Here is a 115,343-nt window from a genome sequence, read left to right as displayed (position 1 = left end):
CTTCACCACTTGTTCCGGGTACCAATGAACGGGCTTTTACATATAACCAGTAAACCAGCCAGCCAAAGAATACGCCAGCAATAGCCCCCGGCACAATATCAGATATAAAATGAACACCCAGATAAACCCTTGTATAAGCCGTCAGTACAGCCCACAGAATGATTGTCCATGTAAATAACCGGTAACGGAAGAGCAATGACATAAAGGTGGCAAAGCCAAAGGCATTGGCCGCATGACTGGAAATAAAACCATATTTACCGCCCCGGTAGTCGAACACCGTCTTTACCTGATCCATGAAGTCCGGATGATGTGTAGGCCGGAAACGGGTAAAAATAGGTTTACATACATGTGATGCAAACTGGTCACAAAAGGTTACAACAAGCACGATTGCCAATAAGATCAGGATAGATTCCCGCCATTTTTTCTTATACAGCAATACGATCAATATAAAAGCGGCTAACGGCAGCCATACTGCCTTTCCAGAATATAACCACATAAAGCGGTCGAGGAAAGGAGAATCGCTGCCGTTAAGCATAAAGAACAAGTCGCGTTCGTAAACTAATATTTTTTCTACCATCAGATTATTTCAATGTCTTTGGTCGGCATCCAGCCAACGTTTCCGTCTTCCAACGCAATTTCACTCCAATCACCTAACGTACTTTTAACGGAAACCTTAGTCCCTTCATGCAGGATAAACAAATCTGTACCGCTGGCATCAGGAGAACTCTTCACTGTTACTGTAGGAGCAAATACGATAGCATGAGAACGGTTAACCAATTCTGCTTTCTGGTTTGAGGCAAATACATTTGCCATAATCACACAAAACAGCAAAAGCAAGCCAACATAGAACCCCGTTTTCTTCAGACGGATCTGCCTTGAGAAGAAGAACAGGATCAAGCAACCGATGAACAGGATGAAACATACAATTCCCATTTTCGCCCATGAGTCGGCTGCTCCCATATTCTGAACCGAATTAAACCATCTTGCCAGAAAAAAGCTGTCAACCGGTTCAATCTTGTCAACGGTCTTTTGACGGGCTAACTGCAAGTTGAATCGAGCATCGCTGTCTCCCGGATCAAGAACCAGGGCACGCTCATAATTCAAAATGGCAGAAGCTGTTTTACCGGCTTTATAATAGGCATTCCCCAGATTGTAATATATCTCCGGAGAATCTCCGCTACTTTTTAATATGCCTTCATACAGTTCAATCGCTTTTCCATAGTCTTCCTTGGTGTAAGCAGTTTCAGCTTCTTTGATCGCTGCATCCTGTGCGTAAGCAGTCCATGCCAGACACTGAATCAATAGGAAAAACAATATCTTTTTCATATTTATATTCGTCTTCATTTTATTGCTTTTTAATTGTATTCTCCATCTTACCAATGGCATCTACGGTTAACTCATATAATTTATCCATAGCATCCGAAGCTTGTGCCGGAGCGTAACGGGCAAACTCGCAAGTATTCAGGATATCCATAAATTCGTTTGTCAGCGTATCGTCCACACCGTATTTAGCCAACTCGGTTTCCACATTATCCTTCGTAAGATTTGCTTGCGGGATATTCAGCTTGTCACTCAGATAGCCCCACAGAGCGCGAAGAACTTCATCGTAGAACTCTTCTTTCTTGTTTTCCTTCATCAGCTTGCCGGCATTCTTCAATCTTCTGACAGCGATCTTATTGGCTTTCTTCGTTCTAACCAAAGCTATGTTAGAATTTTCTTTTACCTGTTTACGATAGATAAAGAAGAAAACAATAAACAGTATGGCTGGTACGATATAGCACATATAATACATGAACGAACCGAAGAAGATATCATTATTGGTAACGAAGTTAAAGTCTTTCACTTTCAGGTAACGGATATCCTTACCCAGATACTTCACACTCTCCCTGTTGCTGAAATTAGATACTGCCGGAGAAGAACCACTTCCTTCCTTACCTTGCTCTACATGCAATTTATAAGGTTCAGACTTTAATGTTTTATAAGTTCCTGACTTCGGGTCGAAATAAGAGAATGAAATAGCTGGTATTTCAAAATCTCCCGCATAACGGGGAATAGCCATATATTCGATCGTTTTGCTTCCGCTTACTCCGGCTGTTGTAGTCTTGGTATCTGTTTCCACCTTCGGATCGAAAATATCGAAATCGTTCGGGAAAACAACTTCCGGATTCTTGATCAGTTTGATATTTCCGTTACCGGATATCTTCAGTTTGATGGTTACGGCATCATTTGTCTTTACATTTGTTGAATTGATATCCGATGTCATGGTGAAATTACCGACACCACCGGAGAATGAAGCTGGTTTACCTGATGGTAACGGTTTCACATCGATCGTAGCTGGACTCGATACCAGTGTTTTCTGTACATCATCATGCATATCCCTGAATTCATCAAAGATACTACGAATCTGCCGTTGTGTCGGGATGCGGATTAATGCGTCGAATTTACCGCTCTCGATCGTGATCTTACCCGAACGCTGCGGATAAAGAACTGTCTGCTTCATTACAACCGTGTAATAATTACGGCCATTGTAATGATCCTGCGACCATTGCGGATCGGGCTGTTCTATTTCTTGTGCAAGAAAACCTTCGAACTCTGGAAATTTGGCACCCGTTATATTACACATCCGGGCTGCATACAACTTGAATGTCACCAGAAAGCCCTCCTGCTCATATACATTCCGGTTGGAGACTTCCATTCTTACAAAATAATCGTCCTTACCGATAGAAGCAGACTGACCTCCTCCTCCGTTAGCTTCGGCAGCTTTATCCGGTGGAAGCACTTTTATGGCCAGTGCGTTCGACGTATAATTCGCACCTTTCACTTTGATCGATGCCGGCCCGATATTGTATGTACCCTCTTTCTTCGGCATCAATATATAAGTAAATGTATAAGCGACTTCCGAAGAAACACTTCCATTAATAATCTGAGTACTTGAACTGGTAGCCAAAGACGGCCCCATCAATACATCAAAATCCGGAAGTTCCGGAACACGCAAATCGCTGGCTTTCGCCTCTGCGTTTACAGTATACGCTAATCTGAATTGTTGCCCCATCACAACAGCATTCGGAGCGACTGCCTTAAAGGTCACATCGGCGGCCTTTGACATCACTCCCACTGTTAGAAAGAGAACGAATAAGAAAGCTAATCTTCTCATTATATTGTTGTTTTTTCTGTTTTCTGTATCCAAATTACCATTCTTTATCTGTCTTACGACGTTGATGTTGTTCAGCCTGTGCCTTCTTCACCTTTTCCTGGGTATTCTTTTCATCCTGCAGGAAGGCATCCAACATTTGCTGCGCATTATCCTGACTCATCTGTTCATTCTGCTGTTGTTCCTGCTGAGTCTTATCTTCCTTCTTGTCATCTTGCAGCTGCTGTTGTTGCTGTTGCTGCTGATCATCTTTGTTTTCCTGATCTTCTTTTTTATCCTGGTTCTGTTGATCCTGGTTTTGATCCTGATTCTCGTTTTGTTGGTTTTCCAGCAACTTCTGGGCTAAAGCCAGATTATAGCGCGTTTCATCATCTTTCGGATTCAGGCGTAAAGACTGCTTGAATGCTTCCACACTCTTCTGATATTCCTTTCCCTGCATACTGATATCTCCCAGGTTATGGAACACACTGGCCAGACGGGCTTTTCCCTCTTCGGTTTCCACCATCTTTTCAGCCTGCCCAGTCAACAACTGGTATTGCTCGGCAGCTTCAGGGAATTTCTTTTGTTTATATAAGGCGTTGCCTAAGTTGTAAGTACCTTCAACAGAACGGGGATTTACCTCCAGGCTTTTGCGATAAGATATTTCCGATTCGGTATATTTTTCGTCGGTGTACAACTTATTACCTTCACGTACGTTCTTACGCTCCGCTTTCTGGGCGAATACGGCTCCCGAGCAAAACAGGAGCGCTCCCATCCATATCATTGATTTTCGTATACGTCTCATCTTATCCATTGAATTAAGAGAACAATTTTACTTTTCTGAAAATACGGTTCTTCCTGTCTAATGTTAGGAAGTCGGCTATCAACAGGATCAATGCGATCCATGCCAAAGTTTGAAATTGCTCGTTATATTCGGAATACACTTTACTGTCTAACTCCGATTTATTCATCTTTTCTATTTCCGTCTGCAATGCTTTCAATGCAGAATTCGTGTTGTCGGCACGGACATACATACCATTTCCTGCTGCTGCAATCTCCTGGCACATCTGTTCGTTCAACTTGGTGATAACGACGTTACCATCTTTATCTTTCATGTAGTTATTGGCTCCTGCCACAGGAATAGGCGAACCTTTAGGATCTCCCATACCGACAATATTTACATGAATATTTTTCTCTGCTGCGGCAGCGGCTGCTTTCACGGCATCGTCTTCATGGTTCTCCCCGTCTGTTATCAGGATAATCGTTTTATCCGATGTCTCGCTGGGAGTGAATGAACGCATAGCCAGGTTGATTGCCGAACCGATAGCCGTACCTTGTGTCGAAACCATCGACGGGTTAATGGAAGAAAGGAACATCTTTGCCGAAATATAATCGGAAGTGATCGGCAATTGAGTGAAAGCATCACCCGCAAAAACGATCAGTCCCATCTTATCATCTTTAAAGCCATCTGTCAATTTCGATAACATCTGTTTAGCCTTGTCCAAGCGGTTAGGCGAGACATCTTCAGCCAACATTGAGTTTGAAACGTCCAGACAGACCATGATCTCCACTCCCTGACGTTTTACGGTTTCCAGTTTAGAACCAAACTGCGGCCCCGCAATAACAAAGATAACCATTGTAATGGCTCCGAACAATAGCCAAAACTTCAGATGCTGGCGTTTCGGAGATACCTCCGGCATCAACTCTGCCAGCAATTCGGGATTACCATATTTCTTTATTGCCTTTTTCTTCAGGATCATCGCATATACATAAAAAGCAATGAGTACCGGAAGAATAAAAAGCAAGTACAAAAAGTCCGGATGTGCAAAACGAAACATAAGCCTTTATATTTACGGTATATTTCTTAACAATGTATTTCTCAATAAAATCTCAACCAGCAGCAACGCGAATAACAACAAAGCCCAGTTCTTATATTCTTCCTGTTTCTTGCTGTATTGCTGAACGCTGATCTTCGTCTTTTCCATCTTATCGATCTCTGAATAGATCTCTTTCAGACTGGCATTATCCGTAGCACGGAAATACTGTCCGCCGGTCGTTGCTGCGATCTGCTTCAAGGTCGGTTCGTCGATATCGACATCCACGTCCTGATATTGTATACCGAATGCAGTCTGGAACGGGAATGGTGCCTTACCACGCGTTCCGACTCCGATTGCATATACACGGATACCGAATGTCTTAGCGATTTCGGCTGCCGTAACAGGTGCGATCTCTCCGGCATTGTTCACACCGTCGGTAAGCAGGATAATCACTTTCGACCGGGCCTGGCTGTCTTTAATACGGCTCACCGCATTAGCCAATCCCAGTCCGATCGCTGTTCCATCTTGGATGATACCCGGCTGAATATCCTTGAACAGGTTCAGCAACACGGTATGGTCGGTAGTAAGCGGGCATTGTGTAAAACTTTCCGCCGCAAACACAACCAGTCCGATATTATCGTTCGGACGGCCATTGATAAAAGAAGCAGCCACATCTTTGGATGCTTCCAGACGGTTCGGCTTCAAGTCCTGAGCCAACATACTACTCGAGATATCCATCGCCATTACAATGTCGATACCTTCGGTAGAGGTGTTTTGCCAGCTATTCGTAGACTGCGGACGTGCCAGTATAATGATAAGTACAGCTACTGCCGCCATCCTCAAAACAAAAGGGACATGCCTCAGATACACCTTCCAGGAAGTCGCTCCCGGTGCATCAAATGCTTCCGAAGATGATACCTGCAAACTAGCCTGACTTTTACAGAGCTTCCAGATATACCATCCTATCATCGGGATAAGCAGCAATAACAAATACAGATATGTAGGATTTGCAAATACCATTTTATTCTTTTGTTATAGTTGAATCGTTCGTATCAGTTGCCTGTTTCTCTTCTGTTTCTGCTGTTTCAGGAGTTACAACTTCTTCTTTCTTCGTCTGATTAATGAACAGATATGCATTCGACAGACTTTGTTCATTCTCGCTGGGTAGCGGATTCATCTTCGCAAATTTCACGTAATCAGACAAATTCAATATCTGTTTCAGATTTTCGTACACTGAATCTGCTTCGTGATCTTTACGCAGAATATCCAGAATCTCGCCGGAAGTCATTTCCATCGCATTAATATTGAAACGTTCTACGATGTAACGACGCAACGTTTCAGTAACCAATGTATAATACTCCTTATTGCGACCCTGCTGCCACAACTTCTGCTGTTTGATCTCGTCAAGTTCCTTGATAGCCTGTTCGTGAGGCGGAAGCTTTGGCTCCGGTTTCTTGAACGGGATAAGAGACTGTTTGTTACGCAGACGTTTGATAATGTATGCAATCACACAGATCAGGAAAAGAGCCAGCAATACGCCATAGATGATCGGATAATAGTCGGCCAGTACAAAAGGCGGCTTCCAGATCTCTTTGATATCGTAAAACTCTTCGGGCTTATCCACATTCACGGGAATGGTCGAAACCTTCAGCGCAATCTGGTTTGAATAAATAGTATCTACTCCGTCTATCACTTTGAACGGTGGTAAAAGATACAAGGATGAATCGAAAGAAGTAACCAGGATATCCTGCTTGATCAGCAGGCGGTCGTTTTCGATCACGGATGAATCGGCCTTCGACAGTTCCAGCACCTCTACTCCACGCATCAACGTATCGCTGGGTATCACGATCTGAACCGGCTTATCCTTATCTGTTGTAACCGTCAAATGTAAAACAGTCTGTTCACCGATCAGAATGGCAGCAGAGTCGACCTTTACATCGATCAAAGTCCGCTGTGCAAACATCTTTCCTCCTGTCAGCAAGATCAGAAGAAGGAACAGAAAGCTTTTATTTATAAATTTCTTTTGCATGCTTAATTACGTTTATCAAAAAGAGCAATCAATGCTTTCACATAGTCATCTTCCGTACGGATAGAAACGGAGTCGACACGGCATTTCTTGAATGAGTCGCTCATTTCAGCTTGCCGGCGGTTCCACCATTCTTTATAGGCTTCGCGAACACGGGCCGAAGAACTGTCGATCCAGCGTTCCGCTCCTGTTTCCGCATCCTTCACTTTCATAAGTCCGACCGACGGAAGTTCGGTTTCACGGCGATCATACACCTGGATAGCCACCACGTCATGTTTACGGTTGGCAATGGTCAGAGCGTCTTTGAAACCACCCTTATCGATAAAGTCGGATATCAGGAAGGTCGTACAACGTTTCTTTATGGCGTTAGTCAGAAATTTCAATACCTGACTGATATCAGTCTTCGTATCCTGCGGCTTAAAGTCGATCAGTTCGCGAATGATATAAAGAATATGTTTCTTTCCCTTCTGGGGCGGAATAAATTTCTCGATCTTGTCGGAGAAGAACACTACGCCGATCTTATCGTTATTCTGTATGGCAGAAAACGCCAGCGTAGCTGCAATCTCCGTAATGACCTCTTTCTTCATTACGTTCACGGAACCAAAGTCACGACTCCCCGATACGTCGATCAGCAACATCACGGTCAGTTCGCGCTCTTCTTCGAACACCTTTATATAAGGGCGCACGTAGCGGGCGGTCACATTCCAGTCGATATCGCGGATATCGTCGCCGTATTGATACTCGCGTACTTCGCTGAAAGCCATACCACGGCCTTTAAAGGCAGAGTGGTATTGTCCTGCAAATATATTACGGGATAAGCCGCGGGTCTTTATTTCAATTCGCCGAACTTTTTTTAATAGTTCACTTGTTTCCATCGTAATCCTTTTAATTTTTTAATCACTATTCCTAACTATTCTTCCGGATGAAAAAAACATTCCTCCCGGAAGAAAATTCAATTGCATTCGGAAGGAATTTCTTTTCCTCCCGGATGGGATTAAAATTAAGGTACTTCTACCTTGTTAAGGATTTCGCTGATTACCTCTTCGGATGTCAGGTTGTTTGCTTCCGCTTCATAGCTCAAACCGATACGGTGGCGCATCACGTCGTGGCATACGGCACGGATATCTTCCGGGATCACATACCCTCTGCGTTTGATGAATGCATAAGCGCGGGCAGCCAATGCCAGGTTGATAGATGCACGGGGTGACGCTCCGAAAGAGATCATGTTCGACAGGTTAGCCAAACCATGTTCCTGCGGGAAACGGGTTGCAAACACGATGTCGACAATATAACGTTCGATCTTTTCGTCCAGATAAACTTCACGTACCACTTTACGTGCTTCCAGTATCTCGTTCTTAGTCAGGATCGGTTTAATATCCGGCTTCACTCCTGAGATGTTCTGGCGAATGATCAGTTTTTCTTCTTCTTTCTTCGGATAGTTGATAATAACCTTCAGCATGAAACGGTCTACCTGTGCTTCAGGCAGCGGATAAGTACCTTCCTGCTCGATCGGGTTCTGTGTTGCCATTACCAGGAAAGGCTCCGGCAACTTATAAGTGTTCTCGCTGATTGTCACCTGACGTTCCTGCATGGCTTCCAGAAGTGCACTCTGCACCTTAGCCGGGGCACGGTTTATTTCATCCGCTAACACAAAATTAGCGAAGACCGGGCCTTGTTTTACCTGAAATTCTTCGCTTTTCTGACTATAGATCATTGTACCGATCACGTCGGCCGGCAGCAAGTCCGGGGTAAACTGTATTCGACTGTATTTTGCATCGATCAGCGAGGCCAGGGTTTTAATGGCAAGCGTCTTTGCTAACCCGGGAACCCCTTCAAGCAGGATATGCCCGTCGGAAAGCAGACCAATCATTAATGATTCCACCAAATGCTTCTGTCCAACAATTACCTGGTCCATGCCCATCGTAATCATGTTTACAAACGAACTTTTACTTTCAATTCGCTCGTTCAACTCACGAATGTCTACTGTCTGACTCATAGATTTTCTTATTTATATTGTTATTGTTTCTTGCTTGTTTTTATAGCTGCACAAAATTAGAAATGTTAAATTCGTATTCTTCACTTTTGCAGTTAAATAATACTAACCCAACAGCAACTATTTTGTTTTATTTTACTTAAAAGAGTGGAGTTTTGTTACAAATTCCCGGACAGTATTTCCGTCTGACGCGCAGCTGCTTTATCTATCGAAGCACGACTATATTTATCGATGCCATACAGAGACGGATCCGGTACCAGTATTTCAGTGCCTACCGGGATGTTATTCGGGTCTTTTATCGCAGCTTTATTATAGTCATAAAGATAAACCCAGAATATCTTACTGCCATAATACTCCAGAGAGATCAGGGTCAAACGGCTACCCGTTTCTATTTTCACCTTGGCCAACACTTCAGGTGCTTTGGCAGGAACTTCCGGAGTCGTTACGGATGGTTCAGTTATAACAGTATCTTTTATTTCTTCAATTTCAACATCGGTTTCAGCTTCTACTTCATGAAGCGTATCGACAGCTGCTGTCGCTTGATCGGGTAAAGATCTTCCGGTTAAAACAGGAGTAGGTATTTCGGGGCCTAAAAAGAAACTACGGTTGAGATACAAAAATGTACTACCTGCAACAACAATAGCCACAATACCGGCAATGACCAATCCTCTTACCCAATGAGAAGAAGAAGGTTCTTCGTCTTCAAACTGATAATCTGTATCAGAAAAATCATTTGCAGAAGGGATTTGTCTGGGGTCCTCTTTCGGTTCTTCTTCGGAGATATCCTGCTGATCAACAGTTTCTTCCGGAGCATACTCTTCTATATCAGGAGCATTCGGAACTTCTTCAGGCACGACCTCTTCGGATGCGCTTTCCTCCTGTTCGACTTCTTCCGGCAACTCTTCTTTTTCTGTATCTTCAGGCACTTCCTCTGTAGATTGCAGAGATTCCACAACCTGCTCTTCTTCATTTTCGGGGATAACCTCTTCTACAGATTCATCTTCTGTTTCCTTTTCTTCCACGTCAGCAGAAACATCCAGATCTGTAAAATCGACATTTTCATTCAATTCTGTCGTTTCAAAGAATGAAAACGGTTTATTAACCAGTTCGCGCAACTCTTTATCAGGAAGAAATGAGAACTTATAATGTGCCGGTATCAGAAAGCGTTCACCTGTATTCACATGGATGCTCTCCCGTTTTTCCACCAAAACAACTTTAAAGGTACCAAGCCCTTTTACTTTAGCTATTTTATCCGTAAAAACACCTTGTGATACGATCGCAATAAACTCTCTCAGAAACTGTTCAGCACTGTTTCTGTCCTTTCCTGTACGTTCCGCTAATAAAGCAGCCAGATCTTGTATCGTCAGCCGACTATTCATTGTCGCTTAATTCTTTTAGTTTAGATTTGATAGTTGCCCCCGGCTTAAACACCGGAACCAATTTAGGGGGAACCAAATAACGTTTTCCATTTGCCGGATTTACAGAGATGCGTTCCGCTTTCTTCTTTATTTCAAACAGACCTAATCCCTGCAAGTAAATGGCATCATTATCTATCAGTTTCGAACCGACAACAGAGCCAAAAGCAGACAGCATTTCCGTTACTTCCTGTACAGTCCAGCCTAATTTTGCGGACAATTCTGTAATCAGTTCCTTGTTTTTCATACTTACTTCATCAATAGATTCAGCAGCGATATTAGTTATTTTTTTGTAAACAGACAAACTTATTAATGGTTTTTATATCAAAGAAACACTTTTCCGTAAAGGTCAAAAGCCTGTGATTCTTCGATAATTACGTTATAAAATTCTCCTGGATTTAGCGATAGTTGTTTAAAAACAACAACTTCCGGATCAACCTCCGGTGAGTCGAATTCGGTACGTCCGACATAACAATCTTCTTCTTCCCTGTCGACTATTATTTTAAAGTTTTGACCGACTTTCGCCTCATTTATTTCTGCGGAGATACCTTCCTGTATCCGCATAAGGTAATCCAAACGCTCCTGTTTTACTTCGTCGGGGACATCATCCGTATAGTTTTTGAATGAATAAGTGCCTTCTTCATGGCTATAAGCAAAAGCTCCCATACGTTCAAAACGTGCTTTCTTGACAAACTCGACAAGTTCTTCGAAATCTTCTTCCGTTTCTCCCGGATGGCCTACCATCAACGTCGTACGAAGGTGGATACCCGGAACTTCTTCACGGATACGCTCCAATAAGGCATAAGTTTCTTCTTTCGTGATATTACGGCGCATCTTTTTAAGCATGGGGTTACTGATATGCTGCAAGGCTATATCTAAATATTTGCAGACATTATCGCGCTCACGCATCACCCGCAGCAGATCATAAGGGAAATGAGACGGATAACCATAATGCAAACGGATCCATTCCACACCGGGGATATCGGAAATACGTTCGACTAATTCCGGCAAAGCGTATCTTTTATAGATATCCAGTCCGTAATAAGTCAAATCCTGTGCAATAACCTGAAACTCCTTTACTCCCTGCGCTACGAGCAAACGAACCTCCTCCTCTATCTGTTCCATCGGAATAGACTGGTAATGGCCGGTACTGATAGGAATAGCGCAATAAGAACATGTACGGTTACACCCTTCAGCAATCTTCAGAAATGCGTAATGCTTCGGAGTAGTTAACACACGGTCTGAAGCCAACTCACGGTGATAAGATTTCCCAATATCCGCAAGGAGCTCTTTCCAGTTGAATTTCCCATAGAAATGGTCAACCTCGGGTAATTCCTGCTTCATTTCTTCCAAGAAACGTTCAGTAAGACAACCCATTACATATAGCTGACCGATCTTCCCTTTTTTCTTTGCTTCGCCCAGTTCCAGAATCATATTGATCGACTCTTCCTGGGCATCACCGATAAAGCCGCAGGTATTTACCACCACGATCTCTCCGTTTATCTTATGCGGATCATGTTCTACGGTATAACCATTGGCGACAAACTGACGCATCAACTGTTCCGAGTCTACCAGATTCTTCGAACAGCCAAGCGTGATTATATCTACTTTATTTTTTCTCATACTTATTATTACAAACAAAAAGGGTGTTACAATTCCTGTAACACCCACTTTTATGTGATATGATTATTCTCCAAATAATGAATTTACAAATTCTTTTTTGTTAAATACCTGCAAATCCTCTATACCTTCACCCAGTCCGATATACTTTACCGGAATACGGAAATGATCTGAAATACCGATCACTACACCACCTTTTGCCGTTCCATCCAACTTCGTCACAGCCAGAGCATTCACTTCGGTAGCGGCAGTAAATTGTTTTGCCTGTTCAAATGCATTCTGTCCTGTCGAACCATCCAATACCAACAAAACTTCGTGGGGAGCATCAGGAATGACCTTCTTCATCACGTTCTTGATCTTGGTAAGCTCATTCATCAGGTTAATCTTATTGTGCAAACGTCCTGCCGTATCGATAATAATAACATCAGCATCATTTACCTTGGCAGAACTAAGCGTATCGAATGCTACGGAAGCAGGATCGGAACCCATTTTCTGTTTTACAATAGGAACACCTACACGTTCGCTCCAGATCACCAACTGTTCCACAGCGGCTGCACGGAATGTATCGGCTGCACCCAGATAAACGCTCTTACCGGCTTTCTTGAACTGGTAAGCCAATTTCCCGATCGTAGTTGTTTTGCCAACCCCGTTTACACCGACAACCATGATAACATACGGCTTCTTATCTTCCGGTACAGTAAAGCTTTCAGCATCTTCCGTATTATTTTCAGTCAGTAAAGTTGCGATCTCATCACGCAACAACGTTGTAAGTTCCTGAGTAGTGACATACTTATCCCGGGCCACACGCTTTTCGATACGTTCAATGATCTTCAACGTAGTATCTACACCGACATCGGAAGTGATAAGTACCTCTTCCAGATTATCCAATACTTCATCATCGACCTTGCTCTTTCCTGCAATAGCCCTGGTGAGTTTAGAAAATACAGTTTCTTTTGTCTTAGATAACCCTTTGTCTAAAGTTTCTTTCTTTTCTTTACTGAAAAAGCTAAAAATACCCATATATTAATTCGCTTAATTTATTTCTGCTTAGAATGAGACCGCTAAGTTACAACTTTTTTAGTTGACAGCCGACAGTTGACTACGGAAAGTTGTTCATTTAACTGTTTCTTCCTTTATAATCTTCGTAACCGAACGTCCGGTAAATCACCAATTCATCGTCTTTACTCCAAAGAGCCAGTGCCGGATGCGGTATACCGTTGAACATCGAAGTCTTCACGATGGTATAATGGATCATATCTTCAAAGATGATCTTATCCCCTACTTTCAAAGGCTCGTCAAACGACCAGTCTCCCATATAGTCCCCACTCAGACAACTGTTTCCTCCAATACGGTAAGTCGGCTTTCCTTCCACCTTATCAGTTGCATGACGAATAACCGGTTTATAAGGCATTTCAAGGCAATCTGGCATATGACAGGTAAAAGAAGCATCTATAATCGCTGTCTTTATACCGTGATTTTCTACGATATCCACCACTGTTGTCAATAAAAATCCGGTCTGCCAGGCGAAAGCACTTCCAGGCTCCATAATAAGCTCTAGATTAGGGTACTTAGCCTTAAATGATTGAAGTAATGATATCAGATGTTCCGTGTCATAATCTTTGCGTGTCATTAAATGACCACCTCCCATATTCAGCCACTTGATATGCGGTAGAAAGCGCCCGAAACGTTTTTCTACTTCAGATAATGTTTTCTCCAGATCATACGATGTCGATTCGCACAACGTATGGAAATGCAATCCTTCCACACCTTCCGGCAATTTATCACCCAACAGGTCTGCAATGATCCCCATCCGCGAACCGGGAGCACAGGGGTTATACAAGTCAGTCTCCACATCCGAATATTCAGGATTGATACGCAGACCACAGGATATGCGGTTACCGTCAGCCTTCACCATCGGATAGAATCGTTCAAACTGCGATAATGAATTAAACGTAATATGACTGCTGTATTTCAATATGGCAGGGAAATCAGCCTCTGTATAAGCCGGTGAATAAGTATGTGCCGGACTTCCCATTTCCTCAAAAGCCAACTGTGCTTCAAACTTCGAACTGGCAGTTGAATATGGGATATATTCGCGAACGATAGGAAAAGATTTCCATAAAGCAAAAGCTTTAAAAGCAAGAATAATATTCACCCCTGCCCGCTCCTTCACACGTTTAATAAGCGCCAGGTTATTACGGAGCAGCTTCTCTTCCATCACATAGCACGGAGATGGTATTACGTTGAAATCGATCATTTAGCTATATCTTTCTTAAAAAATTAAGGTACAAAGATAATAACTAAACTCGTTCGTGACAGGTCGACAGGGAGAAATTTATTATTTCACTCTATAATCGTCAACCGTGCAAACTTCAGCAACAACTGTTTTTGTCCGAAATGGGTAAATGAAACGGTTGCTTTTGCATTTCCTCCATCGCCCTCAATAGCTACTACTTCGCCTTCTCCGAAACGATCGTGACGAACCTTGGCACCCACACGCAAACCGGAAAGGTCTGAAGCCGGAGCAGAAGAAGCCATCGGTGTTGAAGTTGCCGTTTCCACCTTCGTCAAGCGTTGACGCTGAGCAGCTTGGGCAACAGGAGAAACAAAGGTAGCCTCCTCCTTCTCCATCGCACGCGGTTGCTGGAAAGGAGATGTAAACGTCGGACGTTGAAAACGTTCGCGGGCAGCAGCAAAGGTATCGGCTGACGTATCGGCCGGAAGATCCAGAAACTGTACATCGATATCCTTCAGGAAACGACTGGGCGAACACATCACACTCTGCCCGTTCCTGAAACGGCTCTTGGCATAAGTCAACACACAATTCTCCTCAGCACGCGTAATCGCCACATAAAATAAACGACGTTCCTCTTCTACCGCACGCGGATTATCCTTCGACATTTGCGACGGGAACAGGTCTTCTTCCAGTCCGACCACAAACACATTCCTGAACTCCAACCCCTTCGCAGCATGCACAGTCATCATCGTCACCTTATTAGCCTGCTCGTCTTTATCATTATCCTGGTCAGTCAGCAAAGATACTTCAGAAAGGAAATCGGCCAAAGAAACCTGCTCCACTCCCTCTTCACGGCGAAGCTCACAGAACTCGGCTATCCCTTTCAACAACTCCTGCAAGTTCTCCTGCTTACTGATACCTTCTACCGAACGATCCTGAAAAAGTGTACTTACAAGACCACTCTCTTTCACCACAATGGCCGCCAGTTCTTCTGCAGACAAACGGATATTCTGTTCCATAAAACGTTCCATCATTTCACGAAAATCCGTCAGCTTCTTAGCCGTTCCGCTATTGATAGGCAACGCATAATCGATCGGAGCATTCAATACCGTCCACAAACTTACATTATTCTCCGTAGCGGCACTGATCAGTTTGCCGACAGTCGTATCACCGATTCCACGCGACGGATAGTTGATGACACGCTTAAAAGCTTCTTCGTCATGCGGATTCACAATCAGGCGAAAATATGATATAATATCCTTTATCTCCTTACGCTGATAGAAAGACAAACCACCGTATATCTTGTAAGGAATACCCCTTTTGCGCAAGGCTTCCTCCAATATACGTGACTGCGCATTCGTCCGGTATAAAATAGCAAAATCCGCATAATCATAATCCCTGCGCAACCGCATATCATTGATAGCAGAAGCAACCGCATATCCTTCCTCATAATCCGAGTAAGAAGCAGATACCCGCACCTTACTACCTTCCTCCTTCTCCGAATAAACATTTTTCTGTATTTGCTCCTTATTCTTATGAATCAGGCTATTGGCCGCATTTACGATATTTTGTGTAGAACGGTAGTTGCGTTCCAATTTGAAGATACGGCATCCCGGATATTGATTCTTAAATTGCAGGATATTATCGATATTAGCCCCGCGAAAAGAATAGATACTTTGCGCATCATCTCCCACTACACAGATACGACGATGTTGTTCGCATAGTTTCTGAACAATCAAATGCTGGGCGAAGTTCGTATCCTGATACTCGTCAACCAATACGAACTGGAAGAAGCCGCGGTATTTCTCCAACACCTGCGGATGATCACGGAACAGGATATTCGTCTGAAGCAGTAAATCATCGAAATCCATTGCTCCGGCCTGCTGGCACCGATTCTGATACCGTTTATATATTTCACGCAACAAAGGCACTTTTGAGTCGATATCATGCTGCATCAGTTCCTTACTTTGCTCGTAAGCTTTCCAGGTCACCAATGCATTTTTGGCATTTGAGATACGGCTCTGTACCATACCGGGACGATACACTTTGTCATCCAGCTGCATCTCTTTCATGATCGCTTTCAACAGGCTTTTTGAATCTGTCGTATCATAAATCGTAAAATTAGAAGGATACCCGATATGTTCAGCTTCATAACGCAGGATACGTGAAAAGATCGAGTGGAAAGTCCCCATCCACAAACGTCGGGCAGTCTGTTCACTGGTAATCGCTGCAATACGTTCTTTCATCTCACGGGCAGCCTTATTGGTGAAGGTGAGCGCCAGGATGCTTTGAGGTGCCAGCCCCAGATGTACTAAATAAGCAATTTTATAAGTAAGCACTCTGGTCTTACCGGAACCGGCACCGGCGATCACCAGTGACGGCCCTTCATTATATACCACAGCTTCACGCTGACTTTCATTCAGTTGATTCAGATATTCTTCCACGTACCTTTTCTTTTAGGAACACAAAGGTACTAATTTTTATTTATCCGGTTTCATCAAATCATCATTCGTGCAAATCGATACAATTCTGTAAGTCCGGATCACAATAATTTCTTATCTTTGGGCGTTAATAAAAGAAAAACGATGAACACACGGTTAGCAGCAAATCTATCGGTACTCTTTACAGCCTGCATGCTTGTACTCTCATTCAGTTTCGGCTTTCATAATTACTCGGTGACACAGAAAGCAATCGTTTCGGATCTGAACCAGGCATTACAGCAAACCATCATGCAGAATTCAGGACAATGGATGAATCAGGATACACTCAAGACCTATTCGCGCCTGTCCGCCCTTTTCGGAAATCCGGTTTCCATCGAAAGCTATAATAAAGATTTTGCCGAAGCACTGAAGTTCGAACAATTAAAAGACAAAAGCGGTATCATCGTACATGTAATAAATAAGAAATCCATAGGTAAACCCGTTGCAGACACAACACCGGGAAAAGATCAAACCCAAAATTACCTGGCAAGCGATACCGTTATCTGGTTAAGCGCCAATTTGAATCTCCCCGAATCATCCCAGGAAGATCTGGGAATATCTTTCCAGGGATATGTAAATTATTCCACATCCGACGTATTGGCACTGACTGACAAAAAGGCTCCCCTCCTGCTCCTGATAGCTGCTTTCATAGCCGGTTGCCTTTCATGGGTTTTGATGAGACGCAAACAGGCTGAGACTCCTGTACAAAAAGAAAACCTTATCGCTTTCGGAAATCTTACTTTCTCGTGCGATAAGGCTTATTTCTTTAAAGAAGACCAGGAAAAACTGAGACTGACCCCGCAACAGTATAAAGTAATGGAGATGTTTTTCCTTTCTTCCTCCCATGTGCTGGCCAGAACAGATATCTGCGACGCATTATGGCCAGGCAAGGAGAATGCCGACGAAACACTGAACACGCTGATACGCCGTCTCCGTCCGCTTATCGAGGATAACAGCAACCTGAAGATAACGACAGACCGGGGACGGGCTTATCAACTGGAGATCAAAGAACCGGTGACAGAAGTATATACTCAGACTGCATAAACGAAGATCTATTTTAATGCACGTGCTATCCTGTTCAATCCTTCGATCAGTAGTTGCCGCGGGCAAGCTATATTGATACGTATGAAACCATCTCCGGCTTCACCATACATACTACCTTCGTTTACCCAAAGCATCTCTTTCTCAAGCAGCATCTTTACAATCTCTTCCGACGATTGTTTCAAAACAGAGCAATCCACCCAAACCAGATAAGTACCCTCCAATGCCAAAACCGGGAACTGAGGAAGCTGTTCCTCGAAAAATCTCTTCAGATAATTATAATTTCCCAGCAGATACTGCCTGAGTTCTTCCAGCCATTCTTCCCCCTCATTATAGGCAGCGATCAAGGCCTCTACAGCAAAAGGATTGATCTCGCAAACCTCGTTTACGTTGAGTGCCTTGTCTATTTTCTTCCTGACAGCCGGATTTGCAGCAAAAATATTGGCAACCTGCAGGCCTGCCAGGTTAAATGCTTTGCTGGGCGACGTACAAGTCACGGAAGAATGAAGGAAATCTTCGGAAATGGAAGCAAACGGAATATACTGATGACCGGGATAAACCAGTTCACAATGTATTTCGTCTGCCACAACAAAGACATCATTCCTAAGACAGATTTCACCGATACGGGTCAACTCCTGCCTCGTCCATACCCTTCCTGCCGGGTTATGCGGATTACACAACAATAGTAATTTTACCCGGGGATCAGCCGCTTTCTTTTCCAGACCGTCAAAATCGACAGAATAGGCTCCATTCCGATAGATTAGCGGATTAGCAACCATCTCACATTCATCGTTACGGATAGAAGAAAAGAAACAATTATACACAGGAGTCTGTACCAGAACCTTATCCCCCGGATGAGTCAACGCTTTGATAATGGCGGACAAGGCCGGAACCACTCCGGTAGTAAAAAGTATCCAGTCTTTCTCTACCCTCCAACTATGCCGGCGTTTGAACCAATCCCCTATAGCATCGTAATAAGCCGCAGGAACTTTCACATAGCCGAAAATACCATGTTCCACCCGTTTCCTTAATGCTTCAACCACAGCGGGAGCCGTACGGAAATCCATATCGGCCACCCACATAGGCAAAACATCCTCACTTCCCGCACTATCCCATTTATAGGAATTGCTTCCGCGACGCGGTACTAATTCATCAAAATTGTATTTCATTAATTGAAACAAGTTCTCGTATCCCACAATCTGATCTCACAATCCCCCGGAGTCTTGCAATTCTCGTCGAAGATAATATCCCCATAACTTTCTGCAATAATCAAACCGCCACTGGGGTTCTTCACACTATGAACCGGCCCGTCGATCCGTGCCTGCAGCGTGCTGTATTCAAAGCACAGATCAGCATCCTCGCCCATCGTACAATTTACCATTACCAGATCTTTTGCATAACAAAGAGGTTGTGTACCGGAAATCTTACAATTGACAAGCCGCAGATTTTTTGAATGCCAGCCCAGATATTCACCGTCCAACGTCGAGTTATAGACGGTTACATTTTCCGTATTCCAGAAAGCATCTTTCGAATGGATTTCAGCATTATGAATTTCCACATTCTTGCAGTACTGGAAAGAGTAATTACCTCTCAGTATAAAATCTTCGATACGGATATCGGCACCGTGAATAAACAGATAATCGCCTTTATCGACCGTCACATTTTTCATTTCTACATTTTTACAATGCCAGAGCGTTTCCTGCGCATTCGGCAATTGTACGTTTTCCAGTTTTATCCCATCCATTTCGCGGAACATCTTCGGTGCTTCTACTAACGTATCCTTCATATACAGGTTCCTGGAATACCAAAGAGCAGCACGCGCACCTTCGGTAAACATACAGTTCTTCACCACAAAGCTATCGTTATGCCAGAAAGGATATTTTCCTTCAAACCGGCAGTTTACAGCTTCTATGTTCCTACACTCTTTCAAAGCCGACTCTCCCGGATAAATTGTAACATCTTCCAACTGCAGGTCACGCGTGGCAAACAACGGACGCTCGCCTTCATAAGATTTATTCCTGATTAATTCCATATTCGATCATTTATTCGTTTTTATTGTAATTCAAAAGTCACCGTCACATTTCCTGAACCCACGGCTGCATTAAGCCCTGACACATCGTTAATACGTCCGAGCCGGCTATAGCTGTAGGAAGTAGAGAAGGTCTTATAAAAAAGTACCACTGTATTGCTCCCCCATAACATCAAGTCGCCGTTTTGTATAGTACCGGAGCTGGATGCAGCTGTAGGCAGGTTACCCAGCAAATTGTAGTACTTCTCGTTCCCGTTCATTTCATTCATGTTGACCGTCATCGGCAATAAAGCTTTGAATGCGGTAGCCGTCGCATTATCGGAAAGAGTGGCTGTGAATGTAGATGAACCGATCTTAATCTTCATTGTGTTGCTCATAGGATTATCGTTATTGTCATCGTTGTCTCCGTCACCGGGAGTATCTGTTTGCCCCGGAACATCCGTATCGGGCAGTTCTATCGGGCCATCTGTATCACAAGATGCAAAACAGAAGGTAAAAGATAAAAGCGAGAATAGTACGATTAATGAATGTTTCATATCCTTCTTTTTTTAATGATTTGCTTTTCTATATTTCCACATTGCAAATGTACGGCAGGAAAAACACATCTTTTGTAGACGGATTACTGGTATAATTACCCAAATTACAGGAATTAAAGATAGACATTTGGCTTTGTGGTCCAAGCCGAATGAAAGAGGATAGTAATGTGGATTTTGTAAAATGCGATAGATATAACGATAATATAGTATTAAATTCAAGGTTATGAAAGATTTAAACTCTTAAATCTCTGATACAGCATATAAAGGATAAACCCGAATTTTCTCATAAGTCGAATAAGGCTCAAGAGCACATCTGATTCCATAGGGCGCTCCTTTTTTCTCTAAAAACAAATATAAGCTCTGCATGGATCCTCGCTTACCGGCTTTTACTTCCAGAGGAATAATATCTCCATGTCGTATTATCACATAATCGACTTCAGCCTGTGATTTAGGCTCCTCTCGCTGCCAATAATACAAACGCTGCCATTCATAAGGGTTGTCATATTTTAAAAGTTCCAGGCCTACAAACATTTCTGCCAGGCTTCCCTTATTAACAAATTCTATTGGTTCTGAAAGTAAAAAATCCTCCACTTTCAAATGATGTAAACGTAACAACAAAGCCGTATCCAGAAAAATAAACTTTCGAAATTTCTCATTTGCATCCGCCCCTAAAGGCTGTCCGTTTGCAGAAGTATGCGTAACCGGTATGATAACACCAGCCATTGTCAAAAGTTGTAGAGCCTCTTTTACCTGTCGTGAATCATAATTCGCAACACTTGCATACTTGAACTTCGCACAAACATTTGCCGCTATGACATTCATTACATTGCGGAGTAACTGGGGATTGACTTTCGATCCGTACTTTGAAAAATCATCCATATAGGACTGCACAATATCATTATGCACATCCCTACATTCCTGATAATTATGAGTCTGACACCATAGACTTACTGCCGCCGGCATCCCTCCGACCAAATGAAAATAACGAATCTGCTCTACCAGCTTATCATGTAAAGGTTCTGTCAAAGGATTTTCCGGAGATGCATTTTTCTTTGCCTCTAAAAGCCCTGTCAAATTCTGCGCTTCCAAAAACTCATTAAATGAAAACGGATACATAAATAATGATCGAATCCTCCCAACCCCAAACGATTGCAAATCTTTCAGGGCAAACTCCAACAGTGAACCTGCAGCAATAACATGTAATTGCTGATAATCTTCATAAAAAAAACGTAAAGAACTGATAGCCTCTTTACTCCCTTGTATTTCATCAATAAACAAAAGTGTTTCACCCGGTATAATAGGGGTAGATACCAGAACAGACAAATCCCTGCAAATTCTTTGTGGAGACAGATCTCCTTCAAATATCTTTTTGAGGTTCTTATCCCTTTCCAGATTCAATTCGACAAAATACTTAAATGATTTAGCCAAATGCCTCACAGCCGAAGATTTTCCCACCTGCCTTGCCCCCCTGATCAGAAGAGGTTTATGTCTCCGGTCTTCCTTCCATTTCAGAAGCTCCTTATCTATGGTACGTGGTATATATACATTATCATTTGTCATAATTCCGAATTTAAACTGGTTTTCAATGACAAAGATAGTATTTTGTAGAAAATTCGCACCATAAAAACGATCTTTTTGCAGAAAAATCAGATCATAGAATTCGTATTTTTGTAATAAATACAGACCATAAAAATATGACTAGGACAACAAACATTACAAAAACTCAAACTCTAACGTTTTGGCCAGCCCTTCTCCTAAGGTATAAGGAGCTTTAAAACCGGAGGTATGCATTTTTGTGGCATCGAATTGAGTCGTAGCACAAAATTTCTTTACACGGATGGAACTGATTGACAACTTTTTCCGGGAGACAAAAGCCAAACAATCAAAACAATACCCTCCCAGCATACCTAACCAATAAGGGAAATGAGTTGTCGGTATATGCTTCTTCAAAACCTCACTGACATGTCCAACCAGTTCATTCATTGTGAAATCCGGCTGATCGACATAATTATAGACATTATATCCCTCTCCTTTTTCCTCGACAAGAAACTTTATAAAAGCAACGATACTCCCCACATATGCCATAGATTTTTTATTATTCCCATTCCCCACCATCAGGAACTTTCCACTGGCTATTTGCCGTAACAGATTGTATACATTTCCTCTGTTACGCTCGCCAAATATGACCGTCGGGCGAATTATGTTAATATTCCAATCGGGATGCGACCGGTACCATTCCTGTAACACCTGTTCCGCCTGCCACTTGCTATTACCATAATGGTTAAACGGATCAGCTGGATGATTTTCGTCCGGATTCTTTTTATTTAAACCGTAAACAGCCACCGAACTTGTAAAAACAATCCGTTTAACACCGTTTGCTTCCATCGCTTTCAATGTATTCCGCATTCCCCCTACGTTTACATCCTGATAGAGAGATACTGGTGTGACATCATCCCGATGCTCTGCCGCCAGCAAAACAACAACATCCGTTCCTGCCAGTAAAGAAACCAGTTTCTTTTTATCCAGTACATTTGCTATCGAGGTAATTTCCGGATAAAATAAACTCTGTTGTTTATCTATATTCTGCAACGAATAAAGTGTCGGTTTAAGAAGTTCAATCAACCGGGAACCAACAAACCCGGAAGCTCCGATAAGTGTGATCTTCATTTTATTATATACTTTTACAATATTGAACAATTTCCCGGAAAGCATTATCCTGCATAGCAGCCAACCGGTCTGCATATTCCAGCGCAGCTTTTTTTTTCTGCCGGATCGAATCCTGATCGACTGATCGATAAAACGCATTAATTGAAGAGTCATAATCATCCGTTTCAGGAATGAGCCAGATAGCATCCGGAAACATAGTATACCCTTCCGACTGTTCAGAAGCATTATACAATACCGGAGTCCCCGCACAGATTGCACTAACAACTTTGGAAGGAACACAAACATGATCCCAGCAAGTTAACAACGAAGCAACATTGATATCGGCAAAAGTAAGTTCTTCAGCCGAAACATAATCCGTCAAAACTACTCCGGGAATTGAACTTACCACAGGTAAAACTCTCCCGGCCTTAGCCCCGTAAAGAGAAAGTATTATGGCAAACTTATCGGGATCCAACAATTCGATAAGCCGGGTCAAAAAATAGTCGTCATGTGCCTCTCCCAGATTTCCTGCATAACACAGGATTATTTTCTCTCTATACTGTTCTTTCCACCAGGGAACTACTCCCCCAACAGCTTGCCTGACCGGATTTATTCCGCAGGGTAGTATCGTATGAGGAATTTCAGTTTTATATTTATCCCTCAAATAACCATACTGCTGTTCTCCCAAAGCGATCATAAAGTCAGGAGTATGCCGATAGACATACTGATGTATGAGTCTGAATGCGGAATTACCGGCACTCACCAGTCCGGCCGAACAAAAAGCATCCGGATATAAATCCATCGTCCAGAATACCCACCGCGAACGGCTGAAATGCTTAAATACGGCCGCCCAGAAATTGATCAGTGACGGATTGGTAAGTACAATCCGTACATCCGCATCGGTCATCCGGCAAGCACTGAATACCAGCCGAAAGCCGTCCAGCAAGCTGACCAATAACCGGCATATCTTATTACTGCCGTTATAAATCGCCTTCAGCTCCGTAACCTGGTAGGGTAACTGAACATTTTCGGCAACCTGCCCTTTATAAATGGCATCGATCGAGAAAGTATGAACCTCCAACCCATTCGAATAAAGGAGATCTGCCATCAACCTGACAGATCTCCCCGCTATGGACGGATGCCGGGGACTGAATTTCTCTATGATATCTACTTTTATTATTTTTCTTTCCTTATTCATAACTCACCTGTTATCGCTATCAAGCAATTTCAACAAACCGACAAATACAAGAATGAATACAAATCTTTTGATAAATTCAAGCCTGATCCGGGTAAAAAAGCCATTTTAAATTATGAGGAATACAAACGTTTATCTTTCTCGAAATATCTGTTTTCCCGGCAATTTCTTCATCGACAGCCGCGAACGTAGGAAATAGGAAGGCTGTTTCAGATTGATGATATAAGTTTTATCTTATCTGCCATCCTTCATATATTTCCCGGAAAATCTGATCCAATGAGCGTGTAATATCCCAAGCCGGATAATGTGCCTTCATCTTACTTAAGTCGCTGTAGTAGCAGATATGATCTCCTATACGATTCTCATCCGTATAATCATAGATCATCTTCTTGCCGGATAGTTTTTCTATTTTATCAAAAGCTTCCCATATCGAACAAGTATTATCCTTTCCACCACCGATATTATAGACTTCCGCCACACGCGGAGCTTTAATAAACTCTTCCATAAAACGAGCCACATCATACGAATGGATATTATCACGCACCTGTTTACCCTTATATCCGAACACATGATACGCTTTCCCTTCCAGGTTACATTTGATTAGATAACTCAGAAAGCCATGAAGTTCCACCCCTGTATGGTTCGGCCCGGTCAGACAACCACCCCGTAATATACAACTCGGCATTCCGAAGTAACGCCCATATTCCTGCACCATCACATCCCCGGCTACTTTGGAAGCCCCGAAAATGGAATGTTTACTTTGATCGATACGGAATGTTTCAGGAATACCGTTCAAATAAGCATCATCCGCATATTCCCAACGGGTTTCCAGTTCTTTCATAGGGATCTCATTCGGCGCATCCCCGTATACTTTATTGGTCGACATATGCAGGAAAGGGATATCCAGGCGGTAACGGCGGGTCGCTTCCAGCATATTTAACGTACCGACGGCATTCGTATCGAAATCGTCGAACGGGATCGATGCCGCCCGGTCATGGCTCGGCTGGGCAGCCGTATGGACAATTGCATCCGGTTGAATTTCGGAAACAAGACGGATAATACCTTCCCTGTCACGAATATCCATTTCGTGATGTACAAAACCCGGAATCAAACGTTGCAAACGTTTCTGGTTCCAACGCGTATCGCCCTGTGGCCCGAAGAATACAGCCCGTTGATCATTGTCAACCCCATGTATTTCCCATCCTAGTTCAGAGAAATGCATACACACTTCCGAACCTATCAGTCCGGAAGAACCTGTTACTAAAAGTTTCATAAATTAGAATTATTAAGTTTATATTAGCTCTATGCACCTGCTATAAATCATGTGCATATATTTATTTCGACTATATATATTTGATTTTTTCATCATCGAAATCCTATTCGATGGAATAATTTGGAAAGACTGAATATCGACATGAAAAACAGGTCAGCCAGAAAATCATTTTTTAATCTCATTCCTATACCCAATACCCCGCTTTCATAATTTCCATATGAAAAACAATCCCGAAGTTTGTTTAAATAATCCAATCGTTTTTTTCTTTTCGGAACATTATTCAAACGGTACATATTTATTATCGTCATTTGCTTTTCTTTCTGACTAAATAATTTAGCAGCATTATTGAATACATGACTTTTCAAATGGTCAGCCAATAAATGTATTTTTTCACATTCAATGATACACGACAAATAATGTTGGTTAAAATCTATATTTCTATTAAATGATTGGGAAGATAAATGAATCCGATAGTAGTAAGTACAAACCGGATATAACCTGACTGATTCTATTGTTAAGCAATAGTCAAACATAAATACGGCATCTTCATGATAGGGTAACCGAGAATCAAATCGTATTTGACGAGAATGGATAATCTCCGTTTTTAAAGACTTATTACACGCATATCCAAACTCGTTACAATTGAGCAGTTCAGATAAAACATCCGGTAAAGATACTGTACTTTCGGCAGAAATATTATTTAATGGCACATTACTTATAACTCCCTCGAACTCGCGCGACATTTCTGTATAAACGATATCATAATCAAATTCTTTTCGAGCTTCCACGTAAGATTTTAAATAATCTGCAGATACCCAGTCATCCGAATCTACAAAATTAATATAACGCCCGCATGCCTTTTCCATTCCCTTATTTCTGGCAGCAGATACGCCTGAATTCTTTTCATGAAAAACCCGTATCCGTGAATCTTTCTTTTCATATTCGTCACAAATAAATCCACTTCTGTCTGTCGAACCATCATCTATCAAAAGCAACTCAAAATCAGAAAAAGTTTGTGCTAACAAACTGTCTATGCAAACGTTTATAAATTGTTCGGTATTATAAACCGGAACAATAATCGAAAAAACCGGCAATTTCTTAACCATATTATTGAAATCTTGTTTTTCGTAACAGAGAAATACCCCGCCATCCTACTTCAATCCCGATCCTTGACAAAACAGGAAAATAAAGATAACCTCCACATGCCAGATAAAAAAATTTTCTTTTTCTCCATAACATGCTTCTTATTTCCTCTTTATTCCAATAATAAGTTCTTAACCTATTATCAGTATCCGGCACGTTCTTTCTTATACAAGATAAGAAAAATGGAAAAAACAGTAAAGACACCTTATTTATAATCCGTTGTTCATAATCATGTATGTCAAACAAATCAAAAATAGCCTCCACCATTTCGATATTCATGGTAATTGCATTATCATTATGTCTGCATGTTACAGATAACGAATGCCTTACATAATTATAGACATACAATTCTATATAGGCAGCCTGCTTCACATTCAACGTTATTTGCATATTTATGAATAAGTCTTCTCCCATAGCAATAGGCTTATAAACGATTCGTTCGTCAAACAATGTCTTCCGGATCAATCGGCCACACAAACTCCAACAAAATCCATTCAACAGATCAATAAGTAGATTTTGTCCTGATAATCCGTTGATCTCAGAAATGGCACAGTTCTTTTCCCGGTTGTCTCCATAAACTGTATAAAAATTCCCAACCACATAATCTGCATTTCTTTTTATTGCTTCAGAATAGAGTTCACTGATTGCATTTTTTTCTAAAAAATCATCTCCGTCAAGATAAAAGACATATTCACCGCGAGCGACTTCCAATCCTGACTTACGGGCATAAATTACTCCCTGATTATTTTGATCGACCATCACTATACGTTCGTCAAGAGCCGCATATTCCTTTATGACATCAGAAGTAGTATCTGTCGAGCCATCGTTAACAACGATTATTTCGAGATCTACAAACGTTTGATTAATACAGGATGATAAGCAATAACCCAAAAAAGAGGACATATTGTATGCCGGTATAATAATTGAAACTTTTACATTCATAATATTTATTGTATTATTTCCTATTCATTGCGTCCTAACCCTATCTTTCTGAATGCCAATACGCGGAAAAACAATAAGAGTCCCCAATATTTTTGTAACAAGAAATTTCTTGCCATATATCTGAATGGCAAATCTTTACGGGGTAGCTGACAAATTGAATTATCCTGGATTTCAGTATCAATCTGTTTCATTGAAGAAGCTCCGGCCGCCAAATTAGGATAAATACCATCCACACGTATGCCATGACAATTCATATAAACAAAATCGTCGGCAACGATAGATGCCCTTGAAACGGATAATAATTTTTTCGCAGCTTTCCTGTTAATGAGATAAGCACATGTGCCCCAGGCATCAGATACTTTAAAAACAGAAAAAGAGTTTATCTGAAAAGAGTTTCCCGGATAATAAATATACTGTATTGAAAGAGTGATCAGATGTGATTTCCGCCGACTCAGTTTTGCTGTCAATTGTTGTAATATTTCTTCCGTTTCCTCCACAGGATATAAAAACGTAACATCATCTTCCAAAATCAGTGCGAACTCATTATCCGACTCCAGAAATCTTCTATAACATTCCCTATGACTTAACGTGCAACCTATTTCTCCCCGTTTGGGAGTCCGCTCGTACCGGTAAATAAACTTTAATGTGTGGAAACGGCTGGTAACCTCTTCTGCTGACATTTTCCTACCATCAACTGCTTCTACCAGTTCGATGTCCAAAAGCCTGTGTCCAGCCGTTTCCCTCAGAACTCTCTCTCTCCGTTCGACCGATTCTTTCAGATTAATGAGATAAGTTTTTATTGTACTCTTTTTCATATCACTTGCTTCCATAACTGTATCCATAATTATATCCATAATTATATCCGTAGTAGGAACGATGGTAACATACCCCATTCAATACCACTGCCATATGTGGTAACTTGCTTTCTGTATATAGCTTTTCAACCTCCGGCAACAATCTGCGGTCCATACGCCCTTCTCTTATCACATAAATGCATAAATCTGCTACTCTGCTTATTATCCTGGCATCTGCAACTATTCCATAAGGAACCGTATCTAACAGGATATATTCATATTCACCTCTTAAAAAAGACATCAATTCATCCAAACGACTATTTAACAGGAGTTCCGACGGATTCGGAGGAATCGGGCCGGAGGAAATAACATCCAATCCAGTCTGCCATTGACTTTTTCGAATAATTTTTCCGATATCCGTTATATTTCCGGATAAATAATTGGTAAGTCCCGGCAAAATTTTTCCATCACTGTCTTTTTCCGATCCCTTACGAATATCCATTTCCAACAAAATAACCCGCTTACCGGTTAAAGCCAAAGCGATTGCCAGGTTGGTAGATACAAAAGTCTTTCCCGATACCGGATTAAATGAAGTAAACATGATGGACTGCGCTCCCGAGCTTTTCTCCTGCATAAAATCAAGGTTCGAGCGAATAATGCGAAACGCTTCCGAAAGAGGATCACGTCCTTGTTCGTGAACAACAGCCAAACCTGACTTAGTCGACTTGCGAGGCACTTCACCCAAAAACGGGATTGTCAAATTATCTTCTATATCTTTTCGCCCATGTACCCCGATATCGAGCAACTGCTGGATATAGAAAACCATACCCGGTACCACTATACCGGCAATTAAGGCTCCGAATAGGATCACTAGGATATTGGCTCCTGCCCTGCCGGCATCATAAGCTTCATCTACGACTCGCAGATTACTGTCGGCAGTAGCCAGGGTCAGCGCATTTTCCTCCCGTTTGTTCAATAAATACAAGAACAGCTCTTCTTTTATCTTCTGCTGGCGCTCCACCGACAAAACATACTTCTCCTGTGTCGGAATAGAACTTATCTTACTGATTTCCAATGTCTGCATACGGCGTGAAAAATCCAGTTTCGTATGGATAGCCTCTTTCGTATTCCGCAAGCTTTCGCCAATGGTACGCCGTAAGGAAGACAGTTCCGTGCTGCGTTCTTTAACAGCCGGGCTGTTATCTCCGGCATTCACCTTAAGTTTATTCCGTTCCAGTAATGTATTATTGTACTTTTCAATCATCCCTTCTATACCGATGTTTGCTATCCCGGTATTGACAGGAAGTAGTCGTTCCTCTTTCAAGGGATCATGCAGATACAACTGGATAAGTCCGATCAGTTCCACCTGGTTGGTCAGTTCAGTCACTTCCCGGTCATACCGGTTGCGGTTATCCAGATAGATTCTGGCTTCCTGCCCAAGGTCAGCCGACTTATTCTGTTTCCTGTATTCCTCAATGTGGCCTTCTACATCTCCCAGTTCCTGATTGATCAGTTGTAAACGTTCATCGATGAAAACAGCAGTATTCCGGATAACCATATTCTTATCCCGCATAGATTCATCGACATACACTTGTATCAATGTATTCAGAATATCATCTCCTCTCTCCGGATTCGTATCTTGGTAAGTCAAAGTCAGCAAATTGGCATCCTTTACCGAACGCTCGGCCTCCAGTTTACCCAGACATGAAGAAATAAGGGATTCCTTCCCTGCACAGATTACCTGTACCGGAATATCCTTCCATTTCTCATTATAGGAAGGAGTACGATGTACGACCATTCGTCCGACCGGACTATCCTGGGGATTACCGAAAGTATATGTTATAACACCTTCCGGATCATCTTCCAAGCCTTCTATCCTGTAATTGTCACCCTCCAGAGGTATAATGGAAAAAACGGCAGGATGGGTAAACGTAGAATCAGGAAAGTGAACAGTTACCGGTGAATCCGAATACAATGTTTTATTCTTCAAGCCGTCATCTACTGTATATTCGATTTCCAACCCTAACCTGCCTATCACTTGCCCCATCAATAGGCGTGATTTGAATATCAGAATTTCTCCATCCACATTATTATTGCTGTCGTCAAACATCTGCTTTTCATTAAAAGCTTCCTCCGTCTTTACTTTATTTTTCAACTGCACAATCGCTTCCCGCTTATAAACGACCGGAACCGTTCGCACATACACGAAAGCCAGTCCCAGACATAAAAAAATGGATAAGGCGAACCAATGCCAACGGGCAATCAGGACATCAACAACAGTACGAAGATTGAACTCACTTTTCAGATGCCACTCTTCTACATAAGGTTTTTCCTCACTCATACGATATTATTTAAAAATAAGTACACAAGTCGACATAACGAATGATATCAAAGACATCCAGGTACCTACGCTGGTAAACTGGTTCTGGGTGCTTGCTTCCGCTTTGATCCGGTTAGGTTCCACATAAACCATATCATTCTGTTGCAGATAATAATCGGGCGATTTAAATACATCCCTCGACCGGAGATCATGGTACAAAATAGTACGTTCCCCGTCTTTTTCGCGTATCACAGCAACTCGGTTACGACGTCCGTGTATCGTTAAATCTCCTGCCATGCTCAAAGCTTCAAACAGTGTAACCCGTTCGGATGTAATATTGTAGGTTCCTGGCCGGTTTACTTCTCCCAGTACCATAATACGGAAATTCTGAAAGCGCACCGTTACAATTGGATCTTTTATATATTCTCCTTTTCTCAACTCATCCTGTACCAGTTCCGTTACTTTCCGTCTGGTCAGACCTGCGACCTTCACTCTACCCAACAAAGGGAAATTAATCGTTCCGTCCACTTCCACCAGGTATCCCCTGTTTCCGTTATATCCTCCATAATTTCCCCCATTGTTTCCCCATATTTGCAGATTGAATGGTTGCAACAATTCCGGTTCGGCACAACTGACCATAATATCCAATATATCGTTTTTCATGATTTTCATTTCAAACGTATCGACAACCGCCATTTTATCAAATAAGCCCTCTCCCTGTAAATAAGCGATATCCCTTACCGAGCCGCAGGATGACAATAAAATAAGAAACAACAAACTACCCCAAAAACCATTTATTATTTTCATATACCTGCACCTTTTTCATTTTCGTTCAACTTTGCAAGGAATCCTTTCCCCGGTTTGAATTTTACACTCATTCGTTTGCGGATCGGACAAACTACTCCGGTACGTGGATTCCGTCCGCTTCTTTCACTCTGTTGCCAAGGCTGAAAATGCCCGAAATTCTGTAATAATACCGATTCATTCTTTCCTATCGTCTCTCCCAATACATCACAAATGGTATCGATAAATTTAATAGACATCGTAACCGGCAACGACATGCGCCCGGCAATTTCTTTTGCTAATTCAATTTTGTTCATACGTGTATTATTTATTTGTTAATTGTTTCATTAAAAAGAATTTTACTTCGTAGAATATAAATATCAAGACAGACAACCTGTGATACACTAGAAACCCTTTCAACCTTTTAAAACGATATTTTTTAAAATTCTCTCTGTCGGCTGATTGTATCAGATAATTCATCCGTTCATAGCGTTGTTTCCACGATAAGCGGTCATGCACATACAAAACTCCGGCAATCTGCTGCGAGAACAAGAGGCGGTACCACTTCTCCATAAGGACATTCAATGCAGGTGGTACATCGATATCTTTAGCCAATATAAAAAGGGAAACACTTTTCCATAACCTGAGATGATCCGTAAGAAAAAAAGCATATTTTGCTTTCACCGATAATGATTCTATCTCTTGGACTACATGATACAAATTATACGAAACACCTCTGATTCCCTCTATATGTTGATAATAGGCATAATTGAAAATCAAATCTTCCCCCCAATTAATGCCTGAAGGGAAGCGGAGACGGTTAGTTTCGATTATATTCCGATCGTATAATTTGCAAATAGGACCGGCCAATAACCCGCCAGACAATTGCTCCGTTAATAGTTCAGCGATATTACTATCCATCAGGTATAAGTTATTTTGTATAGTAACATTCATACTTCCTCCGTCCCTCTGTTGCACATGGTAGCCACAAAGGGGCATAATCCCGTTACCTGCAGATTCATATAATAACTGAAGATAATTCTGATCTATCCAATCGTCGCTGTCAATGAAAGCAATATACTCTCCCCTGCTAAATTCCAGTCCACGGTTACGGGCTACCGATACCCCTCTATTAGGTTGGTTGTATATCCGAAAGCGTAAATCCGCTTTCTCATAACAGTGACATACTTCCAAAGTGCCATCTGTCGATCCGTCATCGACAAGAACGCACTCCCAGTCTGTAAAAGTTTGGTACATTATCGAATCGAGACAACGGGATAAACAATAGTCCCTGTTATAAACAGGAACAATAATCGAAATCATAATTTAAATTTTATAAATTGATTACCAGTCCATTCTTTTCCCTGTCATCTCATAAAATTTCTCATTCCACGGTTTGTAGAATTGTTTAAGAAAGAGTTTACCAAATCACTTTCAACCCAGTTATAATGAGGAATTTTTAAAAAATCTTCTATTCGGAACAACGTTTGTTTCTTGTTTAATTTCAGCTCTTTATCCTCCAGTATTAATAGTTGATCAGGACTAAAATACCGATAATACCTCTCCAGTTGGTCGCTATATAAACCATGACGGATAAAATCCGGATAATGAAAAGCTGACGACGTGCAGGAGCCCGTTTCATCCATCTTTCTCAGTTCTTCCTTTATAAACCACTCGAAAGGATACTTATCCGGTTGTTTCAAACGATCGAAATACTCATGTTCCGGATCTTCCCTTACACATTTGTTTTTTTCTGTAGCATACCAGCAAGCCATATTGTATTCGGAGATAGCCCTGCTTACGGGTTCACGAACCAGAAGAATCATTTTAATTTGAGGATTATAATGAAAAATACGTTCCGGAACATCTTCTTCATAGATATTATCAGGTGTTGCTTCAAAGAAAAGACATTTGCCTTTATTTTTAAAAAGCTTACCAAAAGAGAAATAACCGACCAATCGTTTCAACCCTAATTTCTTTTTATAATACTTTGTAAATAATAAACGTTCTTTATTTACAGCACCGGTACAAAAGGGATGTTTATCCATATAATCAAACAGAGCCGAGGTTCCACATTTCTGTGCCCCGATAATCAGGAAATCTATTTTCTTATCTGCTTTTCCGACTAAGGAGGCACATACATACCTGATGATATATATCATTTTTATTTTCTTGATTGCAGCTTTCATTCGTTTATAAATTCAGGCTTATTTTTTCTATTTAAAATCCAATCATACATATCCGTTATCTGTTGAGAAATACGGTTAATAGCATATTTTTCTATAATTAGCTTTCGCCCGCGCTCCCCCATTTCCCGTAATTGTTTCGCATCTAAATCCAATATTTCACGAACAGCTTCCGTTAACGTATCCGTATCGTTCTTCACCCATCGCCCACAGCGATAAATTTCAAGTTCTTTCCAGGGCGAACCCGTTGTGGCGATTACGGGAATTTCCTGAAGTAGCGCTTCTGGCACGATCATTCCGAAATTTTCAAAATCGCTGGGGACGATCAGACAGGTAAGAGATGCCAACAAACGATTTTTCTCTATGCCGGATATCCATCCGAAAAAACGGACATTTGATAATTGCATACGCCCTGCTTCTTTCTTTAAAAAAGCAACATAATCCGGCTCTCCATTTCCTATAATCAATAGTTCGCCGGGCTCTTTTAAATTTTTCCAGACAGCCAGCAAACGTTCTACCCTTTTACGAGGATGCAAACGTCCTAAATAACCTATTCTTTTTTCTCCGGTAGACAAAGCCGGTGTTTCTATTTTACATATTTCCAATGGATTAGGAATAACGGCTACCGGGTTGGTGAACCCTAATTCCCGGTAATACTCCATCTCCTCGATGCATGTTACATGCGTACAGGCAGCTTCCTGTAATAACCGTCGTTCAAATAACGATAAGGCTATTTTTTTAATTAACGAGGAATGCTTCATGGCTTCGGGATACATACCGCCATGTAAAGTAACGACATAGGGACGAGAACTTTTTCGGGCGCATCGTGCCGTTGCATACCCCGGATATTGCCATAATTCCTGAATATGGTAAATATCTATATCCGGAATCATCTCTAAAGCTTTTGAATAATTTTTCGCATATCCCCACCGCTCATAGTAAAAAGGAGAGACGGATAAATAATGAATAAAAGATTCTTCTGATACCGGCTCTTCGCCGGACAACATCTGTTTTGTCAATATCTGTGTATCGACTCCTAAATCGTTAAGCCCTTTAACTGTCAGAAAAGTAGAACGGGCCGGCCCTCCATGAACTACACTCATAGAGTTAATGACATGTAAAATTTTCATTTCTATATATATTGAATTTTATTTTCTATCAACCAGTTTATAATATAGTTTTTTAATACGTCAGCGACTCTTTTCTGCCCTTGCTCATTCAAATGGATCATATCTCTGTAATCCGAACTTTCCATATATCGCAGTCCTTCTATCAGCGGTATAGAATTATCACGGCAAAACCGGATAATTTCTTTCCCCTCTTCATTATACTCGCCTGCTCTAAGTTCACTTTGTTCCGGATTCAGCCAGATGAAAAAAGGAATATTCGCTGCTCTGAAACGACTGGCTAAAGCCTGAAAACCGGTGTTAAATATTCTACCGTCTTTTTTGATTTCAGAAGAAGAAGAAGATGTTTCTTTCCTGGAAAAAGAAGTAAAAAAAGGAGACAGATACCGGGGATACAAATAACGATGAAACAACTCCCCATACGCAGACATATATTGTGAAACCGGATAATCCAAATGAATACCTACCACCGGCCGATGATCGATATTATCATGTGCATCATGTGAACTGCAAATTAAAAAAGCCATTTTTGCACCAAATAACCCATATTTATCCAGATAAGCATCACAGTTGTCAGGCCCCCAACTACCCGCCGAAATATTCAGTACCTGCACTTTACCCCCTAAACCGGATAAGTTTCCGGATAAACGGGTGGTTGCCAAACTATCCTGATCCGTAAGCGTTCCTCCGTTAATAACAGAATCGCCCAACCCCAAAATAATAAATGCAGAAGAATCGACCGATTCACTACGTTGGCTGTATTTATTATACCGGATATGTTTTTTAAAACGGCAGCGTTGTTGATCCGGCTGGGCAATATATTCAAAATCAGGATCAGCCTGCATCAATATGGCATCGCAAACCCCCCAGCATTTACGCAGATAAATCTCACCTGCAAACAGGAAAAATCCTATAAACACTAAAACAAATAAAGATACTTTTTTCATATATATGTACAATGTATTATCTTTTCCTAATCGCCGGATTACCTATAATCACCGAGTCATCAGGATATACTCCGCAAACCACACTACCGGCTCCGACAATACAGCGGTCGCCCAATACAGTGCCTTTGCAAATAATTACATTCATTCCGATAAAGCAATCGTTGCCGATGCGTACCGGTTTCCTGCGGATGGCATTCCTGTCGTTCATTCGCCTTGCAGTAATATTCAGCGGATGAAAATCATTGTCCATTATGATCGTATTTACTCCGATTTGCGTATTATCGCCAATTTCAACCGACTCGAGTGCATAAATAGTGGTACCGGATACGGACACATTATCTCCGAGACGGATTTTTCCCCCGTCACGGGCAACAAGGATGGTACGCTGATGCATTCCTGCCAGATTGGATAATGAATGGCTGTTAATTACAATATTTCGTCCCCAGCAAATCCGGGATTTTCTAAAAGCATATACAACGGTAAATCCATTAAAAGAAACCTGTTTGTATAAACGAAATTTTTCTTTCCAGTAAATGAGATATAATAATAAAGTGCGAAGCATTTTAATGTAAGGTTATAAATCATAAATTCTGAACAGATCAAGATCTTCAGTATATAAATCTTTGATCATTTCACAGATGTTTTTCGGAATAACATATTCTTTTGCAATCTTTAGATTCTCATGGTATTCAGCTAAACCGAAAAATTCCAACAATTTTCTCCAATCCTCTTCATATAATCCTGCGTTCTTTGTCAACAATCATAATTATAATGATTCAAGTTAAAAAATTATCTTCCACACCTTTTTTACCCGACTCAGGATTTTAATTATATTTTTCCCGGGCATTACCGGATAAGTCGAGTAAGACGGACGTTTTAGATCCTCAAATGAAAAATATTTTGCCTTATTTTTATACATTATCTTCTTTTCAACAGGTAGATTCCTTATTTCACAATAGTTATATCTGCAATCAAGCACTTTAGGAGTATGAAGCAAATAATATTTATTGATAATCGATTCGTCATGCCAAATAGGCACAATATTATTTTTTAGATCATTATCGATCCATCGGTTACACGTATCACACATTTTCAGAAAAGCAGCAGTTGTTCCTCCAAGCAACGATCCCTGGAAATAATGTTTACCTTTCCAATATGGAATAAAAGCGAAAGACATTCGCCGGCGTTCATACGGACAGTTCCATTTATGCTGGTCAAAATACCATGTGTGCAATGCTCCGACCAATCCGTTTTCTTTTTCTGTAGGTAATATATCTTCTCCCACAGGGCACATAAACTCCATATTGGCATTGAAAAAGAATAAATAATCCATTTGATCTTCTAACTGGTTACGTATACTCAGAAACATTTCGAAACGCTTCATCGTATTACCCGGCCATCCCAGATTTTCCTGATGGATACGGTGTATATGCTCATTTTCAAATTCACCATAAATAGAAGGAGAATCCGTGAACACGAAGTATTCACGATTCCAGGAATATTCCTGGAGAAAGTAACGCTCCGCACTTAAATAAAAGCTCTTCCAGAAAAAGTCATAAACTCCCGTACAGATATAGAGAATACCTATTTTCATAATACTAAAACTATTAAAGATTAATAAACCAGTCCGCTTTTAATACCGGAGAATGCGCCAGTAAGGTCGTTACTTTCGACAATCGCTTATGCAAAGGAATCATACGTACAAATAGATCTGTACGCTCCGTTACAGTCAATGCCAATTGTAAATCGGACAACAATTGTTTGATCTGTCTTAATAAATCGGCTTCATATATTTCCAACCGGCTGAAACGGGTTACTTTTTTGATATATCCGGTGAACTCCTGATATCCCATTAAACGAAGCAATGAGTCCGGATCATGTTTCGGTTCAAGAATGATCCGGCCGACAGAAAAGCCTTTTCCTGATAACAGCCAGGCGGATTTGATCCCATTTACCTGTCCGGCTTCGTCACCGTCAAGCATAACAATGGCACATTGTGTATATCGGTAAAGTAAAGCCGCATGCTGTTCGGTCAGAGTCGTGCCACACAAAGCAACCGTATTTCTAAATCCGGCAGCGTGCATGGCAAGCACATCCTTATACCCTTCGGTGATATAGACGAATTTATGTTTACGGATTTCATCTTGTGCTTGATATAAACCGTATAAAATCTCACTTTTGTGGTATACCGGACTGGTTGACGAGTTTATATATTTACGGATGTTCGTTCCTTCAGTTTCTCCCCGGTAACGCCCGGCGAAAGCAACCAGCTTCCCCTGTTCATTACGAATCGGGAAGATCAAGCGGTTACAAAATTTAGCATAATCGGGTGGTAAAAAATAAGAGGCAACGCCCACTTCAAAGAAACTATAAGTCTCTCGAAGATTATCTTCTTCCGGGACATATTTTTCCAGAAGATTCAACACCATCCGGTGATTACGAAGCAGGGCGGTAATATGCATAGGACTGACAAGCTCCGGTTTATCTTTCACCACCGGGATACTTTTCTTTCTTACCGGAGGATATTTTACAGGCCGGTAATCATCCGTATCCGACAAACCATACCAGCCTGCTAATATCTTCAATGTCTGACGAAAATCGCAGCCCTCCATTTGCTGTACGAACTGGAACAGGTCACCACCTTCGCCGCAAGCAAAACATTTGTAATATTGCCCTTCCACATTAACATGCAGCGACGGATGCCGATCGTCATGGAACGGGCAAAGACCTACCAGAGTCTTTGTCGAACTTCCTCCGCGTTTCAGAAGAAGGTAGCGTTCCACTACCTCCTCCAAACGGGCAACTTGTTTTATTTGATCTTTCAGATTCATTATTTGCTAAATCACTCTCGGATCATAATCCGTCAGGCAAGTCATTGCCGGATTATACCGGAATTTAGCTATACCGGTAGCTCCATTGCGGTTCTTGGCCAACAATAGCAAGCCAACGCCGCGAAGGTCTTCCTTTGTTTTCGGATCGTAAAAAATATTGTATTTCTCGGCACGGTAAACAAAGATCACTACATCAGCCACCTGTTCGATTGCACCCGAGTTACGCAAATCACTCAGTACAGGGAAATGAAGACCCTGCCTGCGGTCGACCTCACGGTTCAACTGCGCCAGCAGGATCACAGGGATCTCCATTTCCTCTGCCATCAATTTCGTTTTGCGGGCAATACTACCTAAAGCCAGATCGGTCGTTTCCTGCAATTGATTTTTCGATACGACGATATTGATCAGGTTCAGGTAATCGATGAACAAAGCACCCAGTTTCCCCTGCTTATTCAATACCTGCGCTTTAGCACGAATGTCGTCTATCGTATCCGACCCGCAATATTCGAGTGTAATCGGCAAACGTTCCAGTTCCTGCTGCGCCTGCTCCAATCGCAAACGGTCGGAAGCCAAGGTTCCTTTGAAGCGCAAACGGTCGGCATCAATACCACTTATCATCGACAACAAACGGATCACATTCTGCTCCTTGCTCATCTCAACGCTAAAGAAAACGACCGGTATGCCCTTCCTGGCCATACTGAGTGCCATCCACAAGGCCACTGCCGATTTCCCCATCGAAGGACGGCCGGCTATCACTGTCAGCTCCCCTTTATACAATCCGCCGGTCAGGGCATCCAGATCATACAGGCCGAAAAGGATACGGGTGATCTTACCCGCTTCGCGGTCTGCCTGCTCCTGAAAACTCTTTTCCAACACACGTCGAGCCACCGATCCGGCCTCTTCCATCGACACCGAACGAGCCATTCCGTTACGCAACCGCCCGGCCAGATTCTCTACTCCCGTCAGCAATTCCGTCAGGTCGGCAGAGGGCAGTTGCGCCTCCGTCTCTTTCTCCTTCAAACCGTTGACCAACTGGCGCAAAGTATAGCAGCGCACCAGCTCATCGGCATGAATACGGATATGGCTGTCGGTACGCACATCCAGCAACATTTCCGTAAGGAATGACAAACCGTTCAACTGCATATAAAGGCTGCTATCCAGACGCAGCATCTCATTTTCTACTGTCAACATGTCGACTCCGGTACCCGACTCTACTAACGACAGGATCGCACGGTAAACAAAACTGATCCGCTGGTCGCTGAACATGTCTGCTTTCAAACGACCGATTACATCGAATATAGCATCCGGACTGGTCAATAAGCCCGCTATCACAGCCTGTTCCATTGCCAGGTTGATGTTCGGGATTATTTCCCGCTTTGTATTCTGTGTTGTTTTCATCAATTCACCATTCCTTTCTGTCCGTTATTAGGGTTATAGAAATTCATTGCTTGTCCAAAGAAATCCCCTGTTGATTCATTTTCTGCCGGTTGACCGATAGGTGAAGGCAAATCTGTATTAACAGAAACCGGCTTCTGTCGGTTATAGTTGTTTAATGAGATCAGCTTGTAGTTTATCAGATCCTTAACCTGCAGAAAACCGGCAGATTTCAGACGGATCAAACATTTCTTTACCGTTTTACGGCACAAGCCTGTCAGATTCGCCATCTCCGAATACGAAGTGATCCATTCGCCAGCATGGCAAATAAAAGTAGCCTCATTGAAACATACCACCCCTTCACGGAAATAAACAAAAGTTTGTACACACAACAACACCCTGGCCAGATGGCGTAATTCTACATTATCGCCAAAAGAGGCTTTCAGCACATTTCTTTCCACTCTCAGATAACCACCTTTGCTACTACTACCCGGAGTCATGTTTTCATTACATTTCGTCATGATTTCTTCGTTTTTAATTAATAATTGAAGTGTCACAGGTAAATCCGCAGTAAAGTCACATCTTGCAATCAATGATTTTCATCACATCCAAGCCGATTACGATCAGTAAGGATTACATTCGGGGTTGCAGCTCTCTTTAATATAGAATAAATATTATTTATTATTAATACAAAGAGGCTTGATCAAAAATTAAAATCCGGACTCTCCCGCCTATTTACCTGATGCGGTAAATATACAATAGCCTGTCCTTTGGGCGGAGTACACGAAAAAGCAAGAAAACAAGAACAAAGCAACCTCATTCCCAACTGATTAATAATTTATTTCTTGTTTTTTTGTGTGGGGATAATATTCTTAAAAGATTTTAAATCCTCTTCATATTCCGGAGGCATTTCGTAAAACCATCGCCGGATCGTAGAACGTTCTTTCTCCAAGGAAAATACTTCATAAAGTGTATCGGCCAACTCTTTCCTATTGCATCCGAAAATACCGGACTCGAATAACACCATCACTACAGCAATAAAAAAACGGGGATAGTTTACTATTCTGCACGGCGTATAATGCATTAGTTTTTCATACCCGAAATACTGTATGATCGTATCACGGTATTTCTCAAAGAAACGTCGTGCAAATTTATGCCATTGTTCATTATCAACTTCATCCGATTCGCGTAAAAAAACGGCTGTCTCCATAATTGTTTTTACCGGATCGGGCTGTTGTTTTACATTCTCTCTGAAAGTAGGAAAAGATAACGGATCCCCTCCCGCAAGCCTTGATAAAATTTTTTATCCATATTGTTGTATGTATTAGGCCGGGAATGAGTTGCTTATTTCTTAAAAAAAGTCCTGACTTTTGATTTTAAAAGTCCCTTATTTTGAATTCAAAAGTCAGGTCTTAACATTTCAAAACACCCTTATTTTAAAAGTCTGGTCATAACCGAACGAATTAGGCGATTATCTAATCCGATCGATTTAATCTTCATGTTCATTCTTTTTTCCAGAATCTTCCTATTTACATACATTTTGCTATTTCCATACATAGTACGCCGATAAGCCTTTTCTTTCGGCTGGTCGAATATATGATGCCAGAAAGCCATTATTTTCTTCAACTCACAATTACAAAATTCTTCAAAGCTATTACCGTATGGCCAGAAAGGGGCTTGTATCTTTTGCAGGTAAGCTTCATCGTCCTGATCCAGGCGAATGATCTCTTCGACAGCATCATCGATAGAAGAAAAAGACATTAGATTAACAAAAGAATCAGGATTATAATCCTGATTAATATTGGGGTCACCCCAATAAATCGGCAAAGTCCTTGCCAGAAATGGTTCTACAATCTTCTCTGTCGAATAACCATTTTGACTTGAATTTTCAATGGCAATAGTAAATTTATATTTACTGATAAAAGATAATTTACTCTCACATTCAGGGACCTTGAAACCATTCATATTATTCATCAAGGAACCTGCTGAATCGATCTTTTTATATCCGGATAATTTCTTATAAAAGTCCAATCGATAAGGATCGGCACACCAGTTATTTCCATAGACAAAATTACAAAATTTGCGATGTAATAGCATCTCCTCCTTCAGATCTGTTTCAAACAGACCTTTAGCCCTATACATACCTTCCGAACGAAGCCTGAAAGTACGATCATCACATTGTATATTACTTAAACTGAACGCATAGTCGCATATATTCAGATCCGGGATCATATTTTCTCCTGACCAGAATATTTTTACACAACGGTCGTATAACAAATGATCGGTTCCAAAACAAGAATAAAACAAGTAATCCGGTCGTTCCTTATCAAGTATCAGGTCATATTCCGAAAATATATACCAAAAACAGTCTTTGAAATCAAAGCTAGACCAGAAGTCGGTGAAATAATAACGTATTTGCTTTTTCATATCTAATTTTTTTTCGATTGATTATATTATTTGTTGTTTCGGGTAATAATTGATCCGGATCAGGCAGATCCCGGTCATATCCCCAAAAGAATAACCATAGATATTTAAAATAGCCCGGCCAATCAGAATGGGTTCTGATTGGCTTTAACCTCGAGGTTAAAGCTATCCATTCTTTAGGACATTGAACTGCATTTTCTCTCATTCCCTGCAAATGATACCAGAACCAGCCTCCCAAAAGCATAGGAGCCTCGTACTTCATCCTTTCAATTGGGATTTTCCAGCCGGAATAAGTCGTATAAAAAGTATTCTCTGTTATACGAAAAATCAAATGATCGGTTACTCCGTTAAACGGCTGTTTATTCAACAGATAAATTCCCCATCTTCCCTGTTCGTATCCCAGATTGATACCGGACAGAGATAATGCGTACTTATTGTTAATAATCTCTTTTAACAGATAGATTTCGTATTGCTTATCGACCATGCTTCGAACTCCCGGTATCAATGACAGCAAATCCACTTTAAATAAGGCCGGACATTTCCTGACTGCAACCCCATATATTTTGGTATAAAACTTTACGAGATAATTCCCAAACGATATTCTAACCATTCCTTCCTTACGATAAGCTTCACAAAATAGTTTCAACTTTTCAGCAAAATAAATCTGATCGCTGTCGATCTTCATCGCATAACGATAGGTGGCCTTTGATAAAGTATAATTATAATAATTACATAACTTATGGACGGAAGTATCGGGTAGGGAAAAAGCATCTCTCGTTTCTTCCTCTGTCAATCCGTGACAAAAGACCGGAGGAGCATAATAATATACTTTGATCTTATCCGGATACTGTCGTTGTTTTTGCCGGATAATATCAGGAGCATTATCCGTGCAATCCTGATAACAAATGATCAGTTCGTCCAATGCACCGATACAGGAGTCGATACAGTCCGATAAAAACTCGGCATCGTTTTTTACACGTAGCAGTCCTGATACGCCTACCGGACGCTCTTTTTTCAGGAACGACATATCCACCAAGTAATCCTCACTATTATAATACCCGGCCATATTATTCATTTACTATCCTCAGATTCTCACGGGCCAGCCTCGGATTCTGCGGAAGGGATTTACGGAAATAAGAAGTTGCCGTTTCTTTATCGCCATCCATCAATGACAATACGCCCAGATTATTGTAAGCACGCTGATCTCCTCCGACCTGATTGAAAAAGTAACGGGCAGACTCTTTATCCCCCTGTGACAAAGCGGCTGCGGCAGCATTCAACTGAACGACAGCACACGAAGGATAGGTATATGCGGCCAGTTCATATACCTCACGATATTGATCCGTCCCCGGACGGTATAGGGAAGCAGTACGAAGAAAATCTGTCAAAGAGACTTTTTCCGGTTCATTGTAAATCTGTTCTATCAACAGAGCTTTGTCGGTAGAAAGAATTTGTGACTCCGCTTCTACCGTAAGTTCCATGCGACGCAAACGACCGAAGAAACTCTTTTCAATGTCTTTATAGACAGCTCCGTTATCCATTGCACGGATCTGTTTACGGCGGCTGTCGGGATCGTCCGTCAGTTGGAAAATTGCCAGTACACGGCTACTATACTTCTTATCCGATTTAGCAATGAGTTCTTTCAAACCGTCCCAATCCTCACCTACCCAATCGACTGTTACAAGGCCATTATCGGGCAAATTGAATTGCTTCAGTAAGTAGGTCTTGAATTGGATGGAACGGTTTCCGGCCAGGCGTTCGTTTTCTTTCGTGCCACCATCGGGAGAGGCATAGCCGGTGATACGGATTTTTGTAATACCACCGTCGCCGGATTGTAGAAGAGGCTTTAGATGTTCGCCCAGCTTTACCAATTCAGCTTGGTTATTGCCATATTTGGGATTGACCGATACACCCCCTGCCGGATAATCGACATACACGGAAAGGTGTTGGGAAACCACCTTCGGAGTCAACTTTTCATCCGGCGTGATATAATTGATCATCCGATTGTAAACGGATTGGGCATCGATCTGTAACTGGGGGATCAGGATACTCCTCGCCGGCTGTCCGACCGGATTGATTATCTTATTTTTATCTCCTGAAGCAGTTTGTTCCTGACGTGCCACTTCATAAACGTCGTTTGTAACTGCTTGCTTCTGTGTATTACAAGCCGGTAGAACCGCCAGCAAACCAAAGCCGGCTATTCCTTCTAAAATTCTTTTTCGCATGATTTGTTATTATTATTTTGTTTTGAACTTATTCGAGATACCATCGTAAATATTACGCCTTTTCGCTTCCTCTATCAGGGCAGAAGTAACATCATATCCGGAAATAACTTTTTCAATAGAATCATCCAGTGTAAATATGGCTGTTGAATTTACAGAAATTGCAGTACTAATTTTACAACCCATAAACAACAACAACTCAAACGGACAATAAATTGTTAGTATATAAGAATCTGAAAAATATGATTGGTAACAAGTCTTTTCACTCGGATGAGGTTTTATTATAAGCCGCGATTCATCATAATCCGATACCAAACATCGATAAACTTCTATTTTATCCGATTCGGAAAAATTTCCTCCAGAATATTCACTGAACGGTTGTGTTAATAAAATAATGTCACGTCCATTCATTTCATCCATATTAAATTTATCAGGTATAAACAAACGCTTTATTTCATCTTGTTCTTTTGGTGTTTTTTGTTCCCATAATTGTTTGAGATTTATCAATTCTACTTTCTCTCTTACAATCTCCGGAACAGGGAGAATTCCTGTTAGATATATTTTCTTTACCTGTGATGCCATACCGAACCAAGGATAAATTCTCCCCAATATCAGGTGTTTTATAATTGATTTTCTTCTTTGGACAATTTGTCTGGATTTATCATTAATTTTCTCATAAGAGGCAACACCATCTTCAAGATAAACTATATTCTTAAAACATTTCAAAAAGAAGTTTGTATACCTCATTTCTCCCGATAAATAAATAACAGCTTGTCTATTCCATAAGGAAAACCATTTTATTAAAAGATAACATAGCAAAGGACTTTTATTTATTAGATTAAGACTGTCAAACTGTGCAGAAAATTCATCCCTAAATCTGTCATGGAAAATAAAGACATTATTTATTAATCTATTTTTCAACAGAAAAAATTGAAATACTCCATATAAATTAGGCACATAAACGATTTCTTTATATTTTCTCAGATAATTCATTTTTCGTATTTTTTTCAAATAATATTCCATCACATCAAAATAGGCCATCTGTCAAGTGTCCCAGTTTACGAACCCAAAGAGAGCATACCCTGTTCTGCTGACGACTACCGTATTTCCAATACGGTAGCTACATCATGCGCCAACAACCGGGTAAACCAAGCAGCCCCTTTGCAGTTTAAATGAAGACTATCCTTGAAATAAGAAGAGTCGGAATTCTCCTCCCTCTCCGAATAATCCAGAAAAGGTATGTCAAGATTCCGAATATGATTTGATATTAAAGTACGGCTAGATATTTCCGATTGATTACAGAAAGAACTGTATACCGGGCTATAAAAACAAATCACTTTTATATTTTCTTGCCGGCACATCTGAAAGAACATGTCAAGCGAACTGAAATCCAAAACAATTTCACCCAACGGTTTCCATTCTATCATAGGCACTTTATCGTCCAGACAAATATAACCTCGCTCATAAGACAATATATCGCCTCCATAACCGCTTCGTTGGATTCCTGCATATTCCTTGAGCCCTTTTAATAAAAAATGTCTGCGTCGCCGGTATTTCCATAAGGGAACCTTTTTGTCAGCAAATGTAAAACCAGCTTTTGAAATTATTGCTCGCCAGGCAGGATCATTACACCAAGGAAGATATTCATTTTTCCGCATAGAGGGATTATTTATTGTTTCCAAAGTACCCCAGTCCACACTCAACAAAATTATACAAGGTATTTTTTTTATATGCATCCGGTAAAGATGCCACGCATGTAAAATGGCATCCATTCCCCCATCGTTCAAGCCCAGATTATACGAATGAAACGGCAAATAAGTATCGAAAATTTCCGGATCGATATGACAAGAGGCACGCGAATTTCCCATAATTAATAGATTACTCATGGAATCGATTTTATCGAATCGATTCCATTGCTTATATACAAGCAATCTGCAATTTCTTAAACCTTTATCCGCCATATATGGCAATAGGTAAAGTGAAATCAAAAAAACAGGAATTCCACTTAATAAAAACAAAATACACAGCTCGTTTTTCATAAAAGTTTCCTGATATTTTTATTGAGTTTTTTCTACATCAGCAGGAAAAAATTTACAATCTGTTCCTACCACTTTCTCCGTTTGTACCGCCCCCCATCCGAGAAAACATAAGAGACGGTGCTGCTATGTCAGCATACGAAGCACCTTCTCTTATGCTATCTTTGCCCCGGATATTGCTTTATAATGACCAAACAGATTCATCTTATTTAATTGATTTTTCCTTATTATATTTATGGTTATAGTAGACTAGCATTTCAAAATCTTCCTGCGTATCGATATCCAGATAACCGAACGGATGATCGACAATCAATGAATATAACGATTCCCCACGAATTAGGCTTTTCAGGATCAACTCCCGATGGCTGATATATAATAACCCGTTTTCAAAATAAAGTGGTTCCATATCCTGGCTGCGTTGTCCGAATATAAAGTTCCAGGGTATGAAACGGCCATCTGTCAAACGTCCCAGCTTACGGATCAAAGGAGATACTGTGAACAGGCTGTCATATTTACCTGTCTCTATCGTTTGTAAGGCTTCTTCCATCATTCCATCCGGACGAAGAGGATTCGTAGCTTGCAATAAGATCATATAATCGAACTCCTTTCCTCCCAGAAGGAGTTCGATTGCAGCATGCTGCAATGCCGAATCGGTTGAACATAGATCGCCGGACAATTCTTCCGGCCGTTCGATAACTCCTGCCCCATAGCGGTGGGCCACTTCTGCGATTTCCTCATTGTCTGTCGATACATATACTTCCGTATCGGGTAGAATCTTTCGGGAATAAAGGATGGAATGAGCTAATAAAGGAATTCCTTCCAGGGGGTATATATTCTTCCCCGGAAAACGTTTCGATCCCCCGCGAGCGGGAATCACTGTAACATATTTCATATTAATTCAGCATTTGTCTTTCTCTCCGTAGCGGAGATGATGTTGGAATGTTACTATATTAAATAGTATCCAGATCCCTGAATTGCTTTTGTCGGGAAATATCCCAGAAAGCAGCAGTGCTCAATAAGTCCAGAAACTTCTCCGCACTACTTCCTTTGCCAAAGGTATACTCCGGCTTTCCTATTACCTGTCCTACACCGACAATACCTTTCAGTATTTGATTTGAATCTTCAGGGAAATTAGAAATCAATGGAGAACAAGCCCTGTTCTGCTGGCGGCTACCGATATTGATACAGGGAATGCCATAGGCTGGAGCTTCACGGACACCGGCACTCGAATTACCGACAATAAAACCGGCATTCTTCAGCAACGACAAGAAATATTCAAAACGCATCGAAGGGATCAGGTGAAAACGGGGATGCTTTTTTAACCGTTTGTAAGCTTCCAGTATCAGATGCGATCCCATGTCATTATTCGGATAGATCACGACATAATTATGCGTATCTTTCAATAATGCCTCCACCAAGCGATTAACATGCAAGGCGGTTCGATCATATTCTGTAGTTACCGGATGATACATGACTATAGCATAAGTATCAAAAGGTATTTCGTAGTATTTCTTTACGGTTTCCAAGGTGGGTAATTCATTAGAGAACATGACATCCATATCCGGAGAACCGATCACAAATACAAACGCTTCCTGTTCTCCCATCTGTATCAAACGACACCGGGCTTTGTCGTTAGCCACAAAGTGGATGTGGCTCAGTTTGCTGACTGCATGGCAGATCAACTCATCGATCGTACCCGACAATTCTCCTCCTTCAATATGGGCCACCAGAATATTATTCAAACTACCGGTGATGGCTCCAGCCAGAACCTCTACCCTATCGCCATGAACGACAATCAGATCGACCGGATTTTCTTTCAGATAAGTAGACAGCCCATCGATGGTTTTACTCAAGGTCAGATCCATTGTTGCTTCCGATGTATGATTCAGAAACTTAAATATGTTTTTGCAACCACAACGTTCCACTTCCAGATAAGTGGATCCATACAAATTCTGCATATGCATACCGGTGACAAAAATCGAAACTTCAAACCCCGGATGGTTATCCAGTATCTTTATCAACGACTTCAACTTTCCGAAATCGGCACGCGTTCCGGTTACAAACAAGATACGTTTCATACTTTTTTATTTCTCAATCATATCATACAGTAGCTGTACATCTTCATCGATATCCACAGTTGCTCTCTTCCACAATATACTTTCATAGGAACCGGCCAGGATGCCATCCACACTGGGACGCTTCACCCAAAGGTTCTCCCGGGTAAAACACTCACCTTTTTTTACCGGACGGATCGTAACGACTGTTGCGTAAGCAAAATCGATCGTTACCTGTTCTTCCGGTAATGGTTCTTTATGTCCGCCACGCATCGAATGAATCAGCCGGCTTTGCTCTATCAGTTCGCGTGTTGCCTGTTCGTCCATCGAGCAACAGATATCCGGCCCACGACGATCCATCCGGTCGGTAAAATGACGCTCTACAATCGAGGCGCCCAGGGCCACGGCAGACAAACAAGCCAGGTTGCTTGTCGTATGGTCAGACAAGCCATATACATAACCGGGAAAAGCCTCCGCCATTTCCTGCATGGCTCCCAAACGAACCAGATTGGCCGGAGTCGGATAAAGATTCGTTGTATGCAAAAGAGCTACAGGTACATTATATTCTTTAAAAATATCTACCGCTTTACGAATACTGTCGATCGTATTCATGCCGGTAGACAATATCACCGGTTTACGGAACCGGGCAATATGCTCCAGTAAAGGATAATTATTGCATTCTCCCGAACCGATCTTGAACGCCGGTACATCCATCCGTTGCAAGCGATCGGCTGCCGCACGTGAAAAGGGGGTACTGATAAAGATCATGCCTTTCGACTGTACATATTTCTGCAGAACCGTTTCGTCTTCTTCCGAAAGTGCACAACGACTCATAATTTCATAGATAGAGACATCCGCATTGCCGGGCACCACTTGTTTTGCCACTCCACACATTTCATCCTCTACGATATGCGTTTGGTGTTTCAACACTTCCACGCCGGCACGTGCTGCTGCATCCACCATCTCAAATGCGGTCTGCAACGAGCTCTCATGATTGATACCCAGCTCGGCTACGACCAAAGGAGGATATACCGAACCGATAGGCCGACCACATAGAACTAATTCGTTTTTCATATATTAATTTTCTATTACCTAAGGCTCTCCCAGGAAACAGATGATCTGTTGCACCTGTAAGGGAGTAAACTTACGTTGCCCTTTGCGCCAATTGGCTTTTATAAGAGCGGCTGTCAACTGCGGATTATGATTGATCCAGCGTTTTAATGACTGAGCAGCCGATCCTGGCTGCAAATCCGGATTATACAATAAACCTAACTCTGTAAATCCGTAACTTTTGATGGGGAATTTTTCTTCTTCCGGATAATCGATTGTCTTCATAATGGTTGTTCCTTTATTGATTTATATGTTATAAATTTACTGAAAAGACTTCATATATACAAACTTTATCACAATTCATTTCATTGTTTTTCAATGAGTACACAATCATCTTTCATCTTATTGTTCAGTGCCGTTCATAACCGTTATTTTGTTCACCGGCACACTTTCATCTATCCTGCAAATGATTAATAACACCTATTTTCTTTAGAAATAAATAGACCAACTTTTCATAGGCCAGACGACACTCAATCCAGGAATGAGGTAATATTCTTTTTCTTCCCGGAATAGTTCTTTCCTCCTGAATTGACGTACTGAATTTATCCCATTGCTGAACGACAACCGAAGGAAACAAAGAATAAATATGAGCACCCCACTTACGAAACAAATGCCAATCATCTGCTACCCAAAAATAAGGAGGTTTCTTTTGTAAAAATAATCGGGCAGCACTTTTATTTAATAAATAAGCAGTTGTAAACAATGCACTATAAACAGCATACAAATCATATTTACCATAAAAAGAAGAGTTACTTCCAATAGATTCGAAATCTGCATGCAACAACAAAACAACCGGGTCAGAACTATTCATAAATTCCATTACAGATTTTATAAAAAACGCTGAAAAAACATCATCTTTGATGTAGGCATCATCTTCAAGGATCAATGCAAACTCATATTCAGATTCTAACAGAAGTTTATAACAATTCCTATGACTCAAAGTACAACCTATCTCACCGGGAAGTAGAGTCCGTCCATAATATTTACGAAATTTATTTTTATCGAACAGACGGTCTTTTTCATTATCAGACAATATTTTTCCATAAATAGCTTTTACCATTTCAACATCCAGACAAGGATATTTTACAGTTTCCGCCAAAATGTTTTTTCTCCGTTCATGTTCCTGCGGAAGATTTATGATATATGTTTTTATCTGCTCCATATTTTTCAGATAACTGATCCGTGTAAATTTGAAATATCTATAATTTTTCGACAGATATCTAACGATTCCGGACGATGAGATATGATCAATAAAGTCAAATCCGGACATTCTTCCGACAACTTGATTATAGATTCGTTAATACTATGTTCGGTGTTTTCATCCAATGAAGAAGTAGCTTCGTCAAACATAAGAATATCTACTTTTTTATACAGAGCACGTGCTATACCCAAACGTTGACGCTGGCCTCCCGACAATAGACTTCCTCCTTCTCCGACCGATGTGTGGATACCTTCAGGTAAAGTCCTCACAAAACGATCCAGCGATGCCAAACGTAAAACCCGATCTATCCGCTCCATATCCGGGTTATTATTGTCTAGTCCCATAACAATATTGTCTAGCAATGATCCTTCTATCATAAACAGTTGTTGTGATACATACCCGATCCTACTTCGCCATGCTGTCAACTTATCGGCAGACAAAGCGACTCCGTCTATATAAATACCTCCCGAATCCGGTTTCAGGAATCCCAGTATCAGATGAAATAAAGTAGACTTTCCACAACCGGATTCGCCCCGGAACCCAATAAAATCTCCTTTATTGATCACCAAAGAGTATTGATTGAATACTTGTTTTTCCTTACCATACGAGAAACTGAGATCGCGGATATCGATAGAATGCCGGAATTCAATCGGATTTTGCTCTGTTGTTCCGTTATAAGCCAGATCCGATTCAAGATCAGACAATACATTGAATGCAAATGTATTTCCTCTTATATTGAACAGATATCCGGTACTTCGTATAATACCCGGCAACACCCGGTAAACAGCAATGGCAAACACTCCGACAATCATTCCCAGAGTCGGGAACTCAAACAATTGCGTAGCTATGATCAAAACAACTAGAGAGCAGATAATTGCAACTTCTAAAACCTTCTGCAAGGAATTATTCAATAATAAATTACGTACCTGTATAAAGTTTTGCTCATTTAATAAACCGGAAAACCGCGCGATACTTTCCGAAAAAGTGTTACTCATTTCCATGTCCGTAAATCCGATAAAAGTCTGTTGCAGCAATTTCCCTTTTTGAGGTGCCAACAAATAAAGTTTTTCTCCATATAGTTTTATCCGAGAACGGGAATAGTGGTAATAAACTAACGTGATCGGGACAAACGTCAACACGACCAATAAAAATACATACACATTGAAAGTAATCAATCCAACCAGTATAGAAATTGTAACTAATATCTCACACGTTAGCTGCGTAAAAGGAACAAAATAGCCCTGAATCACGTTAGTTGCAACACTGTTAACCTGGTTAATTAATTTATGGCTGTTATTCTGTTTGATAAACAAATACCCTTTGGCATAATAGCACCGGTATAACCGGATGGATAAGTAGGAAGATATCGAAAATAACCGTTGATTCTGCCTATACTGCAACCAGGTCGATAAACCTACACGAAAGATTGAAAAAAGCAAAACCAACCCACAAACGAAGAATACAAAAGAACTGGAGTTTTCGAACCCAGCCCAATTATAGAATAAAGCCAAATAATGATTTTCCAGCAATGTCTTTTCGTTCAACACCAATAATAAAACAGGCAATAAAACACCTGTACCTAACAAATCCAAAACAGACATGAGAAAGACGGACATGCCAACGCCCCATAAACGCAATCTGTATGAATGCGGTAATAAGTTGTACAAACGCACTATCTCCAAAGGTATCAATCGTACCATATATCACTTATTATTATTTATATTTAATACCCTATTACATTCTGATAATAACAACCACGGAAAAAAACAAAAATAGGCGCCTCCCGCAGTTAAATGAGCTTCAAAGAAAAGATGAAAGAAAAACATAAATAACAACGCTCCTAAAAGATATCCGTTCATCCCGATCACTTCCTTTTTATAAGAAATATATATGAACCGAATATAAGGAATGAAAAAAGAGAGAAAACCGACTAATCCCATGGATGATAGAAAAAACAACCAGGCACTTCCTGGTTCGATCAGACCTGTCTTTGTATTCACAATACTCGATTTGGCGTACTCTGTATTTATAGTGGCAAATCCCACACCAAAAACAGGAAAAGCTTTAAATTCAATCAAACGATCATCCCAGGAGTTATCCCGCGTACTGGTTATACTACCACTCTTTACACTACTTTCCATTTTATCACGAAACCTTTTCGTTAGCGGCCACCAAATTGAAGATGTAACGGCTAATAATACAAGAATGGAAAAAAAAATCTGTAATAATGATATTACTCGATGACGATAAATACGGCTAAGTAAAAAAATTATCCCTAAAATGCTACTGACTATAGCCGACCGGGATCCTGCAAGTAACATAATTGCAAAAGAGATTAGAGCGATTCCTATTTCTTTATAACGGCTCGTTGCCTTATCAGATACATAAAACCGATATAAACTGTATATCAATGATATACCTCCTAATGGCCCCATTAACATAGAGTGATTGGTAATTCCTTCAAAACCACTGATACCATTGACCTTTTCCCAACCGATACACCAGGCCCCAAAAGATATAATAACGACCCAGCGAATAGACAATAACGTATATACAAATAGCAATCGTCTCCAAGCCAGTATTACAGGATTTATAACAAAAGGTCCTACTGTTAAAATGATAGCTAAATAAGCAAATACCCTATACCATATCTTATAATAAGCAGGTATATCATTTACCCATACAGATAAGAAGATGACAGACAAAAAAGGTAAAAAAGTATATAAGATCGTAGCACCGCTCCGTAAGACAAACCAGATAATAACGCCCAAAAAACTACTGTAATAAATAACATCCGGTATACTGGGCAAATAAGGAATGACCCTTGTAAGCGAAAGAAAAAGGATGTAGGGTAATGCCATACGGGCACAAAAATCAATAGAAACCCGAGTCATTTCAATAATTTTAAGATAATATCCACTACTTGGGACGGGGTTACTAAATCTGATAATTCCCTACTTTTTTTCCCCATTTGCAACCATTGAGATTCCGGCAAATGAATAAAATGTTCAATGACCCGACGAATAGAGTTTTTATTTCCAGGCTTGAACAAATAACCATTTTCTCCGTCTTTTACGAAACAACTGACAGCACCGCAACAATCGGAGGCCAGGATCGGTAAACTGCAGCAAGCAGCTTCGTGAATAACCAAAGCCCAGGGTTCAAAGATCGACGGCAAGATAAATGCACCGGATTGCAGGAATTCATGTAGTAAATCTTCCTGCGACATAAAATCCTTAATTTCAACATCTGGAAAATCTTCTTGTCTTACACATTCCGGCCCATTACCGATCAATGTTAATGTCCATCCTTTCCGATCCGGTATGGAACACCAGGCTTTCAATAAATAAGTCAGACCTTTCTGCTTTGAAAATCTCCCGATATACAATAAACGTCGCGGATATTTTTCTTTTCGGACTATCAAATCAGTCTTATGAAATAAATCGACATCAGCCGACAAATTATGCATCAGGATCTGTTCTGAACGGAAACCTAACTTACGGGCATAAACTACCTGCGGTTCGCCTGATACAAACAGATGGCTGAACCAACACCGATGACGGAAACGAGCAGTTAACACATTCCACCACTGTGCCCCACCTCTCCATTGGGTATCACTACCGGCTATAACCGGAATTTGCATATCGCGGCGGATATAACTGCAAACTTCATTATACCCCGAATCCATCCAACCAGCCGTCCAAACCAAATCCGGACCTATTTTTTTTACAAATGTATAGAGATGATCCGCACTCCAGAAAGAAGAACGGTTGTAGTAAGTTATCCCTTTTTCCATCGGGGGATAATAAGGTGTCAACTTATTATTATCCCATAAAACAACATGTACTCTGCATCCTTTTTCAACCAATGTTCTAAAAATGATTACATTGTAAGGCATTACTTCTGTATATAGGACTAGTATCGCATACATTTCCTTAATCTTATTTTGAATTTATTTTTTTAACTGCCGGTAAACCTACATTACTTCTGATGATGAACTGCCCATTCATTTAAAGATTTACTTAGTGCACCCCCCAATAATAAATCGATCACCAGAAGAAGATTTATATTACAGATATCCACCAACCAATAATTCAGGATCAATAAACCTATTGTAAAGATCAAAACCAATCCGGTAGCCTGAAGATGTGTCATGCCGGTAGCCAGGCATTTATGGTGCAGGTGATTCCGGTCGGCCAGAAATAACGGACGATGGTGCATCGCACGTACCAACATGACCCGAAGAGCATCAAACATCGGAATAAATAGTAAGGTAAAGGGGATGACCAGGTTCTTTACATCAGGATCTGTTTCTGAGATATATAGGGGAAACTTTATTATTAAAAAAGATAACAAAAACCCCAACGATAAAGAGCCGGCATCCCCCATAAATATCTTACGGTCTCTGTGCCCCCATATATTAAAGTAAAGGAAAGGAAGCAGACAACCGGCAGCTGAAAAAGCCAACATCGAATATAACCATAAATCTTTTTGAAAAAACATCCAACCGATTACAACAAATGAAAAAGTACTCCCTCCTGCAGCCAATCCATCTATACCGTCTATCAGATTAACCGCATTCGTTATAAATACAATCAACAAGATTGTCAGTGGAACGCCCACATACACTGGTAGTTCATACAAACCCAACAAACCGTATAAGTTATTCAGATAAAAACCTGATATAGGAAGCAGGGAAGCAACCAGAAACTGGGTAATAAACTTTTTACGGTAACGAACACCTATCAAGTCGTCCTCTATTCCCATCATAAATAAAAAAAGGCAACCTGCTGCTAAGAATAAAAATTCAAGAAGTATATTTCCTGTCAATTGTTCATTTAAAGGAAAACCTATCAGGTAGCGGTAGCCGACTACTAATGACATCGACAGGACAATAGAAGGGAAAAATGCAATACCTCCCAAGCGAGGGACTTTCTCTTTATGACTTTTCCGGCCATTGGGAACATCATACAACTGTTTACGTTTGGAAATCTTCATTATCTGTGGCAGAAAAACAAACGAGAAAATAAATGACAGAACCAGACAAAGAAATATGGAGAATTTACTTTTCAATGGCTCGCCGTAAATAATACCCATAATAGCTAATAATGAAGCTGTTAACATGTGTTTATTGTTTGAGGGTTGATATAACAAAGATCGTCAGTCCCATTCCTATGGGTGACATACTAGTGCTTTATATTTTGACCCTTATTTATAGAATAAGGGTCATTGGGTTTAAATCACTATATATCAATCGGATAAAACGAATAAGATCAAGCGCATATAAGAAAGGGAAGAGAATATTTCGGTTATTAATGCATATGAATAATATTCCAGAATGATCTATATCTGAAAAGTAAATGAGTAAAAATCCGGGAATATAGCTGATAGTGTTTATTTAGTAAAATAATATTACAAAGACCCCGCATCTTTAAATAAACGTCAATAAATTCATTTATGACTGTTTTGTGTTTCTGCTAAGTTCAGTTAATGAATTTACGGCAGCAGAGCTTGAATTTTATAATGGTTTCATTTATAGCATGTTTAGTATCACATTTTCGTGAAATACAGCTAGATTATTATAAATTTAGTCTTTTTTAATAGACAAAAATTCTTTTGGCTAAAGATTTATCCATTTAATTTTTTTACATTTGCAGCGTTTAAGATTTTCAAGCCATTTGGTAGTATAGGGTATAAATATTACATTATTTTTCTACTAAATTATTGGCAATGACCCTTATTCTATAATTAAGCGTCAAATTCTAAATTCGGATCCCGAAACCAACTTTTCCACAAAGCCAATGATTTTCAAATTAGCTCGTGAAATGATCGTTTGATCCAATTTCTTCAAGTAATAATTTGTAGTTTTTTCTGATGTATGTCCCAGTGCCTGTCCTATTGCTGAGGCTGAAAGAGCATGATTTTTAGCACACATTGCCCAGGAATGACGTGCCACATAAGACGTTAATTTAACCGGAGTAGAAAGCCTATCACCGATTGCCGACAGACGACGGTTATAAGTGCGTAATGCTACTTTATACTTTTCATACGAAGCAGATTCGTCTTCCAGAACCGGAAAAAGCAGTGTCGAATCCTCCCTTTTATACTTATCCAATAAATAACGCATACCTTGAGTGATCGTTACCCTGATTTCAGTCTTTGTCTTAATACGGTAATAGACTATTTCATTTCCCCGTATATTGGCTTGTGTCAGATGTGCCAAATCGATAAAAGCCATTCCACATGCCATAAAACTGAATAAAAAGAGATCACGGGCAAACGTCAGGCGATTATTACCCTTCAGATCCATACGGGTAATCTCTTTGATCACCTGTGTCCCTACGGAACGTTTATAGGTGGATACCGGCTTTATATGCAACTTGCGGAAGGGATGTTCCTCCGGCTTCACCAGGTTGTCGGCAACAGCAGCGTTATAGGCTGCACGAAAAGTACTGGTGTAGTTGCTGACTGAATTACGACTCAAGGATAAGGATTGCAGACGGGCAATGAAATCCTGAACCAACCGGGCATTCACCTTCTTTATACTCAGATTTTTTTTTTCCAGGAACATTGCCAGCTGATGGCGGGTTGCCTTATATAACCCAGCTGTCCCCTTCTTACCCGATTCATACTTAGCTCTTTCCAGATACTCCATATAACTCAACAGGTATCCGGGAGTTTTCTTTTTAGCTTTCTTCTTTTGTAATGTTTCCATAAATTTACATCGAACATTTATTTACACGACTAATTTGCCGCACGTTGATTAGCAAATATATCGAAACTTACGAAGAAAAAATAGTTTTCAATCCGGATTTAAATGTAAGAAAGACTATTTAATAGAAGTATTTTATACTTTTTATTCTATCATCCCATCCAGGTAACGTTCCGGTGGTAAGCCGAGACATTGCATAAAATCGGCAAGGGCACTCAAATTTAATTCATTGTCATCGCCACGGTCAAAGAGTGTCACCTTACGGATGGAAGCGAGAGGCAGCGACAAGGGAACCGTCGGTTCCAACCGTCCGTCGGCATACCGGTAATCAACATCGGAAGAGTTACGCAGGACGGCAAGCCGCCATTCCTTTTCTGCTGCTAAACGAGGTTCCTTCACTTCGAGACAGGCGTTACACATAAGGGAGAAGAAACGGGAGTCGGCTGTAAATCCGGTATGTTCTTCATCAAAGAAAAACTTATCATATTCGCGTTCCATCTGGTCGGTGAATGTCTGCGTAATTTGTTTTTCATCATATTTGCATCGAACCAGGAACATATTCTCAAGCAGGCAATGCTCGGCTAATGTCTCATAATCGAACGCCAGCTTTAAATAAGGTTCATGGATATGAGGCAACCACTCCGGAATATAGGCTTCATTCTCATAAAGGGATAACATGTAAATATCCATTTCAGGCCCGACCAGCTTCCATTTACCCTGCCGGAAAAAGTAAACACGCTGCTTGCTTTGGGAAAGAGGTATATGTTTTTGAGTTTCGTATATGCCGATCGCATTACGCAAAAGGGAAAGGCCATAATAAAAGTCGTGCCTGGGAATTGTGTAAAATAAATTACCAGCCGTTAAGGTTAGTTGCTGCTCTGAAGAGTGTCTGTCACACCCTTCTACGAAGCATTGCAGTGATATATAAGCATATAATTCCATACTATTAATATTTTTTGTATACAAAGATAGACTATAATTCAGAGAATTACTACCTTTGTTACATCTATAAACAATTCTAATAACCAATTACAACAAGATGAAACGTCGTGATTTCCTAAAGACCAGTGTAGTAGCTGGCGCTGCTCTATCCATAGACTTTACAGGGCTACAAGCTGCTTTATCCACAAATACAATGGCTGTTGAACAGGCACCGGAAATGGTCGCCGTAATGGGTGGCGAGCCCGAAGCCATGTTAGACAAAGCTTTAGAAACCCTGGGAGGAATTGGAAAATACATCAAGAAAGGGCAAAAAGTGGTTATCAAACCGAATATCGGATGGGATCGAACGCCTGAACTGGCAGGAAATACCAATCCGGGACTGATCAAAGCCCTGGTGAAGAAATGCCTGGAAGCCGGAGCTGAAAAAGTGACCGTCTTCGACCATACCTGCGACAACTGGCAGAAATGCTACGAAAGCAGTGGTATCGCCGCAGCGGTAAAGGAAGCCGGAGGTATCATCATGCCGGCCAACGACGAAAAGTATTTCAAGGAAGTAGCAATTCCCGGCGGTGTGAAAGTGAAATCAGCCAAGATACACGAAGCCCTGATCGAAGCGGATGCCTGGATCAATGTCCCCATCCTGAAGAACCACGGCGGAGCCAAACTGTCTTGCGCCATGAAGAATTATATGGGTATCGTATGGGATCGTCGTTTCTTCCACCAGAACGACCTGCAACAATGCATTGCCGACATCTGTACCTGGCAGAAGAAACCGGTGCTGAACATCGTGGATGCGTATCGTATGATGCACCAGAACGGGCCGCAGGGTAAAAGTGCTGCCGACGTTGCCACATTGAAATCGATGATAGTTTCCCCGAATATCGTCGCCATCGACACGGCTGCCCTGGCTTTATTCAACCAGGTGAAGAAGCTGGATATGGAAGCTGTAAGCCATATCGGTAAAGGTGAAGAGCTCAAACTGGGATCAACGGATTTGAAAAAGATCAATATCAAACGTATTAAAATATAAATGAAGCGATTTAATTATTTAAAAGGACTGCGGGTACTTCTCGCAGCCCTGTTTTTTATACCTATACTTCTTTTCTTTCTGGACTTCACGAACAAGATGCCGGTCGATATACACAGGCTGTTGCATATACAATTGATACCGGCCATTCTGGGTGGAATGTTCGGTATTGTTGCCGTACTGCTCGTGCTGACCTTATTGTTCGGGCGCATATATTGCTCGGTGATCTGTCCGGCAGGAGTCTTGCAGGATATCATCAACCGCCTGTTCTGTATCGGGAAAAAGAAGAAAAAAGGGATACGGCGCTTTAAGTATCACAAAGCGGCGAACTGGTTACGATATGTGTTGCTGGCTGCCACCGGGATAACTGCAGTATTGGGATTTTCCGGTTTATGTTTGCTGTTAGACCCGTACAGTAACTTCGGACGAATTGCGACAAACCTGTTCCGTCCGGCTGTTATGTGGGGCAATAATGTGCTGGCCGATTGGCTGATGAAGATGGACAACTATTCACTGTTTCATGTGACGATCAGCACCGTCAGTATAGCCGGATTGGTGTCTGCCGTTATTGCGCTAGTGGTTTTTATAGTGATGGTCGTTTTCCGCGGACGATTGTTTTGTAATACGCTTTGTCCGGTCGGGGCATTGCTCAGTCTCGTATCACGTTATTCATTCTTCCGTATATCTTTCGATAAAGATGCTTGTACGCATTGCGGAAACTGCGAACATACCTGTAAGGCGGAAGCGATCGATGCCGAAAAACTGACGGTCGATACTTCGCGTTGTGTGGATTGCTTCAACTGTATTTCGTCTTGCAAGAAGGGCGGATTGCAGTATCGTTTCAAACCGGGATTCCGCAAAGAGGAAAAACCGGCTAAAGAAAAAATGATGATGGCCACGGAACAAGAACCGGCCGTAAATAGCCGCCGTACTTTTCTGGCTACCGGAGCAACTGTTGCCGCCACCGTGCCGATCGTTTCGGCTATCGCTGAAGGAGTCGGCCATTGTGACGGAGAAGGGAAAGGACATCAGCATGGGAAGAAAAACCGTAAGAAATGGCCACCCATCACTCCCCCGGGATCACTCAACCTGGAACGATTCAAAGATAAATGTACCGGATGCCATATCTGCGTCGTGAAATGTCCGAGCCAGGTATTGCGTCCTGCGGGGTTGGAATATGGTTTCGATTATCTGTTGAAGCCGCGTATGGCTTATATCAGCAGTTATTGTAATTACGAATGTACCATCTGCTCGGAAGTTTGTCCGGCGCATGCTCTCCAGCCGATCTCGGTAGAAGAAAAGAAATCGTTGCAGGTAGGTATCGCCACTTTCTTTATCAACCGTTGCATCGTGAAGACGGAAGGAACCGATTGCGGTGCCTGCTCCGAACATTGTCCGACACAGGCGGTACACATGGTGCCGTACGAAGGAACACTGACCATTCCGCAGGTAAATCCCGATCTATGTGTAGGTTGCGGCGGATGCGAGTCTATCTGTCCGGTACGTCCGATGCGTGCCATTATCGTGAAGGCGAATACGGTTCACCAGCACATTGTTTTACCGGAGGAAGAGGAAGTTAAAAACGTAGAAGTAGATGACTTCGGATTCTAACGGAAAAATACTACCTTTGCTGCAAATTTTGCAGAATGAAATTCGAATTACAACACAACGATACTAAAACAAATGCAAGGGCGGGCTTAATTACTACCGATCACGGGGTAATTGAGACGCCCATTTTTATGCCTGTCGGAACACAAGGCACAGTGAAAGGCGTCCACATGACCGAGTTGAAAGAGGATATCAAGGCCCAGATCATCCTGGGTAACACCTATCATCTTTATCTCCGTCCGGGGCTTGAAATACTTGAAAAGGCAGGCGGACTGCATAAGTTCAATACCTGGGATCGCCCCATCCTGACCGACAGCGGAGGTTTCCAGGTTTTCTCACTATCCGACAATCGCAAGCTGCATGAGGAAGGTGCCGAATTCCGTTCGCATATCGACGGTTCGAAGCATCTTTTCACTCCTGAGAAAGTAATGGATATCCAGCGCATCATCGGAGCCGATATTATCATGGCATTCGACGAATGTTGCCCGGGGGATGCCGACTACGACTATGCCAAGAAGTCGCTGGGACTGACGGAGCGTTGGCTTGATCGTTGTTTCGCCCGTTTCAATTCGACCGATCCGAAATATGGCTATCAGCAATGCCTCTTCCCGATCGTTCAGGGTTGTGTGTACCCGGATCTGCGCCGTCGTGCGGCAGAGAACATTGCAGAGAAGGGAGCGGACGGTAATGCTATCGGCGGACTGGCAGTAGGCGAGCCGACCGAAAAAATGTACGAAATGATCGAGGTGGTAAACGATATATTGCCGAAAGACAAGCCCCGTTACCTGATGGGGGTCGGAACGCCGATCAACCTGCTGGAAGCCATCGAGCGCGGTGTGGATATGTTCGACTGTATCATGCCGACCCGCAACGGGCGCAACGGACAGATCTTTACCCAATACGGCACGATCAACCTGCGCAACAAGAAATGGGAAGACGACTTCTCTCCCATCGACCCTGCCGCCAACTCATACGTGGATACGCTTTACAGCAAAGCATACCTGCATCACCTGATCAAAGCAAACGAGATGCTGGGCCTGCAGATCGCTTCCGTCCATAACCTGGCTTTTTATCTGTGGTTGGTAAAGGAAGCCCGCAAGCATATCATTGCCGGCGACTTTGCGACATGGAAGGGCATGATGGTCGGGCAACTTGGCAACAGACTTTAAAAGTTGACTAAAAAAACATTTCATGAAATTCAAATTAAAACGGGTAGACTGGTATATCATCAAGCAATTTCTCGGAACGTATGTTTTCGCGATCATCCTGATTATCTCTATCTCGGTTGTTTTCGACATAAACGAAAAGATCGATAAGTTCCTGAAGCCGGATGTGCCTTTGCAGGCAATCATCCTGGACTATTACATGAACTTTATTCCGTATTTTGCCAACTTGTTCAGTCCGCTGTTCACGTTCATTGCGGTTATTTTCTTTACCTCCAAGCTGGCTGACAACTCGGAGATCATTGCGATGCTTGCCAGCGGAATGAGTTTCCGGCGGTTGATGTTGCCGTATGCTATTTCGGCGGGGATCATTGCGATTGCCAGTTTCATATTGAGTGCGTACATTATTCCTCCGGCCAATATTACCCGTATCGACTTCCAGAATAAGTATATCCGAAACAAGAAGGTGGAGTCTGCACGTAATATCCAGATCGAAGTGGAGCCGGGTGTGATCGCTTATTTCAACCGTTACGATTCGCGTCCGAACATGGGCTACCGTTTCTCCCTGGAACATTTCGAAGGTAAGAAGTTGGTATCCAGACTGACTGCTAATTCCATCAAATACGACTCGCTGTATCAATGGACGGTTATCGACTACATGATCCGTGATTTCGACGGACTGCGCGAACATATATCGGAAGGTTCCCGTAAAGATACGACGCTGACGATTATCCCCTCCGACTTCCTTATCTCCGCCACCGACTGCGAGACGATGACTTCGCCGGAGCTGGCTACCTATATCGAACGTCAGAAAACGCGTGGTATAGGTAATATCCAGACTTTCCAGATCGAATATCACAAACGTTTTGCGTCGATCATGGCAGCGTTTATCCTTACTTCTATCGGAGCGTCGCTATCGTCACGTAAGATCAAGGGAGGGATGGGATTGAATATCGGTATCGGCCTGGGACTGAGTTTCTCATACATTTTATTTACGACCGTAACATCGACCTTCGCCATCAACGGCTACGTAAGCCCGATGGTGGCCGCCTGGATCCCGAATATTCTTTATACGTTTATCGCGATTTATTTGTATAGGAAGGCGCCGAGGTAAAAGAAACTGAACTAATAATTATTAGTTCAGTTTCTTTTTTAGGGAATTAAAGAGCAACTATAAAATACTCAAATAATTCTTCTCGACTTATCTGTACTGAAGGAAGAGAATCTACAAATTTTCTTATGCAATAAGTATTAAGTAAATAATCAGCAGATATTGACAATGCATATTTATTTTTTGGGTTTTCATTATAATATGGATTAGAACCTTCATACAATAAATATGTCATATTATTTTTAGCATCTACATATTTTTTCATTTTATTCTCTACAAAACCATACGAATATGAGGTATACATAGATATATCACCACTCTCATTTGGAAAAAGTTTGATTTTTATTCCACTAAATATTTTAGCTTTTTCTTCTTTAATTCTATTTATGGTAGCAGCTATTTCTTCAGAAGAATAGCACTCTGGATATTTATCAATAAGTGTTACAGCATCACCATATCGAGTAATAAGAACTGGTATTATAGCAGCTATTTCACTAGTACCATATGGGATTATACAAATAAATGGTTCTTTAAATGATTCATTAACATTTATCCCTTCTCCATAAATTTTATTAAACCGATTTTTTAAATTTTTTTCCATAATAAAAGCCGATAATGGAACTAATCCTTCTTCTCCAATATCAATAATACTATGAGTACTTTTATCATTTAACGACGTAAGCCACTTACTTAAGTCAATACTGATATCGTTTAGACTTTTGGGAACTGTAAAATTAGAGAAACCAAGCATTCCCCCTTTTGTTTTAACAGATGTTTCCATAGAAGTTACTTTATTTGAACTCGATGTTCCATTTGAAAACCCTTTTCCTATTCCCAATTCACCAGAAACTTTCGAACTATCTTCACCTATTTTAAATCCATAAGAGGCATTTATATCAGTATTCATATTTCGTTCCTTGGTTTCTACAGATTCATTGCTATTATATAAACCGGTATATAAACCGGTACACCGTCCTCCTGTAATAAAGTCAGTCAAAACAAATCCTCCATAATTATTAAATAGTTCGCTTGGAGTTAGATTATATAGATCCGAACGAAATTCTGTGGTTAAATAATCTTTAGCAAGTATATTGTAGATATTTGAATTTGTTTGTAACGAGTAATGTGAATCTTTTATCTCCACATTCAATTCACCAAAGATTCTGTTTTTTTCTTGAACTAATGAAGATGTAAATATTTCCTCTACAGACCTTTTAGCGCCTATAGAAAATAATCCTAGACTAAAAGAAAAACCTGTTTTTATTTTTTTTGATGTTCGAGAATTTGACACATATCTGTCAAATCCGGTATATGAAAAGCTTGTAGCCTCTCCCTTTCCGATCCTTATATTCGAGACATAGTTTGAATGATCTTTAGATAGTCTCTTAATGTCAACAACAGGATAATGTATATTCTCTCCATCACCTATAGGAAGAACTTTATCTTTATAGGATCTACCTAAGTATTCATCAAATGGAATTGTTGCCTTTAGTTGAGAAGTTTTATTACTAGGTCCCTCTGACAAAACAAGAGGGATATTAGGGTCTCGCTCTTGAAGTATTATTTCTTGGAACTCTTTACTATTATTCATATTTTGAGATTCATTCTCATTATTACATGAAAAGAAACAAAATATTAATAGAGTGATTGCAGATAAATAGGTCTTAATCATAACATTAATTTTTTTGTTAGTTTGTGATATTTAGGACTTGTACTTCATCCTAAACTAATTGGATCGAATCGATTCACAAAACTAACTGATTAAATCATATTAATACCATTTATAAAGTGACAAAAAAGTGACAAGTTCTACCACGCTGATACACATAACATTGCTCATCTATTAATCAAACCAATATATAATCATAAAACAACACATAACAAAAAATCAGTAATGTTTTTTTGTTAATTCCCATTACTGATTTTTTCAATGAGTCAAATAAGTCCTAATATACTATTCAACTATAACCTCAATATCATCCACAATCAACGTACTACCCGGAGCACCGTTGAAGTTATCACCGTCACTACTGGATGAGCACATGATAGCAAAACGATATTTCTTAGCAGCATCATATTCCTGAACATAAGTGAACGGAATTTCAAATGAAGTCCAGTTCGCTTTGGCCGTTCCGTCAGGGAGACTAGCTATTGCAACGATTTTATCTGATGTCTTCACATTCATTCCTGTCAGATATTCAGAGTCATCCTCGAAACTATTTACTTCATATAGAACAGCGTTGATAGCGCACTGGTCAACACTACCCGGATCTACAACAGCTTTGTCACAAGTAGCAGGAGATTCGCAACGATAGAACTCTTCGCCTGGAGTATATTTATAAAAACCTTTGAGTGTAACAGGCTTCTTACTATACGGAATACCAAACTTCGTACTGTTTAAAGTGTTTTTAGGATCTGTTATAAACTTACCCTGGAATAAAGTTCCTGTCGTAACGGTAGGGACAAGCATTCCAAAGAAATTTGCCCCCTTTGAATAAACAGTCTCAATACGAGCTGCCGACTTTCCACTGTGAGCATCATCTGTTTCAGTAACAACATAACGATCTGTAAAAGACATTGCTTTCAGCAACTGTGCACCAGTATTACTGGAAGACCATCCTCCGGCTACTTCATAGAATGTCATTTCCGGTTTTTGTCCTTCCACACCGGGAACCCATGTTTCAAAGTCATATGTTCCACTCAGTTCAGCAGTCACAGTATATTTAGTAGCAACAATTCCATCTTCAGATGTCACAGTATAAACCACTGGTTTTGTAAAATCCTGTGCAACACCACTGGCAGGAGTAATTGTAGCTTTGTCGGAAACTGTGATTGTCGGAACCAGCACTGCCAATTCTTCATTTGTGATTGTATCTGCTACAACAAATGAAATATTCGTACCATCAATAACCGGCTGAGTTACCACCAGGTCAGAATCGAACGTAAACGCCGTAATCTTCGCTTCCGAGCTCTGGTCTGCCGCCAGCTTCGTACCGCTGAAATCCACCTTTACAGTGATAGCTGCGCCCGACTGGGTGGCTTTTACATCGATCACCATTTCAAGCTTGTCGCTAACGATAGTACCGTTCATTACGACATCGCATTCGCCTACAATAGGTAAAGTCAGTTTCTGCCCGCCATCAAACTTACAAGCGTTTTCGCCCTGCATTTCTGCATTGCATTTATCGACAGAAATGTCGCCCAGAGCCATAGTACCGAAGCTAAAGTTCTTCAGTTCCATCTTGATCGCATTTTCACCGACTTTGGTTACATACACTTTCTGAGGGAGATTTTCACCGACTTTGGTTCCGTCCAAATCTACATCCAGAGTACCTTTATATACTCCATCAAATCCGGTTCCGATAGGTTCCACCTTATCGTCATCACTACAAGCCACGAATAGGCTGAGCATGCACAGCATGCTGAATACATACAGTAATTTTGTCTTCATAAATTTGTTAGTAAACTAATACCTTTTTAATTTGTAATAAAAAATTTTCAAAAACACATGGCGAAGGTAAGGATTATTTTCGAGAAAGCATTTTTATTTGTTTTTGGTTGTTTTCTGGTTTTATTTGCCTACTTTTAGAGCTTCCGACGAGTGGAAAACATGAAAAACATCTTTTGGCGGTTTCCCGCTCGTTTGAAACGGCAAAAAAATCTCCGCAGCGGTTTTCTGCATGAAGAAAATGGCAAAAAACGTATTTTCAAGCTTTCCGACTGTCGGAAACGAAAAAAAACGTCTTTTTTATACTTTCCGGCTTTCGGAAAACGTTTTTTTGTCTTTTTTGATAATTTCTGCGGAAAGTAAGATACTGCGGATATTTTCGAAGCTTTCCGACAGTCGGAAAACATTGGAAATTATCCGGGAGATCTTTTTTTAATAAGTTTTTTTTAAGTTCATCCATAAATAATGTTAGTATGAAAAAAATTCCTGAAATTCTGTACCTGAAAAGCGCCCGTAACGCCGAGCACTACAATTTACAAGAGGCCTTATTAAAAGCTGTTTCTACCAGTTTTGCAACAGAGTATAAACTAACCGAATTGCGCGACAGCTATGCGTCACTATTTGAAAAAGAAGATTCTATCTATTTGCAAAACAAAGCATTTGCCGACACGAAAGAACTGTCTGATAAAGATGCCGTACGAGACCGGCTTTTCCGCCTGGTCAAACTTACTATCCAAAGCAAACAACTGAGTCTGATACCGGCTGAAGTTGCGGCCGGCGACAAGCTTGCTTTCGCTATGAAGCCTTATAGCACAGCTGCTTCAAAGCCCGATGCAGAAAATACGGCAATGGTGTCGGATTTTGTGAAGAAATTGCAGTCGGACGAATATTCTTCTTATGTACAAACTTTGGGATTGACCGAAGTCGTAGCTTCACTGAAAACGGCCAACGACGAATTTGCAGAACTTTATTCACGCCGTGCCGACGAAAAACGTGTACGTACGGTGACTGAAACCCTCTTACAGGTCCGTCCACAGGTGGACGACGCTGCCCGTAAGTTGTTTGAGGCAATCAATGCCATTTATATGGTAAGCGAAGTGATTGAAAAGGATGCTGCAAAAATGGCTGCGATCGGTGCTGTGATCGATGCTATCAATGCGGAGATTGTACAATTCTCAGAAACGTTGTCGCGTCGCGGAATCGGTTCGAAAGCAAAAGTAGATCCCGATGATAAACCTCTTATTCCACCCGAAGAAGGGGGCGGCGGCGAGGATGATCGACCGGTAATCGAATAAACGGGAACAGAAAAAAGGCCTTATATGCTTCGTGCACATAAGGCCTTTTTATTTATCCGATTATAGGATTATTTCTTTGTCAAAATCAATGTTGCACTTACATTTTCTGTCTTTTCCAGAATAGCGGGCAACTGAGACATGATTGGCAGATATTCTGCAGGCAACACACCTGCAATCATTCCTGCAATAGATTCATCGGTCAACAGTGGTAAAATTTTACCCAACACATCATATCCGAGAGTAACCTGCGCCGTTCCATTAGCAACGGTATAACTCAAAGGAACACCTTCTGACAAATAAGACATAAGCGGTTGTATAAGTGCAATAATCGCTGAAATATCCATGTCGGCTTTCGACTTGTTCTTGTTTGCCTGTACGGTCGCCATGATCTGATCGATGTTCAACTGTACATATAATTTACTGTCTTTGATGTAATATTGTGCCAGGTTAAGTGGAGAAGTACTCCAGTTGCTATCGCCTTTTTTCTTATAGCTGGCAACAATGTTACCATCAGCGCCGTAGCTGATACTTTCAATTACACCTTGCAACTTCGGAGCTAATACAATGCTTCCAAGCATAGGCATAACAACAGATACGGGAAGCGGAGTTGTTATTCCGGGGATACCCATAGAACTCAAATCGATCATCGCATCACCGGCTGTCCAGACGAGATTCAGCGGCTGAGTTGCCAGCCCCCAGTTTCCCACCAGTTCATTAGTCGGCAGAGTTGCCTTTACCGACATTGTCAGTTTGTCTTTCTGAACTGCACCGGAATAAGTGGCTTTTACGCCGGATGTTCCGGTATATTCGCCTTCGAAAGTATATGTTTCACCAGAAAGTATCAAAGGCACATTAGATATCGTTGTCGTTATTTCACCTGGAATAACGCCCGGAGCCATAGCTGGGGTTGCCGCTGTAGACTTCATAAGTTGTCCCAAAAGTTCTCCTAAACTAGAATTACCTTTCATCGTAATAGTAGCCGTCTTGCCATCCTTTGTATCAAAAGCAACTTCTTTACCTAAAAGCTGAACATCGCTATACTTTAAATCCAATTTATCACCACTATAAGCAGTGTTCACGTCCAAGACAGTCGGATCCTTTGGATCATCGTCGTCACTACAAGCCGTGAAAAAGCTCAACGTACATAACACGGTAAACAAATACAAAAAATTCTTCTTCATAATTCTCTTTTTTAATAAACAAAATCTCTATAATTAAGATTAATACTATACAAATTAACGTCGCGAATATAGTTATTATTTCATTACGCAAGCAAAAAATTCAAAGGCTTAACAATTGATGAACCAATTCTCTATAAATATTGACCAATATTATGGCAATAGAACAACCTCCAAACATAACCAGAGGTAGACGTAATGTAATTTACGCCTACCTCTCAATCGGTTCAGACATCATTTAAACCTGCTACAATTTCATGTGTGACCCATCGCAGAACGGCTGGTTCTTTGAATGGCCGCAACGACAAAGCGCCGTCTTTTCCATGATCATTTCTTTTCCTTCGGGGGTAATCAGTTTTACCGGGCCTTTTACTAACAGAGGGCCTTTTGCTACTGCCTTTAATTCTGCCAAAGGCTGTTCGTTTGTTCTATTTTCCATAACACTATTGGTTTATATATGTAAGCTTTATATAATAACAATACCTGTTTAGTATTTGTTGAATAAAATCACTCAACGACCATCATCTTGTCGTTTACGGAAACTTTATCGCCATCCGTGATAAACACTTCTTTCACCACACCATCGATCGGGCTGCGGATCTCATTCTCCATCTTCATGGCTACCAGGACACAAAGCGGCGTACCGGCTTTCACTTCGTCGCCTGCTTTCACGTTCACTTTCAGGATCACGCCCGGCATCTGTGCCGTGATAACCTGACGGCCTACTGCTACAGACTGGATACGCGACAAACGCATCTTCTTCAGTTCGTCGATTACCTGCACCTGGAAATAATCGCCTTTGTTCTTGACCTCATACACGTCGTCTGAGATATTGGATATCTGGACACCGTGCGATTTATGATTAAGAATGATGGAATAGATACTATCCCCTCCCACATTATAATCGACATTGTATATCTTACCGTTCACGGAGACTTTCTTTACCGGGCCGTCTTCGAGTATTTCCACCTTGAATTCAGTGTCCGGCATATCGTTTACTGTTGCAAAATAGGTTGCTAATGCTTTTGACATAATCAGATCCTCCTTTTAATAGTTATTGGCAGTCATCTGCAGTTTACCGTAATATTTCCATAAAGATTCGCCTACCAGCGGAACAGTCGTCATACGGGCGGAAGCCTCTTTCTCCTGTTCGAAATGTTTGAGGGCGGCTGCTATGACAGCAACCAGCGGATCATTGTTCTGGCGACGCTTCAGGTCTTCCTTGTCGAACTTGGTGTCGATAAAGGTCGTGTCGTAATTCCCTTTCAGGAATGTTTCGTTGTGCAATACACGCTGATGGAACGGGATCGTCGTCTTTATTCCCAGTATCTTGTATTCACGCAGGGCACGTGCCATATTGGAAATGGCCGACTCACGGTTGCGTCCCCAGGTACATAGTTTGGCGATCATCGGGTCGTAATGCAGGGATACTTCGAACCCGGCATAGGCGGCACTATCCAGACGGACGTTACGTCCTTCGGGGGCTTCACGCACCTTGATAATACCCGGCGAAGGCATAAAGTTATTTTCCGGGTCTTCCGCATAGATACGGCATTCGATGGCGGCTCCCCTGAACTCTACATCTTCCTGTTTGTAGGGCAACGGATTGCCGGCAGCTACCAGGATCATATCGCGAACGAGGTCGACACCCGTAACCTCTTCCGTCACCGGATGTTCCACCTGCAGGCGGGTATTCATTTCCAGGAAGTAGAAGTTCTGGTCTTTATCCATCATAAACTCCAATGTTCCGGCACTGTAATAACCGATCTTCTTACAGGCTTCCACGGCTACGGCAAGCATCTTCTTACGTGTCTCCTCCTTCACAAAGGGCGACGGGGATTCTTCGATCACCTTCTGGTTACGACGCTGGATGGAACATTCGCGTTCGTAGAGGTGGATCACGTTTCCGTATTTATCTCCTAATACCTGCACTTCGATATGGTGCGGGTTCTCGATATATTTTTCGATATAAATCGCATCGTTCCCGAACGAGTTGCCGGCTTCGGAACGCGACAGGCGGAAGGCTTCTTCCAGTCCCGCTTCCTCACGAACGAGGCGCATACCTTTACCACCGCCACCGGCCAGGGCTTTCAGCATGATCGGATAACCGACTTCCTTCGCCACTTTGCGTATCTCGGCAATATCCGACACAGGTTCTTCCGTACCGGGCACAACAGGTACTCCGGCCGCTTTCATAATCTTGCGGGCTTCCGTCTTTATTCCCATGCGGGCGATAACGTCGGCACTCGGGCCGATAAAGATTACCCCTTCTTCCTCGCAACGGCGGGCGAAGTCGGCATTCTCCGACAGGAAACCGTATCCCGGATGGATGGCGGCACCGGTCTTTTTGGCTATCTGCAGGATTACATCCGGTTTCAGATAGGAAGTATCCGTTTCATTTTCTGAAATACAATAAGCTTCTTCTGCATATCGAACGTGCAAGGCTCCCCGGTCTACATGCGTGTAGATCGCAACGGTAGGTATATTCATTACGCGGCAGGTACGAAAGATTCGCATCGCAATTTCGCCGCGGTTGGCTACTAATACTTTCTTTATCATAATCGTTCGCGTATTAAAGTGGTAAATTGGAATGTTTCTTCGGCGGGTTCGACTGCCGTTTGTTGGCAAGGAGTTCGAAACTGCGGATCAGGCGGGCACGGGTACCGGAGGGTTCAATGATTTCGTCTACATAACCCAGTTCGGCAGCGCGGTACGGATTAGCGAACTTCTCGCGATAATCGTCCTGAAGTTCCTTACGTTTCTTTTCCACATCTTCCGCTTTCTTCAGTTCCTTGCGGAAAAGGATATTTACGGCACCATCGGGACCCATTACAGCGATCTCGGCAGTCGGATAAGCGAAGTTGATATCTCCGCGTATATGTTTGGAGCTCATTACATCGTAGGCACCACCATAAGCCTTGCGGGTAATAACCGTTACTTTCGGGACAGTCGCCTCACAATAAGCATAAAGCAGTTTGGCTCCATGACGGATAATACCTTCATATTCCTGATTAACGCCCGGAAGGAATCCCGGAACATCTACCAGCGTGAGCAGCGGTATATTGAATGCATCGCAGAAACGGACAAAGCGTGCGGCCTTCACCGATGAATTGATATCGAGTGTCCCGGCCATGACAGAGGGCTGATTGGCAACCACCCCGATCGTTTTACCATTCAGGCGGATATAACCGATCACGATATTTTTGGCATATTCTTCCTGTACTTCGAAAAAGTTGTGATCGTCTGCTACCGATTCAATCAGTTCCTTCATGTCATACGGTTGGTTCGGATTGGTGGGGATCAGTTTGTTGAGTTGTTCGTCGATGCGGTTGGCACTGTCGGTTGTCGGGATGAACGGAGGTTCCTCCATGTTGTTGCTCGGCAGGAACGACATCAGTTCGCGTATCTTCAGGATACAATCCATATCGTTATCTCCCGTGAAATGAGCTACTCCCGAACGGCTGCTATGAACTTCCGAGCCGCCCAACTCCTGCATCGTCACTTCTTCCTGCGTTACACTCTTTACCACTTCCGGCCCGGTGATAAACATATAACTGGAGTCTTTTACCATAAAGATAAAATCAGTCAAGGCCGGCGAATAAACCGCTCCACCTGCACACGGCCCCATGATCGCACTGATCTGCGGGATCACACCGGAAGCCATCGAATTACGCAAGAATATTTCCGCATAACCGGCCAACGACCGTACGCCTTCCTGGATACGTGCACCACCTGAGTCGTTCAACCCGATCACAGGTGCCCCCAACTGCATGGCCATATCCATGATCTTGCAGATCTTCCGGGCATACGTTTCCGAAAGAGCACCGCCAAATACAGTAAAGTCCTGTGCAAAAACAAATACGGTACGTTTTCCGATCAGTCCGTATCCGGTTACGACCCCATCGCCCAGCGGACGTTGTTTTTCCAGCCCGAACTCCGTGCATCGATGGGTTACAAACTTGTCTACTTCCACGAAGCTTCCCTTTTCCAGTAGAAGTTCGATACGCTCACGGGCTGTAAGTTTACCCGCTGCATGTTGTTTCGCGATACGGTCTTCACCGCCTCCCAGCTCTGCCTGATGGTTTAGAGCAGCCAATTGATCAATTTTCTCTTTCATGGCGATTGTCGGTTTTTATTGATTGATGAACTTAAAATTGCTTGCTAAATCATGTATCTCGCAAAAATAAGAGTAACATATATCTTAAACTGTATGATAAATTACACAGTAAAGAACACATCATCTTTTAATGTTCTTACAATATAAACATTTGCAGGAACGTAATAGTTATGAAAACCGATTGAATTTATTGATGAGGAGATTGATAAAATTTATATCCAGCAGGAATAAAAGTTTTATTCCAAACTATTGATTTGTGTCTTGCAAGTTAAAATATACAAATTTCTCTCTTTTTATTATTGTGATATAAAATCTTTTTCTTTTATTTGTCAGACAAATAGGATTAATACGAATTATAAATCTAATATATACTTATGGATTCTTTAAAATTACATAGTCAGACCTTTACATTAGTAGACCAGGTCGAAGATAAACTACTCAACTATCTCAAGGAAAAAGATTTGCGCACAGGAGATCCAATCCCCAATGAACTGGAACTGGCCGCAGCCCTTGGCGTTGCCCGCAGTGTTTTACGCGAAGCATTAAGCCGTTTGAAAATGATGGGCATGATAGAAAGCCGTACCCGTAGAGGAATGATTTTGCGGGAACCTTCCATTTTGGGTGGAATGAAACGGGTAGTCGATCCACGTATATTAAGCGAAGAAGCTTTGTTCGATATTCTCGGTTTCAGAATCGCCCTTGAAATAGGGATGTGTAGCGACTTGTTTCGAAATATAACTCCTGAAGATATTGCAGAATTAGAGGAGATAGTAAAAATGGGTATTGTTTTTGAGAACAACGAATATGCTCCGGTAAGTGAATTCAGGTTCCATGCAAAACTGTATGAAATAACCGGTAATAAAACAATTTCTGAATTTCAGGAAATAATTCATCCTGTCATGGTGTTTGTTAAAAACAAATTCAAAGATTTGCTCGAACCCATCAATATCGAGATGAAAGAAAAAGGCCAGATAGTTACCCACGCAGATTTGCTTGAATACCTAAAGAAAAAAGATGAAACGGGTTACCGCAAAGCAATCGAACTACATTTTGAAGTTTACAAAAGATTTATGAATAGTAAAACATAAAAACCGATCTACAAATTGTCATACCATGTCTAATACATTTAAAACAAAAATACTTTTCTTGGTTTGCCTTTTTACAGTTTTCCAGGCAAAGGCAAACACCAGATGTGCTTCATCCGAATATCCGGATATGGAAAAAATAGAATGGAGCAACACATTGGCTTTGCCTGAAATTAACGGAAAGGCAAACATTGGTATTGCGGGAGCATTCTCCGGATTTATCGGCAGCAACCTGCTTGTAGGCGGTGGCGCTAATTTTCCAGATACCACCCCTTGGAATGGTGGTCATAAAACCTGGTGGAATACATTATATTATATTAATGTACAGGATCCGGATACTAAATGGAATATTATAAAGGAATGTTTACCTAGAACATTAGCATATGGAAATTCTATTGAATTGCCTTCCGGCATTTTATGTATCGGAGGATGCGATTCTGCACAATGTTACAGTGATGTTTTCTTACTTCAATTAAAAGATGGAAAAGTAAAAATAGATACAGACTGGCCTTCTTTACCAGTCCCGCTAGCAAACTCAACCGGCGTTCTGTTGGATAATAAAATTTACATTGCCGGTGGTCAGGAAAGAATGGATGTGCAGGAAGCAACCGGACATTTCTTTATGCTTGACCTGGCAAACAGCAAAAAAGGATGGAAAACACTTCCTACCTGGCCGGGAGCCCCCCGCGGATATGCCGTTAGTGCTGCTCAAAGCGATGGCTTTGACAAATGTTTCTATCTTTTCAGCGGACGTAACTATAAAGCCGATGGATCCGTTGAGGTATTAACGGATGGATTTGCCTATAATCCACGACTAAATATCTGGAAAAAATTAGATCAGCAATTCCCGGTAATGGCCGGAACAGCGATAGCAACAGGAGCAAATCATATTCTTTTCTTAGGCGGTGTACCACGATTAATATCTGGTTCCGATAAACATCCCGGATTTGATAACACTGTCCGTCTATACCATACTATTACGAATACGTTCATTGAAAAAGAGACAGCGCCCTACTCTATTCCCGTTACAACGAACATTGCCCGTAAAGATAATTCGTTTTATCTCACAAGCGGAGAGATAAAACCTGGTATCCGTACACCTCAAATACTACAAGGAGAAATTATACCTTTTGAAAAAGGACTGGGTGTTGTGAACACTATCGTCATTATTCTATACTTTGCATCATTGGCCTGGATAGGTTACTATTTCTCGAAAAAACAAAAGAACACGGACGATTATTTCAAAGGGGGTGGCCGTTTACCTTGGTGGGCTGTGGGATTAAGTATTTTCGGCACAAGCCTTAGTGCGATCACTTTTATGTCTATTCCGGCAAAGTCCTACTCGTCTGATTGGAGCTATATGTTAGTCAATGCAGGTATATTAATGGTTGTTCCTATTATCCTGTATTTATTCATTCCATTTTATCGGAAACTGAATGTAACAACGGCTTACGAATATCTAGAACAACGATTTAACTCGTTAATCCGTGTCATTTGCAGTTTGGCTTTTATTCTGTTCCAGATTGGAAGAATGGGGATTGTCTTATTTTTGCCTGCAATTGCATTGAACGTTGTAACAGGTTTCGACATATTTCTTTGTATCGGCTTGATGGGGATTTTAAGCCTGATATATACAATGATGGGAGGTATTGAAGCTGTGGTATGGACAGATGCTTTACAAGTTGTCGTTTTACTGGGAGGTGCAATTCTTGTTGTTATAATCGCAGTCGCTAATATTCCGGATGGTTTTTCCGGTGTCATCCGGGAAGCTGCTTTCGATAATAAATTTGATCTGGGTAGTTTAAACTTCGATTTAAAGCAATCTACTTTATGGACTGTACTGATCGCAACCTTCTTTACTAATCTAACGACTTACGGAACCGATCAAACTATGGTGCAACGATATATGACAACAGAAACAGAAAAGCAAGCCAAGAAAAGTGTCCTGACAAATGCTTTTCTTACTATTCCTGCAACCTTGTTGTTTTTCTTTGTCGGAACAGTTCTTTACGTTTATTATAAGCATAGCCCGGCAGAGTTGAGTCTAACTATTACAGATGGTGATGCCATCCTACCCTGGTATATTTATTCTGAATTGCCACAAGGGATAACAGGCCTGTTAATATCCGGTATTTTCGCTGCTGCCATGTCGACACTTAGTAGTAGTATGAATTCAGCCGCCACAGCATATATTGTCGATATCCATAGTAAAATAGTTACTGATGATTCGAAAAACAGTCTGCATGCAGCTAAAATTTCCACATTATTATTAGGTATAGCCGGTATTGCTTTTGCTTATACAATGGCAACCTGGGAAATAAAGTCATTATGGGATGAATTCAATAAAATACTAGGAATAATCCTGGGTAGCTTAGGAGGACTTTTCTTACTGGGAATGATCACCAGAAGAGCTAATGCAACCGGGGCTTTATGCGGAATAATCGGTAGCATATTCATTCAACTTATTATGATTCATTTCCAATACGTTCATCTACTCTTATATACAACAACAGGGTTTATCTCTTGTTTCGTTATCGGATATATAGCAAGCCTGGTTATACCAAGTCATAAAAAGAATATCGATCATCTGACTATTTACAAAATATTTTCTAAAAAATAATGACATGAAGAATTATCAACGTCTGAAAGGATTGATTGCAGCATCCTTTACTCCTATGGATGCTCATGGAAAAGTAAACCTTTTCGCAATCGACAAGTATGCCGACCTGATGGCTGAATCAGGTATGACAGGAGTATTCGTGTGCGGAACAACAGGAGAATCCCTATCACTCACAACAGAAGAACGCAAAAATATCCTGGAACAATGGATTAAATCAGCGAACCACCGTTTCAAAGTAATTGCGCATGTTGGAAGCAACTCACAGTTTGAAGCTATGGAATTGGCCCGTCATGCAACTGAAGCAGGTGCAGATGCCATCGCATCGATGGCCCCGTGTTTCTTTAAACCTGGAAGCGTGAAAGAGTTAATTGCATTTTTTGCTCCGATAGCAAAATCTGCAAAAGAATTACCTTTCTACTATTATAATATGCCGTCAATGACCGGGGTGTCTCTATCTGTTGCCGCATTTCTGGAAGAAGGTAAAAAAGTAATGCCCAATCTTGCCGGAACCAAATTCACCCATAACAATCTAATGGAGATGGGAGAATGCCTGGCATTAAATAATAGTGAGTTTGAAGTACTTCACGGATACGATGAAATTCTGATATCCGGACTTGCATTTGGCGCAGTTGCCGGCGTTGGCAGCACCTATAATTATCTTCCGGATGTGTATCACGGCATCCTGAAAGCAATGGAAGAAGGCGATATGCAAAAAGCCAGGGAACTTCAGATGAAATCAATTGAAATAGTAAAAATAATCATTAAATACGGAGGAGGTGTAAGAGGAGGAAAAGCAATTATGAATCTGATAGGAATAGAATGCGGACAATGCAGATTACCCCTTTCGCCTGTAAGCGATGAAGAATACGATATGCTGAAAAACGATTTGTATAAAATCGGCTTTTTACCAAAATAAAAAAGACACGGGGAATAAAAACTTTGGTCGGTTGCCTATTCCCCGGTGTCGATCTTAAAATAACACTATTTTAAAACCAGTACAAAGATGAATAAAATTAATTATTTATGTCTACTATTGATCCTTTTATTATTCCCTTTTATCTCGGTTTCCGCTCAGGAAGTAAATATTTCAGGTGTTGTAATAGATAATGAAGGACTAACGATGCCCGGCGTTTCCGTGGCTGTTAAAGGTGCCACATCCGGTACGATCACAGATCTGGATGGCAAATTCAATATCAGTGTACCTAAAGGAACTACACTTATTTTCTCTTTTATAGGATATACGACGAAAGAAGTGAAAGTAGGAAACGAATCTATTTTAAATATCACTTTAAATGCATCTACGGTTGGTCTGGATGAAGTTGTCGTTGTCGGTTACGGCACACAATCGAGAAGAACCATCACATCTGCTATTACTAAAGTCAGCGGAGATGCATTAAAGAATGTGCCGGTAAATACGATCGGCGAAGGTTTGAAAGGCAAAATTGCCGGAGCCAGGTTGTATTCCAACAACAATACTCCGGGTGCCGATGCAACCATCCGTATCCGAGGAGGTTCCTCTATCAACAAAAGCAACGATCCGCTGATCCTTGTCGATGGTGTCGAACGCGCTTTTTCCGGTATTAACCCCAATGATATCGAGTCTATCGAAGTACTGAAAGACGCAGCATCCACTGCCATTTACGGATCAAGAGCCTCAAACGGTGTTATCCTGATCACGACGAAAAAAGGGTCAGCCAACCAGGCTCCCCGGATTACATTCGAAGCAAATGTAGCTCTGCAACAGGCTGAAACATTATATGATTTCATGAGTGCCGAAGATTACCTGAACATCGTCCGCCCTGCAGTGGCTGTCGGTCCGAATTCAAGATATAATTCGATGGATGGCTATTCTGCCAGTTCCGGTAATACGGCATCTTCCATTTATTCTACACGTTACCTGAGAGATGGGGAAAGTGTTCCGGCAGGATATAAATCGATGCCTGACCCACTTGATCCAAGCAAGACACTGATCTTTCAGGATAATAACTTTCAGGATGAAATCTATAAAAATGCTTTATGGCAGAATTATTATGTAGGTATTGACGGCGGAAGCGATGCAGTCAGATACAGTGCAAGTGTCGGTTATACGGATGATGGCGGTGTGGCCTTGGCTACCGATTATTCCCGTCTTAGCATGCGTAATAATCTGGATGTAAAAATCAACAGTAAATTATCTCTTGCTGCAGGTTTCGACTATTCCAAAACAAACTCATCCGAATATCCAAACCAGATGAATGTGATATCCAGAGGTCTGGCAACGCCACCCACACAGAAAAAATATAATGAAGACGGTACGCCGACCAAAGGTTATAACGCGACTTCTCCCAACCCGCTATGGTACCAATATTACAACGACCAGAGTAAGGAGGAAAAACGTTTGTCCGCTTTCGGTAAACTGACTTATCGCATTATCGACGGATTAAGAGCCGACGTTCAATTGTCTACCTATAACCACCATTGGAGAAGTGACAGTTTCGAGAAAGCAAACGAATTCAGCGGTTTACGTACAACTACAGCAAAATTCGGCGAACTAGAGAGAAACAAACTGGAAGCATACGGTACATATAGCAAAACAATCAAAGACCATTCTTTCTCCATCATGGCTGGTTATTCGTATCAGAAAGATAAAAACCAAACAATGGAAGCGACTGTCACAGGTGCAAGCTCCGATAAAGTACCGACATTAACAGCAGGCCCTAATAAAAAAGATGCCAAGAGTGACTTTACAGACGACGTTACAATCGGCTACTTTGGACGTTTATCCTATGATTTCCAGAAAAAATATTTATTCTCGGCAACATTCCGGGAAGATGCATCCTCACGTTTTGCAAGTGGCAATCAATGGGGTTTCTTCCCCGGCGCATCTGTAGGCTGGGTGATGTCGGACGAAAGTTTTATGCAAAACGCTAAAGCTATCGATAACCTGAAATGGCGTATCAGCTACGGTCAGACAGGGAACAATACGATCGGACTGTATGATGCTTATGGCAAATACTCTACAGATGCCAAATACGACGGTGTAGCAGGTATCGTCCCTTCTACTATGCCTAACCTGGGATTAACTTGGGAGGTTTCGACACAGCTGGATGCCGGTTTCGATTTATCTATGTTTAATAACCGTTTAAACATCAATGCCGATTATTTCGACAAAAGAACCGACAATCTGCTATTTAGTAAAGAACTACCTAACACGTCCGGATTTGAAAACGTACAAACAAATATCGGCAAAGTTAAATTTTACGGTTTCGATATTGAAATAGGTTCAACCAACATTGAAACGAAAGATTTCACATGGACATCCAAGTTTACCTGGAGTTTTGTAAAAAACAAAGTACTGAAACTACCAGATAACGGCCGCGATAAAAACCGTATCGGAGGTATTACCTTAGCCGACGGAACGGCCTTTGGCGGAACCGCAGAAGGAGAATCTCTGTATAGTTATTATGGCTACGTTGTCGATCATATCCTTGAAACTCAACAACAGGCGGATAATGCAATGTATGACAGTTCCGCCAAAGGTTACCGTCATTCGGATGGTAAGAATATAGCAGGACGTAAAGAAGTCGGCGACTACGAATGGAAGAATCGCGAAGGTAGCCAGACACGCGACGGAAAAGATTATATCGACAGCCAGGACCAGTTCTTACTGGGTTACACTGTGCCACATTCCACAGGTGGATTGAACAACAATTTCACTTATAAGAATTTCACTCTGAATATCTTCCTGGATTGGGCTTTGGGACATTCCATCAATAACAATTCCGAAATGCGTTATTTCATGAATACATTTGCCAATAACTACACTTTGATCGATGAAGTGAAACAATGTTGGACACAACCAGGGGATAACACAAAATACGCACGTTTCACTGCCAACGACCCGGATGACGGTAACGCAAACTTCAGCCGTACTTCTAACATATTTAATTATAAAGGTGATTATTTGTGTATCCGCGAGATCAGTCTGCAATATAATGTACCGACCAATAAATTGGTTAAACTGGGTATTCAGAATCTTGCTTTCACGCTGGCAGGTAATAATCTGCATTATTTTACAGCAGTAAAGGGTGTTTCTCCCGAAGTAGGAGCCTCTACCACTTATAATAAAGATTACTATAACTACCCTCCTATTCGTAAATATTCGATCGGAGTTAAAGTGACATTCTAAAACAAAAGAATCTTTTAAGCTATAAAACAATAGTATTATGAAAATTAAGACAATAATATCAATATTACTGGCAGGAACCCTGTTCGCTTCATGCCACGGTGACCTGGACATCATTCAGAAAAGCGAAGTTTCTGCCAACTCCATGTGGCAAGACGAAGGAGATGCTACTTCTGCCATGTACGGTATGTTCAATAAATTCAGAGCAGCCTTTAATACCGGTTACATTTACTGGGGCGAATATAGAACAGGATTATGGGGAGACGGTTTAACCAGTCAGACAGCTCGCGATCAGGTTTATCAAAACCAGATTCCTACCAGCCACGGATATGCAAACTGGAAAGATTTGTACACTACGATCAATAATGCTAACCTTATTCTGAAATATACTCCCGATATTGCCTTCAACAGTGAAGAGACAAAGAATAAGATATTGGCAAATGCCTATTATGTAAGAGCGTTCTGTTATTACTGGATCGGACGTGTATGGGGCGATGCTCCGGTTTTACTGGAAGGTTTCGAATCGGACCAACAGGAAGGTTTATTCCCGACACGTCAACCGGCAGATGATGTATTCAGACAAGTAGGCGAAGACATCGACAATGCACTGACTCTTATACCTGCTTCCGTTAAAGACCGGAATCTGGCATCACCAGGATCGATCAATATGCTGAAAGCCGATTACAATTTGTGGATGTATAAGGTTAGAAGTGCTGGTGAATCTGCATTGAATAACGCGAATACAGCAGTTCAGGCTGTATTGGGTAATTCTGATTATTCCTTGGAAGAAGATTACGGAAATATCTTCTATAACGAACTAGGCAATGAAATTATATTTGCATGGAGTTATATTCAGGACGAATATACAGGCGGTTACCCGGGTGACTATCTGGTGCCTTCCCAATATGTGTCGGCCGAAGCTATAGAGAACCCTGTAAAAGTGGGAAGTCATCAGCAATGGTGTTTCTACACGGAAGACTATAAGGCATTACTTTCAGAAAATAAAGACGATCAACGGACGATCCTAAGTTTTGAAACCTATTTTGATGAGCCGAAGAATGCCACTTTCCAATGGATCAATAAATTTGCCGGGACATGGACAAACGGGACACGTATCTTCGATTCCGACATCATTGTATACCGCTATGCTGATGCAATTCTGTTTGATGCGGAGATCAAAATGGCTAAAAACGATATATCCGGAGCTGTCGCTTCCCTGAACAGGATTGCCGAACGGGCTTATGGCAAAGAAAACTTCTATCCTGCATCCATCTCTGCGTCCGATCTGAACGAAGCGATCGTCACAGAACGTATGAAGGAATTTGCTGCCGAAGGTAAACTTTGGTGGGACTTTATCCGTCTGGGTGTCGTATTTAAGAAAGCTCCTTATCTGGTAGGTCGCGACAATGAACAGAACGTATTATTATGGCCGGTAGCTCAGACATCTATCAACAAGAATCCGAATATCACGCAGACACCGGGCTACGACAAATAAAATAACTTATATGCACGTTAATACATACTGGCAGAGGAACATTTCTCTGCCAGAGTTATAAGTCCGCAAATCTCTTTGAACTGGTTACAGACTACCATATCATTACCGAATTTTTTAATAAATAATCTCAAATCAATTTAAGTTATGAAGAAAATGATAGCAACTTGCTCTATTCTGCTGATGCTACTCAGTATTTCACTACAAGCCCAGGAAAACCCGACAACCGATGTGTTTCAAAAAGGACAAGACGGCTATGCCTGTTTCCGCATCCCGGCTATTGTCCGATCCAAAGCTGGTACTTTGCTGGCCTTTGCCGAAGCTCGAAGGAACAGCTGCTCGGATACCGGTAATATCGATCTGGTAGTAAAACGTTCGGAGGATGGCGGTAAGACCTGGAGCAAAGCAATTACTGTATGGGACGACGGAGACAATGTATGTGGAAACCCCGCTCCTATTGTAGATCAGGAAACCGGACGCATTATTCTGGTAACCTGCTGGAATCTGGGAGAAGACCACGAAAAAGAGATCATTGATGGGAAAAGCAAAGATAGCCGCCGCATATATGTACTCTCTTCGGACAACGACGGGATAAGCTGGTCTGCTCCCAAAGAAATCAGTTCTTCCGTAAAGCATCCGGACTGGACCTGGTATGCAACCGGTCCCTGTCATGGTATTCAACTGCAAAACAAAAAGTATAAAGGACGGTTAGTCGTATCAGCCAATCACATGGTAGCCGGTACTAAAACATATCATTCCCAGCTTATCTATTCCGACGACAAGGGTGAAACCTGGAAACTGGGCGGGATAGTCAGCAAACACGGTGGAAATGAGAGTAGTGTAGTCGAACTTGAAAATGGAAACCTTATGTTGAATATGCGGAACTACAACCGAGAAGAAAGCAAATCGCGCAGCTACGTTATCAGTGAAGACGGTGGAGAAACCGTTTCCGAAATGCAATATCTGCCGGAACTGATAGAGCCCATTTGCCAGGGAAGCACGTTGAACTACATGAAGAACGGCAAAATAAGCAACAACATCCTGTTCTCGAATCCTGCATCCACGGATAAAAGGGAGAAAATGACAATCAAACTGAGCGAGAATAACGGTAAAACATGGCCATATGCTTTCCCTGTCTATTCCGGCCCCTCGGCCTATTCCGATTTAGTGAATCTACCAGACGGAAACATCGGGCTACTATACGAATATGGTACCGACAATGCATACGAAAAGATAGGCTTCACTTGTATCTCTTTCGAGACTCTGAAGAAACTCTGATCCGAAAGCCCGAAAGATAGATTTTATAAACTAGTCCAGATAAAACAACGAGCAAAAGTTTCAATCTGTTTCATGCAATGAAACTTTTGTTTCACATGGGAGAAACATTTGTTCCACCCTAATGAAACACTTGTTTCACTATACTGAAACAAAATAAAATAAATAAGTGCTTGAAGATTATAAGAACACTCCAAATCAGTAAGACTCCATGAATAAAACACTATTATTTACGCTTCTATCCATCTTGTCGATCTCCTGTACAAAATATACCGACAAGATATCCGTTACGATAAAACAACCCGTTCTGCCCGTCCTCACCATGAAGGATGCAAATCCGGTATTAAAGATTGAATTGATACGAGATCAGCCGATCGATTATACATTACAATCGATCGCGTTTGCTTTGCAGGGAACAACTAATATCAACGATATTGAAAGTATCGGGCTTTATTATGCCGACCCTAAAGGTACTCTTGATAAAGATAAACCTGCAATACTCCCTATTGCAGTATCGGAAACTGTTACTATTAACACTGAGATTCATGTAGAAACAGATACGCTCACCCTCTGGCTTTCCTTCAAATTAAAAGAAAAAATCGACCTCGGCCATCGATTTAATGCCTATTGCTCCGAGTTGCAAACAAGCGAAGGTAAAATAAAAATACCTGAAACAATATCTCACGGACTACGTGCCGGCGTTGCCGTTCGTCAGCATATGCAGGATGGTGTACATACATCCCGCATTCCAGGTTTGGCTACTTCCCGAAAAGGGACCTTACTGGCGATTTACGATGCCCGCTACGAAAACTCACGGGATTTGCAAGGAGATATAGATATCTGCCTGAATCGTAGTACAGACGGTGGACAGACCTGGCAACCCATACAAGTCGTTCTGGATATGAAAGAATGGGGCGGCCTTCCCGAAAAATACAACGGAGTAAGCGATGCCAATATCCTCGTAGATGAAGAAACAGGAGATATATACGTAGCCGGTCTCTGGATGTACGGTGTATTGGATAATGAAACCGGCAAATGGATACCCGGAATGACTAAAGACAGTACCCGTTGGATGCACCAATGGCGCGGTAAAGGCTCTCAACCAGGCTTTGGCGTTAAAGAAACCAGCCAGTTCCTGATCAGCAAAAGCACAGATGATGGCCTGACATGGAGCGAACCGATTAACATCACAGCACAAGCCAAACAAAAAGAATGGTGGCTTTTTGCTCCCGCTCCCGGACATGGCATCACGTTGAAAGACGGAACTCTTATCTTTCCCACTCAGGGACGTGACAAAGAAGGACAATCATTCTCTAACATCACCTGGAGTAAAGACAATGGGAAAACATGGAAAACAAGCAGTCCAGCATTCCATAACACAACGGAATGCATGGCAGTAGAACTATCCGACGGAAGCATTATGCTGAATATGCGTGACAACCGTAACCGGGGCAACAGAGAAGAAAACGGCCGGCGTATCTGCGTCACTTCTGATCTGGGACAAACCTGGACGGAACATCCTACATCCCGGAAAGCACTTATCGAACCGACGTGTATGGCCAGTATCCATAAACATATCTATCATCAGGATAGCAAAGAAAAATCCATACTCCTTTTCGTAAATCCGGAATCCTACTCCGAACGTAATCACATCACTTTAAAAGTAAGTTATGATGATGGTAATACCTGGCCGGAAGAAAAGAAAATATTACTGGACGAATACAATAGCCGTGGATATTCCTGTATCACATCAGTAGATGAAAATACGATCGGTATTCTATACGAAAGCAGTCAGGCCGACATGGTATTCCAACAAGTCAGTCTAAATGAAATAGTACCATAAATTCAACAAAAAGGCAGAGATTATTCACCTCTGCCTTTTTTATAATCAACGAGAACAATCCTTCTAACAGGATTTCCCTGTCATAATATCCAGCACTAGTTTATCCGTTGCCTCCATACCTACGGAGCCGATAGCCGTCAGGTTGGCGATCGACTTGTCCACGTCTTCATCGATAATGCCTTCCACCGGAGTGACTACCTTATTTTCCATTGCCATCAATGCCGAGATCATCGCAGTAGAAACACCGCTCGATACTTTCAGGGCACAACTAGGTTTCGCACCGTCGCAGATCATGCCGGTGATATTGCCGATCATATTCTTGATTGCATAAGATATCTGTGTCTTGTTCCCTCCCATCAGGTAAGTTATGCCACAACTCGAACCTGTGGCAGCAACAACGCATCCGCACAAAGCCGAAAGACGTCCCAGGCTCTGTTTGATATAGATAACCATCAGGTGGCTGAGCATCAGGGCACGGATCAATTGTTCCTCCGTACATTCAATATCTTCGGCAAACGAAAGAACCGGAAGCGTAGCGGCAATTCCCTGGTTTCCGCTACCGGAATTACTCATTACGGGGATCATCGCACCATCCATACGGGCATCGCAGGCGGCAGCGGTCATAGCCAGCATGTGGGTATAGGCAGACTCGCCCATATATTTCTTGCCGTACTCGCCCGATACGGTTTTACTTACGGTGTGCCCGTAATGTCCCTGTATGGAAGCTTGTGCAGCTTTCTTGTTCAAATCGGCCGTTTCAAGGATAAAGCGGATTTCGTCTACCGGCATTTCCATGGCAAACTCGTAAACTGTCGAGAAAGAGAGCTTCAGTTCATCCTCCGGACAGATGGCGTCACAATGCAACTCCTTTCGTTCGTCGGTCAATACTTCGCCGTTTTTCTCTACATATATTATATGTGTATGCTCATGGCAGATAATTACCCGAGATGTTTCCTCTCCGGCTGTACAGATTATTTCGATATATAGTTTGTCTACATTCTCCTTTAAAGCGATATGGATAAGCTTATCTTCAATTATGGCCTTACCGGCTTGCAACGCTTCAGGGGTTATATCGCGAAGCACTTCCAGCCCGTAAGCCGATTTTCCGATCAGGGTTCCGAGAGCAATGGCGATAGGCAGTCCAACCATACCTGTGCCGGGAATTCCCACTCCCATTGCATTCTTCAGTATATTGGCACTAAGTAATACTTCTATTTTCTCAGGTCGGCATCCCAAAACTTCCGCTGCTTTTGCTGCGGCTAAAGCAACCGCCACCGGTTCCGTACAACCGATTGCCGGAATTACTTCCTGATGTATTAATTTAATGATTTGCGTTTGAGTTAATTTATCCATAAAATATAGAGTTTTTTCCTTTAATATCGTCCGGCAAAGGTAACTTATTAATCGATAATTAAGAGCCGAAAATCAAAAATTATATGCTATTTATCGCTATTACCTACAGTTTCCGCCGTAAATATTTCCTCTTCCGTACCATTACCGCGTCCTTCTTCCAGGCGCACACTAAAAACAGCCTGGCCAGTTTGTAATTCCGGGGAAGCATATACCGTGACTTCATAATTGATACATTCCTCACGTGAGATACGGGGTATTTTCACCGGATTGGATAATTCCAGATGTTCCCCTTCCTTTATTTTTACGACAGGTATCACATCCAAAGCGTCCTGAAAGCTGTTATTAACTATCACAAACGAGATACGGCAAGTTTCTCCGGCATCGATCTTCCGGTTGCAGGTGATGCTGTCCTCTTCCAAAAGAATATCTTCTATATGCAGGTCGGGTAACAAGACGTTCGAGGAAGTATTATATTTGCCCGGGATTCTCCTTTCGACTATCACTTCATCATTCGCAGTGGCAGCGATCGAAGCACCGGCGACACCTCCGACAGCCGTTCCGATGAATGCTCCTATTTCACCACCTCTTTCATCATTAATAGCCTCCCCGATCAATCCGCCGAACAGCCAGCCGACAAATGATCCGACCTGTGCCCCAAAACCAGTCCGGTCTTCGTTACTCATATTCCTTATCGATCCGCAACCCGGCAGGATCAATAAAACGATCATTAAGGATATAATTACCTTTTTCATAATATCACCTATCTTTCTATTCTACACAATCAACGAATAAAATCCTCATGTTTGCCTTTATGACAACGGAAAGGAGAAAAACCCCCATTCAATTCCTTTTTTTTATGTAAGTTTGCGGCCAGTTAAACAAAGAATTAATGACAAATCAAATCCAGACTCCATCTGCAGATCTGCAACGCCAATATGATCTCCTTCAAATGGAGTATGAATATGAGAAAGAGACCTACAGGCAGCAGTCCGAACGGGTGGGCATCCATCGGAAAATACAACAGGGACTTTGCTGGTATCCTGTTGTCCCGGGAAAAAGTTATTACAATTCACTCAACCAACTCGTCATTGAAATTGAACGCAGAGACGACAAGGAGATAGAGCATAATTTTGAATATGGCCGTCCGGTTTGTTTCTTTACAACCAATGGAACAGGCAGTCCGCGTTATCTGAATTTCTCCGGTATCATCAGCTATGTACAGGACGACCGGATGGTTGTCGTTCTTCCAACACCTTCGGCCTTGTTCGATCTGCAAGGTGTGAGCAGTGAGCTGGGCGTTCAGCTCTATTTTGATGAAACAAGCTATAAAACGATGTTCAGTGCACTGTCGGGTGTAATGAAAGCGAAAAATAACCGGTTAGCCCATTTGCGGGATGTATTACTGGGGAAAACGCCTGTCAGTGAAAGGAAGTTGTTTCCCGTTCGTTTTCCCTGGCTGAACGTTACCCAGGAAGAGGCTGTCAACCACGTGCTGGCGGCAAAAGAGGTTTCCATCGTGCATGGCCCTCCCGGAACGGGTAAAACGACCACATTGGTGGAAGCGATCTATGAAACATTACACCGGGAAAACCAGGTGATGGTCTGTGCACAAAGTAATACAGCCGTCGACTGGATCTCCGAAAAGCTGGTAGACCGGGGGATCAACGTTCTCCGCATCGGCAACCCGACACGGGTGAACGACAAAATGCTTTCCTTCACCTACGAACGACGTTTCGAGTCGCATCCCGACTACTCCGAACTCTGGGGTATCCGTAAAGCGATCCGCGAGATACAATCGTCTTTCCGCAAGAAGAGCCATAGCGAAAAGGAAACGGCACGCAACCGTCTTTCCCGCCTACGTTTCCGGGCTACCGAACTGGAAGTACAGATAGACACCGACCTGTTCAGCGAAGCCCGAGTAATAGCCTGCACATTGGTAGGTTCTGCCAACCGGGTGCTGACAAACCATACATTCACGACTCTTTTTATCGACGAAGCGGCACAGGCACTCGAAGCGGCCTGCTGGATCGCGATCGGCAAAGCAGACCGGGTCATCCTGGCCGGCGACCATCACCAGCTCCCTCCTACTATTAAATGTATAGAGGCAGCACGCGGCGGCCTGGATCGTACGTTGATGCAGAAAGTGGCTGCCAACAAACCGGAAACGGTTTCATTGCTAAAAATACAATACCGGATGCATGAAGATATCATGCGCTTTTCGTCCCATTGGTTTTATCAGGACGAGCTGAAGGCTGCGCCGGAAGTAAGCCAGCGCGGTATCCTGGCATACGACACTCCTGTTGTCTGGTTCGACACGGCCGACTGCGACTTTGAAGAAGACCGGTTGTCCGAAAGTATGAGCCGCATCAATAAGCAGGAAGCAGTTCTATTGGTAGAACAGTTGCAAAGCTATATCGAAAAGATCACCAAAGAGCGGGTGCTGGACGAAAGCATCGACTTCGGACTGATCTCGCCTTATAAATCGCAGGTTCAATATATCCGCGGACTGATCAAACGCAACGCATTCTTTAAGCCGTTCCGTAAACTTATTACCGTCCATACCGTAGACGGTTTTCAGGGACAGGAACGTGATGTTATCATGATCAGTCTCGTGCGTGCCAACGACCAGGGCAACATCGGATTTCTGAATGACCTGCGTCGCATGAATGTAGCCATCACCCGTGCCCGTATGAAACTGATCATTCTGGGCGATGCTTCTACATTGACAAAACATGCTTTTTACAGAGAATTATATAAATACATCACAGCCCACGGGCATGTCATTCAAATAAATAACAATATATGAAATATAAGTTACTGGTTCTCGACCTGGACGGAACGCTGACAAACAGCAAAAAAGAGATCACCCCTTATACGCGGGAAATCCTGATCAAAGCACAGGAACAGGGTCTTCATCTCGTCCTGGCATCCGGACGTCCCACGTATGGTATCGTTCCTCTGACAAAGACGTTGGAAATGGAACGGTTCGGGGGATTTATCCTTTCCTTCAATGGCGGGAAAGTGATCGAAGTTAAGACAGGCAAAGTATTCTACGAACAGGCCTTGCCACCGGATATGATGCCACTGTTGTATCAACGTTCGCAGGAAGCCGGGCTGACAATCCTTTCTTACAACGGGAAATATATACTGACCGAGAATGCGGAAGACAAATATGTCAAATACGAGTCGTTCCTCACTAAGATGAAGATAAAGGAAACGGATAATTTCCTCCGCGACCTGCAACTTCCCGCCGACAAATGCCTGATCGTAGGCGAACCGGAAGATTTGGTTCCGCTGGAAGAGAAACTGCGTCAGGAAATGGGGAGCCGTATCAACGTCTATCGGTCGGAAGCTTTTTATCTGGAAGTCGTACCCAAAGGAATAGACAAGGCAGCATCCTTGCAGCGCCTGCTGGAACGCGTATACATAAAACAGGAAGAAGTAATAGCCATAGGAGACGGCTTTAATGACCTCACAATGATACAGTTTGCCGGTCTGGGTGTAGCTATGGCAAACGCCCAGCCTCCGGTAAAAGCCAATGCCGACGAGGTAACGACTTATACAAATGATGAGGACGGAGTAGCACATTTCATCGAAGATTTGATGAAAGCGTAAGCGTTAAATGTGTATATTTGTGTTCTAAACAAAAACAGCAAGCCCATGAAGTACAAATTATTGGTTTTAGACGTAGACGGGACATTACTCAACAGCGAAAAAGAGATAACTGCCCGTACCCTTGCTGCCCTACTGAAAGTTCAGCAAATGGGAGTGCATATTGTATTGGCATCCGGCCGACCGACCAATGGGGTCATGCCGCTGGCTAAAGCTTTGGAATTGGATCATTACGGCGGTTTCATCCTCTCGTATAACGGGGGACAGATCATCAACGTTCAAACCGGAGAATTGTTTTTCGAGAAACGTATCAACCCGGAAATGCTGGCTTACCTGGATAAAAAAGCGAAGAAGAACAACTTTGCCATCTTCACTTACCATAAAGACTTTATTCTGACAGACAAACCGGAGAGCCGGCATGTGCAGGAAGAAGCCGCATTGAACAATATGCGGGTGATCGGTGTCGATAACTTCCCGGAAGCTGTCGACTTCAGCCCGTGCAAATGCGTATTGGCCAGCGATGATGAAGCAGAACTGGTCGGATTGGAAAACCATTGGAAGAAACGGCTCAACGGTGTACTGGATGTGTATCGCACGGAAGACTTCTTCCTCGAAGTAGTTCCCCAGTTCATCAACAAAGGCAATACGCTGGCTGTTCTAATGGAGAAACTGAAGATCACGACCGAAGAGGTGGTTGCCATCGGTGACGGTATCGCCGACGTTCCTATGCTGCAACTGGCCGGAACCAGTGTTGCGATGGGCAATGCACGCGACTCGGTAAAGGTTTGTGCGGACTTTACAACCCTGACGAACGATATGGACGGGGTTGCCGTTGCTATCGAGACTGCGATCCTTGCCGCTATCAAACCGACGGAAGTTCCGCTGGATCAGTTGAACATGCGTGCCAAACATGCGTTGATGGGTAATTTAGGCATTCAGTATACCTATGCTTCAGAAGACCGTGTGGAAGCGACCATGCCGGTAGACGAACGTACCCGCCAGCCTTTCGGAATCTTGCACGGCGGTGCAACCCTGGCATTGGCAGAGACGGTTGCCGGACTCGGTTCCATGATACTGGCCAAACCGGACGAGATCGTCGTAGGAATGCAGGTTAGCGGCAATCACATGTCGTCGGCGCATGAAGGCGATACGGTGCGTGCCGTCGGAACGATCATCCATAAAGGACGCTCTTCGCATGTATGGAATGTAGATGTGTTTACCTCTACCGACAAATTGGTTTCATCCATACGTGTTGTGAATAGCATATTAAAGAAGAAATGATTTCAGAAGAAACAAGTAAATACAAGGCAATTGACTCACTGATCAGGCAGGGCCGCAGTTTTGCTATCTATCGTATACCGGGGGAAGAAACTCCCCGGTTCGTGATGCAAGCCTCCGGTTCTGCTCGTCTGTTTTATAATATAGAGGATCTGAACGAACAGCAGGGGTTTGTTATTGCCCCCTTCAGGGCAGGCCGGGAATGTCCGATCGTACTGATCAGGCCGGATTATTCCGAGTTGCCCGATAGCAGTAAAAAGGAATTCATCCCAATGGATTTGGAATTTCATCCGAATGAAACTGAAAACGCATCCGAACGAAAGACAAAAGACAACTATATCCATTGCTTCGATACTTTCATAAAACCTTTGCAGGAGAAAACGCTGGACAAACTGGTTCTTTCACGCAGTCTGACACTCGACCGGGAAGATGGCTTTTCTCCTGCAAAGGCTTTCTACAAAGCCTGCAAGCAATATATCCGTTCCTATGTATATCTCTGCCACACACCGCATACAGGTACATGGCTGGGAAGCACACCTGAAATCATCCTCTCCGGAGAAAAAGGGGAATGGCACACCGTTGCCCTGGCCGGTACACAGCCACTGCAAAATGGCGAATTACCTGTACATTGGAGCAATAAGAATAAAAGGGAACAGTTATTAGTATCCAATTACATACACGATCAACTCAGTTCATTAGGTATCGACTCAGCAATGGAAGGCCCTTATCCGGCACGCGCCGGGGCTTTATGTCATCTGAAAAGCGATTTCCGGTTCCGTCTCGGAGAAAGTAATAAACTGGGGAATCTGCTTAATCTATTACATCCTACTCCAGCCGTATGCGGACTTCCTAAAGAAGAAGCCCATCGTTTTATCCTGGACAACGAAGGATATGATCGCCGTTATTATTCCGGCTTTATCGGTTGGTTGAATCCGGAAGGCAGAACAGATCTGTACGTAAACCTGCGTTGCATGAACATCAATGCCAAGACGCTGATACTGTATGCCGGTGGTGGCTTGCTTTCTTCTTCAGAGTTGAGTGACGAATGGCAGGAAACGGAAGATAAATTACAGACGATGCGGGCATTGTTGTAAAACAAAATTTGTGATAGTCCAAATATTGATCGTGGGATGTATCAGCTATTGAAGTAGCCGATACGTCCCACAATTAGTTTTAGATCAACGCGGATTCTGCACCATATTCGGATTAGCATCGATCTCCGTTTGGGGAATAGGTAACGCGACCCTCAGATCAGATGGAGTAATGACTGCTGCTCCGGCAACGGAAGGCAAATGCCATCCGCCGGTACGAGTCACCGGCAAACCATTCCTCATGGCATCGAAAAAGGCATGCCCCTCTCCTACCAATTCCTTACGGCGTTCTTTCAGAATACGCTCCAGGCTCAGTTCAGATGCCTGTACCGATTTCGCAGGATTGGCACGGCTCACGATAGCATTAAGGCACTCCAGGGAGAAGGCCAGATTCTCTGCTCCACCCAATTTAAAGGCTGCCTCAGCAGCATTCAGGTAGACTTCGGAGAGACGAACGACACAGATATCATTATCCTGTGGATTTTCGCCCGTTTTACCCGGATACTTGTTCAGATACTTAGGATGACCAGTAGAACCTTCGGGTAATATATCTTCTTCCGGTTTCTGCGGTAGACGATTCAGCACATGACGCACATCGTCCGGATCTTCTCCCAGCAGATCGAGGAATGCCTTCGTGAGCACAAGATTATTCCAGTCCTTCACATTATCGGCATACACCATCGGAGCTCCCTCACCGCCTGTTCCACCATCCGGTTCGGAAAGGGTATAATAAAACTCAAAGAGCGACTCTGAATTAAAATCTTTTCCCCATACAGTGGGATATTCTTCGTGTGTGAATAGTTTATACAACCCTCCGTTATTTATTACTTCCTTAGCCAGTGCGAGTGCTTTTTCATTATTATTCATATAAAGATAAATACGCGACAGCAATGCTTTCACACTCCAGACATTGAGAAAGCCGTCTTTCTTATCGGTAGAGAGGGCGGAAAGGTTCAGTGCTTCTGTCATATCATCTATCGCCTGGCCGTAGCATTCGGCCACCGTATTGCGGGCAGGCTGATGAGTGGGTAATGTTGTTTTAATTTCGATAGCCACACCCAAAGAAGCACCGTTATCCAAAGTATAAGGCATACCGAACAGACGGGTAAGATCGAACAGGGCGAGCCCACGCAAAGCAAGCGCCTCAGCTTTGATACAGTCGAGTGCTGCGGTATTATCCGTAGTTACCTCACCCGATTCGATCCTTTCCAGTAGACTGTTTGCCTGGTGGATCACGTTATAAGGCTGGTTCCATACACGGGTGATGTTCAGGGCATCATCCGCCGTGACATTGAACTCATAATAGGGTGACACGCGTTTGCCGGGCCCCTTACTGATACGTGCCTGTACATCTTCGCCACGGCAGTCGGCATAGTAGAGATAATTATCTCCATAGTAACTATGTGAAGCGGCAATACGATAGATACCGTTCAAAGCGATCTGGGCCTCTTCGAGCGTGCGGATAGCCTGCGAAGTAGTTACCGAAGTAGACGGATCCAGGTTCAACCAATCGCCGGAGCAGGAAGTACAAAGAAGCGATGTGGCGGCAAACAAATATATAAATGTATGTTTCATATTCGAATAGTTTATAATAAATAAATCAGAAAGTTATCTCAACCCCAAAATTGAAGGTACGCATAGCGGGTGCTTCACAGAACACTTCACCATTAACCGGAACTTCCGGATCATATTGGTTCCATTTGGCCCACGTGAGCAGATTGGTACCGGAGAAATAAATACGTGCATTTTCTATCAACGCCTTTTGTGTCCACTGCCCCGGCAGTGTAAAGCCCAATGTCAGGTTTTTGAGACGGATATGATCGGTACTGTGGATATAACGGGATGAGTTTTGCGGGCCGGCTCCCTGTTCCAGTACGAAGCGAGGCACATCGGTTATATCTCCCGGTTTCTGCCAACGGTCGAGGGCATATACGGGCAGGTTGTATGATTTTTCCTTACTACCGTCTGTCTCTATCAGAGTGCCTGCCTTATCAAAAGAATAGCCCCCCAATGAGTAGGTGAACGTAAGTCCCAGGTCAAACCATTTATAAGAAAGTATGTTGGTAAAACCTCCTGCAATCTTCGGATCGGCAGACTTATACGGAATGGCTTGTGCTTTAGATGCATCGTCAGTCTTTTCTTTATTATAATTGCCTTGCTCGTCCTGTGTATTGAGATAGTAGAGAGCTTTTCCGGTCTGCGTATCTACTCCGGCAAACTCTTTCACGTAGAAGCTGTTGTAAGGAAGGCCTACTTTATGGATAAACCAGGAGCCCTCGATTGATTGCTTCATATCGCCATCCAACGTTACGATCTTATTGCGATTGTGGGTTAGGTTCAGCACGGATGTCCAGTTAAAGTCAGGACTAGCAAAGTTGATCGTTCTCAATTCTAACTCCACACCTTTGTTGTTGAGCTGACCGATATTCGCCAGATAGTTCAGGAAACCGGTAGTAGCACTGATAGGACGGTTGTAAAGCAGGTCTTTGGTATCGCGATTATAGTATTCGAGCGTCACAAAAATACGGTTGATGAAAGCCAGGTCGATACCAAGATTCAGATTGTAGTTCTTTTCCCACTTCAACCCGGGATTGGCCTGGGCAGACTCATACGAACCTGCTGCTCCCATATAGTTCTGTCCGTAACTGTACAGCCCCATATATCCGTAAAGAGCTCCCGGCTGATTACCATTAACGCCATAAGAGGCACGTATCTTCACATCGTTCAACACCGGTTTCACTGCATGCATAAAAGACTCATTACTCAGATGCCACATACCGGAGACAGACCAGAAATCTCCCCATCGACTTTCCGGAGCCAGACGGGAGCTGCCATCGCGGCGATAACTGCCTGCAATATAATAACGGTCGTCATAATCATAGTTCAAACGCGAAAGATAGGAGATCATCCTGTATGCCTGGGTAGAAGAAGCAAAGCTTTTCAGCACGGCTGCATTATCCGGTTCGAGCAACACATCCGAAGGTAATTTAGCTTTTTCTCCCATTGCCTTATCACTCTGATAACTCTCCAATTCATAGGCAGCCAGTACATCGAGGTGATGTTTGGTGGCAAAGGTACGGACAAAGTTGATAGAGGTAGATGAAAGAAACTTACCATATTCGGTAAATCCTTTTGAAGTCTGGGCATCACTTCCGCTCTTTGGCCCTGCTCCGCTAAGAGGGTTCAGATAACGGGAATCTTTCTGCACCGTGTAATCATAGCTCAATGTTTCTTTGAGTTTCAGTCCTTTAATAATATCAACAGACGCATATCCGGTAGAGAACATACGCGTCATACGACTACGGTTATAGTCGGTACGGATATCGCGAAGCGGATTCACATTAGTTCCGGGATAAGAGCCCACATAATTGCCTGAAGCGTCGCGTACCGGCATGGAAGGTGTGGCAGATACAGCGACACAGAGAAAAGGATTGATATTGGAGCCACGCTCTTCATTCATTTCCTGACTCATCTGGGTAAACATCATATTACCTCCTATTTCTGCACGGCTACCTACTTTCTGCGTCACATTCAGACGGGCCGAATAACGATCCAGACTGGAGTTTTCGACCAATCCCTCCTGACGGTTGAAACCAAGAGAAGAATAAAAAGTAGTACGCTCGTTACCCCCGGAAGCCGATACCTCATAATTTTGATTATGAGCCGTACGAAGCAATTCTTTCCGCCAGTCGGTATATCCCAGTTCGGGTATCCCCGCATACATGTCGATATTGGCTTTGGCATATTCGTCAGGAGACTCCATGCCCTTGTCTATAGCCGAGTTATACAGACCTTCATAAATCATCTCACGGCGCTGATCTCCATTTAATGTAGGGCGGAAGTTGACAGCCGCATCAGAGAAACCGCCACTGGCACTCAAAGTGACTCTTGTACGCCCCACGGTACCTTTTTTCGTTGTGATCAAAATCACGCCATTAGCAGCACGCGAACCATAAAGAGAAGCGGCAGCAGCATCCTTTATCACCGTAATATTTTCGATATCGGCAGGATTAAGCGTGCTCATCACATTCGTTTTGGCGTTATTCATATAAGCGGCATCGGCACCCGTACCGGCACCCATACTACCGGATGTGACAGGTACGCCATCAATGACAAATAATGGTTCGTTGGAAGCATTGAAAGAACCCATACCACGGATACGAATACTCTGGTTAGCTCCCGGTTGACCGGAACCGGATGTTATATTCACTCCCGTAGTCATGCCTTGCAACTTCTGCTCTACAGAAAGTACAGGTACGTTTTTCAACATATCGGCCCGCAGGGTATTGGCAGAGCCGGTAAAAGATGATTTCGAGAAGTTTCCATATCCGGTGACCACCACTTCCTCCAAATTCTGTGATTCAGGGGTTAGCACCACATTCAAAACACCATTCTTAGGTACTTTTACCTCGGCTGTTTTCATTCCTACATAAGATACAACAAGGATCTTATCGGATGCTTCTACATCCAGTACGAAACGACCGTCTATATCCGTCACCACTCCCCGCTCCGCTACTCCTTTTACAGAAACGGTAGCACCAATAAGAGGTAGTTTATCATCCGATGACGTTACTATACCTTTTATTTCCAATTGCTGTGCCTGCATATGTATACTGCACAGACACGCCAGTACAAACAATACAAATCTAAATTTTTTCATTAATCAATTATTATTAAATACTAATACCAGTTTGTACTTTATATGCCAATAATTGTACCCTAAAAGCGTCCGAGGAGTAAATTAAATCTAAATAGCGGTGAATAAATGCATTAATCATTCAAGGAAAACTAAGAAAAATAAAACGGTATGTAGAATTTCCACACAGATATGTAGAACTATTCTACATGTTGATCATATCCGACCCGATTCTCCGTCAATTGAAAAATTATATCTACTTTTGCAAGTCAACCTAAGGAAGAACAGAATATGTACACCGATAAAAAAAACATTCTCCAATTAGTAGCTCTGCTCAAGGAGCATAATATCAATAAAATCGTATTATGTCCGGGAAGTCGCAATTCGCCTATCGTACACACGTTGGCTAATCATCCGTTCTTCACCTGCTATTCGGTGACCGACGAACGGAGTGCCGGCTTCTTTGCAATGGGACTGGCTCTGCACGGGGGAAAACCGGCGGCCGTCTGTTGCACCTCAGGTACAGCCCTGCTGAACATCCATCCGGCCGTAGCTGAAGCCTATTACCAGCATGTCCCCCTTATCGTGATATCTGCCGACCGACCAGGAGCCTGGATCGGACAAATGGATGGCCAGACCTTACCGCAACCGGGTGTATTCGGTTCACTGGTAAAGAAATCGGTCAACCTGCCGGAGATACATACGGATGAAGACGAGTGGTACTGCAACCGCCTGGTCAATGAGGCGTTGCTGGAACTCAACCATCACGGAAAAGGCCCGGTACATATCAATGTCCCGATCTCCGAGCCGCTATTCCAGTTCACGACACCCGAATTGCCGAAGGTACGCGTCATTACCCGTTATCAGGGACTGAATATATACGACCGGGAATACAATACACTGATCGAACGGCTGAACGGCTATAATAAACGGATGATGGTGATCGGACAAATGAGCCTGATCTATCTGTTTGAAAAGAAGATATCCAAACTACTCTACAAACATTTCGCATGGCTGACCGAACATACGGGAAACAAAACGATCCCCGGTATCCCTGTAAAGAACTTCGATGCGGCAATTTATGCATTACCAAAAGAGACGCTCGACAAGATGGCTCCCGAACTGGTCATCACCTATGGGGGACATATCGTTTCCAAGCGCCTGAAGAAATTCCTCCGCGAAAACCCGCCTAAAGAGCATTGGCATGTATCGGCGGATGGCGAAGTGGCCGACCTGTACGGCTCAATAACAACCGTTATCGAGATGGATCCGTTCGAGTTCCTCGAAAAGATCGCTTATCTGCTGGAGAATAAAACAACCGAGTTTCCACGCGTATGGGAAAACAATACCAGGAATTTACCCGAACCGGAGTTCGCTTATTCGGAAATGGCGGCTATCGGTGCACTGATAAAATCGTTGCCAACTCCGTCTGCCTTACATCTGGCCAATAGCTCGACTGTTCGTTATGCGCAGTTGTTCACTTTGCCGGAAGAGGTAGAAGTGTGCTGTAACCGGGGAACCAGCGGGATTGAAGGTTCTCTCTCCACGGCTATCGGTTATGCCGTAGCATCCGATAAGCTGAATTTCGTAGCCATAGGCGACCTTAGTTTCTTCTATGACATGAATGCGATCTGGAACAGCAATTACGGTTGTAATCTGCGTATCCTGCTGCTGAACAATGGTGGTGGTGAGATCTTCCAGGCTTTGCCCGGTTTGTCTATGTCGGGAAAGACGCACCGTTTTGTCACCGCCACGCATAAAACATCGGCACAAGGCTGGGCTACCGAACGCGGTTTCCTTTATCAGGGTGTACACGACGGGAAAGAACTTGAAGAGTCAATGAAGATATTTACGGATCCCAACCCCATCAACCAACCGGTACTGATGGAAGTTTTCACAGATAAAGACGAAGATGTTCGTCTATTGAAAGAGTATTATCATCAATTAAAGCAAAAATAATATGTCAACTACAAGAGAATGGACAACTATAAAGGAATATGAAGATATTCTATTCGATTTTTATAAAGGAATTGCCCGCATCACGATTAATCGCGAACGTTATCGCAACGCCTTCACTCCTACCACTACAACAGAAATGAGCGATGCTCTTTATATCTGCCGCGAACGGCCGGATATCTGCGTAATCGTATTGACAGGAGCTGGCGATACAGCCTTCTGTGCAGGCGGCGATATGAATGTGAAAGGACATGGCGGTTATATCGGTAAAGACGGCGTTGCACGCTTGAATGTACTGGATGTACAAAAGCAGATCCGGTCGATGCCGAAACCGGTCATTGCAGCCGTGAACGGGTTTGCTATCGGCGGCGGCCATGTGCTGCATGTGGTTTGCGACCTGACAATTGCTTCCGAGAATGCGATCTTCGGACAGACCGGCCCCCGCGTGGGTAGCTTCGACGCCGGCTTCGGTTCCTCTTACCTGGCTCGTATCGTCGGTCAGAAGAAAGCACGTGAGATATGGTTCCTTTGCCGCAAATACAATGCGCAGGAAGCACTCGATATGGGACTGGTTAATAAAGTGGTTCCTTTAGATAAGCTGGAAGACGAATACGTGGAATGGTCTGAAACCATGATGATGCACAGTCCGCTTGCCCTGCGTATGATCAAAGCCGGATTGAATGCCGAACTGGATGGCCAGGCAGGTATCCAGGAACTGGCAGGCGACGCAACAATGCTTTATTACATGACAGACGAAGCACAGGAAGGCGGTAAAGCATTCCTCGAAAAACGCCGCCCACGGTTTGAAGATTATCCTAAATTCCCGTAATCAGTGTGACAGTCAACTACTATGTCTTATCATATACAAATCATACCGAAAGTATTACATTTCAAACAACCTGCCGGAACCTCCCGCGGAACCTATACCACACGGAATAGCTGGTATCTGGTTCTGACTTCCGATGAAGCACCCGAACGATATGGTATTGGCGAGTGTGCCCCCTTACCCAAACTAAGTTGCGATGATGTGCCGGACTATGAACGTTTGTTGGCAGAGATTTGTCGCCAGACCAAGAGTAAAGGCAAGCCAGATACCGAACTTCTTCGTCCTTATCCTTCCATCCAGTTCGGCTTGGAAACAGCTTTCAGGCATTTCCATGCAGGTAACTACGCTTTATGGGATACTCCTTTCTCACGAGGTGAAGCCGGTATTCCTATTAACGGCCTGATCTGGATGGGCGAGTATAAAAAGATGCTGGAGCAGATCGAAGCCAAAATGCAATCAGGATTCCGCTGTATCAAATTAAAGATCGGGGCGATTAACTTTGAGGAAGAATTAGCTTTATTGAAACATATCCGTGCACATTTCTCCGCCAAAGAAATCGAACTCCGCGTAGATGCAAACGGAGCTTTTTCTCCTACTGACGCATTAGATAAACTGTACCGGCTGGCCGAATTAGACCTGCATTCCATCGAACAGCCTATCCGTGCCGGGCAATGGGAAGAAATGGCACGACTTACGGCTGAAACACCGTTATCGATTGCTTTAGATGAAGAATTGATCGGATGTAATACCTTACAGGGTAAGAAAGAGCTTCTATCTGCCATCCGTCCGCAATATATTATACTGAAACCTTCCTTGCATGGTGGCATAAGTGGCGGACAGGAATGGATCGATGAAGCTGAAAGACAAAAGATCGGTTGGTGGATCACTTCGGCCTTAGAGTCGAATATCGGACTAAACGCTATTGCACAATGGTGCGCAACATTTAATAATCCACTACCGCAAGGGCTTGGCACAGGGGCTTTGTTTACAGATAATGTAGAAATGCCGCTTAGTATACGAAAAGATTGTCTTTGGTACGATCCGAAGAGTTACTCATTCCCCTCTCGAGAGGGGGCAGGTGGTGTGTTACATTTCACAACAGATCGAAGTAAACAGCAATTGCAGCTAGAGGATGGAACGGTTTGTACGACTGGAAATATTCAGGATTTGATAGCCGAACTCCCCACCGATACACCGGAGATACTTCGGGATTTATATCATTTCCTGGCAGACTGGTTTAGCGAATCGCCTTATATTACCGTACACACTTCCGGCTCAACCGGAACCCCGAAAGAGTTTACCGTCCGTAAGGAACAGATGATGCAAAGTGCCCTACTGACCTGTTCATTCCTTCGTTTACGAAAAGGAGACAATGCGTTGCTGTGTATGCCTTTACAGTATATCGCAGGTAAGATGGTCGTTGTACGGGCATTGGTTGCCGGACTGAATCTTATCCTGCGGACACCTTCGGGACATCCGTTGGCAGATGTGACGGTACCGCTCCGCTTTGCGGCCATGATCCCTTTGCAGGTGTATAATACTCTCCGGGTGGCAGAAGAGAAAGAGCGTCTTTGCCGGACAGAAATACTGATCATAGGCGGTGGAGCTATCAATAAAGAACTGGAAGACGAGATACGACAACTACCGAATGAGATCTATTCCACTTATGGCATGACAGAAACACTGTCTCACATCGCCCTGCGTAAATTGAACGGCTCGGATGCGTCACCGGCTTACACGCCTTTCTCATCCGTAAAGCTCTCTTTATCACCGGAAGAAACACTGGTCATCCAAGCACCGTTGGTTTGCGATGAGGCCCTGGTAACAAACGACATAGCGCAAATACACCCGGACGGTACATTCACCATCCTGGGAAGAAAAGATAATATCATCAACACCGGTGGTATAAAAGTTCAAATTGAATGCGTAGAAGAAATACTACGTTCAATTATTTCTGTTACCTTTGCGATAACGGCCGTTCCACATCCCGGATTAGGAGAAGCTATCGTGCTACTGGTGGAAAAGACGACAGACCCGGAAAGGCTTTCGGATAAGATAGCCTCTCTCCTGCCTAAATACCAACAGCCTAAATACATCCGGCAAGTAGACGCCATCCCACTCACCGGCAGTGGTAAAACAGACCGGAAAGCCTGTCGTTTATTGGCGGCAAAGCTAATCTGATTATCATTTAAAAACACTATACTTATGAGGTATTTTACACTTACCGTATTATCATTTCTAACCCTCTCGTCCGCTTACGGACAGAGTGGAGAAAGTTGCCGGTTTGCACCGGATCCGACGCTTCAGAAGCCGGAAGTCTATGCCGGATACGATTGCGTAAATCTGCTGGACAGTACATCTGTAACCGTACAACCGACCGGTTCCGGCTCATTTTCTGTCTGCAAGACAATTAAGATCCAGACTCCCCGGGGAGCAGTCAGCAACCGTATCATCAAATACGACTATGACCCGCTGACAGCTTTCGCCCGGTTCAAGAGAGCCACCGTTTACCGTGCTAACGGCGATGTGATCAATCTGGATGTCACCCAGGCTTGCGATTATGCAGCTCCTGCCCGTGCCATCTATTGGGGAGCCCGCCAGATCATGCTCGAAATAGGGCAACTGAATCCCGGAGATATTATCGAATACGAGATTGACAAGAAAGGTTTTACTTATGCCCTGCTGGCGGATGGTGGCGACGACGAATCACGTTTCATCCCTCCTATGCGTGGACAGTTCTATGATATCGTGCCTTTCTGGGTAACGGAACCGACCGTTCGCAAAGTATATAAGGTATCCATTCCAATGGAGAAAGAGATGCAGTTCCAGTTCTATCAGGGCGACTGTGCTTCCTCCATGCGCTACGAAGATGGCCGGAAAGCCTATACCTTCTCCACCAACGACGTAATGCCGGCAAAACGTGAACCGAATATGGTAGACCTGTTCGATGCCGCACCTAAACTGATGATGTCGTCCACACCTAAATGGCAGGATAAATCATTATGGTTCAACAAGGTTAACGAAGATTACGGAAGCTTTGCTCCACTACCCGAAGCACAGAAAAAGGTAGACGAACTGATCAAAGGAAAGAAAACGGAGATGGAAAAGATTGCCGTCCTCACCCATTGGGTAGCCGACAATATCCGCTACTCCGGTATCTCGATGGGGAAAGGCGAAGGCTACACGCTTCATAATACGAAAATGAACTATACCGACCGTTGCGGTGTATGTAAAGACATTGCCGGAACACTGATCTCTTTCCTCCGCATGGCAGGTTTCGAAGCCTATCCGGCTATGACAATGGCAGGCAGCCGCGTGGAAAGTATTCCTGCCGACCATTTCAACCATTGCGTAGCTGTCGTTAAGCTATCCAGTGGTACTTATATGCCGCTCGACCCGACCTGGGTTCCTTTCTGCCGGGAGTTATGGAGCAGCGCCGAACAACAACAAAACTATCTGCCGGGCGTTCCCGAAGGTTCAGACCTTTGCCTGACTCCGGTTTCCGCTCCGGAAAACCATTATGTACGTATCAAAGCCAACAATAAACTGGATGCCAAAGGTACGCTGACCGGACAATTCACCATTACAGCCGAAGGACAGTCGGACAGTAATATCCGCGGTATGTTTACCCGTGGCTGGCAGTCGCAATGGAAGAACATGCTCGAAAGCCAGTTGCTGAACGTCTCTCCGAAAGCACGCCTGATCAGTGTCGATTACGGTAAAGATCCGAAAGACTACCAGGCAGCCCCTATCAAGATCACATTCCGCTACGAGATACCGGAATATGCTATCCCCGGAAAAGAAGAGCTTGTATTCAAACCTATGGTCATGAACAACCTGTATAACCAGGTAAAGAGCTATCTGCGTATCAATACCGACCTGGCAGAACGTCAGTACGGTTTTAAAGATGCCTGTTCACGTCTTGTAGAACTGGACGAAACGATCCAGCTTCCCAAAGGTTATACACTGCTTAATGAAGCCAAACAAGACAGCAAACAGAGTGATGCAGCCGACTTTGAAGGCTCATTGCGTCAGGAAGGCGATAAGATAACGATCAGCCAGAAACTGGCACTGAAGAAACGTGTATACGAAGCCGGCGATTGGGATGGCTTCCGTTCGGCAGTCAATGCTCATAAAAGTTTCGGCGATTATCTAATTATTAAAAAGTAAAAGACAATGACTAATATAATAAATAAATTTACACTGCTTCTTTGCCTGCTGGCGCTTACGGCATCTGTATTCGCTGCATCGGAAGCCGAATACAAGAAGCTGTCGAAAGCATATACATTGAATGCAGACGGAAGTCAGGAGTTTCGTTACAGCATGGAACTTACACTCTTCACCCATACTGCTATGAACGGTACATACGGTGAGAGCTTTATCGTTTATAACCCGGAATACCAGGTACTGAAGATCAACTCTTCTTACACTAAACAGAAAGACGGGAATATCGTAAAGACTCCCGATAACGCTTTTGTGGAAGTTCTTCCCCGTGCAGCAGCCGATGCTCCGGCTTATAATAACCTGAAAGAAATGGTCGTTGTCCACACCGGTCTGGAGCTGGGTGCCACCATCTATCTGGATTATACGCTTACTTCCAAACCGGGTTATCTGCCGGAACTGGATATCTACGACGAACTGTTGCAAAGTTCTCCGGTAAAGGAATATACCATCAGCCTGTCGGCTCCGGAAAGCAAGCCTTTATTCTACACGTTGCAGAATAACAGCACCAAACCAGCTGTCTCCACAGCCAACGGCATGAAAACAGTTACCTGGAACCTACGTAACCTCCCGGCTTCTTCCCGCGACCCGTTCGTATCGGCTGCCAATGGCGATGTTCCTTTCCTGACAGCTTCTACTTATGCTTCTAATGGCGATGCCCTGAAAGCCTTATATGCACAATTCACTCCCGCCTCTGATGTACAGTTGACAGCTATTGCCGAAAACATCACGGAAAGTAAAAAGAATGATACGGAAAAAGTACAGGCTATCCTGAAACATGTAAATGAGAACTTGGGATATAGCAAACTTTCATTACCGGACGCCGGATACAAGATACGTTCATCCAGTGATGTGATCTATTCTGCCTACGGAACGGAAGCCGAAAAAGCAAACCTGTTGAACGGCCTGTTGAATGCAGCCGGTATCAAAGCGGAAGCAGCCGCCATCTATCGTGTAAAAGCCGATCCGGCCAGTTGCGGACTGAATGCCGTAAGCGGATTGGTGGTTGTTGCCAATGCAGACGGAAAACAATATGTCATGTCTCCTGCATCCAACAAAATGGCCGTCTGGAATGGTATTACTCCGGTAATAAGCCTGACAAATGCCGGAACTCCGGTAGCAGTCAATACACCGTCAGGTGACATCGATTATAAGGTAACGCTTTCTGTTTCTCCGGAAAAAGCAGATGCACAAGTGAGCGCTACGATCGGTAATGCTTACCTACCTTATTACGGTTCTTACCTGTCGACTTTTGCTGGTGGAGACAAAGAGGCCACCGAAGCCAAAACGCAGAACGGCACAACGATCTCTTATAAGGTATCGCAGAACCTGGAAACCAACAATGGCTATGTAATGGTATCGCTGCCAGACGCTCCCGTCAGTCTGGCTCACAGCTATTACTGCCAGATGAACAGCAGCCGCAAAGACAATCTGCTGTTGCCATGCAAAGCGAACGAGCATTATACATATACCGTTCAACTACCGGAAGGAATGAAACTTTCTACACCGGACGCCGTAAAGACAATAGAGAACGCAGCCGGTAAAGTAGTTATCTCCGTCAAACAAAACGGCAACACCGCAGAAGTGGAACGCAGCCTGCAACTGAACAATCAGTTATATAAGCCTGCACAGTTCACCAACCTGCGCAGCCTGCTTACCGAGTGGGGAAACACATCGAACCGTACTCTGTTATTGTCTATCAACTAAATAGAGATAGTTTAACTTATCGAATATACTCTCGGTAGATATCCGCAACCAGGACTATAGTCTTAACAGTACCAGCACTACAGTGTTAATAGTATCGACACAGTAGTGCTGGTATTATTTACACAATAGTGCTAGAAGCATACAATTACTATCCTGCCATCAGCCTGATAAATATGTCGTTCCATCCTTGTTTATTTACTGAATGTTAATAACTTTACCCTCATAATTAATTTATAAAACCGTTGATCTATGCAAAAACTATCTAATCTACTCATTTCCCTGTTACTATGTTGCCTACCGGGGATTAGCAATGCCCAGAGCCAGTATCCGGACTTATACCCGCAGCCGCAACATATTGTAATATCCAACCAGCAATATAAACCGGTCGGGGGATATACGTTACAGGGAATCAGCAATCCGGATGCAGATGCCGTCAAGTTGCTGAAAGAAACACTGCCTTTTGCCCAATCCGGCAAATCTTCTCCGCTGGAGATAAAGATGCTGAAAGCAAAAACACCCGAAATGGGACGTTCAGGAGCTTACATCCTCGATATCTCTAAAAAGAAAATCACCATTGAGATCGTAGATGGCCGCTCCTTGTTTTATGCCGCCCAGACACTGAAGCAACTGATCAGCTACAATGATGAAGGGAAACGGACACTCCCCCTTTGCACCGTCACCGATTATCCGGATGTTCTTCACCGAGGTACAGTGGAAGGTTTTTACGGTACTCCCTGGAGCCATGCCGACCGTATCGACCAATTGCGTTTCTACGGACAGTTTAAAATGAACACCTATATCTATGGCCCGAAAGACGATCCTTTCCACAGTGCCAACTGGCGCGAACCGTATCCCGCCGACCAGGCTAACCAGATCAAAGAACTGACAGCCGAAGCTGCCCGTAACAAAGTCGACTTCGTTTGGGCCATCCACCCGGGACAGGATATCAAATGGAATGTAACCGACAGCAACAACGTAATCACCAAGTTCGGACAGATGTACGACCTGGGCGTACGTGCCTTTGCCGTATTCTTCGACGACATTTCCGGTGAAGGAACAAACGCCGCCAAGCAGGCAGGACTGATGAACTTCATCCAAAAGGAATTCATTGAAAAGAAAAACGATATCCAACCGCTCATTATGTGCCCCACAGAATATAACCGTTCATGGGCCAAAACAGATTATCTCGATATTCTGGGAGAACAGTTGGATCAGGCCGTACAAATCATGTGGACAGGTAACCGTGTAGTAGACGATATCACACTCGAAGGTCTTGAATGGGTAAACAAACGCATCCAACGCCCCGCCTATATCTGGTGGAACTTCCCAGTGAGCGATTATTGCCGCGACCATCTGTTGATGGGACCTTCTTACGGCCTGGATACCCAGGCATCCAATGCCATGTCAGGTTTTGTTGCCAACCCGATGGAACGGGCGGAAGCATCGAAAGTAGCCTTATTCGGTGTTGCCATGTATAGCTGGAACATCCATAGCTATGATCCGCAGTTTGCCTGGGAAAAGGCCTGCGAATACCTGATGCCCAGAGCTGCTATTGCCTTTAAAACCTTCTGCGAGAATAACAGTGATCCGGGACCTAATGGCCATTTATACCGGCGGGAAGAATCAGCTCGTTACGAAAAGCAAGCGAACCGTTTCCTTACCAGCTATCGCAACGGCTCTTTCGGCGAAAGAGATGGCAACCAGCTGGGTGCCCTGTTCGCACAAATACAAGCAGCCCCTGAACTGATCTATAACCAGGGAGACAACAAGCGGCTGATCGAAGAGATCAACCCCTGGCTTATGCAGTTCGAACTGTTGGGTAGATGCGGAACAAATGCCTTGCGCATGGCTCATGCCTGGTATGAAAAAGATCGTCAGAATACCTGGCAACGTTTCCTGGAAGTGTCGGCCGTAATGGACAGCATGAAGCTCATCAACCGTACTTTCAATCAGAACCCGTACCAGAAAGGTGTAAAGGTCGGTACAAGAGTTCTTATGCCGCTTATCGAAGGGTTATACAGACAGACAAGCCGCAACCTGCTTTCTACAGCCGATATGCCGTCTAACGAGATCAGGGTCAGTACCGCTTCCGTCATCACCAATATCGACCAACTGAAAAACCAGCCCTGGTCGGAAGACGAGAATCTGATCGCATACGTTCCCATGCTTGAAGTGGTAAAGGTCGAACCTGACCAGTATCTCGGCCTGGGATGGGAAATACAGAGAGATGCCGAGTCTTTCACGTTCAATCTACCTCAGAGCAATGTGGAAGGACGCGTATTCGAATGGTCGGCAGACGGCAAAACATGGACTCCTCTTTCCGATATACCTGCAGACCGGACAAAATTCACTGTCACTACAATTCCTTTGAATGCTCATTTCGTCCGGATGCGTAATAACTCCGGCAAACAAATGGAACTGAAGGTGGCTTCTTTCTCCGTTAAGACCAAAGAAGCTCCGGAAATAAATGAAGCCCTGATGATGTACGACCTCAATCTGAGTACTTATAAAACACTGAAACCGGGTGAAAAGGTAGAAGTAAAGTGCGACGGTGTAGACAAGTATATCGAATTCTTCTTGTCCGGCAACAATGAGAGTATGGTTTCTATCTCCGGTATCAATAAAGACGGAGAAGACAATATGCTGTACTGCGGATATGTCGGTTACGTAAAACTGAATAAGATCTCATTTGAAGACATACAAACACTGACAATCACTCCGGTAGGCAAGACTCCGGTACAAATTCATCAGATCGTCAGGGAATAGATCATTTAAGCAAACAATAAAAAGAGCCGCAAGTGTCAATACTTACGGCTCTTTTATTTATTTCATTATTACAACTATCGGATTATCCTCTTCTCCTATTCGCTTCAATTCTTTTACCTGTTGCGGGATATCTTGATCATCCTCATGTTCGTCAAACCATTCTGCCACTTCTCCGGCCGGAAGTAAACCTATATATTCTCCGGCAGAAGAAACGGTCATCGGCCGTAAAGGCATGAAACTTGTAAGGTCATCTTTCATTCCGTCAGCATATAAACCGACCTTAACTTCTCCGGTCGATTTGGTAACAACAGCATCATGCAAAACAGCTCCATGAAACAGCTTCGTAATAAAACGAATGATCATCCGGTCTTTGCTTTCCAATATCTGTGTTATCAATGCGGCATTGTCCTTATTCTTCATATAGCGGTCGGAATACTCCCAATGGTACTTTCCTAAATCAATGATGCTTGAAGGAACAATGGTAGTATCTTTCACCTGATAGATCGTATCATTGTAGGCTTCCTTGAAGTAGAGATTCTCATTCTGACGCCATAGGCTCGTATTATCAGGGAAGGAAATACTTCCGGTTTCCGGTTCTTTATAATTAACGATAACTACCCCAGAGTACGCTGTCGGACCGAACAGTTTAATTCCTTCCTCATTTTTAATAACCGATATAGAAGCTATATTGGATGGATCAAACGGTTTATCATCGGCAGCAATTGTCTGAAACGATGTTATTGGTTCATTATTCTTAAAGAAGAGAAGTGCACTTCCGTTCGCTCCCAAAATTCCTTCTTTATGACCAACAAATATTTCATCGGTTAGATAGTTGTAGGATGCAGCCGCATACCCCTCTGCTTCAAATGGGATCTTAATTTTTTCTTTAAACAATCCTTCCTGGTCATAACAGACTAATTCATTGTTCCACCCCCAAAAATAGATATCTCCCGTTTCATTATTTCCCCAACAATATACACTGCTGTATCCTTCAGGGTCATTCCCTACATGTCCGACTTGCTTTATAAACTTGCCGGTCTTATCGAACATCAAGCATTGCTCTTGATTAGTTGAAATCAATATCTTATCTTTAATGAGCTGTACGCGAGGAGCTGTTCCTACCAGACAACTGTCATTCGTTTCCAACGCCACATAAGATACTTGTTTAAAACAGTCGGAAGCCTTCAATCCGGAAGGAGTGTCAAGAGCGACTCCTACAGGGATTACGGTTACTTCTCCATCCGCTGTTTTACTATCATTACACGCTGTTAGAAAAAGGCAGGCGGCAATTGCGGCCTGATATAAACAGGTCTTCATCATTTTATTTTCTTTGATGATGCATACTTGGTCGTAATCAGGATTACGCCGCTCCTACCCTCGTCTCCGTATAGCTTAACCGATGTTGCATCTTTCAATACACTTATCGACTCGATCGTATTCGGGTCGAGTCTTGACATTGCATCATCAGCCGCTTTTATACCATCTATAAAAACCAAGGGTTCTTCTTTAACTGAGACACTTACGGAATCCCTCTTCATCACCTTTATGTTCAAAGGATTGCCGGGATCACTCATCGAGCCAAAGCCTACCACGCGCACTTCATCCTTTTTCACTTTGCCGGATGCTATCCCTTCTTTTGTTACTACGGAAATAATTCCTTTCTTATTTTCAGCGTTATGCTTCTTCAATACCTCCAAGCTGTTCTCTTTCTTAATGACACCGAAGCTTTCGATATTTTCGGGTGAGATGCGGTCTAACTCGTCGTAGGTGGCGGTTTCGTTATCGATAAGAATCAAATACTGGGAAGTTTCCACCCGTTGCTTGCCTTTTCTCATTCTCTCTTCCGACGAGTGGGAGAAATCATCCAACTGCTTCTGCATGGCATCCTGCAAATCTCCCAAAGAAACCTTTTCTACAGGCTCCTTTACCTCCCGGACACTATCTGCTACTTTGGAGACCTTAGGGATTACTACAGCCACTTTCTCTACTGCCGGTTTCGGTGGAGACACTTTTTCCTCGCGGACAACTGCCGGTTCAACTTTTTTAGGCTCGACAACTTCCTTAACCGGAACAATTTCGCTAATTTTGGCACTTGAAATCTTTTCCAGTTCACGGGAGATTTCGGGACGGGCAAAAGCGACTACTGCAACAGCAGTCAATGGAAGTACATACAGGTACTTCAACCGTGCCCACGGACTTGATTTTTGTTTTAACATCATAGTAATTCGTTTTTTTAGTTTACTGTGATTAAAGCTGTTGGCCATAGAAGTGAAGCGCTGTGAACCAACAGCTTTTTTTATTAATAATAACTGATATTTCTTCGCTTCGACACCGTTACTGATAACATTCTCGTCCGCTTCGTATTCATGGATGTTCTGCAATTCCTGCTTCAACAACCAGACAGCCGGATTAAACCATTGAAGAACGACACAGATACTGCAAACCAGCATATCGATGGAATGACGGGCACGGATATGTGCCATCTCATGCGTCAGTATCTCCTCCCCGCCTTCCTCCATATCTTTCCGTGAAATGACAATATGCCCCATCCAACTAAACGGACTGATATTTTCGGCCGTTACGACTAGCTTTTTCCCGTCCGGGAGCAGTTGCTTCTCTCCTTTCCTTATCGTCCGGTATATCCATAAGGTAGAATAAAGAAAACGTCCGAAGAAGAAAAGGCAACCGACCAGATAAACGACAAACAGCAACGGCAGCCAGAAAGAGTCTCCTGTCTGTACTTCTACTTCCGTTTGCATCTGTGCCATTTGCAGAAGATATTCCAGGTTCTGCATCGGACGTTGCAAGGCAACAGGTTCTTCTGTCATAATACGTATAAAAGGTATAACGACAGACAGGATAATCACACTTAAAAGGGCAATACGGTTAAAGCGGTGAAACGTTTCGCGGCTTAACAACAGTCTGTAGAACAAGTAAAAGGTAGCCAGGCATACAGACGATTTAAGGATATAAACAAAGAAATCTCCCATAATTCTACTTTTTATTAGCTTGTTCCACTTCGTCAAGCAACTGCCGGAGTTCATTCACGGAGATCTCCTCCTCTTTGATCAGGGAAGATACGACACCAAGATAGGAGTTATTAAAATACTTGGCAATGACATTCTTCAATGTACCACTGCTATATTCCTCTTCGGTGACAGCGGCATAATACTGATAAGTATTACCAAATGTATTATGTGCCAGAAAACCTTTATCTTCCAGCCCGCGGACAATAGTAGAAAGCGTATTGAAATGAGGCTTGGGCTCCTCATAATATTCCAGCAATTGCTTAACAAACAAAGGGCCTTTCTCCCAGAAATACCCCATGATCTCTTCTTCTTTTGCAGTTAGTCGTTTCATAATTCCGATTGTTTGCAACAAAGTAACTAAAACTTTTAGTTTCTGAACTAAACTAATTAGTTAATAAACTAAAAGGTCTCGTTATTCTTTATATTCATCTTTTTATATCTCATTTTTCTCTATTTATGTTCCATTCTTGCTGCTAAATACCTACAGTTTCAAATAATTTTTATATTTGAATCCTCAATAAGATATTGAGAATCATTTTCTCCAAGATGTACGCTCAAAAATTAAACTAGATTTGATTTTTAACACCAATACACCTTAACCCTTTTCTGTTATTTCATCCGTGAGGAGTTAAATAACGAATGTCTATTTATGTAACAAGAGGGTTCCACATCAGATGCGGAACCCTCTTAAATATTTACCCAAACAAAACATAGTCTAATCAGACCATCCTTTGTAAAATTACCGTTGTGGTATATCCACCGACTTATCCGATTTTCCCAGCAGATGTTCTGAGAAATAATCGACCATACGCCAGTAGAAGTATTCGTCCATATCACCGAAGCCGTGGCGTTGCTGTGGTAACAGCAGCATATCGAAACGTTTGTTAGCACGGATCAGGCCGTCTACCACACGCATCGTGTTACCCGGATGGACGTTGTTGTCGATATCACCGTGAACCAGCAACAGATGGCCTTTCAGCTGTTTGGCCAGTTCGGGGTTGCTCTTGATGCTATATGTAAAGGTCGTATCGCCTTTTTCCGATACCACTTCTTTTACACCATGATGCGTTTCACTCCACCAACGGTTATAAATCTTGTTGTCATGGTTTCCGGCACAGGATACAGCCACCTTGAAGAAATCAGGATATTGCATAATAGCCGCCGTCGACATAAAGCCGCCGCCCGAATGTCCGTGAATACCGACACGATGGATATCGATGAACTTATATTTATCAGCCAGCTGGATAATAGCCGCTTTCTGGTCAGCCAGTCCGTAATCACGCAGATTACCGTATCCGAAGTTATGATACCATTTCGAACGGCTCGGATGACCACCACGGTTACCGACCGATACTACAATAAAACCAGCCTGAGCCAGACGGTCAGTGCGGACACTCATGCGAGTAAACGGATAACGGGTTGCTTCTACCTGCGGGCCGGGATAAACGTAATCGATAATAGGATATACTTTCGTCGAGTCGAAATCGAACGGTTTATACATCACGCCATACAGATCGGTCACCCCATCCTGTGCTTTTACCTTAAACGGTTCCGGGAACTGATAACCGGCAGCAAACAGTTGTGAGAAGTCGCTTTCCTCCAGTTCCATCACCTTCCGGCCGGTATTGTCCAGCAAGTCTGTTTTCGGTACGGTGTTGATACGGGAGTAGTTGTGGACAATAAACTGGGCATCATCATCTATCCGGACATCGTGGAAGTAATCACCGGTAGAAACCATTTGCAGGCCGCTACCGTCGAGGTTGGCGCGATAAAGATGTTCGTAATAAGGGTTTTCGTCTTTTTCTCTTCCGTTGGCAAGGAAATAAACAACGCGTTTGGCTTCGTCCACCTTCACGATCTGGTCTACATGCCAGGGGCCGGAAGTGATACGGTTCTTCAGATTGCCTTTATCATCATAGAGATAGAGGTGCGCCCAACCGTCGCGTTCGCTCCAATGGATCAGCTCTTTGCCATTGTTAACGGCGGCCAGCGGACGGACTTCGATATAAGTATTCATACGTTCTTCGATGATCGGGCGGATAGAATCTTCACCGATAGTATAAGTACAGATGTCGATCCGGTGCAGGTCGCGGCTGGAACGGGTCACGAAGAAACGGTTATTGTCGCCCAGCCAGATACTCGGCAGTTCTTTCATATCGCGCTGTTTCTGCAGGCGGGGCTGATAAGCCATACGGATAGTCTGGTCTTTAAAAGCCCAGGTATCGATCTCCTTGTACGAGTCGTTGCTCATATCGAACAGATACAGGTGGCTGATCGGTGCTTCCTTCTCGCCCGGCATCTGATATTTATAAGTTTCCAGTGTAGGACGAGGAGTTGCCATCGCATTGATCACCCACAAGTCTTTTACTTCGCGACTATCGGAGATTGAAACGGCGAAATGGCGGGAGTCGGGCGACCATAGCAGGTAGCCGGGACTCTTTCTCTTACCGTTGCATAATGTATCTGTATTCAGAATACTGTACGGCTGGCCGAAACCGAAGTCTTTTACACCGGTTGTAGTCAGCTGTATTTCGGTCACTGTACTGTCTTTATCGTCTTTCTTTAGTTTTTCGTAATCTTCGCGCGACATACGGTACAGGTTCAGGTCTTTGGCATAGACAACGGTTTTGCCATCCGGGGAGATGGAAGCCCAGTCGGGATATTCCGTATCCTTCTTTTTATCTGCCAAATGAGTCAATTTACGTGTCGGGTAATCGTAGGAGAAGTAAAAGACCTCCTTTTTTGTTTTGTTATCCTTATCCGTAGTGTCTTTCTTTGCATCCTGCGAGGAAGTCACCTGGAAAGTAAAAGTACGCCCGTCCTCACCCGCTTCCAACTTCTGGATCGGCAATTGTT

General features: G+C 42.7%; 92 protein-coding genes and 1 pseudogene (2 of these 93 only partly in view). 24 read left to right on the top strand and 69 right to left on the bottom strand.

Annotated features, from left to right (window positions below):
• The 15 genes from HMPREF1212_RS10735 to HMPREF1212_RS10665 all read right to left on the bottom strand — a co-directional run.
• Positions 1–577: the 5' portion of a phosphatase PAP2 family protein gene (locus HMPREF1212_RS10735; RefSeq protein ID WP_046149351.1), read on the bottom strand. It extends 110 nt beyond the left edge of the window; only the first 577 of its 687 coding nucleotides appear in the window; the start codon lies at positions 575–577; the stop codon falls past the left edge of the window.
• Positions 577–1,344 (bottom strand): tetratricopeptide repeat protein, encoded by a 768-nt coding sequence (locus tag HMPREF1212_RS10730; RefSeq protein ID WP_028729265.1) that lies wholly within the window; start codon positions 1,342–1,344, stop codon positions 577–579. Before HMPREF1212_RS10730 ends, HMPREF1212_RS10735 begins: the two co-directional genes overlap by 1 nt.
• A gap of 1 nt (position 1,345) precedes the next feature.
• On the bottom strand, positions 1,346–3,154 hold the full coding sequence (locus HMPREF1212_RS10725) for a BatD family protein (protein ID WP_046150339.1): 1,809 nt from the start codon (positions 3,152–3,154) through the stop codon (positions 1,346–1,348).
• A gap of 34 nt (positions 3,155–3,188) precedes the next feature.
• Positions 3,189–3,935 carry a tetratricopeptide repeat protein gene (locus HMPREF1212_RS10720; protein ID WP_198293263.1) on the bottom strand — a complete coding sequence of 249 codons (747 nt, stop codon included), beginning with the start codon at positions 3,933–3,935 and terminating at the stop codon, positions 3,189–3,191.
• Positions 3,936–3,948: 13 nt separating this feature from the next.
• A complete protein-coding gene (locus HMPREF1212_RS10715; RefSeq protein ID WP_028729262.1) occupies positions 3,949–4,968 on the bottom strand; it encodes a vWA domain-containing protein in 1,020 nt (339 codons plus the stop codon).
• Positions 4,969–4,980: 12 nt separating this feature from the next.
• A complete protein-coding gene (locus HMPREF1212_RS10710; protein ID WP_028729261.1) occupies positions 4,981–5,967 on the bottom strand; it encodes a vWA domain-containing protein in 987 nt (328 codons plus the stop codon).
• Between the two features lies 1 nt (position 5,968).
• Positions 5,969–6,976 carry a hypothetical protein gene (locus tag HMPREF1212_RS10705; protein WP_028729260.1) on the bottom strand — a complete coding sequence of 336 codons (1,008 nt, stop codon included), beginning with the start codon at positions 6,974–6,976 and terminating at the stop codon, positions 5,969–5,971.
• A 2-nt stretch (positions 6,977–6,978) separates the two neighbouring features.
• Positions 6,979–7,848, bottom strand: coding sequence for a DUF58 domain-containing protein (locus HMPREF1212_RS10700; RefSeq protein WP_028729259.1), 870 nt, complete (start codon positions 7,846–7,848; stop codon positions 6,979–6,981).
• A 125-nt stretch (positions 7,849–7,973) separates the two neighbouring features.
• Positions 7,974–8,969 carry an AAA family ATPase gene (locus HMPREF1212_RS10695; protein WP_028729258.1) on the bottom strand — a complete coding sequence of 332 codons (996 nt, stop codon included), beginning with the start codon at positions 8,967–8,969 and terminating at the stop codon, positions 7,974–7,976.
• 155 nt (positions 8,970–9,124) lie between these two features.
• Entirely contained in the window at positions 9,125–10,345 is a 1,221-nt protein-coding gene (locus tag HMPREF1212_RS10690; RefSeq protein WP_046149349.1) for an HU family DNA-binding protein, read from the bottom strand.
• Complete coding sequence (locus tag HMPREF1212_RS10685; RefSeq protein ID WP_028729256.1) at positions 10,338–10,628, bottom strand: HU family DNA-binding protein; 291 nt, start codon at positions 10,626–10,628, stop codon at positions 10,338–10,340. The genes HMPREF1212_RS10690 and HMPREF1212_RS10685 overlap by 8 nt, the downstream gene beginning before the upstream one ends.
• Before the next feature lie 77 nt (positions 10,629–10,705).
• A complete protein-coding gene (gene rimO / locus HMPREF1212_RS10680; RefSeq protein ID WP_028729255.1) occupies positions 10,706–12,004 on the bottom strand; it encodes a 30S ribosomal protein S12 methylthiotransferase RimO in 1,299 nt (432 codons plus the stop codon).
• 63 nt (positions 12,005–12,067) lie between these two features.
• Complete coding sequence (ftsY, locus tag HMPREF1212_RS10675) at positions 12,068–13,021, bottom strand: signal recognition particle-docking protein FtsY (protein ID WP_028729254.1); 954 nt, start codon at positions 13,019–13,021, stop codon at positions 12,068–12,070.
• Positions 13,022–13,118: 97 nt separating this feature from the next.
• On the bottom strand, positions 13,119–14,258 hold the full coding sequence (nspC, locus tag HMPREF1212_RS10670; protein ID WP_046149348.1) for a carboxynorspermidine decarboxylase: 1,140 nt from the start codon (positions 14,256–14,258) through the stop codon (positions 13,119–13,121).
• Between the two features lie 86 nt (positions 14,259–14,344).
• Positions 14,345–16,681, bottom strand: a complete 2,337-nt coding sequence (locus HMPREF1212_RS10665; protein ID WP_046149347.1) for an ATP-dependent helicase — start codon at positions 16,679–16,681, stop codon at positions 14,345–14,347.
• Positions 16,682–16,822: 141 nt separating this feature from the next.
• Here HMPREF1212_RS10665 and HMPREF1212_RS10660 point away from each other — a divergent pair, with 141 nt between their 5' ends.
• Positions 16,823–17,761 carry a helix-turn-helix domain-containing protein gene (locus HMPREF1212_RS10660; RefSeq protein ID WP_046149346.1) on the top strand — a complete coding sequence of 313 codons (939 nt, stop codon included), beginning with the start codon at positions 16,823–16,825 and terminating at the stop codon, positions 17,759–17,761.
• Positions 17,762–17,769: 8 nt separating this feature from the next.
• Here HMPREF1212_RS10660 and HMPREF1212_RS10655 read toward each other — a convergent pair whose 3' ends face one another.
• From HMPREF1212_RS10655 to HMPREF1212_RS10460, 39 genes are all read right to left on the bottom strand, one after another.
• Positions 17,770–18,927: a MalY/PatB family protein gene (locus HMPREF1212_RS10655; protein ID WP_046149345.1), complete on the bottom strand. Its 1,158-nt coding sequence runs from the start codon at positions 18,925–18,927 to the stop codon at positions 17,770–17,772.
• Positions 18,927–19,790: a DUF3737 family protein gene (locus tag HMPREF1212_RS10650; RefSeq protein WP_046149344.1), complete on the bottom strand. Its 864-nt coding sequence runs from the start codon at positions 19,788–19,790 to the stop codon at positions 18,927–18,929. The genes HMPREF1212_RS10655 and HMPREF1212_RS10650 overlap by 1 nt, the downstream gene beginning before the upstream one ends.
• Before the next feature lie 20 nt (positions 19,791–19,810).
• Entirely contained in the window at positions 19,811–20,323 is a 513-nt protein-coding gene (locus HMPREF1212_RS10645; RefSeq protein ID WP_046149343.1) for a cyclophilin-like fold protein, read from the bottom strand.
• Between the two features lie 240 nt (positions 20,324–20,563).
• Positions 20,564–21,883 carry an ATP-binding protein gene (locus HMPREF1212_RS10640; protein WP_046149342.1) on the bottom strand — a complete coding sequence of 440 codons (1,320 nt, stop codon included), beginning with the start codon at positions 21,881–21,883 and terminating at the stop codon, positions 20,564–20,566.
• A 153-nt stretch (positions 21,884–22,036) separates the two neighbouring features.
• Entirely contained in the window at positions 22,037–22,990 is a 954-nt protein-coding gene (locus HMPREF1212_RS10635; protein WP_046150338.1) for an NAD-dependent epimerase/dehydratase family protein, read from the bottom strand.
• 4 nt (positions 22,991–22,994) lie between these two features.
• A complete protein-coding gene (locus tag HMPREF1212_RS10630; RefSeq protein ID WP_046149341.1) occupies positions 22,995–24,167 on the bottom strand; it encodes a glycosyltransferase family protein in 1,173 nt (390 codons plus the stop codon).
• A 226-nt stretch (positions 24,168–24,393) separates the two neighbouring features.
• Positions 24,394–25,437, bottom strand: coding sequence for an NAD-dependent epimerase/dehydratase family protein (locus HMPREF1212_RS10625; protein ID WP_028729244.1), 1,044 nt, complete (start codon positions 25,435–25,437; stop codon positions 24,394–24,396).
• Positions 25,438–25,529: 92 nt separating this feature from the next.
• On the bottom strand, positions 25,530–26,543 hold the full coding sequence (locus HMPREF1212_RS26315; RefSeq protein ID WP_052349897.1) for a glycosyltransferase family 2 protein: 1,014 nt from the start codon (positions 26,541–26,543) through the stop codon (positions 25,530–25,532).
• A gap of 1 nt (position 26,544) precedes the next feature.
• On the bottom strand, positions 26,545–27,522 hold the full coding sequence (locus HMPREF1212_RS26310; RefSeq protein ID WP_052724969.1) for a glycosyltransferase family 2 protein: 978 nt from the start codon (positions 27,520–27,522) through the stop codon (positions 26,545–26,547).
• Between the two features lie 20 nt (positions 27,523–27,542).
• Positions 27,543–28,364: a glycosyltransferase family 25 protein gene (locus HMPREF1212_RS10610; RefSeq protein WP_044193222.1), complete on the bottom strand. Its 822-nt coding sequence runs from the start codon at positions 28,362–28,364 to the stop codon at positions 27,543–27,545.
• Positions 28,339–30,657: a GumC family protein gene (locus HMPREF1212_RS10605; protein WP_046149340.1), complete on the bottom strand. Its 2,319-nt coding sequence runs from the start codon at positions 30,655–30,657 to the stop codon at positions 28,339–28,341. The genes HMPREF1212_RS10610 and HMPREF1212_RS10605 overlap by 26 nt, the downstream gene beginning before the upstream one ends.
• Before the next feature lie 6 nt (positions 30,658–30,663).
• Entirely contained in the window at positions 30,664–31,443 is a 780-nt protein-coding gene (locus HMPREF1212_RS10600; RefSeq protein WP_044193133.1) for a polysaccharide biosynthesis/export family protein, read from the bottom strand.
• Entirely contained in the window at positions 31,440–31,736 is a 297-nt protein-coding gene (locus HMPREF1212_RS10595; protein WP_028729239.1) for an HU family DNA-binding protein, read from the bottom strand. Before HMPREF1212_RS10595 ends, HMPREF1212_RS10600 begins: the two co-directional genes overlap by 4 nt.
• Positions 31,737–31,743: 7 nt before the next feature.
• A complete protein-coding gene (locus HMPREF1212_RS10590; protein WP_082099870.1) occupies positions 31,744–32,742 on the bottom strand; it encodes a glycosyltransferase family 2 protein in 999 nt (332 codons plus the stop codon).
• A gap of 44 nt (positions 32,743–32,786) precedes the next feature.
• A complete protein-coding gene (locus tag HMPREF1212_RS10585; RefSeq protein WP_046149338.1) occupies positions 32,787–33,608 on the bottom strand; it encodes a sulfotransferase domain-containing protein in 822 nt (273 codons plus the stop codon).
• Complete coding sequence (locus tag HMPREF1212_RS10580; protein WP_046149337.1) at positions 33,605–34,735, bottom strand: glycosyltransferase; 1,131 nt, start codon at positions 34,733–34,735, stop codon at positions 33,605–33,607. The genes HMPREF1212_RS10585 and HMPREF1212_RS10580 overlap by 4 nt, the downstream gene beginning before the upstream one ends.
• Before the next feature lie 2 nt (positions 34,736–34,737).
• Positions 34,738–35,679, bottom strand: a complete 942-nt coding sequence (locus tag HMPREF1212_RS10575) for a hypothetical protein (RefSeq protein WP_046149336.1) — start codon at positions 35,677–35,679, stop codon at positions 34,738–34,740.
• 16 nt (positions 35,680–35,695) lie between these two features.
• A complete protein-coding gene (locus HMPREF1212_RS10570; protein ID WP_028729235.1) occupies positions 35,696–36,241 on the bottom strand; it encodes an acyltransferase in 546 nt (181 codons plus the stop codon).
• Between the two features lie 219 nt (positions 36,242–36,460).
• Positions 36,461–37,273, bottom strand: a complete 813-nt coding sequence (locus tag HMPREF1212_RS10565; RefSeq protein ID WP_046149335.1) for a family 6 glucosyltransferase — start codon at positions 37,271–37,273, stop codon at positions 36,461–36,463.
• A gap of 13 nt (positions 37,274–37,286) precedes the next feature.
• Positions 37,287–38,510: a DNA primase gene (locus tag HMPREF1212_RS10560; RefSeq protein ID WP_046149334.1), complete on the bottom strand. Its 1,224-nt coding sequence runs from the start codon at positions 38,508–38,510 to the stop codon at positions 37,287–37,289.
• Positions 38,511–38,516: 6 nt separating this feature from the next.
• Positions 38,517–39,908, bottom strand: a complete 1,392-nt coding sequence (locus HMPREF1212_RS10555; RefSeq protein ID WP_046149333.1) for a replicative DNA helicase — start codon at positions 39,906–39,908, stop codon at positions 38,517–38,519.
• Positions 39,908–40,405, bottom strand: coding sequence for a hypothetical protein (locus HMPREF1212_RS10550; protein ID WP_028729232.1), 498 nt, complete (start codon positions 40,403–40,405; stop codon positions 39,908–39,910). The genes HMPREF1212_RS10555 and HMPREF1212_RS10550 overlap by 1 nt, the downstream gene beginning before the upstream one ends.
• A gap of 317 nt (positions 40,406–40,722) precedes the next feature.
• Entirely contained in the window at positions 40,723–41,094 is a 372-nt protein-coding gene (locus HMPREF1212_RS10545) for a hypothetical protein (protein WP_028729231.1), read from the bottom strand.
• A gap of 221 nt (positions 41,095–41,315) precedes the next feature.
• Positions 41,316–42,311, bottom strand: a complete 996-nt coding sequence (locus HMPREF1212_RS10540; RefSeq protein WP_052724968.1) for a glycosyltransferase family 10 domain-containing protein — start codon at positions 42,309–42,311, stop codon at positions 41,316–41,318.
• Positions 42,268–43,383: a hypothetical protein gene (locus HMPREF1212_RS10535; RefSeq protein ID WP_082099869.1), complete on the bottom strand. Its 1,116-nt coding sequence runs from the start codon at positions 43,381–43,383 to the stop codon at positions 42,268–42,270. Before HMPREF1212_RS10535 ends, HMPREF1212_RS10540 begins: the two co-directional genes overlap by 44 nt.
• Positions 43,376–44,533, bottom strand: a complete 1,158-nt coding sequence (locus HMPREF1212_RS10530; RefSeq protein WP_046149332.1) for a tetratricopeptide repeat protein — start codon at positions 44,531–44,533, stop codon at positions 43,376–43,378. The genes HMPREF1212_RS10535 and HMPREF1212_RS10530 overlap by 8 nt, the downstream gene beginning before the upstream one ends.
• A gap of 12 nt (positions 44,534–44,545) precedes the next feature.
• A complete protein-coding gene (locus HMPREF1212_RS10525; protein ID WP_046149331.1) occupies positions 44,546–45,523 on the bottom strand; it encodes a glycosyltransferase family 52 in 978 nt (325 codons plus the stop codon).
• Positions 45,524–45,627: 104 nt separating this feature from the next.
• Positions 45,628–46,416, bottom strand: coding sequence for a hypothetical protein (locus HMPREF1212_RS10520; protein ID WP_157316992.1), 789 nt, complete (start codon positions 46,414–46,416; stop codon positions 45,628–45,630).
• 355 nt (positions 46,417–46,771) lie between these two features.
• Positions 46,772–47,458 (bottom strand): acylneuraminate cytidylyltransferase family protein, encoded by a 687-nt coding sequence (locus tag HMPREF1212_RS10515; protein WP_046149329.1) that lies wholly within the window; start codon positions 47,456–47,458, stop codon positions 46,772–46,774.
• Between the two features lie 58 nt (positions 47,459–47,516).
• On the bottom strand, positions 47,517–48,644 hold the full coding sequence (gene neuC / locus HMPREF1212_RS10510; protein ID WP_046149328.1) for a UDP-N-acetylglucosamine 2-epimerase: 1,128 nt from the start codon (positions 48,642–48,644) through the stop codon (positions 47,517–47,519).
• A gap of 6 nt (positions 48,645–48,650) precedes the next feature.
• Positions 48,651–49,694 (bottom strand): N-acetylneuraminate synthase family protein, encoded by a 1,044-nt coding sequence (locus HMPREF1212_RS10505; RefSeq protein ID WP_046149327.1) that lies wholly within the window; start codon positions 49,692–49,694, stop codon positions 48,651–48,653.
• An 18-nt stretch (positions 49,695–49,712) separates the two neighbouring features.
• Positions 49,713–49,955, bottom strand: coding sequence for a DUF4248 domain-containing protein (locus HMPREF1212_RS10500; protein ID WP_046149326.1), 243 nt, complete (start codon positions 49,953–49,955; stop codon positions 49,713–49,715).
• Positions 49,956–50,121: 166 nt separating this feature from the next.
• Positions 50,122–50,892 (bottom strand): glycosyltransferase family 25 protein, encoded by a 771-nt coding sequence (locus tag HMPREF1212_RS10495; protein WP_052724966.1) that lies wholly within the window; start codon positions 50,890–50,892, stop codon positions 50,122–50,124.
• 5 nt (positions 50,893–50,897) lie between these two features.
• Positions 50,898–52,631: an ATP-binding cassette domain-containing protein gene (locus HMPREF1212_RS10490; protein WP_046149325.1), complete on the bottom strand. Its 1,734-nt coding sequence runs from the start codon at positions 52,629–52,631 to the stop codon at positions 50,898–50,900.
• A gap of 3 nt (positions 52,632–52,634) precedes the next feature.
• Positions 52,635–53,825, bottom strand: a complete 1,191-nt coding sequence (locus HMPREF1212_RS10485) for an O-antigen ligase family protein (protein ID WP_028729224.1) — start codon at positions 53,823–53,825, stop codon at positions 52,635–52,637.
• Positions 53,822–54,862, bottom strand: coding sequence for a glycosyltransferase family 4 protein (locus HMPREF1212_RS10480; protein WP_028729223.1), 1,041 nt, complete (start codon positions 54,860–54,862; stop codon positions 53,822–53,824). The genes HMPREF1212_RS10485 and HMPREF1212_RS10480 overlap by 4 nt, the downstream gene beginning before the upstream one ends.
• A 50-nt stretch (positions 54,863–54,912) precedes the next feature.
• Entirely contained in the window at positions 54,913–56,055 is a 1,143-nt protein-coding gene (locus HMPREF1212_RS10475; RefSeq protein ID WP_046149324.1) for a glycosyltransferase family 4 protein, read from the bottom strand.
• Between the two features lie 631 nt (positions 56,056–56,686).
• Positions 56,687–57,646 carry a tyrosine-type recombinase/integrase gene (locus HMPREF1212_RS10465; protein WP_046149322.1) on the bottom strand — a complete coding sequence of 320 codons (960 nt, stop codon included), beginning with the start codon at positions 57,644–57,646 and terminating at the stop codon, positions 56,687–56,689.
• Between the two features lie 141 nt (positions 57,647–57,787).
• Complete coding sequence (locus HMPREF1212_RS10460) at positions 57,788–58,585, bottom strand: hypothetical protein (RefSeq protein WP_046149321.1); 798 nt, start codon at positions 58,583–58,585, stop codon at positions 57,788–57,790.
• Between the two features lie 79 nt (positions 58,586–58,664).
• Here HMPREF1212_RS10460 and HMPREF1212_RS10455 point away from each other — a divergent pair, with 79 nt between their 5' ends.
• From HMPREF1212_RS10455 to HMPREF1212_RS10440, 4 genes are read left to right on the top strand one after another with little or no spacing between them, the layout of a single operon-like run.
• The gene (locus HMPREF1212_RS10455; RefSeq protein WP_255353074.1) at positions 58,665–59,615 is read left to right on the top strand and encodes a DUF362 domain-containing protein; all 951 of its coding nucleotides are present in this window, start codon (positions 58,665–58,667) and stop codon (positions 59,613–59,615) included.
• The gene (locus HMPREF1212_RS10450; protein WP_046149319.1) at positions 59,616–61,223 is read left to right on the top strand and encodes a 4Fe-4S binding protein; all 1,608 of its coding nucleotides are present in this window, start codon (positions 59,616–59,618) and stop codon (positions 61,221–61,223) included.
• A 35-nt stretch (positions 61,224–61,258) separates the two neighbouring features.
• Positions 61,259–62,389 carry a tRNA guanosine(34) transglycosylase Tgt gene (gene tgt, locus HMPREF1212_RS10445; protein WP_046149318.1) on the top strand — a complete coding sequence of 377 codons (1,131 nt, stop codon included), beginning with the start codon at positions 61,259–61,261 and terminating at the stop codon, positions 62,387–62,389.
• Positions 62,390–62,411: 22 nt separating this feature from the next.
• Positions 62,412–63,497 carry an LptF/LptG family permease gene (locus tag HMPREF1212_RS10440; protein WP_028729216.1) on the top strand — a complete coding sequence of 362 codons (1,086 nt, stop codon included), beginning with the start codon at positions 62,412–62,414 and terminating at the stop codon, positions 63,495–63,497.
• 46 nt (positions 63,498–63,543) lie between these two features.
• Here HMPREF1212_RS10440 and HMPREF1212_RS10435 read toward each other — a convergent pair whose 3' ends face one another.
• Complete coding sequence (locus tag HMPREF1212_RS10435; protein ID WP_046149317.1) at positions 63,544–65,166, bottom strand: MAC/perforin domain-containing protein; 1,623 nt, start codon at positions 65,164–65,166, stop codon at positions 63,544–63,546.
• A 282-nt stretch (positions 65,167–65,448) separates the two neighbouring features.
• Positions 65,449–66,945: a PCMD domain-containing protein gene (locus HMPREF1212_RS10430; protein WP_198293262.1), complete on the bottom strand. Its 1,497-nt coding sequence runs from the start codon at positions 66,943–66,945 to the stop codon at positions 65,449–65,451.
• Between the two features lie 470 nt (positions 66,946–67,415).
• Between HMPREF1212_RS10430 and HMPREF1212_RS10420 the strand changes: the two genes are divergently transcribed.
• Positions 67,416–68,237, top strand: coding sequence for a DUF6261 family protein (locus HMPREF1212_RS10420; RefSeq protein ID WP_046149315.1), 822 nt, complete (start codon positions 67,416–67,418; stop codon positions 68,235–68,237).
• 68 nt (positions 68,238–68,305) lie between these two features.
• On the opposite strand, the gene HMPREF1212_RS10415 is transcribed toward HMPREF1212_RS10420, so the two are convergent.
• The 5 genes from HMPREF1212_RS10415 to HMPREF1212_RS10395 all read right to left on the bottom strand — a co-directional run bounded on the left by HMPREF1212_RS10415 (position 68,306) and on the right by HMPREF1212_RS10395 (position 73,532).
• Entirely contained in the window at positions 68,306–69,418 is a 1,113-nt protein-coding gene (locus HMPREF1212_RS10415) for a DUF4925 domain-containing protein (protein ID WP_046149314.1), read from the bottom strand.
• A gap of 244 nt (positions 69,419–69,662) precedes the next feature.
• Positions 69,663–69,854: a CDGSH iron-sulfur domain-containing protein gene (locus tag HMPREF1212_RS10410; RefSeq protein ID WP_028729213.1), complete on the bottom strand. Its 192-nt coding sequence runs from the start codon at positions 69,852–69,854 to the stop codon at positions 69,663–69,665.
• 68 nt (positions 69,855–69,922) lie between these two features.
• Entirely contained in the window at positions 69,923–70,447 is a 525-nt protein-coding gene (locus HMPREF1212_RS10405) for a biotin/lipoyl-containing protein (RefSeq protein WP_028729192.1), read from the bottom strand.
• A gap of 15 nt (positions 70,448–70,462) precedes the next feature.
• Positions 70,463–71,974 carry an acetyl-CoA carboxylase biotin carboxylase subunit gene (gene accC / locus HMPREF1212_RS10400; protein ID WP_046149313.1) on the bottom strand — a complete coding sequence of 504 codons (1,512 nt, stop codon included), beginning with the start codon at positions 71,972–71,974 and terminating at the stop codon, positions 70,463–70,465.
• Positions 71,975–71,987: 13 nt separating this feature from the next.
• On the bottom strand, positions 71,988–73,532 hold the full coding sequence (locus tag HMPREF1212_RS10395; protein WP_028729190.1) for an acyl-CoA carboxylase subunit beta: 1,545 nt from the start codon (positions 73,530–73,532) through the stop codon (positions 71,988–71,990).
• A gap of 374 nt (positions 73,533–73,906) precedes the next feature.
• On the opposite strand from HMPREF1212_RS10395, the gene HMPREF1212_RS10390 reads away from it, so the two are divergent.
• The 7 genes from HMPREF1212_RS10390 (at position 73,907) to HMPREF1212_RS10360 (ending at position 86,012) form a co-directional block, all read left to right on the top strand.
• On the top strand, positions 73,907–74,620 hold the full coding sequence (locus HMPREF1212_RS10390) for a FadR/GntR family transcriptional regulator (protein WP_046149312.1): 714 nt from the start codon (positions 73,907–73,909) through the stop codon (positions 74,618–74,620).
• A 25-nt stretch (positions 74,621–74,645) separates the two neighbouring features.
• Complete coding sequence (locus HMPREF1212_RS10385; protein ID WP_046149311.1) at positions 74,646–77,237, top strand: sodium:solute symporter family protein; 2,592 nt, start codon at positions 74,646–74,648, stop codon at positions 77,235–77,237.
• A 4-nt stretch (positions 77,238–77,241) separates the two neighbouring features.
• Positions 77,242–78,153: a dihydrodipicolinate synthase family protein gene (locus tag HMPREF1212_RS10380; protein ID WP_046149310.1), complete on the top strand. Its 912-nt coding sequence runs from the start codon at positions 77,242–77,244 to the stop codon at positions 78,151–78,153.
• Between the two features lie 87 nt (positions 78,154–78,240).
• On the top strand, positions 78,241–81,405 hold the full coding sequence (locus HMPREF1212_RS10375; RefSeq protein WP_046149309.1) for a SusC/RagA family TonB-linked outer membrane protein: 3,165 nt from the start codon (positions 78,241–78,243) through the stop codon (positions 81,403–81,405).
• Positions 81,406–81,442: 37 nt separating this feature from the next.
• Complete coding sequence (locus HMPREF1212_RS10370; protein ID WP_046149308.1) at positions 81,443–82,897, top strand: RagB/SusD family nutrient uptake outer membrane protein; 1,455 nt, start codon at positions 81,443–81,445, stop codon at positions 82,895–82,897.
• Positions 82,898–83,041: 144 nt separating this feature from the next.
• Positions 83,042–84,172, top strand: a complete 1,131-nt coding sequence (locus tag HMPREF1212_RS10365; RefSeq protein WP_046149307.1) for a sialidase family protein — start codon at positions 83,042–83,044, stop codon at positions 84,170–84,172.
• A gap of 208 nt (positions 84,173–84,380) precedes the next feature.
• The gene (locus tag HMPREF1212_RS10360) at positions 84,381–86,012 is read left to right on the top strand and encodes a sialidase family protein (protein ID WP_046149306.1); all 1,632 of its coding nucleotides are present in this window, start codon (positions 84,381–84,383) and stop codon (positions 86,010–86,012) included.
• Between the two features lie 63 nt (positions 86,013–86,075).
• On the opposite strand, the gene HMPREF1212_RS10355 is transcribed toward HMPREF1212_RS10360, so the two are convergent.
• Both HMPREF1212_RS10355 and HMPREF1212_RS10350 read right to left on the bottom strand, forming a co-directional pair.
• Positions 86,076–87,365 (bottom strand): L-cysteine desulfidase family protein, encoded by a 1,290-nt coding sequence (locus tag HMPREF1212_RS10355; protein WP_028729182.1) that lies wholly within the window; start codon positions 87,363–87,365, stop codon positions 86,076–86,078.
• Between the two features lie 86 nt (positions 87,366–87,451).
• Positions 87,452–88,117, bottom strand: coding sequence for a glycine zipper family protein (locus HMPREF1212_RS10350; protein ID WP_046149305.1), 666 nt, complete (start codon positions 88,115–88,117; stop codon positions 87,452–87,454).
• 137 nt (positions 88,118–88,254) lie between these two features.
• Between HMPREF1212_RS10350 and HMPREF1212_RS10345 the strand changes: the two genes are divergently transcribed.
• Genes HMPREF1212_RS10345 through HMPREF1212_RS10330 form a run of 4 tightly spaced genes read left to right on the top strand, consistent with a single transcriptional unit; the run spans position 88,255 to position 93,349 of the window.
• Entirely contained in the window at positions 88,255–90,171 is a 1,917-nt protein-coding gene (locus HMPREF1212_RS10345; protein ID WP_046149304.1) for an AAA domain-containing protein, read from the top strand.
• Positions 90,168–90,980 (top strand): Cof-type HAD-IIB family hydrolase, encoded by an 813-nt coding sequence (locus tag HMPREF1212_RS10340; protein ID WP_046149303.1) that lies wholly within the window; start codon positions 90,168–90,170, stop codon positions 90,978–90,980. The genes HMPREF1212_RS10345 and HMPREF1212_RS10340 overlap by 4 nt, the downstream gene beginning before the upstream one ends.
• A 45-nt stretch (positions 90,981–91,025) precedes the next feature.
• Positions 91,026–92,258 (top strand): Cof-type HAD-IIB family hydrolase, encoded by a 1,233-nt coding sequence (locus tag HMPREF1212_RS10335; protein WP_046149302.1) that lies wholly within the window; start codon positions 91,026–91,028, stop codon positions 92,256–92,258.
• The gene (locus HMPREF1212_RS10330; RefSeq protein ID WP_046149301.1) at positions 92,255–93,349 is read left to right on the top strand and encodes an isochorismate synthase; all 1,095 of its coding nucleotides are present in this window, start codon (positions 92,255–92,257) and stop codon (positions 93,347–93,349) included. The genes HMPREF1212_RS10335 and HMPREF1212_RS10330 overlap by 4 nt, the downstream gene beginning before the upstream one ends.
• A gap of 84 nt (positions 93,350–93,433) precedes the next feature.
• Here HMPREF1212_RS10330 and HMPREF1212_RS10325 read toward each other — a convergent pair whose 3' ends face one another.
• Both HMPREF1212_RS10325 and HMPREF1212_RS10320 read right to left on the bottom strand, forming a co-directional pair.
• Positions 93,434–94,921 (bottom strand): RagB/SusD family nutrient uptake outer membrane protein, encoded by a 1,488-nt coding sequence (locus HMPREF1212_RS10325; protein WP_046149300.1) that lies wholly within the window; start codon positions 94,919–94,921, stop codon positions 93,434–93,436.
• Positions 94,922–94,946: 25 nt separating this feature from the next.
• Positions 94,947–98,006 carry a SusC/RagA family TonB-linked outer membrane protein gene (locus HMPREF1212_RS10320; RefSeq protein WP_028729175.1) on the bottom strand — a complete coding sequence of 1,020 codons (3,060 nt, stop codon included), beginning with the start codon at positions 98,004–98,006 and terminating at the stop codon, positions 94,947–94,949.
• 267 nt (positions 98,007–98,273) lie between these two features.
• Between HMPREF1212_RS10320 and menD the strand changes: the two genes are divergently transcribed.
• The 7 genes and pseudogenes from menD (at position 98,274) to HMPREF1212_RS10290 (ending at position 109,458) form a co-directional block, all read left to right on the top strand.
• Positions 98,274–99,941 (top strand): 2-succinyl-5-enolpyruvyl-6-hydroxy-3-cyclohexene-1-carboxylic-acid synthase, encoded by a 1,668-nt coding sequence (menD, locus tag HMPREF1212_RS10315; protein WP_046149299.1) that lies wholly within the window; start codon positions 98,274–98,276, stop codon positions 99,939–99,941.
• Between the two features lies 1 nt (position 99,942).
• Complete coding sequence (menB, locus tag HMPREF1212_RS10310; RefSeq protein WP_028729173.1) at positions 99,943–100,767, top strand: 1,4-dihydroxy-2-naphthoyl-CoA synthase; 825 nt, start codon at positions 99,943–99,945, stop codon at positions 100,765–100,767.
• Between the two features lie 21 nt (positions 100,768–100,788).
• A pseudogene (locus tag HMPREF1212_RS27300) lies at positions 100,789–101,802 on the top strand (o-succinylbenzoate synthase); the annotation flags it as partial.
• A gap of 45 nt (positions 101,803–101,847) precedes the next feature.
• Positions 101,848–102,945, top strand: a complete 1,098-nt coding sequence (locus tag HMPREF1212_RS27295) for an AMP-binding protein (protein WP_232430142.1) — start codon at positions 101,848–101,850, stop codon at positions 102,943–102,945.
• Between the two features lie 24 nt (positions 102,946–102,969).
• Positions 102,970–104,934 (top strand): DUF3857 domain-containing protein, encoded by a 1,965-nt coding sequence (locus HMPREF1212_RS10300; protein ID WP_046149297.1) that lies wholly within the window; start codon positions 102,970–102,972, stop codon positions 104,932–104,934.
• Positions 104,935–104,940: 6 nt separating this feature from the next.
• Complete coding sequence (locus HMPREF1212_RS10295; RefSeq protein WP_046149296.1) at positions 104,941–106,692, top strand: DUF3857 domain-containing protein; 1,752 nt, start codon at positions 104,941–104,943, stop codon at positions 106,690–106,692.
• Between the two features lie 249 nt (positions 106,693–106,941).
• Positions 106,942–109,458: a beta-N-acetylglucosaminidase domain-containing protein gene (locus HMPREF1212_RS10290; protein ID WP_046149295.1), complete on the top strand. Its 2,517-nt coding sequence runs from the start codon at positions 106,942–106,944 to the stop codon at positions 109,456–109,458.
• Between the two features lie 57 nt (positions 109,459–109,515).
• Here HMPREF1212_RS10290 and HMPREF1212_RS10285 read toward each other — a convergent pair whose 3' ends face one another.
• The 4 genes from HMPREF1212_RS10285 to HMPREF1212_RS10270 all read right to left on the bottom strand — a co-directional run.
• Complete coding sequence (locus tag HMPREF1212_RS10285) at positions 109,516–110,778, bottom strand: DUF4934 domain-containing protein (protein WP_046149294.1); 1,263 nt, start codon at positions 110,776–110,778, stop codon at positions 109,516–109,518.
• A complete protein-coding gene (locus HMPREF1212_RS10280) occupies positions 110,775–112,448 on the bottom strand; it encodes a M56 family metallopeptidase (protein WP_046149293.1) in 1,674 nt (557 codons plus the stop codon). The genes HMPREF1212_RS10285 and HMPREF1212_RS10280 overlap by 4 nt, the downstream gene beginning before the upstream one ends.
• Before the next feature lie 4 nt (positions 112,449–112,452).
• A complete protein-coding gene (locus HMPREF1212_RS10275; RefSeq protein ID WP_028729166.1) occupies positions 112,453–112,818 on the bottom strand; it encodes a BlaI/MecI/CopY family transcriptional regulator in 366 nt (121 codons plus the stop codon).
• A gap of 408 nt (positions 112,819–113,226) precedes the next feature.
• Positions 113,227–115,343: the 3' portion of a S9 family peptidase gene (locus HMPREF1212_RS10270; protein ID WP_046149292.1), read on the bottom strand. Its footprint extends 325 nt past the window's final position; the window shows 2,117 of its 2,442 coding nt (coding positions 326–2,442); its start codon lies beyond the right edge, outside the window; it ends in the stop codon at positions 113,227–113,229.

Source organism: Parabacteroides sp. HGS0025, from assembly GCF_000969845.1.
GTDB lineage: Bacteria > Bacteroidota > Bacteroidia > Bacteroidales > Tannerellaceae > Parabacteroides > Parabacteroides gordonii.
The sequence above is the reverse complement of the archived record's forward strand: the minus strand, read 5'-3'. Positions and strand labels throughout refer to the sequence as shown.

Bases quoted from the DNA above. Each gene is read 5' to 3' on its own strand.
- HMPREF1212_RS10730 (WP_028729265.1), bottom strand. From the start codon at position 1,344: ATGAAGACGAATATAAATATGAAAAAGATATTGTTTTTCCTATTGATT.
- HMPREF1212_RS10725 (WP_046150339.1), bottom strand. From the start codon at position 3,154: ATGAGAAGATTAGCTTTCTTATTCGTTCTCTTTCTAACAGTGGGAGTG.
- HMPREF1212_RS10720 (WP_198293263.1), bottom strand. From the start codon at position 3,935: ATGAGACGTATACGAAAATCAATGATATGGATGGGAGCGCTCCTGTTT.
- HMPREF1212_RS10715 (WP_028729262.1), bottom strand. From the start codon at position 4,968: ATGTTTCGTTTTGCACATCCGGACTTTTTGTACTTGCTTTTTATTCTT.
- HMPREF1212_RS10710 (WP_028729261.1), bottom strand. From the start codon at position 5,967: ATGGTATTTGCAAATCCTACATATCTGTATTTGTTATTGCTGCTTATC.
- HMPREF1212_RS10705 (WP_028729260.1), bottom strand. From the start codon at position 6,976: ATGCAAAAGAAATTTATAAATAAAAGCTTTCTGTTCCTTCTTCTGATC.
- HMPREF1212_RS10700 (WP_028729259.1), bottom strand. From the start codon at position 7,848: ATGGAAACAAGTGAACTATTAAAAAAAGTTCGGCGAATTGAAATAAAG.
- HMPREF1212_RS10695 (WP_028729258.1), bottom strand. From the start codon at position 8,969: ATGAGTCAGACAGTAGACATTCGTGAGTTGAACGAGCGAATTGAAAGT.
- HMPREF1212_RS10690 (WP_046149349.1), bottom strand. From the start codon at position 10,345: ATGAATAGTCGGCTGACGATACAAGATCTGGCTGCTTTATTAGCGGAA.
- HMPREF1212_RS10685 (WP_028729256.1), bottom strand. From the start codon at position 10,628: ATGAAAAACAAGGAACTGATTACAGAATTGTCCGCAAAATTAGGCTGG.
- rimO (WP_028729255.1), bottom strand. From the start codon at position 12,004: ATGAGAAAAAATAAAGTAGATATAATCACGCTTGGCTGTTCGAAGAAT.
- ftsY (WP_028729254.1), bottom strand. From the start codon at position 13,021: ATGGGTATTTTTAGCTTTTTCAGTAAAGAAAAGAAAGAAACTTTAGAC.
- nspC (WP_046149348.1), bottom strand. From the start codon at position 14,258: ATGATCGATTTCAACGTAATACCATCTCCGTGCTATGTGATGGAAGAG.
- HMPREF1212_RS10660 (WP_046149346.1), top strand. From the start codon at position 16,823: ATGAACACACGGTTAGCAGCAAATCTATCGGTACTCTTTACAGCCTGC.
- HMPREF1212_RS10655 (WP_046149345.1), bottom strand. From the start codon at position 18,927: ATGAAATACAATTTTGATGAATTAGTACCGCGTCGCGGAAGCAATTCC.
- HMPREF1212_RS10650 (WP_046149344.1), bottom strand. From the start codon at position 19,790: ATGGAATTAATCAGGAATAAATCTTATGAAGGCGAGCGTCCGTTGTTT.
- HMPREF1212_RS10645 (WP_046149343.1), bottom strand. From the start codon at position 20,323: ATGAAACATTCATTAATCGTACTATTCTCGCTTTTATCTTTTACCTTC.
- HMPREF1212_RS10640 (WP_046149342.1), bottom strand. From the start codon at position 21,883: ATGACAAATGATAATGTATATATACCACGTACCATAGATAAGGAGCTT.
- HMPREF1212_RS10635 (WP_046150338.1), bottom strand. From the start codon at position 22,990: ATGAAGATCACACTTATCGGAGCTTCCGGGTTTGTTGGTTCCCGGTTG.
- HMPREF1212_RS10630 (WP_046149341.1), bottom strand. From the start codon at position 24,167: ATGAATAAGGAAAGAAAAATAATAAAAGTAGATATCATAGAGAAATTC.
- HMPREF1212_RS10625 (WP_028729244.1), bottom strand. From the start codon at position 25,437: ATGAAACTTTTAGTAACAGGTTCTTCCGGACTGATAGGTTCGGAAGTG.
- HMPREF1212_RS26315 (WP_052349897.1), bottom strand. From the start codon at position 26,543: ATGGTTAAGAAATTGCCGGTTTTTTCGATTATTGTTCCGGTTTATAAT.
- HMPREF1212_RS26310 (WP_052724969.1), bottom strand. From the start codon at position 27,522: ATGAATGTAAAAGTTTCAATTATTATACCGGCATACAATATGTCCTCT.
- HMPREF1212_RS10610 (WP_044193222.1), bottom strand. From the start codon at position 28,364: ATGGATACAGTTATGGAAGCAAGTGATATGAAAAAGAGTACAATAAAA.
- HMPREF1212_RS10605 (WP_046149340.1), bottom strand. From the start codon at position 30,657: ATGAGTGAGGAAAAACCTTATGTAGAAGAGTGGCATCTGAAAAGTGAG.
- HMPREF1212_RS10600 (WP_044193133.1), bottom strand. From the start codon at position 31,443: ATGAAAATAATAAATGGTTTTTGGGGTAGTTTGTTGTTTCTTATTTTA.
- HMPREF1212_RS10595 (WP_028729239.1), bottom strand. From the start codon at position 31,736: ATGAACAAAATTGAATTAGCAAAAGAAATTGCCGGGCGCATGTCGTTG.
- HMPREF1212_RS10590 (WP_082099870.1), bottom strand. From the start codon at position 32,742: ATGATTTCGATTATTGTTCCTGTTTATAACAGGGACTATTGTTTATCC.
- HMPREF1212_RS10585 (WP_046149338.1), bottom strand. From the start codon at position 33,608: ATGAAAGCTGCAATCAAGAAAATAAAAATGATATATATCATCAGGTAT.
- HMPREF1212_RS10580 (WP_046149337.1), bottom strand. From the start codon at position 34,735: ATGAAAATTTTACATGTCATTAACTCTATGAGTGTAGTTCATGGAGGG.
- HMPREF1212_RS10575 (WP_046149336.1), bottom strand. From the start codon at position 35,679: ATGAAAAAAGTATCTTTATTTGTTTTAGTGTTTATAGGATTTTTCCTG.
- HMPREF1212_RS10570 (WP_028729235.1), bottom strand. From the start codon at position 36,241: ATGCTTCGCACTTTATTATTATATCTCATTTACTGGAAAGAAAAATTT.
- HMPREF1212_RS10565 (WP_046149335.1), bottom strand. From the start codon at position 37,273: ATGAAAATAGGTATTCTCTATATCTGTACGGGAGTTTATGACTTTTTC.
- HMPREF1212_RS10560 (WP_046149334.1), bottom strand. From the start codon at position 38,510: ATGAATCTGAAAGATCAAATAAAACAAGTTGCCCGTTTGGAGGAGGTA.
- HMPREF1212_RS10555 (WP_046149333.1), bottom strand. From the start codon at position 39,908: ATGAAAACAACACAGAATACAAAGCGGGAAATAATCCCGAACATCAAC.
- HMPREF1212_RS10550 (WP_028729232.1), bottom strand. From the start codon at position 40,405: ATGACGAAATGTAATGAAAACATGACTCCGGGTAGTAGTAGCAAAGGT.
- HMPREF1212_RS10545 (WP_028729231.1), bottom strand. From the start codon at position 41,094: ATGGAGACAGCCGTTTTTTTACGCGAATCGGATGAAGTTGATAATGAA.
- HMPREF1212_RS10540 (WP_052724968.1), bottom strand. From the start codon at position 42,311: ATGAAAAAGCAAATACGTTATTATTTCACCGACTTCTGGTCTAGCTTT.
- HMPREF1212_RS10535 (WP_082099869.1), bottom strand. From the start codon at position 43,383: ATGAATAATATGGCCGGGTATTATAATAGTGAGGATTACTTGGTGGAT.
- HMPREF1212_RS10530 (WP_046149332.1), bottom strand. From the start codon at position 44,533: ATGCGAAAAAGAATTTTAGAAGGAATAGCCGGCTTTGGTTTGCTGGCG.
- HMPREF1212_RS10525 (WP_046149331.1), bottom strand. From the start codon at position 45,523: ATGAATTATCTGAGAAAATATAAAGAAATCGTTTATGTGCCTAATTTA.
- HMPREF1212_RS10520 (WP_157316992.1), bottom strand. From the start codon at position 46,416: ATGAGTAATCTATTAATTATGGGAAATTCGCGTGCCTCTTGTCATATC.
- HMPREF1212_RS10515 (WP_046149329.1), bottom strand. From the start codon at position 47,458: ATGAAATATGTTACAGTGATTCCCGCTCGCGGGGGATCGAAACGTTTT.
- neuC (WP_046149328.1), bottom strand. From the start codon at position 48,644: ATGAAACGTATCTTGTTTGTAACCGGAACGCGTGCCGATTTCGGAAAG.
- HMPREF1212_RS10505 (WP_046149327.1), bottom strand. From the start codon at position 49,694: ATGAAAAACGAATTAGTTCTATGTGGTCGGCCTATCGGTTCGGTATAT.
- HMPREF1212_RS10500 (WP_046149326.1), bottom strand. From the start codon at position 49,955: ATGAAGACAATCGATTATCCGGAAGAAGAAAAATTCCCCATCAAAAGT.
- HMPREF1212_RS10495 (WP_052724966.1), bottom strand. From the start codon at position 50,892: ATGGAGCAGATAAAAACATATATCATAAATCTTCCGCAGGAACATGAA.
- HMPREF1212_RS10490 (WP_046149325.1), bottom strand. From the start codon at position 52,631: ATGGTACGATTGATACCTTTGGAGATAGTGCGTTTGTACAACTTATTA.
- HMPREF1212_RS10485 (WP_028729224.1), bottom strand. From the start codon at position 53,825: ATGACTCGGGTTTCTATTGATTTTTGTGCCCGTATGGCATTACCCTAC.
- HMPREF1212_RS10480 (WP_028729223.1), bottom strand. From the start codon at position 54,862: ATGTATGCGATACTAGTCCTATATACAGAAGTAATGCCTTACAATGTA.
- HMPREF1212_RS10475 (WP_046149324.1), bottom strand. From the start codon at position 56,055: ATGTTAACAGCTTCATTATTAGCTATTATGGGTATTATTTACGGCGAG.
- HMPREF1212_RS10465 (WP_046149322.1), bottom strand. From the start codon at position 57,646: ATGGAAACATTACAAAAGAAGAAAGCTAAAAAGAAAACTCCCGGATAC.
- HMPREF1212_RS10460 (WP_046149321.1), bottom strand. From the start codon at position 58,585: ATGGAATTATATGCTTATATATCACTGCAATGCTTCGTAGAAGGGTGT.
- HMPREF1212_RS10450 (WP_046149319.1), top strand. From the start codon at position 59,616: ATGAAGCGATTTAATTATTTAAAAGGACTGCGGGTACTTCTCGCAGCC.
- tgt (WP_046149318.1), top strand. From the start codon at position 61,259: ATGAAATTCGAATTACAACACAACGATACTAAAACAAATGCAAGGGCG.
- HMPREF1212_RS10440 (WP_028729216.1), top strand. From the start codon at position 62,412: ATGAAATTCAAATTAAAACGGGTAGACTGGTATATCATCAAGCAATTT.
- HMPREF1212_RS10435 (WP_046149317.1), bottom strand. From the start codon at position 65,166: ATGATTAAGACCTATTTATCTGCAATCACTCTATTAATATTTTGTTTC.
- HMPREF1212_RS10430 (WP_198293262.1), bottom strand. From the start codon at position 66,945: ATGAAGACAAAATTACTGTATGTATTCAGCATGCTGTGCATGCTCAGC.
- HMPREF1212_RS10420 (WP_046149315.1), top strand. From the start codon at position 67,416: ATGAAAAAAATTCCTGAAATTCTGTACCTGAAAAGCGCCCGTAACGCC.
- HMPREF1212_RS10415 (WP_046149314.1), bottom strand. From the start codon at position 69,418: ATGAAGAAGAATTTTTTGTATTTGTTTACCGTGTTATGTACGTTGAGC.
- HMPREF1212_RS10410 (WP_028729213.1), bottom strand. From the start codon at position 69,854: ATGGAAAATAGAACAAACGAACAGCCTTTGGCAGAATTAAAGGCAGTA.
- HMPREF1212_RS10405 (WP_028729192.1), bottom strand. From the start codon at position 70,447: ATGTCAAAAGCATTAGCAACCTATTTTGCAACAGTAAACGATATGCCG.
- accC (WP_046149313.1), bottom strand. From the start codon at position 71,974: ATGATAAAGAAAGTATTAGTAGCCAACCGCGGCGAAATTGCGATGCGA.
- HMPREF1212_RS10395 (WP_028729190.1), bottom strand. From the start codon at position 73,532: ATGAAAGAGAAAATTGATCAATTGGCTGCTCTAAACCATCAGGCAGAG.
- HMPREF1212_RS10390 (WP_046149312.1), top strand. From the start codon at position 73,907: ATGGATTCTTTAAAATTACATAGTCAGACCTTTACATTAGTAGACCAG.
- HMPREF1212_RS10385 (WP_046149311.1), top strand. From the start codon at position 74,646: ATGTCTAATACATTTAAAACAAAAATACTTTTCTTGGTTTGCCTTTTT.
- HMPREF1212_RS10380 (WP_046149310.1), top strand. From the start codon at position 77,242: ATGAAGAATTATCAACGTCTGAAAGGATTGATTGCAGCATCCTTTACT.
- HMPREF1212_RS10375 (WP_046149309.1), top strand. From the start codon at position 78,241: ATGAATAAAATTAATTATTTATGTCTACTATTGATCCTTTTATTATTC.
- HMPREF1212_RS10370 (WP_046149308.1), top strand. From the start codon at position 81,443: ATGAAAATTAAGACAATAATATCAATATTACTGGCAGGAACCCTGTTC.
- HMPREF1212_RS10365 (WP_046149307.1), top strand. From the start codon at position 83,042: ATGAAGAAAATGATAGCAACTTGCTCTATTCTGCTGATGCTACTCAGT.
- HMPREF1212_RS10360 (WP_046149306.1), top strand. From the start codon at position 84,381: ATGAATAAAACACTATTATTTACGCTTCTATCCATCTTGTCGATCTCC.
- HMPREF1212_RS10355 (WP_028729182.1), bottom strand. From the start codon at position 87,365: ATGGATAAATTAACTCAAACGCAAATCATTAAATTAATACATCAGGAA.
- HMPREF1212_RS10350 (WP_046149305.1), bottom strand. From the start codon at position 88,117: ATGAAAAAGGTAATTATATCCTTAATGATCGTTTTATTGATCCTGCCG.
- HMPREF1212_RS10345 (WP_046149304.1), top strand. From the start codon at position 88,255: ATGACAAATCAAATCCAGACTCCATCTGCAGATCTGCAACGCCAATAT.
- HMPREF1212_RS10340 (WP_046149303.1), top strand. From the start codon at position 90,168: ATGAAATATAAGTTACTGGTTCTCGACCTGGACGGAACGCTGACAAAC.
- HMPREF1212_RS10335 (WP_046149302.1), top strand. From the start codon at position 91,026: ATGAAGTACAAATTATTGGTTTTAGACGTAGACGGGACATTACTCAAC.
- HMPREF1212_RS10330 (WP_046149301.1), top strand. From the start codon at position 92,255: ATGATTTCAGAAGAAACAAGTAAATACAAGGCAATTGACTCACTGATC.
- HMPREF1212_RS10325 (WP_046149300.1), bottom strand. From the start codon at position 94,921: ATGAAACATACATTTATATATTTGTTTGCCGCCACATCGCTTCTTTGT.
- HMPREF1212_RS10320 (WP_028729175.1), bottom strand. From the start codon at position 98,006: ATGAAAAAATTTAGATTTGTATTGTTTGTACTGGCGTGTCTGTGCAGT.
- menD (WP_046149299.1), top strand. From the start codon at position 98,274: ATGTACACCGATAAAAAAAACATTCTCCAATTAGTAGCTCTGCTCAAG.
- menB (WP_028729173.1), top strand. From the start codon at position 99,943: ATGTCAACTACAAGAGAATGGACAACTATAAAGGAATATGAAGATATT.
- HMPREF1212_RS10300 (WP_046149297.1), top strand. From the start codon at position 102,970: ATGAGGTATTTTACACTTACCGTATTATCATTTCTAACCCTCTCGTCC.
- HMPREF1212_RS10295 (WP_046149296.1), top strand. From the start codon at position 104,941: ATGACTAATATAATAAATAAATTTACACTGCTTCTTTGCCTGCTGGCG.
- HMPREF1212_RS10290 (WP_046149295.1), top strand. From the start codon at position 106,942: ATGCAAAAACTATCTAATCTACTCATTTCCCTGTTACTATGTTGCCTA.
- HMPREF1212_RS10285 (WP_046149294.1), bottom strand. From the start codon at position 110,778: ATGATGAAGACCTGTTTATATCAGGCCGCAATTGCCGCCTGCCTTTTT.
- HMPREF1212_RS10280 (WP_046149293.1), bottom strand. From the start codon at position 112,448: ATGGGAGATTTCTTTGTTTATATCCTTAAATCGTCTGTATGCCTGGCT.
- HMPREF1212_RS10275 (WP_028729166.1), bottom strand. From the start codon at position 112,818: ATGAAACGACTAACTGCAAAAGAAGAAGAGATCATGGGGTATTTCTGG.